This is a genomic window from Vibrio ishigakensis (assembly GCF_024347675.1).
GTDB lineage: Bacteria > Pseudomonadota > Gammaproteobacteria > Enterobacterales > Vibrionaceae > Vibrio > Vibrio ishigakensis.
This window is the reverse complement of sequence record NZ_AP024881.1, coordinates 403,700-519,042: the sequence shown is the minus strand read 5'-3', so window position 1 is coordinate 519,042 and position 115,343 is coordinate 403,700. Positions and strand designations below refer to the sequence as shown.

Genomic DNA, 115,343 nt, shown 5'->3' with positions numbered 1-115,343 from the left:
CCTTTACTCAAGGTTGATTGACTCACAAAGCACTGCTGAGCCGCCTCTCCAAAGTGACGCGTCTCATGCAGGGTGATCAGATAATGCAACTGCTTAAGGCTTGGCCATTTGTTCATAAATAATTCAAATTCCGGTCAAAAAAGAACATTAATTTACAATCAAAATGTGCGATAGATAACAAAGTTTAAACATCGCTTTTTTCGATTGTATTAATCTATTTATTTCGCTTTTTTCTATAGTATATTCTGTATTATAGTTTGTCTCGTTCAAACACGGATTAAGCCTAAAACTGTAGGCGTAACAATAATTTACTAGGAGCAAAACCATGGTATTAGTAGGTCGTCAAGCACCAGATTTCACAGCTGCAGCGGTACTAGGTAACGGCGAGATCGTTGAAAACTTCAACTTTGCTGAATTCACTAAAGGCAAGAAAGCAGTAGTTTTCTTCTATCCACTAGACTTCACATTCGTTTGTCCTTCAGAGCTAATCGCTTTTGACAACCGTTTCCAAGATTTCCAAGACAAAGGCGTTGAAGTAATCGGTGTTTCTATCGACTCTCAATTCTCTCACAACGCATGGCGTAACACTGCTGTTGAAGACGGCGGCATCGGTCAAGTTAAGTACCCACTAATCGCTGACGTTAAGCACGAAATCTGTAAAGCATACGACGTTGAGCACCCAGAAGCGGGCGTTGCTTTCCGTGGTTCTTTCCTAATTGACGAAGACGGCCTTGTACGTCACCAAGTAGTTAACGACCTACCACTAGGCCGTAACATCGACGAAATGCTACGCATGGTTGACGCTCTAAACTTCCACCAGAAGAATGGTGAAGTTTGCCCAGCACAATGGGAAGAAGGTAAAGCAGGTATGGACGCATCTCCTACAGGCGTAGCTGCATTCCTTTCTGAGCACGCTGAAGACCTAAGCAAATAAGATTAACCTTGTGTTAATATGAGAGCAGGTTGGCTTTGAGCCAACCTGCTTTTTTTGTTTTAAAAACAGTGAGTTTGCTATGTCTTTTGAACTTGAAGTCTGTATCGACAATATTGAGTCACTCTCGACCGCTATCTCAGCCGGTGCGACCCGAATTGAACTGTGTAGCTCTCTCGCACTCGGTGGCCTAACCCCATCATTCGGGTTTATGAAAGAAGCCGCTAAGCAAAGCTCGATACCTGTCTATGCCATGATTCGCCCAAGACAGGGAGACTTCCTGTTTAACCAACAAGAGCTCGATATCATGTTGAATGACGTTGAAGCTGCCAAGCTTGCGGGTCTAGACGGCATAGTGATAGGTATTCTTAAAACCAACGGTGATATCGATACTGAAAGCTGTCGCAAGCTGATCGATAGAGCGGATGGCATGGGGGTTACCTTCCATCGCGCATTCGATCTATGTCGTGAGCCTAAAACGGCGCTAGAAGAAGTTATCCATCTTGGCTGTGAGCGCATTCTAACTTCAGGCCTAGAGCAGAGCGCTGAACTGGGTGTGAGTATGCTAAGCGAGCTTAATCAGCAAGCCGATGGTCGAATATCTCTGATGGCAGGTGCAGGCGTGAATGTAAGCAACACGAAAATGCTTATTCAAACCGCCAAACTTCACGAAATACACCTATCTGGCAAGGGAGTGCGCGATAGCTTAATGACCTTCAAAGCCGACAAGGCGCAAATGGGTGCAGATGATGTGGATGACAGCAAGGTTCCTGTCACCCAGTTTGATTCTATTGCTAAGGTGCGAGAAGTACTAGACCAGCTTAGCTAGCCCTGTATTTGTAGATCTCTTCTTCATCTCTATGGCGAACGTCTTTACCCTTCACCGCATAGATAATGTATTCACAGATATTCTGACAACGGTCGCCCACACGCTCGATGGCTCTGGCTGACCACATCACTTCTAAGATGGCCGGTATGGATTGCACCTCATCGGTCATAAACTGTGTTAGCTGTTTGATGATGGATTGATACTCTTTATCCACCTTCTCATCCATCTCATATACATTGGCTGCCGATTGCAGATCCATACGCGCGAACGCATCTAAAACCTGATGAAGCATATCGATAGCTAAGCGACAAAGTGGCTCGAGAGAAGTTTGATATCTTGGGTCTACGTTTTTGTGCTCGAGAGAGGTCTTAGCAAGACGCGAGGCCACATCACCGATACGCTCAAGCTCTGCAATGGTCTTGATGATGGACATCACCAAACGCAAGTCACCTGCGGTTGGCTGACGCCTTGCAATGATGCGTGTGCAAGCCTCATCGATGGCCACTTCCATCGCGTTCACGTTGTGGTCTTCTGCAACTACCTTCTTCGCCAATTCATAGTCTTGCCTAACCAGCGAGCGCAGTGCAAAGGCGAGCTGTTGTTCAACCAAGCCGCCCATGGTAAGTACATGGCTTCGAATAGCCTCAAGTTCAACGTTATACTGCCCCGATATGTGGCGACCTGTGTGCATCAATTTAGTCTGCTCCCTAGCCGATTCGACCAGTAATATAATCTTCAGTCTGTTTCATTTTAGGTGATGTGAACATAGAGTCGGTATCTCTATATTCTACGATCTTACCCATGTGCACGAATGCGGTATAGTCACTAACACGCGCTGCTTGTTGCATGTTGTGAGTAACTATCACAACCGTATAGCGAGTCTTCAGCTCGTTGATAAGCTCTTCTATGGTAAGAGTCGAGATAGGATCCAGCGTCGAGGTCGGCTCATCTAGAAGAAGCACCTCAGGCTCAATGGCTATCGCCCTTGCCACCACAAGGCGTTGCTGCTGCCCTGCCGACAAACTAAATGCGCTCTCATGCAGACGATTCTTCACTTCATCCCACAGACCTGCGCCACGAAGGGAACGTTCACAACAATCATCCAGCACACGGCTATTCTTGACTCCCTGTAAACGCAGTCCATAGATCACGTTCTCATACACGGTTTTCGGAAATGGATTAGGCTTTTGAAATACCATACCTACCCTGCGACGAAGTGCTGATACATCGACCTCAGGAGCATACACGTCGTGACCGTGCAGTCGGATATTACCGGTGATCTTGCATCCTTCAATAAGGTCATTCATACGATTAATCGAGCGCATAATGGTGGATTTACCACAGCCAGAAGGACCAATAAAGGCCGTTACCTTGCCCTTAGGGATACGCATAGAGATATCGTGCAACGCCTGCTTCTGCCCGTAATAGAGGTTGAGCTTGTCTATCTCGATAGCCGTTTTATCTGCGGCTAGATTTTTAACATCCAGCGGTTTCAACAGCTTAAAAGAAGAGGTATCAGAAAACATGCTCATCAAATCCTAGGTTGCGGAAGCTTTCGCGTAGCGAATTACGAATACGTATTGCGATCAAGTTTAATCCTATTATTACCGTGACTAAAAGCATAGAGGTTGCATAAACCAATGACTTGGCTGCCTCTAGATTCGAGGTCTGGAAACCCACATCATAGATATGAAAGCCTAGATGCATGAATTTACGTTCAAGATGGATATATGGGAACTGACCATCGATTGGCAAGCTCGGGGCCAGTTTTACTACGCCCACCAGCATCAGTGGTGCCACCTCACCAGCAGCGCGCGCGACCGCGAGTATCAATGCAGTTAGTACCGCTGGCATAGCCATAGGTAAAACAACCCGAAGCAAGGTTTCAGATTTAGTTGCCCCTAGCGCAAAAGAACCATGCCTTACCGATTGTGGAATACGTGATAAACCGTCTTCAATGGTCACGATAACCACCGGCAAAGTCAACATAGCTAGTGTGAGGGATGCCCAGAGCAAGCCAGGCGTGCCAAAGGTTGGCGCAGGCAGAGCATCGGAATAGAACAGCTCATCTATGGTGCCACCCACACTGTACACAAAGAAACCCAGACCAAATACACCGTATACAATGGAGGGTACACCAGCGAGGTTATTCACCGTAATCCGAACCAAACGAGTCAACCAGTTATTCTGCGCATACTCATGTAAATAGACCCCAGCCAATACACCCAATGGCATTACCGCTACCGACATCAATAACACCAAGAGTACCGTACCAAAAATAGCTGGAAATACCCCTCCCTCAGAGTTGGACTCTCTCGGATCATCGACAATAAAGTTCCACAGAGAGGAGAACCAATGCTTAAGCTTGTCACCGGTACTCATCGCATTTGGATACCACGCATCCAAGATCTGATTCATCTTAATCAGGTGAGAATGGCCATGCATATCTCGCATCCATACACTCTGACGACTCAGGATTTCCTGCAGTTGCTCTACCCGAGCTTCGGCTTCATTTCGGCTATCGTTTAACTGCTGTCTGCGGTCAGTGAGGATCTTAAGCCTGCCCTGCTGTTCACCGCTTTGGATAAGAGCCGTGATCTGCTCACGATTACTCTGAAGCTGCCATGAAAGGGGCTCAACCTTGTCGTTTACTATAGAGTTGATCTCAGCTCGTATCTCATTGGCATCATCGACCGCTTGCTTGATGCGATCAGGCAAATCGTCGGTATGACGCTGACCTTCTTGTGTCAAAGCTATGGCTCTACCAATAAACTGCCCAGACTTAACCCTATCTAAAACTAGAATATCTTCAGGTTGCTCTGGTTCCGGCCACAAATAGGTGTAGGTAGAGATAAAGTCGTGTCCATACACATCTCGATTGGCAACCTTGATAATCAGGCGCTCAATAGTCGGTACTCGCTGTGACTCTAACTCACTGCGGAGTTCCATCGGTACTTGAGATTGTTGCTCAGCAGAGAGCTGTTCCCAGTCTATCTGCTGCCTTTGGAATATCTCGCCAACTAAAGTTCTACCTTGCTGGTTCTGCCATTGATAGACGGGCTGGGTCCAAAAATGGTTAAGGCCATTCCAACCAATAAACAGCAGTATCCCCAGCACCAACAAGATACTGGTCGTTACCGCCAAAGAGGTTAGCCATATCCAGGGTTTCCCTGATTGAATCCACTTAATCACAGCTAACCCTTACAGAGAACGATACTTATCGCGCAAGCGCTGACGAACACTCTCTGCCACGCTGTTTACGATAAAGGTGAATAGGAAAAGAACCAGAGCCGAAAGGAACAACAAGCGATAGTGAGAGCTTCCCACTTTAGACTCAGGTAGTTCTGTGGCTATGGTAGCGGTTAAAGAGCGCAGGCCTTCAAATACATTCCAATCGGTTAATGGAGTATTGCCGGTCACAGTAAGCACTATCATAGTCTCACCTACCGCGCGTCCCATACCTAGCATGATCGCAGAGATGATACCTGGACTTGCGGTAAGAAGAACTACACGAGTTAGGGTCTGCCATTCAGTCGCGCCGAGAGCGAGAGACCCTTCCGAGAGGTGTTTAGGAACAGAAAATATGGCGTCTTCAGCTATGGTGAAAATAGTCGGAATTACCGCAAAGCCCATCGCCATTCCCACGATCAGAGAGTTTCTCTGCTGATAATCCCAACCATGATCCGCAAGATAAATAATCAGCCCGTCATTAAACCAGATCTTTTCTAGGTAAGGTGCTGTCTGGAATACTCCCCACACCACTACCAAAAGAATAGGCAACAACGACAGCAGGTGTAATCCACGTGGAACCTTTCTGGTATAGCTTCTAGGAATGGCAGACCAGAGCCCACCACTAAGCAGTGCCACCATAGGTAAGGCTAATAAACAGAGGAAGAAGCCAAACAGATTCTTCTCCATAAATGGAGCTAACCAAATCGCCGCTACGAAACCGATGACTAAAGTCGGTAATGCCTCCATCAATTCTATGGTCGGCTTAATCAAGCCTCTCATTCGTGCGGACATAAAAAAGGCGGTATAAACTGCACCAAACACCGCAATTGGAATAGAAAAGAGCATGGCATAGGTGGCGGCTTTCAATGTGCCAAACACCAAAGGCGTCAAACTAAATTTAGGCTCCACATCCTCTGTAGCGGCTGAGGTTTGCCATACATAGTCTGGCTCGGCATACCCTTCATACTGGATCTTCTGGGTCAGGCCTTTTAATGATACCTGCTGATGCGGTGTTTCCACATGAGTGATTACAGCCTTATTGCCGGAGATACTCATCAAGTATTCATCGTTCTCAGACAGTACGCTTATCGCGACACCACCAAAGGCAGACTTAAACTGCAATACAGGCTCTTCGCGAGTGGAATAAAACAAGGTATGGGTGCCGTTGTCTTCAACCGTCCAAAACCCCTTTGAGGTATGCTGCGGTATTAGGTGCCTAGGCGGTGAATCCAACTGAAATTTCTGAGTATTGGTTAAACGACGTCCGTCATTTACCACCATAAACCACAGTTCAACCTGATTGTCCGAGTTATAGGTAACGGCTCCGCGCTCACCACTAAGCAGCATAAAGGACTTAGAAAGATGTTTAGCTGACAGATTACCTGAGTAATTCTTCTCTTCGAAATTGGAGTCCATACGGGCGCGGCTGAACAGGTGTAACTGTTTGTCATCCAGCACAATCAAGAAGCGACCATCGCTGGATACCTGTGCATGGTGAATGTTTCGAAAATCCTTGGCGACGGTTTGGATCTTATGTTGTGGCAGTCCTGCACTATCAAGCCAGTAACTGAGCACCTCTACCCTGCTATCATCGGTGCGAACAAAGACTGATTGTTCACTCTGTTTAGCGAACACAAAGTTTCGTGTAACAAAACCATTGTCAGCAAAGCTTAACTTAGAAAGAGTACTCTCAACCCTTAGATTAGGCGTGTAGTTCTTGCCGGTTTGAGAGTGAGAAACGATAAACTCCGGCATCACCACTTCCAGCGCACCGTGCTTATCTATAGTTGCAATCCAAGAGCGAAGACCCGACTTAGCGATAGCCACAGGTTCACGATTGAGTCGAGCACGATTGATAAGGTTGAGGCTGCCCTGTTTAATGGTGAAATACTGGATAGCCCCACGCTTGGTCACGAGTACTAGGTTTTCACCTGTGCTGTCTATACTGGCATCAGCAATATCATCGCTGCTCACAGGCAAGGTCACCTGAATAGAGTTATGCGATGGAGTACTAAAAATCGGCAAGGTTTCTGAGATAAAGTAGAAAAAGATCCCAAGCAATCCAACCAATAGACCCAAGCCACTGGCTTTAACCACTGCAGTTATCGCTTTATCTTTGAGTAGTCGGACTCTATTGGTCTCTTGTAGCAATTGAGGGGCCTTATTGTTGAAATTGTTTTTATCTGAACCGAACGAGCCTAACAGAGGCGTTTGACACCTAAATGACAACTGGCAAATTATTGATATGCAAAACCACTAATAAACCATTGAAACAATTAGCATTCTGTAACAAAGCATCCATACATTGTCATTGGAGTGACATCTTAACGCAATACAATTCGCCACCCAATTTTAGCACTAGACTTGCTTAGCAACTAGAAAACGGTAGACAAGATGAGCACTGAAAAACTGTATGTAGAAAAAGAACTTAGCTGGCTTTCTTTTAATGAACGAGTGCTCCAAGAAGCGGCCGATAAGTCCGTACCCTTGATCGAAAGAATCCGCTTTCTAGGTATTTTCTCTAATAACTTGGATGAGTTTTATAAGGTTCGGTTCGCCGATGTAAAACGTCGAATTCTTATCAAACAAGAACAGGGACGTAACGACAACTCCAAACACCTACTCAGCAAGATGCAGAGCAAGGCCATCAAACTCAATCAGCGCTTCGATGAACTCTACAACGAACTGCTTCTAGAGATGGCAAGACGACGTATTTTCCTCGTCAACGAAACGCAAATCAATGAAACTCAGCAAGCATGGCTTAAAAAATTCTTTAGAAAAGAGGTGCTTCCACATATCACTCCGATCGTGATGCATGAAGATATCAATGTTCTCGATTTTCTAAAAGATGAATATGCCTATTTGAGCGTAGAGTTGATCAAAGATGAGCAACCTCAGTACGTACTGATCGAGATCCCGACCGACCATCTACCCCGATTCGTGATGGTTCCAGAACAAAAAGGCAAGCGCCGTAAGACCATCATATTGTTGGATAATGTTATCCGACATTGCCTTGAAGACATCTTCCGTGGCTTTTTCGAGTTCGATGAGATCAATTGCTACTCAATGAAGATGACCCGTGATGCTGAATATGACCTGAGCCATGAGGTGGAGCATAGCCTACTGGAGCAGATGTCAGATGGTCTAAGTCAGCGTCTCTCCGCTATGCCGGTGCGTTTTGTCTATGAGCGTGAAATGCCGAAAGAGATGCTGGACTTCCTGTGTGGAAAGCTGGCTATCTCTAACTATGACAGCTTGATCCCTGGTGGTCGCTACCATAACTTCAAAGACTTCATTGCCTTCCCAAATGTCGGTCGAGAGTATTTAGAGAATAAGCCCCTTCCACCGATAAAATCGGCCGCATTCGAGAACTACGACAACAGCTTCGATGCTATCCGAGCTGAAGATATCCTGCTCTACTACCCGTATCACACCTTTGATCATGTCTCAGAGTTGGTGCGTCAGGCATCGTTTGATCCCAAGGTCATCAGCATAAAGATCAACATCTATCGAGTAGCGAAAGACTCTAAATTGATGAACTCTCTTATCGATGCGGTAAATAACGGTAAGAACGTAACCGTAGTCGTTGAGCTTCAAGCACGCTTCGATGAAGAAGCAAATATTTCATGGTCCAAACGATTAACCGATGCAGGCGTTCACGTTATATTTGGCGCACCGGGTCTGAAGATCCATGCAAAACTGCTACTTATCAGCCGTCGTGAGAATGATGAAGTAGTTCGTTATGCTCATATCGGAACCGGCAACTTTCATGAAAAAAATGCACGTATCTATACCGACTTCTCGCTTCTAACCGCTAAACCAGAGATCACCGATGAGGTTCGAAGCGTGTTTGGGTACATTGAAAACCCTTATCGTCCTGTAAACTTCCACCAGCTTATTGTCTCTCCTCGCAACTCTCGCAAGCGTCTCTATCGCTTGATTGATACTGAAATCGAGAATGCACAAGCAGGTCTGAAGTCTGGAATTACTCTCAAGGTAAACAATCTAGTGGACAAGGGGCTTATCAATAAACTGTATCAAGCCAACAATGCTGGCGTTCATATTCGCATGATCATCCGAGGAATGTGCTCCTTGGTTCCTGGTGTAAAAGGCATAAGTGAAAACATAAAGATCATCAGTGTAGTGGATCGCTTCCTCGAACATCCAAGAGTCCTAATTACTGAAAACAATGGCGATCCTAATGTGTTTATCTCGTCGGCAGATTGGATGACTCGAAATATTGAACACCGCATCGAGGTCGCCTCTCCTATCAACGACCCACGCTTGAAAAAGCGCGTTATCGAAATCATAGAGCTACAGTTTACTGATACAGTTAAAGCGAGATGGATAGATAAGGAGATGTCGAACAGATACGTTTCGCGAGGTAATCGCCGTAAAGTTCGCTCTCAAATCGCCACCTATGACTACATCAAGCAGACAGAGAAAAAAGCGAGAAAGTTGAGTGAACAACGAACTCAAGCATCCCCAAAACATGCAAACTGATCAGCCTGGAGAGAAAAACATTGCGGCTATCGACCTTGGCTCTAACAGCTTCCACATGGTAGTAGCTAAGGTTGTCGGTCAGGATTTGCAGATCGTGAGTCGTCATAAGCAGAGGGTCAAACTCGCGAGTGGGCTTGATTCACAAAACAATCTCAACAATGCCGCCATGCAGCGTGGTTTAGACTGTTTGCAGATGTTTGCTGAGCGCCTAGAGGGGATCGATGCTGAAAACGTGCGTATCGTAGCGACCCATACATTAAGGGTGGCTAAGAACGCTCGAATCTTTCTAGAGCGCGCTCGAAATGTTCTTCCCTACCCCATTGAAATCATCCCTGGGGAGGAAGAGGCACGTCTGATCTATACAGGCGTTGCTCACACTCAACCTGTCTCGAAAACCAAGCTTGTTATCGATATCGGTGGTGGTAGTACCGAGATGATCATAGGCACTGGATTCGAGCCTAAGCTGGTGAACAGCAAGCAAATGGGCTGTGTCAGCTATGCCAAGCGTTATTTTAGTGACGACAAGCTTAGCAACAAGAACTTCACCAAGGCCTATCTAGCGGCACGCTCTGAGCTTGAGTCCCTTACAAAGCAATATCAGGCCCATGGTTGGGAACTGGCTCTAGGTTCTTCCGGCACTGTGAAAGCGATCCATTTGTGTATGCTGGCATTAGGCTATGAGGATGGCATCATCACTCAAAAGCGTCTGAAGAAATTAGTCCAGCATTTGATGGAGTTTAAGAAGGTCGATAAGATCGCCATCAAGGGCATTCTTGAACAGCGCCTATCCGTGCTTGCTCCTGGCGTCGCTATCTTGCAAGCAATCATGAGCGGATTAAATATCAAGGAGCTTCACTTCTCTCCAAGCGCACTGCGCGAAGGGGTAATGTATGAGGTTGAATCACGCTTCGCCCATTCAGATATCCGTATGCGTACAGCAGAAAACCTAGCCGCTCGTCACCATATTGATGTTGAACAGGCAAATCGCGTTAAGCTGTTTTCCTCTCACTTTATCAAGCAAATAGGCAAAGAGCTCAAGCTCGGTAAAAACAGTGAAGTGACAAAATTGCTAAATTGGGCAGCTCTGCTGCATGAGGTCGGGCTGAGTATTAACTACACTGGCTACCACAGGCACAGCTTTTACCTGCTACAAAATACCAATATGCCTGGATTCAACAGTGAGCAGAAGAAACTGATCGCCACCTTAGCCAGATTCCATCGCAAGACATTAAAGCTAGCTGAGTTGCCTGACTTTAGCCTCTACACCGAAGAGCAGGTCTTAAACCTGATAAAGATTCTGCGACTCTCGGTTACACTCAATGTCTCCAGAAATGACTCAGATCCAGGGCTTTGGAAGCTATGTATCACCGACAGTGGATGGAAGTTAAAACACAAAGACCTAGAGCAGCTTGAACAAAACCGTCTACTGATCACCGACCTTGATCAAGAGCGAAACTACTGGGGCTCAGTGGAGTGGCCACTAGAGTTCAATTTTGAACACCTAATGGAATACAGCGACTAGCAAAAAGGCAGCCTGGCTGCCTTTTGTTTTATAGTTTGAGGCCGACTTTCGCGAGTTCTTGTTTTGCAAGCTGAGTGGAAACTGATATGTAGCCACTGCGACTCACCGCTTCTTGCCCCTCTCGAGAATAGATAAAGCGGATAAACTCTCTTTCACGTCGTGATAGAGAACGATTCGGCGGCTTGTTCACGTACAGATAGAGCTTTCGACTCAAAGGGTACTTACCGCTGATAATATTGCCTCGAGTTGGGAGTTTATAGTCCTCACCGTAGTCATCTAGCGCCACCAGTCGCGCACCTACCACACCTGAGACCACACCCGAATAGCCGATTGTCGAGGGCGTCGATGCCACTGCCTGTACAACTGAAGAAGCACCCAACATCTCATTTACTGAGTTGCTAAAGTCACCGCCACATAGAACCTTGCTTTTAAATACACCATGAGTACCTGACACTGAGTTGCGCCCAAACTTTTGTATCTTCAGTCTTCCCCATGGCTGAGTGACCCCAAGCTCGCTCCAGTTCTGAATGTTCTGCTCAGAACCACAAAAATGGGTGGCAGAGAAGATGGCATCCAACTGCACAAAATTTAGACCTTGAATAGGGTTATCTTGATGAACGAAGATACCTAGGGCATCTAAAGCAACCACTAATGCAGTAGGCTCATACCCGTATTCTTTTTCAAACGCAGCAATTTCACTTGGTTGCATCTCTCGGCTCATAGGGCCGAACTGAGCAGTACCCTCTGTCAAAGCAGGAACCGCTGTGGAACTACCCGCTGCATGCACTTGAACATTTACACTTGGGTAAATAGCAGAAAACTCCTCAGCCCAAGATGTCATAATCCCAGCTAAAGAGTCTGAACCTATTGACGAGATATTACCGCTTAGACCGCTGTATTTGTCATATCTAGGCAGGTTCTCTTCTGCCCGAGCAAAGGCCGAACATAGCAACGCACTTATCAGCAGTAGGGTTCTAATCAAGCAACTTCACCTCGCACTATGAATCGTTTAGGAAGCACAAAAGAGAACTGACTTCCTTTACCCACTTCACTCTGGACCTCAAGCTGAGAGTCGTGGTGACTAAGGGTATGTTTAACAATAGCAAGTCCTAGACCACTGCCACCTGTCTCCCTAGAACGAGCCTTATCCACCCGGTAGAAGCGCTCGGTTAATCTATGTAGATGCTGTGCTTCGATACCCTCACCAGTATCGATAACCTTAAACTCAGCGCCGCTCGGTACTTCTTTCCAACTAATGGTGATCTTACTACCCGCAGGAGTGTACTTAACCGCATTGTAAACAAGGTTAGAGATAGCACTGCGCATCTGATCTTCTTCACCTAGGATCTTCAAGGAATCATCGATATCCAATACTACCTTATGCCCCTTGTCACCACTTAGGGTAATTGCTTCTTTCTCAAGAATATTCAGCATCTTAGGTACATCGATAACATCCTCGCCCCCCATAGGAGCCGCCTCGATCTTAGATAGAGTTAGCAACTGATTAACCAAGCTGTTCATACGATTAAGCTGCTCTGTCATCACCCCGTGTGCCTTTGGCCACATTGGACCGACTAGCATATCTGGATCTGCAGTCATCTCTAGATAACCCTGAAGAACCGTCATTGGAGTTCTAAGCTCATGCGATACGTTCGCAAAAAAGTTACGACGCATACCCTCAAGCTGTTTAAGCTGAGACACGTCACGCACTACCATAAGCTGTTCGCCATCGGTATAAGGCACGATACGAAGCTCAAGGATACGCTCAACATTTAAAGGAGAACGCATCTCTAGAGGCTCAGAGAAGTCGTTTTTGTTTAGGTACTTAATAAAGTCTGGAGACCTTAGAAGGTTAGTAATGGGTAGATCAGAGTCTTCCGGCCAGCGAAAACCCAACAATTGCTGAGCCAATCGGTTACACCAGACGATATTACCCTCTTCGCGAAATACAACTACAGCATCCGGCAGGGATTCGGCACCATTGCGGAAGCGACGGATAAGACCTGTCAGCTCTTTACGTTTACGGCGCTGACGCTGCTGTAAACGATACATACCATTGAACAACGGCTCCCAGTTGCCTGAGCTAGAAGGCGGTGAAAGACGCTTGTCGTTCCACAACCAATTTGAGAAACGCACCTGATTATGAAGGTGCCAACCTAGCTGTAATAAGGTCGCAACCAAGAGCATCCAAGGCATGTAGCCTACGAACCATCCTAGTAATATCCATGGGGTGTAAAAAAAAGCCAGCTCGAGGGCTAGCTTCTTCCAAGTCAACTTTTCTACCATCTAAGGGTATTCTCCAAAGTCCAACTCAAGATTACGCTTTAGTTGAAAAACGGTAACCTGCACCGCGAACGGTTTGGACAAGTTTATGGTGTTCAGTCGCTTCTAAAGCCTTTCTTAATCGGCGGATGTGTACGTCAACGGTACGATCCTCAACATATACATTAGTACCCCAGATATGGTTTAGTAGTTGCTCACGGCTATATACGCGCTCTTGGTGCGTCATAAAGAAGTGCAGCATCTTAAACTCGGTAGGGCCCATGTCTAATGCTTGTTCGTGTGCAGTCACACGGTGAGAAACTGGGTCAAGGCGCAGACCTTGTACATCGATCACTTCCTCTGTAGAGGTAGGAGATGCACGACGAATAACAGCTTTAAGACGAGCTAGCAGCTCTTTCGGGGAGAAAGGCTTAGTGATGTAATCATCAGCACCAACCTCAAGACCTTTAACCTTATCTTCTTCTTCACCACGCGCAGTCAGCATCACAACTGGAATGTTGCGGGTCATCTCTTCACGCTTAAGATGTTTGATAAAATTAATACCTGTGCCGCCTGGTAGCATCCAGTCCAGAAGTACAAGATCAGGGAACGGTTCTTTTAGCAGACTGATCGCAGTGTCATAGTCTTCTGCTTCGATAGTTTCATAGCCTTTCTGCTCCAAAACAAAACAAAGCATTTCGCGAATTGGCGCCTCATCCTCAACAACCAGGATTCTTCTAGACATCTTTTTGATTACCTCGATTAATCTCAAACTCGGCTTATTATCTTGATAAATTATGACACTTTTGTGTCCATTGAAAACAAAAAATCATAATAAATTCATCGCACAACCGATTTTTTGTATTAGGTGAAAGCCACTGCAATGGATTATGATCTCTGCTTTGCAATCCAAAACAGAGTCCAAATATGTGGTTCAAAAACTGTCTTGTTTACCGATTCAATCGTGAAATCGATATCGACCTAGAGAAACTAGAAGCCCAACTGGGTGACTTCAAATTTGCACCTTGTGGCAGCCAAGACAAACAGAAGTTTGGTTGGACCTACGCCATGCCAGGCCAAGACCAGCTTCTAAGCCACCAAGCTGAAGGCAAGATTCTGCTTTGTGCTAAAAAAGAAGAAAAACTACTTCCTGCATCTGTGGTAAATGATGCGGTAGCAAACAAGGTTGACCTTCTTGAAGAGAAAGAAAATCGTCGCCTGAAAAAGACCGAACGCGACACTATCAAAGATGAAGTTTTACTCGATCTACTGCCACGCGCCTTTACCCGTAGCCAACTAACTTTCTTGTTAGTTTCTGTTAATGACGGCGTAATTCTTGTGGATGCTGCAAGTAGTAAGAAAGCAGAAGATGCTCTAGCCCTGCTTCGTAAGACCCTAGGTAGCCTTCCTGTTGTTCCAGCACTACCTGACACACCAGTAGAAACTACGCTTACCGCTTGGGTAGATGCAGACAATGCACCGACTACATTCGAGGTGCTTCAAGAAGCTGAGCTTAAGTCAGCGCTAGAAGACGGCGGTATCATTCGCTGTAAGCAACAAGACCTTCAAAGCGAAGAGATCAAAAACCACATCCAAGCGAACAAGTTTGTGACCAAACTTGCTCTAAACTGGCAAGAGCGCATCGAATTTGTTCTAGCCGATGATGCTAGCCTTAAGCGTCTTAAGTTTGTTGATGAAATCAAAGACCAAAACGATGATATCCCTCGTGAAGACAAGGGCGCACGCTTCGATGCAGACTTCTCACTGATGAGTTCAGAACTTCTTGCACTTGTAGGTGACCTTCATACTGCCCTTGGCGGCCTCGAAGAAGCATAAAATCAGCTAGAATTAGGCTTGTACAAACTTTTTAGTGGCGATTTTTACATCGATACCGTAAAATTCGCCCTCCTTTATATCCCGTCATTTAGTGATGGGATCCTGACTTGAAATCAGAAAGAGTGTACAAGATGTTCAAACCAGAATTACTATCTCCTGCAGGTAGCCTTAAAAACATGCGCTACGCCTTTGCTTATGGTGCAGACGCAGTATATGCAGGCCAACCACGTTACAGCCTTCGTGTAAGAAACAACGAGTTTAACCACGAGAACCTACAGATAGGTATCGATGAAGCACACGCTCAAGGTAAGAAGCTGTACGTTGTTTGTAACATCCAACCACACAACTCTAAGCTAAAAACCTTTATTCGCGACCTTAAGCCGGTAGTTGAAATGGGCCCTGATGCCCTAATCATGTCTGATCCTGGCCTTATCATGATGGTTCGTGAAGCCTTCCCAGAAATGCCAATCCACCTATCTGTTCAAGCAAACGCCGTGAACTGGGCAACGGTTAAGTTCTGGGCTGCCAACGGTGTTGAACGCGTTATCGTTTCTCGTGAGCTATCACTTGAAGAAATCGAAGAGATCCGCGAACACTGCCCTGAGACAGAGCTAGAGGTATTCGTTCACGGTGCTCTGTGCATGGCCTACTCTGGTCGCTGCCTACTGTCTGGTTACATCAACAAGCGTGACCCGAACCAAGGTACTTGCACCAACGCATGTCGTTGGGAATACAAGGTAGAAGAAGGTAAAGAAAACGACGCTGGCGATATCGTTGAGAAGTTTGACCCGACTGAAGCGCAAGCTGTAGAAGTTCAAGACGAGCGTCCTGAAACCACTATCGGTCGCGGCAAGCCAACTGACGAAGTCGTTCTGCTGTCTGAAGCTCACCGTCCAGAAGAAAAAATGGCGGCATTTGAGGATGAGCACGGCACCTATATCATGAACTCTAAGGACCTGCGTGCAGTTCAGCATGTAGAGCGCCTAACCAAGATGGGTGTGCACTCGCTTAAGATCGAAGGTCGTACTAAGTCTTTTTACTACTGTGCTCGTACCGCTCAGGTTTATCGTAAAGCAATCGACGACGCAGTTGCTGGCAAGCCATTTGATGAGACACTACTAGGTACCCTAGAGAGCCTAGCGCACCGTGGCTACACCGAAGGCTTCCTTCGTCGTCACACCCATGATGCATACCAAAACTACGACTACGGCTACTCAGTATCTGACTCTCAGCAGTTTGTTGGTGAGTTCACTGGCAAGCGCCGTGGTGACCTAGCAGAGGTAGAAGTTAAGAACAAATTCATTGTAGGTGACAGCCTTGAGCTAATGACTCCTAAAGGCAATGTTATCTTTAACCTGGAGGCGATGGAAAACCGTAAGTCAGAGCAGATTACCGATGCAAAAGGTAATGGCCACTTCGTGTTTATCCCTGTACCTCAGGACTTGGATCTGGAATACGGTCTTCTGATGCGTAACCTAAACGCAGGTCAGGATACTCGTAATCCAACAGGCAAGTAATCCATGGCATTACTTATCCAAAGCAGTTGCATCAACTGTGATATGTGCGAACCAGAGTGCCCAAACGATGCTATCAGCATGGGTGACTCTATTTATGAGATTGATCCAGACCTTTGCACCGAGTGTAAAGGTCACTACGATGCGCCAACGTGTCAGTCGGTTTGTCCGATTACCAAGTGCATCATTACCGATCCACAGCGCGTTGAAACAGATGAAGAGCTTCTTGAGAAATTCGTTGTAATTCAAGGGCTCGCGTAACTCGCTACTCTATTCAATAATCCGATACTTGTTTCAGGTGTCGGATTTTTTTTCGCTTATTTAGGTGTCGTTTATGTTTGATTTGTGGAGTGCACTGCAATCCATCCGCCAATACAAATATGAGTCCAAACCGGGAGAAAAATCCGTTATGGGTTGGGCCGGTGAAGGGCAAGGCAGTGTCTCTTTGCGCCTAGAGAAGGACACACTTTTCTTCACTGAAACAGGGCAGTTTGTTCTTGCGCAAAATGGCCATAAGGTTGAAACCAATAACGAATTTATCTGGCAAAAACTGACGGATACTCGCATCCGCCTGCTTCATTCACGTTTTGGAAGAGATAAACAGGTTGAGTTATTTGAGCTTATTTATCACTCCGAATCTGATTCGTGGGAAAGCGAACAAGCCCACCTTTGTGGCGATGATATCTATAGCGGCAGGGTCATCAAGGGTGAACAAGGAATAGAGTTCTTTTGGTCCATTACCGGACCACGGAAACAAGAAAATCTAGATTATCGTTATTCGAGGTAATTTTGGGATATTTAATCGTTACGACCATCATGTGGTCACTATCTTTTAGTTTGATTGGTGTTTATCTGGCGGGACAGGTGGATGCCTATGTATCAGTTTGGGTTCGTATCGCACTCGCGGCATTGGTCTTTCTACCATTCCTGCGCCTCAAGGCCGTAACCAAGAAAGAAGCATTTCAGTTAATGGGCATAGGCGGCATCCAATTGGGTTTGATGTATATCTTCTACTATCAGTCGTTCTTGCTACTTACCGTACCCGAAGTACTAATCTTCACCGTATTCACCCCAATCTACGTCACCCTTATCTATGATGCGTTAAAGAAACAGTTTAACCCTTGGTACTTAGTCACTGCTCTTGTAGCTGTAGCCGGTGCAGTGGTAATTCGTTATGACAGTATTACCGAAGACTACCTGATTGGTTTCCTTGTAGTTCAATGCTCTAACCTATGCTTCGCATTCGGTCAGGTGGGATACAAATACTTTAAAGAGTCTCGTCAGGAAATGCGCCAAAGAGATATCTTCGGTTGGTTCTACATTGGTGCATTCGTTGTAGTTAGCATAGCTTGGGCTATCTGGGGCAAAGCTGAAATGCTAAGCGACCCTCTACAACTAGGCATTCTATTGTGGCTTGGTGTCGGTGCTTCAGGATTAGGCTATTTCCTATGGAACCGAGGTGCTAGTCAGGTTGACCCTGGTTATCTCGCAATCATGAACAACGCCCTGATCCCTGCAGGTCTTATCGTAAACGTCACTATATGGAATAGAGATGAAGACCTACTTCGTCTGACTATAGGTGGCGCAATCATACTCTTCGCTCTCTTCCTTCATAGTAAGGTGAAGAAGCGTAGCGCTTAATTCAGAATAAATACAACAAAGGCGAACCTTAGGTTCGCCTTTTTTATTAGTAGTGTTCGCCGTTATCGTAATACTGACTTGGTGAGAGCGCAGTGAAGATAACCGCCACATCAACATCTTTACCCAAACTCTGACGAACTTGCTCGGTAATGGCTTTGGCACAGATATCCTGTTTATCCTGCCCTCTATCGAACCACATCACCTCTACAAATGGATAAGCTGAGCTTACCTCTCCCTCTAAGAAAAACTCAGTCGCAATCAATTCAAAGGTAAAGTCCTCTCGAGGACAATCCATCACAGGCTGTAGTTCATCAATTAAGGTCTTAGAAAGTACCTGAACTGTTTCGCGCTCTACAGCGCGGAATCTAAAATGAGGCATAACAATAATCTCTTAAGTGGGGATACAGGTATAGTAACAACGCCGCGCGGAGACTCAATAGGAGACGGAGCTATCAGCTATCAGCTATCAGCTATCAGCAGAATTAGAAAAGCTTCAAACGTAAAAAGCCCTAGTGTTTCGTCGCGGACGGCTAGTCTGAGATTTTATAAAACCTATAGACGTAAAAAAGCCCTAGTCTTTCGACTAGGGCTTCTCTGTTAGTGGCGGAGTGGCCGGGCTTGCGCTCAAGCGGGACTCGTTTGCTCAAAGAGCAAAAATCAATTCTTCAAATAGCAAAAAACCTCAGCCTTTCGACTGAGGTTTCGCTAATAAGTGGCGGAGTGGACGGGACTCGAACCCGCGACCCCCGGCGTGACAGGCCGGTATTCTAACCAACTGAACTACCACTCCGCACCAATTTGTTACTAAACAAGGTCTTACAATCTGCCTTATTCAGTTTTTGCTTTCAGATTTTTGCTTAAAAATCTGAAAACTTAAAGCAAGCCTGGCGATGTCCTACTCTCACATGGGGAAACCCCACACTACCATCGGCGCTATTGCGTTTCACTTCTGAGTTCGGCATGGAATCAGGTGGGTCCACAACGCTATGGTCGCCAAGCAAATTCTTAAAATTCGGAAAGCTATCTAAAAGTTCATCACACAATCAACGTTCTATCTTTGAGTCCAACTCAAAACCTCTTAGGTGTTGTATGGTTAAGCCTCACGGGCAATTAGTACAGGTTAGCTCAACGCCTCACAACGCTTACACACCCTGCCTATCAACGTTCTAGTCTCGAACAACCCTTCAGGACACTTAAAGTGCCAGGGAAGACTCATCTCAGGGCTCGCTTCCCGCTTAGATGCTTTCAGCGGTTATCGATTCCGAACTTAGCTACCGGGCAATGCCATTGGCATGACAACCCGAACACCAGAGGTTCGTCCACTCCGGTCCTCTCGTACTAGGAGCAGCCCCCTTCAATCTTCCAACGCCCACGGCAGATAGGGACCGAACTGTCTCACGACGTTCTAAACCCAGCTCGCGTACCACTTTAAATGGCGAACAGCCATACCCTTGGGACCGACTTCAGCCCCAGGATGTGATGAGCCGACATCGAGGTGCCAAACACCGCCGTCGATATGAACTCTTGGGCGGTATCAGCCTGTTATCCCCGGAGTACCTTTTATCCGTTGAGCGATGGCCCTTCCATTCAGAACCACCGGATCACTATGACCTGCTTTCGCACCTGCTCGAATTGTCATTCTCGCAGTCAAGCGGGCTTATGCCATTGCACTAACCTCACGATGTCCAACCGTGATTAGCCCACCTTCGTGCTCCTCCGTTACTCTTTGGGAGGAGACCGCCCCAGTCAAACTACCCACCAGGCACTGTCCTCACCCCAGATAATGGGGCTAAGTTAGAACATCAAACATACAAGGGTGGTATTTCAAGGATGGCTCCACCAATACTGGCGTACTGGTTTCAAAGCCTCCCACCTATCCTACACATGTAGGCTCAATGTTCAGTGCCAAGCTGTAGTAAAGGTTCACGGGGTCTTTCCGTCTAGCCGCGGGTACACTGCATCTTCACAGCGATTTCAATTTCACTGAGTCTCGGGTGGAGACAGCGTGGCCATCATTACGCCATTCGTGCAGGTCGGAACTTACCCGACAAGGAATTTCGCTACCTTAGGACCGTTATAGTTACGGCCGCCGTTTACCGGGGCTTCGATCAAGAGCTTCGACTTACGTCTAACCCCATCAATTAACCTTCCGGCACCGGGCAGGCGTCACACCGTATACGTCATCTTACGATTTTGCACAGTGCTGTGTTTTTAATAAACAGTTGCAGCCACCTGGTATCTGCGACTCCCAATAGCTCCATCCGCAAGGGACTTCACCGTCGAGAGCGTACCTTCTCCCGAAGTTACGGTACCATTTTGCCTAGTTCCTTCACCCGAGTTCTCTCAAGCGCCTTGGTATTCTCTACCCGACCACCTGTGTCGGTTTGGGGTACGATTCCTTATAATCTGAAGCTTAGAGGCTTTTCCTGGAAGCATGGCATCAATGACTTCACCGCACGTAGCGGCTCGACATCGTATCTCAGCGTTAAGAAAGTCCGGATTTACCTAAACCTTCCGCCTACATACTTGAACCTGGACGACCGTCGCCAGGCCCACCTAGCCTTCTCCGTCCCCCCATCGCAATTATAAGAAGTACGGGAATATTAACCCGTTTCCCATCGACTACGCCTTTCGGCCTCGCCTTAGGGGTCGACTTACCCTGCCCCGATTAACGTTGGACAGGAACCCTTGGTCTTCCGGCGAGGAGGTTTTTCACCCCCTTTATCGTTACTCATGTCAGCATTCGCACTTCTGATACCTCCAGCAGCCCTTACAGACCACCTTCAACGGCTTACAGAACGCTCCCCTACCCCGCTAATAAAATTAGCAGCCGCAGCTTCGGTGTATAGCTTAGCCCCGTTACATCTTCCGCGCAGGCCGACTCGACCAGTGAGCTATTACGCTTTCTTTAAATGATGGCTGCTTCTAAGCCAACATCCTGGCTGTCTAAGCCTTCCCACATCGTTTCCCACTTAGCTATACTTTGGGACCTTAGCTGGCGGTCTGGGTTGTTTCCCTCTCCACGACGGACGTTAGCACCCGCCGTGTGTCTCCCGGATAGTACTCAATGGTATTCGGAGTTTGCAAAGGGTTGGTAAGTCGGGATGACCCCCTAGCCTTAACAGTGCTCTACCCCCATTGGTATTCGTCCGAGGCTCTACCTAAATAGATTTCGGGGAGAACCAGCTATCTCCAGGTTTGATTGGCCTTTCACCCCTAGCCACAAGTCATCCGCTAATTTTTCAACATTAGTCGGTTCGGTCCTCCAGTTGATGTTACTCAACCTTCAACCTGCCCATGGCTAGATCACCTGGTTTCGGGTCTATATCCAGAGACTGAACGCCCAGTTAAGACTCGGTTTCCCTACGGCTCCCCTAGATGGTTAACCTTGCCACTGAATATAAGTCGCTGACCCATTATACAAAAGGTACGCAGTCACACCACGAAGGTGCTCCTACTGCTTGTACGTACACGGTTTCAGGTTCTATTTCACTCCCCTCACAGGGGTTCTTTTCGCCTTTCCCTCACGGTACTGGTTCACTATCGGTCAGTCAGTAGTATTTAGCCTTGGAGGATGGTCCCCCCATATTCAGACAGGATATCACGTGTCCCGCCCTACTCGATTTCACTGATGATGCGTCGACAACTACGGGACTATCACCCTGTATCGTTGAACTTTCCAGAACATTCGTCTAACGCATTAAAAGCTTAAGGGCTAATCCAATTTCGCTCGCCGCTACTTTCGGAATCTCGGTTGATTTCTTTTCCTCGGGGTACTTAGATGTTTCAGTTCCCCCGGTTCGCCTCTTACACCTATGTATTCAGTGCAAGATAATTGCTTATGCAATTGGGTTTCCCCATTCAGAAATCCCAGACTCAAATGGTTTTTACTACCTAATCTGGGCTTATCGCAAGTTAATACGTCTTTCATCGCCTCTGACTGCCAAGGCATCCACCGTGTACGCTTAGTCACTTAACCATACAACCCAAAGAAGTTTCTTTAAGGTTGACCTATTTGCTTTCACTTTTAAAAAGTGAAGACAAAGGTTAAATCACCAAAGTTGTCTGCAATTATTTAAACATGATGCAGACTCGATTTTGCCGGACTCAAATTCCAAGAACACTTGATTGTGTGTTGGTACCTAAATCATAAAGATTTAGGATTTGAGAACTTTTAATTGAATATTGTTAATCAAACAATATTCGTCAGCTTTCCAAATTGTTAAAGAGCAAAATACTTAATAAAAGCATTTTCTAAAGATTCTTAGGCGACAAAAAATCCAACCAGCATCAATTTCTTGCTCTGGTTTGGAACTTCATAATCCAAAAATGTTTAGAGAATGGTGGGCGATACCGGGCTCGAACCAGTGACCCCCTCCTTGTAAGGGAGGTGCTCTCCCAACTGAGCTAATCGCCCACATTATTTTTAATTCCTGTGGTAGGAATCTCTCATGGTGGAGCTATGCGGGATCGAACCGCAGACCTCCTGCGTGCAAGGCAGGCGCTCTCCCAGCTGAGCTATAGCCCCATGAGAAATGGTGGGTCGTGCAGGATTCGAACCTGCGACCAATTGATTAAAAGTCAACTGCTCTACCAACTGAGCTAACGACCCAATGGTATCCCGTAGGGGAGTCGAACCCCTGTTACCGCCGTGAAAGGGCGGTGTCCTAGGCCTCTAGACGAACGGGACACTAAGTGAGATGTCTTGGGGGACATCTCTAATCTCTTTACTTTCTAAACCGTATCAATCTGTGTGGACACTCATCGTGAGTAATCATCGTATAAGGAGGTGATCCAGCCCCAGGTTCCCCTAGGGCTACCTTGTTACGACTTCACCCCAGTCATGAACCACAAAGTGGTGAGCGTCCTCCCGAAGGTTAAACTACCCACTTCTTTTGCAGCCCACTCCCATGGTGTGACGGGCGGTGTGTACAAGGCCCGGGAACGTATTCACCGTAGCATTCTGATCTACGATTACTAGCGATTCCGACTTCATGGAGTCGAGTTGCAGACTCCAATCCGGACTACGACGCACTTTTTGGGATTCGCTCACTCTCGCGAGTTGGCCGCCCTCTGTATGCGCCATTGTAGCACGTGTGTAGCCCTACTCGTAAGGGCCATGATGACTTGACGTCGTCCCCACCTTCCTCCGGTTTATCACCGGCAGTCTCCCTGGAGTTCCCACCATTACGTGCTGGCAAACAAGGATAAGGGTTGCGCTCGTTGCGGGACTTAACCCAACATTTCACAACACGAGCTGACGACAGCCATGCAGCACCTGTCTCAGAGTTCCCGAAGGCACCAATTCATCTCTGAAAAGTTCTCTGGATGTCAAGAGTAGGTAAGGTTCTTCGCGTTGCATCGAATTAAACCACATGCTCCACCGCTTGTGCGGGCCCCCGTCAATTCATTTGAGTTTTAATCTTGCGACCGTACTCCCCAGGCGGTCTACTTAACGCGTTAGCTCCGAAAGCCACGGCTCAAGGCCACAACCTCCAAGTAGACATCGTTTACGGCGTGGACTACCAGGGTATCTAATCCTGTTTGCTCCCCACGCTTTCGCATCTGAGTGTCAGTATCTGTCCAGGGGGCCGCCTTCGCCACCGGTATTCCTTCAGATCTCTACGCATTTCACCGCTACACCTGAAATTCTACCCCCCTCTACAGTACTCTAGCCTGCCAGTTTCAAATGCGGTTCCGAGGTTGAGCCCCGGGCTTTCACATCTGACTTAACAAACCACCTGCATGCGCTTTACGCCCAGTAATTCCGATTAACGCTCGCACCCTCCGTATTACCGCGGCTGCTGGCACGGAGTTAGCCGGTGCTTCTTCTGCAGCTAACGTCAAATGATGCCGCTATTAACGACACCACCTTCCTCACTGCTGAAAGTGCTTTACAACCCGAAGGCCTTCTTCACACACGCGGCATGGCTGCATCAGGCTTGCGCCCATTGTGCAATATTCCCCACTGCTGCCTCCCGTAGGAGTCTGGACCGTGTCTCAGTTCCAGTGTGGCTGATCATCCTCTCAGACCAGCTAGGGATCGTCGCCTTGGTGAGCCATTACCTCACCAACTAGCTAATCCCACCTGGGCTAATCTTGACGCGAGAGGCCCGAAGGTCCCCCTCTTTGCTCCGAAGAGATTATGCGGTATTAGCCATCGTTTCCAATGGTTATCCCCCACATCAAGGCATATTCCCAGGCATTACTCACCCGTCCGCCGCTCGACGCCCTTAACGTTCCCCGAAGGTTCAGTTAAGTCGTTTCCGCTCGACTTGCATGTGTTAGGCCTGCCGCCAGCGTTCAATCTGAGCCATGATCAAACTCTTCAATTAAAGTTTTGTTGTTCCGAAGAACGGCTCAATGAATACTGACTTCAAAATCACTAAGTAATTTTAAAGCTATTATCGTTCCAACAGAACGATAATGAATTGACTGTGCCAAGTCTTTCGACTCGTTTGGTCACTCAGTTCATTGATAAATCTTTTTGGATTATCATCAACGAGTGCCCACACAGATTGATAGGTTTAAATTGTTAAAGAGCTTGCTTTTTCGAGGCTTACCTCTCAAAGCGGACGGCCTATTCTAATGAGTTAATTTTCAGTGTCAACCACTTTTTTATCAATCAATTCATCTTTTTAGAACCGCTTGTCGTCTGCGATGTTTGTCGTGACAACGGAGGCGCATTATAAGGATCGAGCGCCCCCTGACAACCCCTAAAAAACACTTTTTTTGAAGAAAACTATCGTTTGATTAATTACTGCACATAGCAAACGTTTTCGTGGCATTTCTTCGCGTTTTAAAGGGGTCAATTAGGTGAATTAATTCTGTTTCGCGACGATCTCTTCACCTTCAACCACTAGCTTTATTTCGGCACCGGGTACAAATTTCCCAGCCAATAGAGATTTAGCTAGCGGGTTTTCTATATATTGCTGTATTGCTCGCTTAAGTGGTCTTGCACCATATACTGGGTCAAAACCGATTTGTGCAATCTTATCTAAGGCTTCGGCGCTAACAGATAGTAGATACTCTTTCGACTCTAGGCGCTTGCTTAATGCCTCGAGCTGAATAGCAGCGATATTCTGAATATGCTTTTGGCCCAATGGGTGGAAAACAACACTCTCATCTACACGGTTTAAGAACTCAGGACGGAAATGATTCTTCACCACTTCCATTACTCGCTCTTTCATCTCTGTATAGGTAGCTTCACCAAATCCTTGATGAATTTCTGTAGAGCCTAAGTTAGAGGTCATAATCAAAACCGTATTGCGGAAATCTACCGTACGACCCTGACCGTCGGTTAGACGACCGTCGTCCAACACCTGTAGCAGGATATTGAATACATCCGGATGTGCCTTCTCTACCTCATCCAATAGAATCACAGAATAAGGACGGCGACGCACCGCTTCCGTTAGATAACCACCTTCTTCATAGCCTACGTAACCAGGAGGTGCACCAACAAGGCGAGCTACAGAGTGTTTCTCCATAAACTCAGACATATCGATACGCACCATGGCGTCCTGACTGTCGAATAAGAAGTTCGCTAGGCTCTTACACAGCTCAGTCTTACCTACACCTGTTGGGCCTAAGAATAAGAAGGAACCAATTGGCTTGTTAGGATCAGATAAGCCTGCTCGACTGCGGCGAATTGCATCAGCTACCGCATCCACAGCTTCATTCTGTCCGATGACTCTTTCATGAAGCTCATCTTCCATTCGCAGAAGCTTGCTCTTTTCCGCCTCTAGCATCTTGGCTACTGGAATACCGGTTTGCTTCGATAGAACCTCAGCAATCTCAGCATCGGTGACCTTGTTCTTGAGAAGCGTCATTTCTTGTTGCTCAGCATCTGCCGCAAGCTGAAGTTGTTTCTCAAGCTCTGGGATACGGCCATATTGAAGCTCAGACATTCTATTGAGGTCGCCCGCCCTTCGAGCAAACTCAATATCAAGGCGCGCCTGTTCCAGTTCAGCCTTAATATTCTGTGTTCCAGATAAGGAGGCTTTTTCTGCAGTCCATACCTCATCCAGCTCAGCATACTGGCGTTCTTTTTCTTTCAACTCTTCATTAATTAAAGCCACGCGCTTACGACTAGCATCATCATCCTCTTTACTAAGAGCCTGTTGCTCCATTTTTAGTTGAATGATTTTGCGGTCGAGCTTATCCATCGACTCCGGTTTAGAGTCTATCTGCATACGTATAGAAGAAGCCGCTTCATCGATCAGATCGATGGCTTTATCGGGAAGCTGTCTATCAGAAACGTAACGATGAGATAAAGTGGCTGCCGCTACAATCGCTGGGTCAGTAATATCTACATGGTGGTGAAGCTCATACTTCTCTTTTAGACCACGCAAGATAGCGATGGTATCTTCCACCGTAGGCTCATCCACCAGCACCTTTTGGAATCGGCGCTCTAGAGCTGGATCTTTCTCTATATATTGTCTGTGCTCATCGAGAGTGGTGGCGCCTACGCAGTGCAGTTCACCACGAGCCAGTGCAGGTTTAAGCATATTTCCTGCATCCATCGCGCCCTCACCTTTACCGGCGCCGACCATGGTATGCATCTCATCGATAAAGAGGATGACGTTACCCTCTTCCTGAGCAAGTTCATTTAGAACCGCTTTCAAGCGTTCCTCAAACTCTCCTCTATATTTAGCACCCGCAACCAATGCCCCCATATCGAGGGCAAGTACGCGGCGGCCTTTCAGACCTTCAGGCACCTCATCATTAATGATGCGCTGAGCAAGTCCTTCAACGATAGCGGTTTTACCTACACCAGGTTCACCGATAAGCACAGGGTTATTCTTAGTACGGCGTTGCAATACCTGAACGGTGCGACGGATCTCGTCATCACGGCCAATCACAGGATCGAGCTTGCCCTGCTCGGCACGAGCAGTAAGGTCTATGGTGTATTTCTCTAGTGCTTGACGCTGTTCTTCCGCATTTGGGTCATCGACCTTTTGACCACCAGTGATCTTTTCGATGGCCTCTACGATTTTTTGCTCGGTTAGACCTTGCGCCTTAAGCATTGGGCCAAGTTGGCTATTGTCGTGTATGGCGGCCTGAAGGAATAGCTCTGACGAGATATAGCTGTCGTTGCGCTTCTGGGCGAACTTGTCACATAGATTAAGTAGCTTAGTTAAAGGCTGAGACACCTGAACATCAGCAGACATGCCAGTTACTTTTGGGAATTTATCCAGCTGTTCAGACAGCTGAGCACGCAACTTCACCAAGTCCACTTGAAGCAGGGTCAGCAATGGACGAATACTGCCACCTTCTTGGTTAAGCAGTGAGAATAATAGATGAGTGGGTTCTATATATTGATGGTCTCGGCCTACAGCAAGAGACTGTGCATCCGAGATGGCTGATTGGAATTTACCAGTCAAACGGTCAAAACGCATTTCGAACTCCTATTTGAATACAAACTCATTGTTTACTTTCTATTCAAATGGATGCACAAAATGCATTTTTCAAGGCAAATATATGACTTTATCTAAATTAAGACTCGATCCAGATAAAGCTAGCCTGACGGCCGGTGTTGGACTGTCTTCTGTACGAAAAGAAGTTTTCAGCATCTTTATAGGTGCACAATTCAGACAAAGAAACGTCTGTGCAGCCCGTGCGAGCGAGTCTGTTTTTGGCCAGTAGCGGAAGGTCAGCCATAAACTTACCCGGTTTATGTTGATGAAAAGCTACTGCATCTCCAGCATCTGCATCAACAAATTGCTGACGCACCTCTTCTCCTACCTCAAAAGCATCGATGCTTATTGCAGGACCAATCCAAACACTCACTTCATCAGAGAAATGTTCTAGGGTATTTTCAAGGATGCCACCCGCTAAACCACGCCATCCTGCATGAGCCGATGCCACCTGAGTGCCATCTCTACTAGCAAACAAAACCGGTAGGCAGTCTGCGGTCATTACACTCAATACCACACCTGGCATTGAGGTAACCAAGGCATCGGACTCTGTAGCAACTGCGGTTGATTCAGATACCGAAGCGACAACCGTAGAGTGAGTCTGATTCATCCATACCGGAGCAGATGGCATACCACTCACAGCTTGCAAATGGTCTCGATTCTTCTGCACAACAGCTGCATCATCAGAGACATGCATTCCCAAGTTGAGGCTGGCAAAGTCACCTTGTGAAAAGCCACCCGCTCGAGTCGAGCTGATGGCTTTTACATTCTTAGGCAGAGACCATTTAGGCAGAATGAATCTCATTAATACTCTTCTTCGTGGTTCAGTTGAGCATCTTCTCGAAGGGCTTCAGCCATAGCTACCATGTCATCTGGCACTAGTGCATGGAATTGCATTTCTTCACCGGTACTTGGGTGTTCAAACTTCAGCATTACTGCGTGCAGTGCTTGACGGTCAAAGCTACGAATCATCTGAGTAAGTTCTTCCGATGCGCCACGAGGAATACGCGCACGGCCACCATAAGCCACATCACCAAGAAGCGGGTGTTGTAGATATGACATGTGTACACGGATCTGGTGAGTACGACCTGTCTCTAGACGAAGACGAATACGAGTGTGTTCACGGAAGTGCTCTGCAACTCGATAGTGAGTAATTGCTGGCTTACCTAGCTCGTTTACTGCCATCAAGGTACGCTTAGTTGAGTGACGGCCGATAGGCTTTTCAACCATGCCACCAGCTGTCATCTTACCAATAGCAATCGCTTCATACTCACGGGTAATACGGCGCTTTTGCAGAGCACGAACAAGGCGAGTCTGGGTAGGTACGTTCTTAGCTACCACCATCAAACCCGTGGTGTCCTTATCCAGACGGTGCACGATACCGGCACGAGGAACTTCGGCAATCTGAGGATAATGGAACAGCAAAGCATTCAGCACTGTGCCGTCTGGGGTACCCGCGCCTGGGTGAACAACGAAGTCACGTGGTTTGTTTATAACCAGAAGGTCATCATCTTCATATACCACGTTTAGAGGAATATCTTGCGCTTCCCAACGTTCTTCATCTTCAATCTCGGCAGCAACGACGATCTCTTCACCGCCCATCACTTTGAAGCGAGGCTTAGTAATAACCTGGCCATCAACAGAGATCTTGCCTGCCAATAACCACTCTTTAATGCGTGAACGGGAGAATTCATCAAACAATTCTGCAACCGCTTGGTCTAATCGTTGACCTAATTGGCTTGGGTTAACGGTACTTTTTAATTCTATCTGCTGGGCCATATCGAACTTTTTAAAAAACTGTGGGACTAATGCTTGCGACTATGAAAAAATAGACGTTTTCGTTATTGTATCCGCTAACCGGCCGATTGTAACGGCAACCCAACAAATAAAATTCTCGAGCATGGCTTCTAGTTTTAAAATGAAACATTTCTCTTTAATCGGTCTGCTATCCGTCTTCCTACTGGTAGGTTGCAGTAGTAGCGATGAAATCGTACCGGACGTCCCACCGGCAGATCTGTATGCGGATGCACAATCATCACTGCGTACTGGTGCATGGCCATCTGCTATCGAAAAGCTTGAAGCCCTAGATTCTCGTTATCCGTTTGGCCCTTATTCTGAGCAGGTACAGCTAGACCTTATCTACGCTTACTACAAAAACGATGAACTGCCATTGGCACTTGCGACCATCGAACGTTTTACTCGTTTGAATCCAACGCATCAACGTTCTGACTGGGTTCTATATATGCGCGGTCTTTCGCATATGGCACAGGATAGAAACTTCCTACACGATGTCTTTAATATCGACCGCTCTGACCGTGACCCTGAGCCTGTAAAACTGGCTTTCGCTGACTTCAAACGTCTACTGCAACGCTATCCAAACAGTGCGTATGCGGAAGATGCACAAAAACGCATGGTGGCATTGAAGCACCGTTTGGCGGAATACGACCTAGCAACGGCCGACTTTTATATCCGCCGTGAGGCCTGGATTGCTGCGATTAACCGAGCTCAAGAGATCCAGAAAACCTACCCTGATACAGAGGCTGCACGTAAGTCTTTAGAGCTACAACTTATTGCTTATAAAGAACTTAACCTGCAAGACGCCGTTGAGCGTACTGAAAAACTGATTGAGCTAAATCCTCTATAAGTGTTAAATTTAAGAGACCGGATGTTAACAACTTAACATCCGGTTGCGGACATGGAGTCTGCTTTTTCATCAACCAACAGGGATTGTGGTATGAAAAATCTTATGAAGTGGCTTATCGCCCTCCCCTTAATTTCCTTTTCTGCACTAGGGCTAGAGCTCTCTCCCCTTGAGCGCAACACCTACAAAGGTGACTTCGAACAACTCAAAGAGCGCGGTGTCATTCGTGCCTTAGTCTCTGCAGACCTTGGCTTTTACTATGTGGAAGGGGGTCGTCCTAAAGGCATTATTGCCGAACAATTGCATCACTTCGAAACCAAGATCAAACAAAAAGCCCCACTGATGCGGGTGAAGATCATTCCCGTCGGACGTGACGACTTATTCAAAGCACTGAATGAAGGGTATGGTGATGTGGCCGTTGCCAACCTAACCATTACTGAGCGTCGCGCTAAATTAGTCGACTTTAGCGACCCTATTCTAAAGAACGTTGAAGAGCTGCTGGTTACTCACAAAGATATAGAACCAATCGAAGAGCTAGCTGATGCTGAAGGTCTAGAGGTATGGATTCGCGCCAGCTCTAGCTACTTCGAAAGCGTTCAAGAGATCAACCGCCGACTATCCGACGAAGGCCTGATCCCTATGCGAGTTAACTTCATTCAAGAAACCTTGCAAGATATCGAACTACTAGAAATGGTGGATCAAGGCTTTGTTCCAGCGACCATTATCGACTCACACAAGACCAAACTGTGGGCAAAGGTAATGGAAAATATAGTAGTTCATCACGATTTCCCACTGCGAGAAAATGGCGAGATAGCCTGGGCTATACGCAAAGACAGCCCTAACCTCAAAAAGGAAATCAACGCCTACCTGAAGAAAGCAAAGGGTGGCACCCTGCTAGGGAATGTTATCTATGGCAAGTACATAGATAATACCCGTTGGCTAAACCGCGCCCTGAACCCAGCCAAGATGGCCAAGCTTGAAAACGTGTCTAAGATTTTTGAGCTCTATGGTGATCAATACGATATCGACTGGGTGATGCTTTCGGCACAGGCATTCCAAGAGTCAGGCTTGGATAACAGCAAGGTCTCTCACCGAGGCGCTGTGGGCATAATGCAGGTACTGCCAGCAACCGCTAAAGACCCCTATATCAATATCCCAAACATCAAACCGGTTGAGAATAACATCCACGCGGGAACCAAATATCTAAGGTTTATTCACGACCGCTACTTTGATGATCCTGATATCGACAAAAACGATAAGGTCTATTTCAGTCTCGCTTCCTACAACGCGGGACCTGCAAAGATCAGACGTATGCGTACATTGGCTAGAAAGCAGGGGTACGATCCAAATATTTGGTTTAATAATGTAGAGATAGTGGCGCGTAGGAATATCGGTAGAGAGCCGGTGCAGTATGTGGCTAACATCAATCGCTACTACGTGATTTACAAACAGCTCGGGATTATTCAGAGTCAGCGCGATGGAATCGATATTCCAACCGAGGTCGAGATAGATCCAGTACAACTCATCTTTGAAAGCAATAGAGAGTGATCCTGCTCTAATTCAGCGGCGGTCATTAAGATGCAAAGAGGCGCCAAAAACTCATCATTTTCAGTGCCTCTCTTCATTCAAAAGTGCCACCAAAAACCTAGCCTTGCAAGCCATTTTTTATAAACCTTGGCAGACAATCACAAACCCATATTCAAATACCAACACCACCGACCAAACGTGATCTGTATCACATCATTTAAAGCCAGAAGTCGTATTCTGAATTTAACCCATAAGGGTTTTTACAGAGGAAAAAGCGTATGAAAATGAATATCACCGGTAAAAATATTGAAATCACCTCTGCTATCCGTGCACATATAGAAGCTAAATTTAAGAAGCTAGAAAAGTGGCAAGTAGACATCATTGGTTGCCAAGCAAGCTTCCAAGAAGAGCCAAACAAAAATAAAAAGTTTGAAGCTGTAATCACAGTACCTAAGGGGAAACTAGTAGCATCTGCAGTGCATGAAGATCTGTATGCGGCCGTTAACGAGGTCGAACAAAAACTGGAGCGCCAACTTAATAAGCTAAGACACAAGCCTGAAGCTCGTCGCGCGACCCATTCAGAAGTACCCGTTGCAGAAGAAGAAACACCGGTATAGTTCATCATTCATAAACTCAGTCCAAAGCAGCGCCTCAAGGCGCTGTTTTTGCTTGACCCTCATTCTTGCCTTGCTTATTGTGAGATCACATAAAAGAAGTCTCACTAAAGGAAAAAGTAGTAATGGCAGATACCCCCATCTCTCTGGATGAAATACGCATCAAACTCAATGAACTGGACGATCAACTTCTGAGTCTGTTGTCAGAGCGACGAGCTTTAAGCCTAGAGGTAGCCAAGAGCAAAGTAGAGACTTCTAAACCTGTACGTGATGCCCAGCGCGAACAACAGCTTCTGGTTAAGCTTATCGATAACGGTAAGCAAAAATACCAACTAGATGCTCAATACATCACTAAGGTATTCCACACTATTATCGAAGACTCTGTGCTTCTGCAGCAGTCTTATCTACAAAACCTTGTTAACCCAGCGCAGCAACGCAAACCGCTAGCTCGCGTTGCCTTCCTTGGCTCAAAAGGTTCATACTCACACCTTGCTAGCCGTGACTACTTTAGCCGCCGCAATACAGACCTTATCGAATTGAACTGTGAAGGCTTCAAAGAGGTGGTGAAGACTGTTGAGTCTGGTCACGCTGATTATGGTGTACTTCCAATCGAAAACACCAGCTCAGGCTCCATCAATGAGGTGTATGACCTGCTACAACACACCACGCTCTACATCGTAGGTGAGTTAGCACAGCCAATTGAGCATTGCCTACTAGCAACCTCAGATGTGCGCCTTGAAGAGATCACAACCCTCTACTCTCACCCGCAGCCTCATCAGCAGTGCAGTGATTTCCTAAGCCGTCTTGACGGCGTGAAGCTTGAAACCTGTGTTAGTACTGCTGATGCAATGCAAAAAGTGAAAGAGCTGAATCGCCCAGACGTGGCAGCTATCGGCAATGCTATCAGTGGCAAGCTATACGGCCTGCAGAGCATTAAACAGAACATAGCTAACCAAACTGAAAACCATACTCGCTTTATCGTAGTCGCGAGAAAGCCGGTAAGCGTATCGACTCAGATCCCAGCGAAAACCACACTGATTATGTCTACCTCGCAAGAGGCGGGTTCGCTAGTAGAAAGCCTACTGGTGCTGCAACGCTATGGCATCAACATAACTAAGCTAGAGTCACGTCCTATCATTGGCAACCCTTGGGAAGAGATGTTCTATGTAGACCTTGAAGCGCATCTGGATTCAGAGAACGCACAGCAAGCAATCAATGAACTGCAGAGCATCACCCGCTACTTGAAAGTTCTGGGTTGTTACCCAAGCGAAAACATCAAGCCAACTCAGGTACAGATGCCGTAATGACGATTCAAAAGGTTATTGTAGCCTCACTGAACCCCGCTAAGATCAATGCGGTTAAAAGTGCCTTTACTGAGGTATTTCCTGAGCAGGATTTCAGCTTCGATGGTGTGAGCGTTGCCAGCGAAGTACCAGATCAGCCAATGTCTAATGATGAGACAAAGCAAGGTGCCATAAACCGAGTACGTAATGCAAAATCTGAAGTCACAGACGCCGATTACTATGTGGGGTTAGAAGCCGGCATCGAGGGCAATGCGACCTTTGCCTGGATGGTGATTGAATCACAAAGCCTGCGCGGTGAATCACGCTCATCAAGTCTAATGCTTCCCCCTAAGGTACTAGCTCGAATCGAGCAGGGTGAGGAGCTTGGTGATGCTATGGATGCCGTCTATGGCACCACTAACATCAAACAGAAAGGCGGTGCTATCGGTATCCTAACCAACAACCGTTTGAGCCGCAGTAGCGTCTATCATCAGGCGCTCATTCTGGCCCTGATTCCGTTTGTGAATAGCGACAGTTTCTAGATCTCTAGATAAAGAAAAGGAGCTCAATTGAGCTCCTTTTTTATTGGCATTTCTTTAGCAATTCAGACAAGACTTTGAGTTCATCATCCGTGCGATTCTTCAGCTCATTATTACCTCGAGTCACGGTCGCTATCCCAACACCTAAGTCTTGGCTTATCTGTCTCTGTGAACATTGCTGATTGAGCAACATATCCAAGATCTTGGCTCGGGTAACCAGAGCCTCTCGCTCATCAGCGGTGAGCATAATGGAGAGCAGGGTCTGCTGACTTCCCTCATCTACCGCCTTTTCTATCATCTGTAGAACCTTAGTCCACTCTTCTTCTGACACGCTTAACTTCTTACTTGTTCTGCCTTAGATGTATTAATACTTCATTTCGGTTTCTAAGTCAGATAAAAACGTCCCTTTCTTATCGAGCAGATCACGATAATAGACCTCGAACATCAGCACATTCATGATGTAGCCACGCGTCTCTTTAAACGGAATCGCTTCAATATAAGAGTAGGCATCGACCTTACCACCGGTGCGTTCACGCCACAGTTTCACACGGTGTGGACCGGCATTGTAAGCACCAAAGGCAAATAGGCGATTGCCCTCGTAGGTCTCCATCAAGCTGGACAGATAGCGACTGCCAATCTCGATATTCTTACCCACGACAAACAGCTCTTCTGCACCTTGGTAATCGATATCGTACTTCTTGGCTGTGTAAGAGGCGGTCTTTGGCATGATCTGCATCAGACCACGTGCTCCCACAGGGGATTTCGCATCAGCGTCTAATGCACTCTCTTGACGAGCCAGCGCCATCAAGGTGATAGGGTCAATATCATACTTCTCGGCATAGAAGTTAAACCACCATTGGTGTGCTCTCGGGAAACGCAAGCTCAGGTGATCCCACATCCCCGCTTCAATGGTGGCTGTCACCGTCAGGTTATGCCAATTTCGTTTAGCCGCATATTGAGCCAAAGCGCGTTGCTGTTCATCGTCGGCTCTGGCTAATAACCAGCGCCATTCACGTTTTGCAGCCGTAATCTTGTCCACATCAATAAGCTCCTTGATGCGAGCAAGGCTGGACTCAAACTGAGTTATGGAAGCGCTCTTATCCGCCATTACTGTGGAGTTATAGCGTGCCGGTACCTTAAGATAATCCGCAGCTGCAAGGCTATAAAAATTTCGATAGCCCAAAATCGTCTTCATTCGCGCTTTGCCTTGCTCTACATCGCCTTGAGCTATCTCAGTACGCGCTAGCCAATATTGCCAGCGTTTTGAGTTCCTCGCCTTTTCAGGCATGCGCTCTATCCACAGCTCGAGACTAGCCCAATCTTGATGCTGAATGGCAAGACGAGCACGTCGCTCAAGCCAAGTCTGATTAGTGCTCTTCATCAAAGTAGCGTCACGCCACTTAGCCAACTCTTCATCGTCGGTATTGATCAGGCTGTAAGCGATATAGTCCGCGGTCTGTTGATACTCAGCCTCCGAATATCCCTGAGCCTTTGCTACACCGTCTAGCAGATCTATGGCAAGCTGCGGTTCACCCTCGGTATAGGTAAGCTGACGCAGTGCAGACATAGTGACCTTCTTGTTGTATTCGGTCTGGGGCTGCTCTTCCGCGTAAGCTTTCAAGTGTGAGCGCGACTTATACAACTTATAGATGGCCACTGCGTTCTTTGATGCTTTGTCAGACTCAGTGAGATCTTTTAGATAGTTAACCAAGCGGCCATTGCGAGTAGTAAATGCAAGCTGCATACGTTGCAGAATAAGCTCATCGTTACGCATGCCAGCTTCATCCCACACCTCAAACAGTGGGTCACACTCTTTAGCTATGCTCTTACCACTTAGCCACAGCTCAGAAGCGCCCTCAAAGGCCTCTTCTTTTTTACCCGCTTGATACTTAGCAAAGTAAAAGCTGCACTGATAACTCTGCATTCTTGGCTTAGTGGCCTGAAAACGATAGAAGCCATCCCAGTTTTCCGCTTCCACCAATGCATCTAGGTATTCACCACGCACCGATTGAGAAAAAGGATACTCATGTTGCTGTTTAATGTACTGCTCCACCTCTTGCGGCGTGCGCTTGTCGAGATCGAGCAGAAAGATTCGATAATCAAGATAAGGAGTGAGTGGATAATTATCCAATTGAGCTCGTAGCTTTTGATACTGGTCGAGTTTATTCTCGGTGATCAACTGCTGAGCCTGTTCATAGGTATCTCTTTCCTGTTCAAGCGTCAAAGCCGATACAGAAAGTGAAACCATACTTAGGCCGAAACCTAACCATTTCTTTATTGCTGCCATAACGCTCCCTGAAGCAAAGCAATATACACCTAAGCAACCCTGCCGACCTTTCGTTGAGGCGATCAGAACCACTTGCATCATTTAATAATACGCAACAAATCATGACATTTGTAAGAGGCGTGCAAAGATAAAGTTCAGGTTTGTTCCGTTGCATATTTCACGCCTTGTACCGTAACAAAATGGGCGTGAATGGTATAAAATAGACGTTTCATTCTTTCTACTATCTACAGGATCTAAAGGTAATGGCTGAATACGTCTATACCATGTCTCGGGTGAGCAAAATCGTGCCACCAAAACGTCAAATCCTAAAAGACATCTCTCTAAGCTTCTTCCCTGGCGCTAAGATCGGTGTTTTGGGCCTAAACGGTGCAGGTAAATCTACCCTTCTACGCATCATGGCAGGCATCGACACTGATATCGATGGTGAAGCGCGTCCACAAGCAGGCCTAAACGTAGGTTACCTACCTCAGGAACCTGTGTTAGACGAATCTAAGACCGTTCGTGAAATCGTTGAAGAAGCGGTTTCTGATGTTGCAGGTGCAATGAAGCGTCTTGATGAAGTTTATGCAGCATACGCAGAACCAGATGCAGACTTCGATGCCCTAGCAAAAGAGCAAGGCGAGCTTGAAGCACTTATCCAAGCGAAAGATGGTCATAACCTAGAAAATGCTCTAGAGCGTGCTGCCGATGCACTGCGTCTACCTGAGTGGGACCAGAAGATTGAACACCTTTCAGGTGGTGAGCGCCGCCGTGTTGCTATCTGCCGTCTATTACTAGAGAAGCCAGATATGCTTCTACTAGACGAACCAACCAACCACTTGGATGCAGAGTCAGTAGCTTGGCTAGAGCGTTTCCTAGTGGATTACAACGGCACCGTTGTTGCTATTACCCACGACCGTTATTTCCTTGATAACGCAGCGGGCTGGATCCTAGAGCTTGACCGTGGTGAAGGTATTCCATGGGAAGGTAACTATACTTCATGGCTTGAGCAGAAAGATGCGCGTCTACAACAAGAAGCGTCTCAAGAGAAGGCTCGCCAAAAGACTATCGAGAAAGAGCTTGAGTGGGTTCGTCAAAACCCTAAAGGCCGTCAATCTAAGTCTAAAGCACGTATGGCACGCTTCGAAGAACTGCAAAGTGGCGACCGCCAGAAGCGTAACGAGACCAACGAACTGTTCATCCCACCAGGTGAGCGTCTAGGTGACAAGGTTATCGAGGTAAACAACCTAACCAAGTCATTCGATGGCCGCGTTCTTATCGACGACCTATCTTTCAGCATGCCTAAGGGTGCTATCGTAGGTATCATCGGCGCCAACGGTGCAGGTAAATCTACCCTGTTCAAGATGCTAAGCGGTACTGAACAACCAGATTCAGGCTCTATCGAAATGGGTGAAACCGTTAAGCTAGCGTCTGTTGACCAGTTCCGTGACTCTATGGATGACACTAAGACTGTATTCCAAGAGATCTCTGAAGGCGCTGACATCATCAAGATCAACAACTTTGAAATCCCAGCGCGCGCTTACTGCTCTCGCTTCAACTTCAAAGGCTCTGATCAACAGAAGATCATCGGTGAGCTGTCCGGTGGTGAGCGTAACCGTGTTCACCTAGCTAAGCTACTTAAAGCGGGCGGCAACGTACTGCTACTCGATGAGCCAACCAACGACCTTGACGTTGAAACCCTGCGTGCTCTTGAAGAAGCGCTGCTTGAGTTCCCTGGCTGTGCCATGGTTATCTCGCACGACCGTTGGTTCCTAGACCGTATCGCGACTCACATCATCGACTACCGTGATGAAGGCCAGGTTAACTTCTACGAAGGTAACTACAACGAGTACATGGAATGGCTGAAGAAGACCCTAGGTCCTGAAGCGGCTGAACCACATCGTATTAAGTACAAGCGTGTGACTAAGTAATAACTTAGCTATCAGCTTCAAGCTTTCAGCTGTAAGAAAAAGGGCCGCATATTGCGGCCCTTCGTTTATCTAGTCTCTTTGTATCGAATCATTTGCTTGCTTGAGAAGATTCTGACTCTCAGTCATGAACTGCTTCGAGTAATCACCGAACCAATCTGACACACCATTGAACTGCTCAACGAAGTTGCTCTTATCCTTGTTATCTAGCAAAGAGAGAGCCTCACCGAAGCGTTGATGGAAGCGTTTGATCATCTCTATGTTCTGCTCAGAAGATAGAATGATGTCACCATATAGCTCTGGGTCCTGTGCAAACAGACGACCTACCATAGCCAGTTCCAGTCGGTAGATAGGGGAGCTTAGCTTTAGCAGTGTATCTATATCTGGATTCTCCTGGCTTAGGTGCAGACCATAAGCAAACGAGGTGAAGTGGCGCAGCGCCTGAATCAAGGTCATACCGTTGTCGTGGTGATCAGCATCCATCGGGCAAAGACTTGCGCCCCAGATACCAAACTGATCAAGAAGCCACTGATATTGCTCAGTACCGCGACCTTCACAGTGAACGATAACCTGCTTGGCAAGGCTTGGTACATCTGGACCGAACATAGGGTGCAGACCCACAACCGGACCTTGGTGCACCTTCATCATCGCCTCAAGTGGCTTTTGCTTAATAGAGGTAAGGTCACATAGGATGCAGTCTTGTGGAAGATTCGACAGCTTATCAATCACAGACTCTGTCAGATTGATTGGCACGCTCACTACCACCAACCCAGCGTTCGCAAAAATAGCCTCTGACTGCTCCCAATCTTGACGACCAACCACCTTCACATTGTAGCCAGATAGCTCGAACATCTTGCAGAACAGGCCACCGAGTTGACCACGGCCACCGATAACCACAACATCTTTTAGCTCAGGATTCAAACACTTAAAGCCTGAATCCTTCTCGCTGGCATAAGACTCACGCATGGTACGGCGCAGGATATCCTCGATAAGCTGTGGCGGGATGCCACGCTTCTCAGCTTCAGCGCGACGCGAGGCCAACATAGCCGCCTCACGATCAGGGGCATAGATAGGCAAACCGTGTTCGCTCTTCACTTCCCCTACTTGTTCTACCAAAGCCAAACGCTGTTCCAACAGATCAAGCATCTGCTTGTCCACTTGATCTATCTGGTCGCGTAAATGCAGAAGTTCCTTTGCCATACTCGTCTCTAAATGCCTACTTCAATCGATCTTGTAAAAATGGTACCAGTTCTTGGTGCGCTTTTGTTAGCAATTCCTCGGTGCTATCCCAGTTGATACATGCATCTGTGATAGAAACACCGTAAGCCATCTCATTCAAAGGAATATCAGAGCTTTGGTTGCCTTCGTTGATGTTACTCTCGATCATAAGACCGATGATAGACTTGTTGCCCTCACGGATCTGTTGGATAGCATCTGCTGCCACTAGAGGCTGACGACGGTAATCTTTGCGAGAGTTAGCATGGCTGCAGTCAATCATAAGAGCCGCATCTAGACCTGCTTTACCTAGTTCTTCTTCACACTCACGTACAGATACTGAATCGTAGTTAGTCTGCTTACCACCACGCAGAATCACGTGGCCGTCTGGGTTACCTTTAGTGGTTAGAAGTGCTACCTGACCTTCACGGTTGATACCGATAAAGCGGTGGCTAGAGGATGCTGCTTGCATCGCATTGATAGCAGTAGAAAGGCTACCGTCAGTACCATTCTTGAAGCCAACCGGCATAGAAAGGCCACTTGCCATCTCACGGTGAGTTTGCGACTCAGTAGTACGCGCACCGATTGCTGACCAGCTGAAGGTGTCCGCTAGGTATTGTGGGCTGATTGGATCTAGAGCCTCAGTTGCTAGAGGAATACCCATGTCAGCAAGCTCAACCAGAAGCTCACGAGCTTTGTGCAGGCCGTGCTCGATATCGAAGCTACCATCTAGATGTGGGTCATTGATAAGGCCTTTCCAACCTACAGTTGTACGAGGCTTCTCAAAGTAAACACGCATTACAATATAAAGCTGATCGCTTACCTTCTCAGAAAGCTGTTTTAGACGCTTAGCGTACTCTTTGGCTGCATCTACATCATGAATAGAACAAGGACCACATACTACCAGTAGGCGATGGTCTTTTTTCTTGATGATGTCGGCAATGGTTTGACGAGAGGTCTGGATAAACTGACGAGCCGACTCACTCAAAGGTAACTTCTTCTTAAGCTCCTCTGGAGTGATAAGGATCTGTTCGTCGCTGATATGAATGTTGCTAAGCTCGCTACGTTGCATAAGTCCACCGTAAATAAATTTGTACGCTAAAATTCCAATTCGATAAGCACACAATACCTGACTTAGGTTTCAGATCAAGCACTTTGTACACTTTAAATTACATTTAATGTATACATACATTTACACTTTGGATTTTATATCCTTAAACCATTGAGATAGAAAACCTTTTTATCCATTCATGGGTTGGGGTGTAAACTTAGCTCAACAAGCTAAGAACTGAATTGCCCATGGAACTGATACTCTCCCTTCTACAGCAAATGTGTGTCTACTTAATGGTGGCCTACACCTTGAGCAAAACACCGCTGGTCATCCCTATGCTGAACATGTCCAAACGACGCAGCCATATGTTCATCTGCTATGTGATGTTTTCTCTGTTCTGTATCTTGGGTACCTACTTTGGACTTCAGATAGACGACGCTATCGCTAACACGCGTGCAATCGGCGCCGTTCTGGGTGGTATTTTTGGTGGTCCAATTGTGGGGTTTGCCGTGGGCCTAACCGGTGGCCTGCACAGATACAGCATGGGTGGATTCACCGATCTTGCTTGCGCTATTTCAACCACAGTAGAAGGACTTATCGGTGGCTTAGTTCATCTATATATGATCAAAAACAACCGCCGCGAACAACTATTCAGCCCCATGCTTATCTTCTTCGTTACCTTGTTCGCTGAGATAATTCAGATGGCAATTATCTTGATCGTGGCTAAGCCATTTAGCCAAGCGCTGGCTCTGGTAGAGGCGATAGCACCACCTATGATCTTGGCAAATGCATTGGGAGCAGCCTTCTTTATCAGCATACTGCAGGACAGAAAAGCCATCTTGGAAGAGTACTCTACCGCTTACTCTCGCCGTGCGCTGAAGATTGCGGAGCGCTCCGTGGGTATTCTTACTGAGGGTCTAAACCCTAGTAGCGCGCAGAAGATTGCCACCATTATTCAACAAGAAACTAATGTGGGCGCGGTGGCGATCACCGACAAAGAAAAGATTTTGGCTTTCGAAGGAGTCGGTTCGGATCATCATAAGCCAAATACTCCTATATCCTCCGAATACACCCATACCTCTATCAATGAAAAACGCATCATCTATCTCGATGGTAAAGAGCACCCTTATCAATGCTCCATCGATGACAACTGTAAGCTAGGTTCGGCCCTAGTGATTCCACTTCACTCAGATGATGATGTGATTGGAACCATCAAGCTTTACGAACCACGCCGTAAGCTATTCTCCGAGATCAATATGGCAATGGCTGAAGGCATAGCGCAGCTTCTTTCTAGCCAAATCCTAAATGGCGACTATCAACAGAAAAAGATGTTGCTCTCTCAAGCAGAGATAAAGCTACTGCACGCACAGGTCAACCCGCACTTTCTGTTTAATGCCTTAAACACAATCAGTGCGGTTATACGTCGCGATCCCGACAAAGCACGTGGATTAATCCAGCACCTTTCACAATTCTTTAGAGGTAATCTGAAGAGAAACACCGAATTTGTTACGCTTGAGCAAGAAATCAGGCACGTAGAATCCTACCTCACCATTGAGAAGGCACGCTTTGCCGACCGCTTAGATGTCGAGATCGACATCGACCAACATCTTCTAACGACTCAGATCCCAAGCTTTACCCTGCAACCTCTGGTAGAGAATGCGGTCAAGCATGGTGTGTCCAATCTACTGGACAAGGGGATAGTTAGAATATACGGAAAAGCCACCGAGCAGGGATATCAGGTCACGGTAGAGGACAATGCCGGAAGCTATCAACCTGAACAAAAAGACAAAACTGGCCTAGGAATGCAGATCGTAGCAAAACGCCTCACCAACTACTTCGGTGACTTGGCTGAGCTTAAAGTCACCTGTAAGCCAGATGAATACACACGCATGAGTTTTATAATTCCAACAAGTCCATGAACATAGACAAACTGAAAGCCATAGTTATCGACGACGAACCCTTTGCCCGAGAAGAGCTGGTTGAGCTTCTCGAACAGACAGGGTGCATAGAAGTGCTGGATCAAGCAGGGAATGCCATTCATGGCCTGCAGAAGATCAATGCGCTCAAACCCGATGTGGTTTTTCTCGATATCGAAATGCCTCAAGTCACCGGCATTGAGCTTTTGAGTATGTTGGATCCCGACACCATGCCAGCTGTGGTGTTCGTGACCGCTTATGATCAATATGCGCTACAAGCATTCGAAGACAACGCCTTTGATTATCTGCTAAAGCCAGTGGAACCTACTCGTCTGGATAAAACCGTCTGTCGTTTAGTAAAAGCGTTTAAAAAACAGGAAGTAAATCAGGATTTTTCCGCCATCACGCGTGAGCTAGAGCATGTACCTTGTATCGGTCATAACCGCATCATGCTAGTGCCGATCGCCGATATCGAGGTGGCCTTTAGCGATCTCAGTGGAGTATCCATCCAAACCTCAGAGCGCACCGCCACCAGCCAGTTAACTCTTAAGGTTATTGAGGAGAAAACGCACCTGATACGTTGTCATAGGCAATACTTGGTAAACCCTAAGGCCATCCGTGAGATCAAATTGCTAGAGCAAGGGCTAGCAGAGATAGTAACCCAAAGCGGTCACAATGCGCCGGTGAGCCGGCGCTACCTAAAGGTGCTTAAAGAGAAGCTGGGATTTAGTTAAGCTCCATTCGCGCTAAGGCATCGGTTGCCTGTTTCCACTCAGAGGAAGAGCGTAGCTCATCTAGGCTGAAGCTCTTTTTCTTGGCGAGCAACTTGGCATTGAATACCTGGGTCACCTCTAGATTATCTAGAATCTCTACCGCTCCCTTTCGGTTGTTGCACATCAATACCATATCACAGCCGGCGTTCAGCGATTGCTGCGCACGCTCTGCCGCCCCGCCCATAAAGCTGGCTCCTTCCATATTCAGGTCATCAGAAAATACCAATCCTTGGAAGTTAAGCTGATCGCGAAGCACCTTCTTCAGCCAATACTCCGAACCACTGGCTGGCTGTGAATCATAATGGGGATAGATAATATGCGCTGGCATCATGGCATCCAGCAGACCAGCGTCTATCTGAGCCTTAAAGATAGCCATGTCTCGTTCGAAGATATCTTGACGCTCATCCACTGGCGTCTCTTTGTGTGAGTCAGCCACTATGCCACCATGACCAGGGAAGTGTTTACCCGTGGTCGCCATACCCGCTTGCTTCATACCGTTAATGTAAGCACTGCTGTGTTTGATAACGGTATCCAAATCCTCGCCAAATGCGCGAGAGCCGATAGCAAGGCTTTGATGGCCAGCATCTAGGACAGGAGCAAAGCTAAGGTCGATATCATGGGCGATGATCTCGGTTGCCATTACCCAACCTGCATGCTCAGCTAGCTGCGCGCCATTTTTTTGTGAAGCAAAGCTCTGCGCCGGCGGAATTATGGTAAAGCCCTCCTTAAAGCGCTGAACTCGACCACCTTCTTGGTCTACACCGATCAAGATAGGTCGCTTGGCTGCCTTTCGAATAGATTCGGTTAGCGCTTGAAGCTGACGATTGTCATGATAGTTTCGAGCAAACAGTATTACCCCGCCTACCGATGGATGCTGCAAGATTTCTTTCTCTTCTGCATCTATCTCATAGCCTTCTACATCCAGCCACAAAGGTCCCATAATTCATCCTTATTGTTTTAATGCCGCAACTGCGGATTTGCTTTGTTCAATTAGTTGGTCTGCGCTCTCTTCGAGTTGCGTGAGCGCAATAAACAGCAGGTCAGTTATCAAGAGTTGGCTATCTCGAGCGGTAATGGATGAGCTACGTATATGCTCTTCATCAGCCGCTGTGGTGAGCTTGATATCCGAATACTTGTCGAGAGGCGTTGGGGCCAACTTAGAAATGGTTACCACCTTAGCATGGCGACTCTTAGCCGCGTCAGCGATGCGTAATATCTCTTGGCTTCTTCCAGAATAAGAAAGAGCTACCAGCACATCATTCTCACCAAGCACAGCCGCATTCGCTATTTGGATATGAGCATCATGCTCACAATGAACTGCATGCCCTATCTTCATCAACTTGTAGCTAAGGTCTTTAGCCACCAAGGATGATGCACCAACACCAGCTATTTGGATCTTGTCTGCTAGATGCAACAGGTTTGTCGCTTCCTGAAGCTTATCATCGTCATTGAGCACTATAGTGCGCTCAAGGGAATCTTGTTTGCTGGCCAACAGCTTTGCCATGACCACGGAAGTATCGTCACTGCGAGATATCGAGCCATGAATTGCCTTTCGCGAGCTAGGCTGATAACTAAGCTCTCCTTCATACAGCTTCAGCTTTAATTCAGAAAAGCCAGAAAAGCCCACCTTCTGACTAAATTTAACCACTGCCGACTGACTCACTCCAATCGCCTTAGCCAGTTTTGGTGACGAAAGAGACTTCACCTGCTCAGGGTATTCCAAAAGGAATCGAGCGATCAGACTGTCGGATGGTGAAAGCTGAGGTAACAGCGCCTTGATTCTCTCTATCCCTTTCATTTATCAACCCTTTTTCTCATTCAGCCCAGTTTACCCAAGCTCTTCTCGAGCGAGAATAGTTATTCCTGTATATATCCATACTAGGAATAGATTACCTTGCTTAATGAGATCGGCTTCAAAGAATGGTGGCGGTTACTATTCCATCAAGGAATAGAATTTTGAATCAATTATTCCTAGGTACATACTGCTAAAAAAACAACATACCCTACACACGATTCATGCTATGGAGCTGCTATGAATTCACTCTTTACCACTCTCGATTGGGCAGTATTTGCAGTCTACTTTGCTGTTATTGCCTACACGGGCTGGCACTTTAGCCGTGTCAAAATTACCTCAACTAAGGATTACTTTCTCGGTGGCAACGCTATGCCAATGTGGGTAGTTGCCGTATCAGTGCTAGCAACCTCGCAATCAGCTGCAACCTTTCTCGGTGGCCCTGAATCTAGCTACAGAGGCAACCTCACCTACCTTGCTACCAATATCGGTGCCATCTTAGGCGCTCTGTTTGTGGCCTGGGTGCTTATCCCTCGCTTTTATCAGAACAAGGTCTCTACCGTATATGAGCTGCTAAAGGTACGCTTTGGTGAGAAGACCAAACAAAGAGCGGGTTTTATGTACCTAGTGGGTCGCGTATTTGCTTCAGGCTCTCGCTTGTATATGGCCGCCATCGCAGTCTCTATGATTCTATTTACCAACATAGAGCCATCTAGCGTTATCTCTTCTGTGGTTATCCTGGTTGTAGTGGGACTGGCTTATACCTACATGGGCGGCATTCGCTCAGTCATCTGGAGTGATCTTATTCAGCTTGTGGTCTACGTGGGAGCTGCGGTTGCGGTAATCATCTATCTACTTGGCCAAATCCCAGCGGATATGGGACAGATAGTGCATGCACTGCAAAATCCGGGTAACGAGCAGGTTTCTAAACTGACCCTATTCGATTTCAGCCTAGACTTTTCTCCTGCGGGTACCTTCAGCTTCTGGGCATGCATTACCGGCTTTGTACTGCTGAACATAGGCGCCTTCGGTCTGGATCAAGACATGACACAGCGTGTGTTGACCTGTAAAGACGCCAAGCAAGGCTCCCGCGCAATGATCAACTCCATTATCTTCTCTATCCCTGTGGTGCTTATCTTTATGACCATAGGCCTGCTGCTGTATATCTTTTATCAGCGTCCAGAATTGATGGGAGTAAAAGGGCAAGAGGTAGTGCAGAGCTTTAACGGCGAGAATGTCACCATCTTCATGTACTACGTATTAAACGAAATGCCAGCAGGTCTGCGTGGCCTGGTTACTGTGGGCGTGGTTGCCGCTGCGCTATCTACTCTAAACTCAGGCCTAAACTCCATGTCTTCAGTAGCGATTCAAGACATCTATAAACCATGGAAAGAAGCGCGCCATGGCGAACAAGAAGACTTCCACTACGTGAAAGCTGGTCGCTTTGGTATGGCGGGGGCTGCGATAGCACTAGGTAGCATGGGTATTCTCTGCTTCTACTGGCAGCAATATACAGATATGCCATTACTATCTTTTGCACTGAGCGTGATGGTGTTTGCTTATACTGGTCTGCTTGGCGTGTACTTCACGGCTATCTTCACCGACCGTGGCAGTGAGTCGTCGGTACTAATGGCACTTATCGCGGGCTTCCTCACTACGCTGCTTCTTCAGGCTTACGTTTGGGATGTGGTAATGGGGGTTATCAACCCTGAATGGGTTGGGGTTCGCCTAGCCTTCCCATACCAACTTTGTATCGGTACCTTTGTCTCTCTTGGCGTATGCTTAATGGGTAAGAAACAAACCCAAGAGCAGAGCAAACTGCAAGAAGCCTAATATGATAACCCACCTTCTTGCCATCGACGGGGGCGGCACTAAAACCGCCCTACGTCTAACATCAAAAGAAGCCCATACGGCGGGCCCGTTTATCACCTTAACGTTTGGCCCGTCGTCCCTTACTCAGCAAGGTTTAGATGGAATTGAGACCATCAAGCAAGCAATCTTAGATGTCCTGAATAGCTATGGGCTAAAATCCGAGCAGGTCGCTATTACTGTAGGCGTTGCTGGTGCGGGGAATCCACTGATGAGACAGGAGCTAGAAAGTGCACTAGCCGTATTTCCTTATGCCACAGTGACCACAGATGCCCATATCTCGCTCATTGGGGCAAATCTAGGAAAACCAGTAAATGCCATTGCTATAGGTACAGGTTCCGTTGCAACTAGGTTAGAGGAAAGCGGACACACTCAAGTATTCGGTGGTTGGGGCTTTCCCATTGGCGATGAAGGCGGAGGTGCATGGCTTGGCCAACAAGCAACTCGAGCACTAATAGACTCTATGGATACTGGCATTTGGACACCCATAGGCCAAAAACTCCGTAAGCTGATCGGCGGTGAACGCAGCGCTGTTTTACAATGGCTAAAAACGGCGACTGCTACTGACTTTGCGAGCTTTGCGAGCTTTGCACCCCTGGTCATAGAAAGTGCACAACAGCAATGCTCGGCAAGCCAAGCGATTCTTCTTGAGGCAAAGCAAGAGGTTGATAAGCTAGTTACTAAATGCTGTGCAGACAATGAGTTACCTATCGTGTTCCTTGGTAGCTTGGGACAATATTACCAAACACACCTTGCTTCAGAATGGCAGCAGAGAAGAATTGAACCTAGAGGAGATGCCCTAGACGGCGGGATCCTTCTCGCATTGCAACAGGTAGAAAAAATCTATGAATAAAGAGCTTTATATCGGCGTAATGTCCGGCACTAGCCTCGATGGTGTGGATACCGCTTTGGTGGAGATTGAAGATGGTAAGATTCATCTACTTGAGTCTCATGACCACCCTATTCCAGCGTCACTTAAACAGCGGTTACTGGATATCTGTATCGGTCAGGCAACCAACCTTGTGGAAATTGGTGAGATAGACCACCTGCTCGGAAAGCTTTACGCCGAAGCGGTTAATGCTCTACTAGAAAAGGCTAACTGCACAAAGGAAAGCATTGCGGCTATCGGTAACCATGGCCAGACCGTGTTCCATAAGCCAAGCGGTAACGCGCCATTTACCATGCAGTTGGGTGATGCCAATATCATTGCTACCCTAACAGGCATAGATACCATAGCCGATTTTAGACGTAAGGATATGGCACTCGGGGGGCAAGGTGCACCACTCGTACCTGCGTTTCATCAGTCTATCTTTGAATCAAAACAGTCGAGTGTGGTGGTGCTGAATATTGGTGGTATCTCTAACATCTCGGTATTGCGCCCCAACCAAAAGGTCATCGGCTATGATACTGGTCCAGGCAATATGCTGATGGATGCTTGGTGTCTGCGTCACACTGACCAAGCTTTTGATAAGGATGCTATTTTTGCCATGCAAGGCGAGGTTAACGGACCTCTTCTCGATGAGTTAATGCAAGAGCCATATCTCACCTTGCAAGCACCAAAGAGCACAGGCCGCGAACTGTTTAACCTGCCTTGGCTCGATGCCATTTTGGCCAAGCATGATGCCCCAGAGCAAGACGTGCAACACACCCTTTGCGAATATACAGCGCTGACCATAGCCAATGAAGTCAACAGGTATCAAGTGGGCAGTCAACCTGAGCTACTTGTCTGTGGTGGCGGCGCTTATAACCCCCTCTTGATGCAGCGCCTTTGCCAGTTACTGCCTGATTGGGCGGTAATGCCAACCGATGAGAAAGGCGTCGACAGTAACAATATGGAAGCGATGGCCTTTGCTTGGCTCGCCTATCGCCGCATTCACAACCTGCCAAGCAACCTGCCAGAAGTCACCGGAGCGAGCAAACCCGCGTCGCTCGGTGTGATGTACTTTGCTGAGAAATAAGGACAATTATGAGTAACGATGCGCTTATCACTGCGCTTTCCCACTTGGTTTCAGAGGGGCGTAACCCAGACACTATGGATATCGATCTCCTTCCATCATTAGAGATCGTTAAGCGAATCAATCAACAGGATAAACTCGTTCCGCTAGCGGTAGAGAAGGTACTGCCCGAAATCGCACAAGCGGTCGATAAGATCACCGAGGCCTTCAAGGTCGGTGGTCGACTGGTATATATGGGCGCTGGCACCAGTGGTCGCCTAGGTATCCTAGACGCATCAGAGTGCCCTCCAACCTTCGGTGTATCTAGCGAGATGGTGGTTGGTCTAATAGCAGGTGGCCCTGAAGCTATCCTCAAGGCTAAAGAAGGCGCTGAAGATTCCCCAGAACTTGGTATTGCAGACCTTAAGGCTATCAACTTCTGCGATAAGGACGTCTTGGTAGGTATCGCTGCCAGCGGTCGCACCCCTTATGTCATAGGCGGTCTTGAATATGCCAATCAGATAGGGGCGACTAGCGTGTCTCTATCTTGTAATCCTGACTCTGCCATCGCTGAGGTGGCAAAGATAGCCATCAGCCCAGTGGTAGGCCCTGAAGCACTCACCGGCTCTACTCGCTTGAAGTCAGGTACCGCGCAGAAACTAGTGCTGAACATGCTAACCACCGCCAGCATGATTCGCCTCGGTAAGAGCTATCAAAATCTGATGGTAGATGTTAAAGCCACCAACGAGAAACTGGTGGCACGCGCCGCTCGCATCGTAATGCAGGCGACCGAGTGCGATAAAGAGCTAGCAACCTCTACCCTTGAACAAACGGACTATGATGTGAAATTAGCTATTTTAGTCATACTCACGGGTATGGACGTAGATATGGCAAGAGCTCAGCTAAAGAAGAAACAAGGCTTTCTTCGCCTCGCTGTCGAAGACGCATAAAACCTAAAATATAAACAGCAAAAGGGAGAGCTTAGCTCTCCCTTCTTTTATTCGCGTTCGTTCCAGCCACGTTGCCATTCCATACGAAACTTCTGGGCATCTTCTCGCCCTTCACAGGCACCCTCGTAATATTGGCCAGATAATCCCATCTGATAAGCAAAGTTTGGATTGCAATATTCAGCTACGCCTCGGGTGTAGCCTTGCTCATAGGCCCCCACATTGGCTTCACCCAAATCATTAAGCTTTGAGTAGCTTCTCGGCATGCTACCTTTAACGCCATCTTGATAGCCGATGCTTTCCCAGTCACCCCTTTGTGCAAGCTCTGTATCTGTGCTTGCACATGCCATCAACAAACCGCTCAAAGCCATTACCAACCCTAGTTTTAACTGCCTCATACACACTCCTTCGCTACAAACTTTGACTAGCTTAACACATTTAAAACCATCCGATATGACCACTCAGGACTAGAAAAAACCACTCAGGTTCGATTTCGACCACTTAACTTCCTATTCGACCACTTACTCAGGTTGAGAGGGTATTCCTTGTACAGGTTTCGTACTATTTACTCGATAAATTTCCTAACCAAATCCAAATATAAGAGATCAGAGCTATGATGTGGTTTTTAACTTGTGTAGCAGCCCTAGTTGCCGGCTACTTCATCTATGGCGCAGTGGTAGAAAAGATTTTCGGTATTAACGAAAACCGTCAAACTCCAGCGCACACTAAAGCGGACGGCGTGGACTATGTTCCAATGTCGACCAAAAAAGTTTACCTAGTTCAACTGCTGAACATCGCAGGTGTAGGTCCAATCTTCGGTCCTATCATGGGTGCACTATACGGCCCAGCAGCTATGCTGTGGATCGTACTAGGTTGTATCTTCGCAGGTGCGGTGCACGATTACTTCTCTGGTATGCTTTCAGTGCGTAACGGCGGTGCTTCGGTACCTACACTAACAGGTCGCTACCTGGGCAATGGCGCTAAACACTTTATGAACATCTTTGCCATTGTTCTTCTGCTTCTTGTAGGTGTGGTATTCGTTTCTGCTCCAGCAGGTATGATCACTAACCTAATCAACGACCAGACTGATTTCACTGTAACCATGACGGCTATGGTTGGCATCATCTTTACCTACTACATCATCGCGACTATCGTGCCAGTAGATAAGATCATCGGCCGCTTCTACCCACTATTTGGCGCACTACTGATCTTCATGTCTGTAGGCCTTATCTCAGCGGTAGCATTCTCTGATTCTCACACAGTTATGGGCAACTTCGAAGTGAGCGACATGTTCACTAACATGAACCCTAACGACCTGCCTCTATGGCCTGCCCTATTCATCACTATCGCATGTGGTGCTATCTCTGGCTTCCACGCAACTCAGTCTCCACTAATGGCGCGTTGCATGGAAAACGAGAAAAACGGTCGCTTCGTATTCTACGGCGCAATGATCGGTGAAGGTATCATCGCTCTAATCTGGTGTGCTCTAGCGTTGTCTTTCTTCGGCTCAGTTGAAGCACTAGCAGACGTAGTAGCTAACGGTGGTCCAGGTAAGGTTGTATATGACTCATCATTCGGTCTACTGGGTGTAGCTGGCGGTATCATCGCGTTCCTAGGTGTAGTTATCCTACCTATCACTTCTGGTGACACTGCGTTCCGTTCAAGCCGTCTAATCCTGGCTGAGTACTTCAACCTAGAACAGAAATCTATGCGTAACCGCCTGATGATGGCTCTACCACTGTTCGTTATCGGTGGCATCCTGACTCAAGTAGACTTCGGTGTAATCTGGCGCTACTTCGGCTTCGCTAACCAAACAACTGCTGTAATGATGCTGTGGACTGCATCGGCTTACCTACTACGCCACAACAAGTTCCACTGGATTACTACAGTACCAGCAATGTTCATGACTACAGTATGTATTACCTTCATCCTGAACAACGCAACTCTTGGCTTCGGTCTAAGCATGCCTGTATCTACCATCTCTGGTGTGATTGCGATGCTTCTAATCACTGCAACTGTTATCAAGAAGTCAGCAGGTAAAGGCGAGTCAGAACTGCCAGGTGACGAGCAAGACTCTAAGCCAGCAACTGAAACCGCTTAATCAATAGCTCTTAACTAAAAAGGCTTCCCCCGGGAAGCCTTTTTTATATCTGCGAGTTACGAGTATAAAAAAACCAGAGCTAAGCTCTGGTTTCTTGAATCTAAACTTCTTTGATTTGAAGCTCTTTTGGCACCTCGAAGAACATGTTCTCCTCGCGTCCAAGTACCTCTTCAACCACTGAACCCTCAGAAAAGCTCTTCACTTTATCTAATATGTTGTTTACTAGCTCTTCAGGAGCAGAAGCACCAGCGGTAACACCAACTTTCTTCTTGCCTACTAGCCATTCACCATCGACGGCCTCTGGGCAGTCAGTGAGATACGCAGGAGTACCCAGCTTCTCAGCAAGTTCCTTCAAACGAGTCGAGTTTGAAGAGTTCTTAGAGCCCACTACTATCATCACATCTACTTGGCTTGCCAAAGTACGCACTGCATCTTGACGGTTCTGAGTGGCATAACAGATATCGTCTTTACGTGGCCCTTGGATCTCAGGGAACACCTCACGCAGTTTCTCGATAACATCTGCGGTTTCATCAACCGACAAGGTGGTTTGGCTTACATAGTGAAGATTAGAAGGGTCGTTTACCTCTAGGGTTTCCACATCAGATGGATTTTCCACCAGATACATACCGCCAGTCTCACTAGCGTATTGACCCATGGTGCCTTCCACCTCTGGGTGACCAGCATGACCGATAAGCACGACCTCGATGTTCTTACGGCTGGCACGAGCTACTTCCATATGCACCTTGGTCACTAGAGGACAGGTTGCATCGAAAACAGTCAGGTCACGTTGCTTGGCCTCGGCTCGTACCGCCTGAGATACACCATGGGCAGAGAAGATAACGATGTTGTCATCTGGCACTTCAGACAACTCTTCAACGAACACAGCGCCACGACGCTTAAGTCCTTCAACCACAAAACGGTTGTGCACCACTTCATGTCGAACATAGATAGGTGGCTGATACATCTCTAATGCGCGCTCTACAATGCTGATCGCACGATCAACGCCAGCGCAAAAGCCACGTGGGTTGGCTAGAAGGATTTCCATGGTTATCTCATTATTTACCTGGGTATAAACTGGGCACATTTTAGCGGTAACTGAGTGTTTAACTCAAGTATTCGCTTTAGGCTGTCTCAACCTCTAGGATCTCAACGTCAAATACAACGTCTCGGCCCGCCAAAGGGTGGTTAAAATCAACCGTTACAGAGTCGCCAGCAATCTCTGTGATGATACCGGGGATCTCCATGCCATCTGGGCCACTAAACGCCATGATGGTGCCGACCTCAACCTCAGCATCACCCACAAACTTACTGCGGTCCATATGATGGATGTTATCTGGATTCGGCATACCAAACGCATCCGCTGCTGCTAGAGGAATTGAGCGCGACTGGCCCTTCTCCATACCAATCAGGTGACCTTCAAAGTTTTCACTCAGGCTACCATCACCAATCACCAGTTTGGCTGGTTTGCCCATCTGTTGGGTGCTATCGGCTACTGAGCCGTCTTCTAGTTTGATTGCGAAGTGCAGAGTCACCGCGCTGTTTTTGGCAATTACAGACACAACTTATTCCTTTAAAACAAAAAAGCGGCCGACACCTCGTCGACCGCTTTTCAAGATTACTAGATTCAATGAAACCGATTAAGGCATTTCATCGAATTCTGCGCCTTCCTTCTCAACTTGAGGTGGCATTAGGTGTTCACGAGAAACGCCCAGTTTAAGTGCCAGGTTCGACGCTACGTAGATAGACGAGTACGTACCTACAGTGATACCCAGTAGAAGTGCAGTTGCAAAGCCGTGGATGTTAGCACCACCCTTAGTGAACAGCGCGATAACCACGAACAAGGTAGTACCGGAAGTGATCAAGGTACGGCTCAAAGTCTGAGTGATCGCGCCATTGATAATCTCAACCGAATCGCCTTTACGCATCTTACGGAAGTTCTCACGGATGCGGTCAAATACCACTATGGTATCGTTGAGCGAGTAACCTACTACGGTCAGCAATGCCGCTACGATAGTCAGGTCAACCTCGATCTGCATTATCGAGAAGATACCAAGCGTGATGATTACGTCGTGCGCAAGTGCTAGTACCGCACCTGCCGCTAGACGCCATTCAAATCGCATCGATACGTAGATCAAGATACAGATAAGAGAAACTAGGATAGCTAGACCACCCGCTTCTGCTAGCTCGTCACCCACGTTCGGACCAACGAACTCCACACGACGCATCTCAACATCTTCACCAGTGCCTTGCTCTAAAGCTGCGATGATCTGAGTACCCAGTTGTTCACCTTGTAGGTCATCACGAGGACGCAGACGCACCATTACATCGCGTGCAGAACCGAAGTTCTGAACCGTTGCATCGCCAAAGCCACGCTCATCCAGAGCCGCACGGATCTCTTCAAGGTTTGCTGGGTGTTCGAACCCAACCTCAATCAGAGTACCGCCGGTGAAATCTAGACCCCAGTTCAACCAGTTAGTTGAAAGGGTGTAGATGGACGCAGTAATCATTAATACAGACAACACGACTGCGCCTTTCGACCAGCGCATAAAGTCGATCATCTTGTCAGCTTTCAATATTTGAAACATGCTAATACCTTCAATTAGATCGACAGTTTGTTGATACGTTTGCCGCCATACAGCAGGTTAACCACACAACGAGTACCGATAATTGCAGTAAACATTGAGGTCAAAATACCGATAGACAGAGTAACCGCGAAGCCTTTAATCGCACCTGTACCTACAGCAAATAGGATGATTGCTGTCAGTAGGGTTGTGATGTTGGCATCGGCAATGGTGCTGAATGCGTTGGCATAGCCTTGGTGAATCGCTTGCTGAGGGTTGCGCCCTTCTCGAAGTTCTTCACGTATCCGCTCAAATATAAGAACGTTGGCGTCCACCGCCATACCTACGGTCAGTACGATACCGGCAATACCCGGTAGGGTCATAGTTGCCCCTGGAATCATAGACATTACGCCGATGATAAGCACAAGGTTTGCAATCAGAGCCATGTTGGCGATAAAGCCAAACTTACGGTAGTAGATAAGGGTGAATAGCATTACCGCTACCATGCCCCAGATACACGCCTGAATACCCTTGTCGATGTTCTGCTGACCCATAGATGGACCAATAGTACGCTCTTCAACGATAGAGATAGGAGCAATCAAAGCACCCGCACGCAGTAGAAGTGCTAGGTTGTGCGCTTCTGCTGCAGAGTCGATACCTGTGATACGGAAGCTACGACCAAGAGCCGACTGGATAGTCGCTTGGTTGATAACCTCTTCGTGTTTATCAAGGATTACTTTGCCTTCTGGAGTGCGCTTGCCGCTGTCTTTGTATTCAGCAAACACGGTCGCCATTAGCTTACCGATGTTTTGACGAGAGAAGGCACCCATCTTGCTACCACCTTCGCTATCTAGCGAGATGTTAACCTGAGGACGACCATATTCGTCAGCACTTGAGCTTGCATCCGTGATGCTTGAACCGCCAAGGATTACGCGCTTCTTAAGCACTACAGGGCGACCGTCGCGGTCAAACTTCACTTCGCTTCCAGCAGGAACACGGCCACTTGCCGCAGCTGAAAGGTCAGCTTGCATATCCACTTCACGGAATTCTAGGGTTGCCGTAGCACCTAGGATCTCTTTCGCACGTGCAGTGTCTTGTACACCAGGAAGCTCAACTACGATGCGGCTTGCGCCTTGACGCTGTACCAACGGTTCAGCAACACCCAGTTCGTTTACACGGTTACGAAGGATAGTGATGTTCTGCTCTACCGCGTAGTTGCGGATTTCAGTAAGACGCGCTTCGTTGAAGGTCGCAGTTAGAGTGAAACGACCATTTGAGTCAGAATCAACAAACACCATATCAGGGTGCTTAGACTTCAGCGTCTGCTCCGCTTGAGCTAGCTGCTCAGCGTCGCGAAGAATAACTTCTACAGAATCGCTACCAGCACGGATAGCACGATAACGAATACGCTCTTCACGTAGCTCACTACGGAAGGCTTCTTCTTGCTGGCCGATAAGTTTCTGCATTGCTGCGTCCATATCCACTTCCATCAAGAAGTGCACACCACCACGTAGGTCAAGGCCAAGCTTCATAGGCGCAGCGCCGATGCTTTCAAGCCAAGTTGGAGTAGATGGCGCTAGGTTAAGCGCAACAATAAGGTCTGAATCTAGCGCTTCGCTGATAACGTCACGCGCACTGATCTGGGTGTCGGTATCGTTGAATCGCACCAGGATGGAGCCATTCTCTAGAGCGATAGATTTATGTGATAGGTTCTCTTTTTCAAGAGCTTGGGTGACAGTATCCATGGTTGCCATATCAACGGAGGCACCGCGTGCCCCCGTGACTTGTATGGCTGGATCTTCACCGTACAGGTTTGGAAGTGCATACAGCATCGCCACTAGTAGGGCGAATAGCACCATAAGGTACTTCCATAACGGATAACGGTTTAACACAGCGAGGATCCTTAAGCTGTTTTTATAGAGATTTCAGCGTACCCTTTGGTAGCACTGCAGTAACGAATTCTTTCTTGATTACAACTTCGTTATTTTGGTTTAGCTCGATCGCAACAAAATCGTTCTCTTCAGAGATGTTAGTGATCTTACCCACTAGGCCACCGCTAGTTAGGATTTCGTCACCCTTAGACATAGAAGCGATAAGGTTCTTATGCTCTTTAACGCGCTTAGATTGTGGACGGTAAATCATGAAGTAGAAAATTACCGCGAACATACCTAGCATGATTAGCATTTCAAAACCGCCACCTTGTGGTGCGCCTTCAGCTGCAGCATGAGCTTGAGAAATGAATAAACTCATTACAAAAAATCCCCTTTCAAAAGAATCAAAAAATAAAGTTATAGTAATACATGAGGCTTTTCCCTTGGTTTTTCAAGGGGAAAAGCCAAATACTAATAGGGCAAATGCAACAATTTGTTGAAGCATTTGCCCTATGAAATGATTATTGTGCGTCACCCTTCATTAGAGGCGGCACTTCACGATTTCGGCGTGCATAGAACTCTTCTACAAACGTATCGAAGCGGTCCTCGTCGATCGCCTTACGAATACTCTCCATCAAACGCTGATAGTAGCGCAGGTTGTGGATAGTATTCAGACGAGCACCCAAGATCTCGTTGCAGCGATCAAGGTGGTGCAGATACGATTTAGAATAGTTGCGGCAAGTGTAACAGTCGCACTCTGGATCTAGTGGAGAAGTATCGGTTTTATGTTTCGCGTTTCGGATCTTGATCACACCTCCGGTCACAAATAGGTGGCCGTTACGTGCATTTCGAGTTGGCATAACGCAGTCGAACATATCAATACCGCGACGAACACCTTCAACCAAGTCTTCAGGTTTACCTACGCCCATTAGGTAACGAGGCTTATCGATTGGCAGTTGAGGACAGGTGTGCTCAAGTACGCGGTGCATGTCTTCTTTAGGCTCACCTACTGCAAGACCACCTACTGCATAACCGTCAAAACCGATGTCGGTTAAGCCCTTTACAGAGACATCACGCAGGTCTTCGTAAACACCACCTTGAACGATACCGAATAGTGCATTCGGGTTCTCTAGTTTGTTAAAGTGGTCACGAGAGCGCTGAGCCCAACGTAGAGACATTTCCATAGATTTCTTAGCTTCGTCGTGTGTCGCAGGATATGGCGTACACTCATCGAAGATCATTACCACGTCTGAACCCAAGTCGTATTGGATTTCCATAGACTTTTCAGCATCCATGAAGATTTTGTCGCCGTTTACAGGGTTACGGAAGTGAACACCCTCTTCAGTGATCTTACGGATATCACCAAGGCTGAATACCTGGAAGCCGCCTGAATCAGTCAGGATAGGACCCTGCCAGTTCATGAAGTCATGTAGATCGCCGTGCATCTTCATTACTTCTTGGCCTGGACGTAGCCATAGGTGAAAAGTGTTACCTAGTAGGATTTCAGCACCGGTACCTTTCACCTCTTCAGGGGTCATACCCTTAACTGTGCCATAAGTACCTACTGGCATAAATGCTGGGGTTTCAACCGAACCACGGTCGAACTGTAATTGACCGCGACGCGCGACGCCGTCGGTTTTCTTGAGTTCAAATTTCACGAAGTACTCCAATATGCCAGAGAAACAATCTGACGGTTAGTTTAGGACATATCCAGAGTGGATAAAGTTCCTAATTAAGAGTGTCCCATTACGGGCACGAAAAATTGGTGAGAGTATACCGCCCTCACCCTGACTAGCCGAATGTTAATCCGACCAGACTTTGCATTCTAAAATTGCGCTTATAGACCCTTACGAGTCACAAACATTGCATCGCCGTAGCTAAAGAAACGATACTTCTGCTCTACTGCATGCTTGTAGGCATTCATTACATTATCGTAACCTGCAAACGCGCTCACTAGCATGATCAGGGTAGATTCAGGCAGGTGGAAGTTGGTTAACAGGCCATCGATAAGTTGGAACTCATAGCCTGGGTAGATAAAGATGTCGGTATCACCAAAGAATGGCTTAAGCTCAGTGCCTTTCTTAACAGCATCTTGCGCGGCACTCTCTAAAGAGCGAACTGAGGTCGTCCCTACAGCAATAACACGACCGCCGTTTTTCTTGGTCTCAAGGATGGTGTTTACCACCTCTTCAGTTACCTCAACATACTCAGCATGCATGTGGTGCTCGAGGATGTTATCAACGCGCACTGGTTGGAAGGTGCCGGCACCCACGTGCAAGGTAACAAAGGCAAGCTTAGCGCCCTTAGCCTGAATCTTTTCTAGGATAGCTTCATCGAAGTGCAGACCAGCCGTTGGCGCAGCAACAGCGCCTGGTTTTTCGTTATAAACCGTTTGGTAGCGCTCTTGGTCTGAATCTTCATCAGGACGGTCGATATAAGGAGGAAGAGGCATGTGTCCCACTTCTTCTAGGATCTGCAGCACGGCTTTGTCAGAGGTAAACTTAAGCTCAAACAGTGCGTCGTGGCGTGCCACCATCTCGGCTTCATACTGGTCGTTCTCACCAAGGAACAGCTGTGCACCCGGCTTAGGCGCCTTTGAAGAACGAACATGAGCAAGGATAGAGTGCTCATCAAGCATACGCTCAACCAGAACCTCAATCTTACCGCCACTGGCCTTGCGACCGAAAACGCGTGCTGGGATCACTCGGGTATTGTTAAATACCAACAAGTCACCCTCTTGAATAGAGTCCAGAATATCGGTGAACCCCTTGTCTTGGATCTGACCAGAATTACCGTCTAATTTAAGCAGACGACTGGCGGTACGCTCCTCCATCGGGTAGCGTGCGATCAACTCATCAGGGAGTTCAAAATTGAAATCAGAAACTTGCATGGGCTCAACGATCCTAGGCTAAATTTTTTGCAGTGCGCTAGTATAGATTGCCACCATATAAGGTCAAGGAAAGTTCTACACTCCCCTTGTTTATCGGGTTCTTTGAGCAGGCTCAGGCAAGTAAAATAATCGTTAAATTTTTGCGTGTTTTTTGGGGTTAAATCAAAGTTTCGATCAAGGCCTCTATCTATAGTTAAGTCAGATGGACCTAACAGGAGATCGCTATGATTAAAATCGCTGAGCTGATGACTCGAACCCCTTACACTCTGTTGCGCTCCAATACCCTAGCCGATGCCAAAAAGTTGATGGCTGAGCACGATATTCGTCATGTTCCTGTTGTGGACACCGAAGACAAGTTGCTTGGTTTGGTTACTCAAAGAGACATATTGGCGGCCCAGGACTCAAGCCTGCAACTGAATCCAAACAGTGAATGCTACACCTTAGAAACTCCACTGAATCTCGCCATGCGTAAGGATGTTCTCACCGTATCACCAAGAGCAGGCCTTCGCGAAAGCGCCATGATGATGCAAAAGCGCAAGGTAGGCTGTTTACCTGTGATATCCAATCAAACCTTAGTGGGTATTATCACTGACAGCGATTTTGTTGCGGTTGCCATCAACCTTCTCGAGCTTCAGGAAGAAGTTGAACCGGTAGAAGTTGACGCATAAAAAAACGCCACCTAATCAGGTGGCGTTTTCGATTCAGTTAATCGCTATTACTGCTGCGGACGCATTGCAGGGAATAGGATTACATCACGGATGGTGTGCGTGTTAGTGAACAGCATAGCTAGACGGTCGATACCGATACCTTGGCCTGCTGTTGGCGGTAGGCCGTGCTCTAGCGCTGTGATGTAGTCAGCGTCGTAGTACATAGCTTCGTCGTCACCTGCATCTTTCGCATCTACCTGCGCCTTGAAGCGTGCATCTTGGTCTTCTGCATCGTTAAGCTCTGAGAAGCCGTTTGCTACTTCGCGACCACCGATGAAGAACTCAAAGCGGTCAGTGAAGAACGGGTTGTCATCGCTACGACGAGCCAGTGGCGAGATGTCCGCTGGGTAGCCAGTGATGAAGGTTGGTTGAATTAGCTGAGGCTCAGCCGTTTCACCAAAGATCTCTTCAAGAAGCTGTCCGCAAGTCCAGAAGCTTTCTACTTCAACGTGTACAGATTTCGCGATAGAAACCATCTTCTCACGGTCAGTTAGGTCTGCTTCCGTTAGCGCTTGGATCTCAACGTGGTCAGGGTTGTAGTGCTTGATAGCTTCGAACATGCTCATGCGAGCGTAAGTGCCGCCAAACTCAACTGTCTCTTCACCGTAAGGCATAGAGGTTGAACCTAGAACGTCCATCGCCACTGTGCTTAGCATCTCTTCAGTCAGATCCATCAGATCCTTGTAGTCAGCGTAAGCTTGGTAGAATTCCATCATAGTGAATTCTGGGTTGTGACGAGGAGACAGACCTTCGTTACGGAAGTTACGGTTGATCTCGAATACGCGGTCAAAACCACCTACTACTAGACGCTTCAGGTAAAGCTCTGGAGCAACACGTAGGTACATATCGATGTCTAGTGCGTTGTGGTGAGTGATGAATGGGCGAGCCGTTGCACCACCTGGGATCACGTGCATCATAGGGGTTTCTACTTCTAGGTAACCCTTAGAACTCATGAAGTTGCGGATAGATGAAACCAGCTTAGAGCGGATGATGAATGCTTCACGAGAATCTTCGTTAACGATAAGGTCAACGTAGCGCTGACGGTAACGCATCTCTTGGTCAGTCAGACCGTGGAACTTCTCAGGAAGTGGGCGCAGAGCCTTAGTTAGTAGCTCGTACTCTTCCATGTTCACGTAAAGGTCGCCTTTACCTGACTTATGAAGCGCACCTTTAACACCAATGATGTCACCGATATCTAGGCCTTGATATTGCTCTTTAAGCTGCTTTTGAACATCTTTTGCTGCATATGCTTGGATACGGCCAGATGTTTCTTGAATAGCTAGGAAAGGACCACGCTTCGCCATTACACGACCAGCGATCGCTACGATGTGGTTAAGCTCTTCTAGCTCTTCCTTAGTCTTTTCACCGAATTCTGCTTGAAGGTCGCCAGCTAGGTGCTCACGACGGAAGTCATTTGGGTGGCCGTTTGCTTTGCAGCTCTTGCGGATATGATCCAGCTTGCTACGACGCTCAGCAATCAGCTTATTCTCTTCTTGTTGGTTCTCGTTTTGAACAGCATCAGTCATTTTCGATGTATCCTGTTTTATTCTTTTTCGGTGAAAAGCTTATAAACCTGATTTCAGGCTAGCTTCAATAAATTTGTCTAGGTCGCCATCAAGAACGGCTTGTGTGTTGCGGTTTTCAACGCCAGTACGCAGGTCTTTAATGCGTGAGTCATCCAATACGTAAGAACGGATCTGGCTACCCCAACCGATGTCAGACTTAGCGTCTTCGTTTGCTTGCTTCTCAGCGTTTTGCTTCTGAAGCTCAAACTCGAATAGCTTCGCACGAAGCTGTTTCATCGCTTGGTCTTTGTTCTTATGTTGAGAACGGTCGTTCTGACACTGCACCACAATGTTGGTTGGAACGTGAGTAATACGTACCGCAGATTCGGTGGTGTTTACGTGCTGACCACCAGCGCCCGATGCACGATATACGTCGATACGTAGATCAGCTGGGTTAATGTCGATCTCAATGTTGTCATCAATCTCAGGATACACAAACGCAGACGCAAATGAGGTGTGACGACGGCCGCTAGAGTCAAATGGAGACTTACGAACCAAACGGTGTACACCGGTTTCAGTACGTAGCCAGCCATAGGCATACTCACCAGAGATCTTAACCGTTGCGCCTTTAAGGCCAGCAACTTCACCCTCAGAAACCTCGATAACCTCGGTCTTGAAGCCTTTAGACTCAGCCCAACGCAGATACATGCGAAGCATCATGTTGGTCCAATCTTGCGCCTCTGTGCCGCCAGAACCTGATTGCAGGTCGATATAGCAGTCAGACTCGTCGTGGTCACCAGCGAACATACGACGGAACTCAAGCTTCTCAAGCTTAGCTTCAAGCTCAGCTAGCTCAGGTTCAATCTCATCAAAGGTCTCTTGGTCTTCTTCTTCAACCGCTAGCTCAAGCAAGCCCTCAACGTCTTCGCCGCCTTGGTCAAGTTGGTCTATGGTCTCAACAACCGCTTCTAGTGATGCACGCTCTTTACCTAGGGCTTGCGCTCGCTCAGGCTCGTTCCATACATCCGGCTGTTCTAGTTCTGCGTTTACCTCTTCTAGACGCTCTTTCTTAGCGTCATAGTCAAAGGTACCCCCTCAGGACACTAGTGCGTTCAGACACGTCCTGTAGGCGGTTTTTGACTGGATTGATTTCAAACATCTTTCGCCAATAATTTGAGTAGAAAATAACCGCAGAATTTTACTCAAAAATGTGACCAAGATACAGAAAAATTTACTAAATCCTTACGCTTTACGCGCCTTCGATATGCTCAACCATGAGTTGCATACTCTGGTTGCCACGAAACTCGTTGATATCGAGGCGGTAAGCTAGACGAACCTTGGTGGTTGCCGGGTCAGGCCAGCGTCTTAGGTCCACATTAAAGGCAATAGCATCTACCATGATATTGGTTGGGTGCGAGCGGTGTAGTGGCTCTAGCATAAGCTTGAGGTGCTTCTCGCCCACGAGTTTCTGGTGCAGCACCTTAAACTCGCCATCGAAAATAGGCTCTGGGAAGGCCTGCCCCCAAGGACCGCCCTGGCGGATCTCTTGGGCAGTATGCATGTTAAACTCCTCAGGAGAGAGTTCACCATCGGACAGAACAATACCTTTCAGAGCATGGTCTTCTAGCTGTTCACGCACCGACTCATCAAATAGCTTAGAAAAGCGCTCAAAGTCTTTTTCGCGAATAGTGAGGCCAGCGGCCATAGCATGGCCACCAAACTTCAAGATAAGGTCTGGGTTTTGCACGTCTATTTTGTCTAGCGTATCTCGCATGTGCAGGCCCACGATAGAGCGACAAGAACCCTTGATAAGGCCATCACCACCATCGGCAAAGGCGATCACAGGGCGGTGGAACTGCTCCTTGATGCGAGAGGCGAGAATCCCAATTACGCCTTGGTGCCAGTCGCGCTGGAACAGTGCCAAGCCATAGGGCATCTCTTTATCTGAGCTAAACTGAAGCCTCTCACAAAAAGCCATAGCCTCTTGCTTCATGCCCTCTTCAATCTCTTTTCGGGTTTGGTTCAGCGAATCTAGCTCCGAGGCCATACGGCGCGCCGCATGTATGTTTTGGCTCATCAACAGTTCAACGCCGAACGACATATCATCCAAGCGCCCCGCCGCATTGATGCGCGGTCCAAGGGCAAAGCCAAAGTCAGAGGCCACCAAACGGTTTGAGTTCTTCTTGGCTACCTCAATCAGCGCCTGTATTCCGGGTCTACCCTTACCCGCTCGAATGCGTTGCAAGCCCTGATGCACCAAGATGCGGTTGTTTTCATCCAGCGGTACAACGTCAGCGACTGTGCCTAGAGCCACAAGGTCTAGAAGCACGGAAAGATTAGGCTCAGGAATACCGCGCTCAGCAAAACTGTTCTTTTGACGAAGCTTGGCGCGCACCGCAGCCATCAGATAAAAGGCAACTCCCACCCCGGCCAGCGCTTTTGAAGGGAAATCACACTCATGCAAATTTGGGTTAACCATGGCATCAGCTTCTGGCAAAACATGACCCGGCAAGTGGTGATCGGTTACCAGTACCTTGATATTGTTTTGCTTAGCATATTTCACGCCCTCGATAGAAGAGACGCCATTGTCCACCGTCATGATCAGCTCAGCCCCCATGGTGATGGCTTGGTCAACCACCTCTGGGCTCAAGCCGTAACCGTCCTCGAAGCGATTTGGCACTAGATAGTCCACATTGCTTGAGCCGAGCATACGAAGCGCTAACACCGAAAGAGCGGAACTGGTCGCGCCATCGGCATCAAAGTCCCCTACCACGATAATTCGCTGGCTACTCTCAATGGCTTCAATCAAAAGATCAGCAGCAGGACCAATGCCATACAACTGACCAGGCGAGAGCAAGCCCTTGGCACCTCGGTTGAGTTGGCTTTCGCTGTTAACCCCCCTCGAAGCGTATACACGACGCATCAAAGGAGAGAGAGAATCAGGAAGATGCGAGATATCGCAGGCAGGACGACGTTGGATTTCTATCATGGTGACAACACAGATTTGAGAGGAAAAAAAGCGCGGTCAAGCCGCGCTCATTACAAAGCTAGATTAGCTTTTTTCAGCTTGCAGGCGTTGCAGTAGCGCCTCTGGAGAAAGATAGCCACCTACGTTAACGCCGTTTGGTGTGTAAACCGCTGGGGTACCCGTTACACCGATAGCTCGACCCAGTTGATGCTGCTTCACCACTAAGTCTTGGCACTGTTTAATCTTGTCAGCAGAAGCCGATACACTCTGACCACGCAGTTTGGCATCGTTCATTGCCGCTTGCGGGTCGTCACTACACCAGATGTTTGCCATCTGCGTACCGATATCGCTAGTCGCACCGGCACGTGGGAAGGCAAGATAGCGGATAGTAATACCAAGGTCGTTGTAGGCTTTCATATCGCGATGAAGCTTCAAGCAGTAACCACAAGAGATATCGGTGAATACGGTAACCACGTATTTCTCATCTTTTGCCTTGTAGACGATCATCTCGTCTTGCATCTCATTGAACATCTTGATGAATTTTGGACCGTTACGCTTTGCAACTACGTCTTCAAACTTACCGTTTTCGTCGAGAGAGTACAGCTTACCAGGGATAAAAAAGTCGCCCTTAGGTGAGGCATAAAAGGTGCCCTGGTCTGTAGTCAGCTCTAAAATGCCATCCATCTCTGATGGCTCAGCTTGCAGTATGGTTACGCCAATCTTGGCGAATCGTTCTTTTAATTGCGCTTGGTCTATATCGGCCGCACTGGCTTTGAACACAAACAGCGAGCAGAGAATTAAGCCAAGGGTGCGAGATAAGTGCTTCATATTGTTTCCTTTGCAGAACCGAATTAGGCTCTTGGATGGTGTTGCTGATGGATCAGCTTTAATCGTTCTTTTGCTACATGAGTATAAATTTGCGTTGTCGATAAGTCACTATGTCCAAGTAGCATCTGTACGACCCTGAGATCTGCCCCGTAGTTCAATAAATGTGTGGCGAAGGCATGGCGCAACACGTGTGGAGAGAGCGAATCGCTATCTATTCCAGCAAGGGTCGCGTAGTGCTTAATACGATGCCAGAAGGTTTGACGAGTCATCTGGCGAGCACGCTTGCTAGGAAACACCACATCTGACGAGGTTTCACCTAGTAGCTCTGGTCGTCCTTTATTCATAAAGCGCTCTATCCAATCGATAGCATTCTCACCCATGGGAACCAGTCGCTCTTTGCCACCCTTACCCACAACACGCACCACGCCTTGGCGTAAACTGATGTTCTCTGTGGTCAAGCCCACCAACTCAGTCACACGCAGACCTGTCGCATACAAGAGTTCAAGCATGGCCTTGTCTCTAAGCTCTATGGTGTCTTCGATATTGGGGGCGGCCAGCAAAGCATCGACTTGGGCTTCACTGATGTCTTTAGGCAATCGCTTGGGCAGTTTAGGGCGAATCAACAGCGCTGAGGGATCATCATCACGCATTCGTTCCCGATGGAAATATTGAAAGATGCGACGCATCGCCGACAGCATACGTGCACGGCTAGACTGAGCAAACCCCTGCTCTGCTAGCCAGGTTTGATAATCAAGAAGTTGCTCATGTGAAACGCTAAGGAGCTCCGCATCTATACTTTGTAGCCAGTTGTCTAATTTACTGAGATCCAATCGATAGGAAGCGAGTGTGTTTTCGGATAACCCTTTTTCCATCCAAGCAGCATCGAGAAACTGCTCAATAAGGTGTTGATTTGACAAGTGATAACGCCCAATTACCTCTGTTATATCAGCCAAGTATACCCGATAAGCGCTGACACTAACTGCAAAGCTGGAAAAATAAAGGTAAAATCCCTGCACCCCGATCAAGTAGTACACGAATAGCATGAAAATAGGACTGTTTTACGGCTCAACCACCTGTTACACCGAGATGGCAGCAGAGAAGATCCGCGACATCATAGGTGAAGAGATTGTCGACCTGCACAACGTAAAGGATGCCCCACTAAGTCTGATCAATGACTATGACTTTCTGGTCCTTGGTATCTCCACCTGGGACTTTGGCGAGTTGCAAGAGGATTGGAATGAGATTTGGGACAAGCTAGGTGATATTCAAATCTCAGGTAAACACGTCGCGCTATTCGGTCTTGGGGACCAAGAAGGTTATGGCGAATGGTTTCTAGATGCTATGGGCCTTCTGCATGAGCAACTGGTGCCACATCAGCCTAAATTCATCGGCTACTGGCCCGTGGAGGGCTATGAATTCACCGGTTCAAAGGCGCTGACTGAGGATAAGACCCAATTCTTAGGCTTGGCACTAGATGAGGACTCACAGTACGATCTTACCGACGAACGCCTCGCCACCTGGTGTGAACAGATCCTAACGGAATACGCTGATTCTCTCTAAAACAAACATTAAAAAAGCGTCCATTGGACGCTTTTTTGCTTTTATGAGTACTGCTCTATCTGAGCCTTGTTGCCGCCATCAAGCACTACCATTGAGATAATGATGGCAAGCGTTGGCAACAGCCAGCCTAGCCCAAGGCTAAACATAGGCACAAAATCAAAGCTGCTCACATCAACGCCCGCTACATTTAGCGCATCTAAAATAGCGAACAAGAAGGCCACCACCAGCACAGTGCGATAAACGCGCGCAGGATTAGCCAAACGCGAACGAAGGAAGGTCAAAGCCACCAATGCAATAGCTACTGGATACAGCGCAAACAACACAGGGATAGAAAGCGCGATAAGCTGAGATAGTCCCACATTCGCAACCAGAGCACATACAGAGCCGTTGATAACCACAAAGGCTTTATAAGAGAGCTTGGTGTGCTTACTAAAGAAGTCTGAACAAGCAGAGATCAAACCCACTGCCGTAGTCAAACAGGCAATCACGACAATGCCCGACAATACCCACTGCCCTTTCACACCAAACAGCGCTTGAACATAGTGAGCTAAGATAGCCCCGCCGTTAGTCAGACCTGCTGCAATACCATTACTGGTAGCACCCAGATAGAAAAGAGACATATACACCAGGCACAGACCGAAGGCTGCAATAAAGCCAGCTAAGATAAGGTAACGAGCGACGTCTTTAGTTTCTGACACGCCTTTGCTGTTTAGTGCTTGAACCAAAAGTATGCCGAACATCAATGCGCCAAAGGTATCCATGGTCAGATAGCCTTCAAGAAGACCGGTCACAAACGCCTGATCTACATAATCACCTTGAGGATGAATAATCGGACTTTGCGGATTGATCACTACCATTACCGACAGCACCAATAGACCAACAAACATCAGCGGCGTTAGCACCTTACCTATGGTGTCTAGCAGGCTACCTTGAGACCAAGCCAACACCATAGCAACAGCAAAAAAGACAATAGAGAATAGTGCGAGTGTCATTGCATCAGGTGTCGCTAAGAAAGGACGTAAACCTATCTCATAGGCAACCAATCCTGCACGAGGGGCAGCGAAAGCTGGGCCAATAATGATAAAGATCAGAGCGGCCATTAGGATAGCAACACGCTTTGGTAGGTCACGAGTCAGATGATCCCAAGTGCCACCAGCGATTGCGACTGCAACCACAGTAATAAGAGGCAGGCCTGCTGCTGTAACTAGAAAGCCACCCATAGCTGGCATCAGATTAGTGCCTGCAAGTTGACCTGCTAGAGGTGGGAAAATAATGTTGCCCGCACCCAAGAAAAACGCGAACAGCATAAAGCCAAGCGCTACTATGTCTAAAAAAGAAAGTTTGTTGTTCAAATCCCGCCCCAGAACAGACTGTGGTGTAGTTTATGCGTTACACTCTGCTGTGATAAATTTCAGGCAAGCATCTTGAACGGTGACGAATGCGCACTCAAGCGCATAGAGAAAAAACACTAGTTACTGCCAGTAATTTTATCAATTACCAGTATTATCCACTAGATATTGACTTTAAATCTAGAATTTAATGTCAAACAGACAGCCAACAAACTCAAACAAAGCAATAACAAACAGATTGCATGCACCATAGATGCATACAAACTCACAACCTTCTTGATACTAATGAACCAAACCACTAAAGATTTTGAATTTAAGCGCTTCACCATAATCGGTGGAAAAAGCGGAATGCCGGTAAGCACCGATGGGGTACTACTGGGCGCTTGGGCAGATATAAAAATGGTAGGTTCCATCTTAGATATAGGAACAGGTACCGGACTGTTGGCCCTGATGAGTGCTCAGAGAAATCCAAACGCCGATATTCTAGCTATCGATATCGACGCAGATGCCATTGAAGCCGCTCGGCACAACGCCGCTTCGTGCCCTTGGTCATCTCGCATACAGGTGTCTATGACGGATGTGACCAAGATGCCCATCAAGGATCAGTTTGAACGCATCATCTGCAACCCTCCTTATTTCAATTCTGGAGAGCAGAGTCAGCGAGAGCAGAGAGCTAAGGCAAGACACACGGATACGCTGGCACACAAAGATCTATTGAAGGCATGCGCGGATCTTCTGTCTCTTGAGGGAAGCGCTAGTTTCATTCTTCCCAAGGTCGAGGGAGATGGTTTTATCCAACTGGCAAAGACTAGCGGCTGGCACCTTTCACGCCTATGCGAAATCAAGACCACAGCTAAAAAACCGATTTCTCGCTACCTGATTGAATTAAGAAGAGTTCAGGTAGAAATGCAGACAACTAGCCTGCAGATCCATCAAGGTACCGAGTACAGCCAAGATTTCATCGCCTTAACGCGGGATTTCTACTTAAAAATGTGAACTTAGTCCAAGCTTACGTTTATACTACACCCTTTAAGACCCACCCAATTGCGGATTGAAACTGTGATTAGAACCTTTGCTGATTTAGACTTAGACGAAACATTAATCAAGGCCATTGAACAGATAGGCTATGAGCGCCCAACTAAGGTGCAGAGTGAAGCCATCCCATATGCGCTAGACGGCAGAGACATTCTTGCTTCCGCACCAACAGGTACAGGTAAAACCGCAGCCTTTGTTCTGCCTGCGCTTCAGTACCTATTGGACTTCCCTCGTAAAAAGGGTGGCCCAGCACGTGTACTTATCCTAACTCCGACTCGTGAACTGGCGATGCAGATCACCGAGCAGGCTAAGGCACTGGCTAAACATACCAGACTTAACATCTTCACCATTACCGGTGGTGTAACCTATCAAGAGCACGCTGATATCCTAGCAACCACCCAAGATATAGTGGTAGCAACGCCTGGTCGCCTGCTTGAGTACATCGAGGCAGAGCGCTTCGATTGCCGTGCTATCGAATGGCTAGTGCTAGATGAAGCAGACCGCATGCTAGATATGGGTTTTGGTCCTACGGTAGACCGATTGTCTGCAGAGTGTCGCTGGCGTAAACAAACACTACTGTTCTCGGCAACCCTAGAGGGTCGTGGCGTTGAAGGCTTTACTGCAGATCTTCTAAAAGAACCAGCTGAAGTAAACTCTACTCCACCAACTAAAGAGCGCAAAAAGATCCAACAGTGGTATCACCGCGCCGATGATGCTCTGCACAAGCTAGAGCTTCTAAAGCGCATCATAGGTGAGCAGGCCGAGCGCAGTATCGTATTCTTGAAGACCCGCGAACGTTTAGGCGAACTTCGCCAGCATCTGGACAGCGCTCAGATCCCTTGCGCTTGGATCCAAGGCGAGATGCCTCAGGACCGTCGTAACAATGCAATCCGTCGCTTTAAAGATGGTGAGGTGAGCGTGCTTCTTGCTACCGACGTAGCCGCTCGCGGTATCGACATCCCGGATGTGAGCCATGTAATCAACTATGATCTGCCACGCACCGCAGATGTCTACCTACACCGCATCGGTCGTACTGGTCGTGCTGGTAAGAAGGGTTCGGCTATTTCTTTGGTTGAAGCTCATGATCAGCCGATGATGGAGCGTGTTCAGCGCTACACCAAGGAAGCAATCAAAGAGCGCTTTATCGATGGTCTTCGCCCTAAACACAAGAAACCTGTGTTCAAGAAGAAGAACAAAAAGAAAGACGCTAAGAAAACTGCCAAGAAAAGCGTGAAAAAGAAGAAGTAATAAATGAGGAGAGCCTAGGCTCTCCTTTAATTTATCTTCAATTCTAGGATCAGCATGTCCTGATGTTGGATACCATTTTCATAAATGGGCTCAGGATAATTATCGACAAAGTAGTTCTTCACTACCCTCTCCACTCTAAATCCTTGCCTTTGATAAAAGCTCAGCTGATGGCCAAAGGTGCCAGTCTTAAGCCATATTTTGTCTAATCTGGTCACTGACTCTGAGGTTAGCACTCCCTCAAGAAGCACTGAGCCGAGGCCCAGTTTTTGTTTATCAGGCCAGATAGCAATGTTCATCAACTCAGCTGAATTGCCATCACTTTCTTGCCTAAGCAAACAAGCGCCAGCGACCTTATCTTCCTCAATAAGCACGAAGGCCAAACAAGACTCGAGATAAGACAAAACCATAGCCTCATCTGGATCCGCCTCAAGCAATAGAGACATAGGGATATCGGAGGGTTTTACTTGTTTGACTTTAACCATGCTTGCCTTGAGATATGATATAGACAGTGCCAACTCAAGGGTGAGTCAGGCTCTAGTCTTGGATGTTGAAAATCTTGGTTAAGGTTGTGCATGCCGATCTTTTGCATCACACGCTGCGATGGCAGGTTACACAGTGCGGTAAGGCTGTACACAGAGTCTAGCCCTAGCTCAGTGAAAGAGAACTTGAGCACCTCTGACGCTGCCTCTGGTGCGTAGCCTTTACCCCATGCACTCTTACTCAAACGCCAAACTATCTCGACAAAGTCGTCCTCCAGTATGCCATCGCTGGCCTTGCGAGGTTGAAGACCGACCATACCGATAAATTCACCATCAGCCTTTAGCTCAACCGCCCACATCCCCCAGCCCTGATGAAATAGCTGCTGGGCAGCATGACGCGCCAGTTCAATGCTCTGTAATGGTGTTAGTGGGCTTGGAAAAAAGCGCATCACCTCTGAGTCAGTGTTTAGCTTAACGAAGGCGTCAAAATCCACCGCTTTCCAGCGGCGGAGTATGAGTCGTTCAGTTTCCAAAGTGCCTATCGGACTGATTACTGTTCCTCGCGCTTGAACACTAGCTCTTTATCATTGGACTCAGCTTCACAGAAGTAATAGCCCGCTACGTCAAACTCTTTCAGTGCCTCAACAGACTCAATACGGTTCTGAATGATGTATTTCGCCATCATGCCGCGCGCTTTCTTAGCGAAGAAGCTAATAACCTTGTAGTTACCCTTCTTGCAGTCTTTGAACACTGGCGTAATGATCTGACCTTCAACTTTCTTCGGCTTCACCGATTTGAAGTACTCGTTTGAAGCGAGGTTAATCAGGAGATCGTCACCTTGAGCAGCAAGAGCCTCATTCACCTTATCGGTGATCTTCTCACCCCAGAATTGATACAGGTTAGTGCCCTTAGGGTTAGCAAGCTTAGTACCCATCTCTAGACGATACGGCTGCATAAGATCTAGCGGCTTTAGTAATCCATAGAGACCTGACAACATACGGAAGTGAGACTGTGCATAATCGAAGTCCTCTTCGCTAAAGCTCTCCGCCTCAAGGCCGGTATACACATCGCCTTTAAAGGCCAGGATAGCCTGACGTGCATTGTCTGGAGTAAAGGTGGTGGACCACTGCTCAAAACGAGCGGCATTTAGACCAGCAATCTTATCGCTTACCTTCATCAGGCCCGCAATATCAGCAGGAGTCAACTCACGACAGACCTCAATAAGCTCGGCTGATTCAGGGATAAATTCAGGCTGAGTGTAGCGCTCTGTAGCCAATGGAGATTCAAAATCTAGGGTTTTAGCTGGAGAAACAATAACCAACATAGCGGTCTTCCTTTACATATCTTGATATGCACAGGGTATAAAAAAAGCCGTGCTATGTCAGCACGGCTCTTTCAATCAGTGTCATAGGTGAGAGCGATTACGACTTTTTCGCTTCTTCAGCCTGGTCCCAGATACCTTCTTCTAGCTGAGACTGAAGCTCAGGGAAGTCGTTAGCATCAAAGGTTGGCACCTTGCCCGCTTTAAGCTGCTTGTTGTAGTCCTTAGCGAGCTTAACCACGATACCTGATAGCAACAGGATAGCCACCATGTTCACGATAGCCATAAGGCCCATCGACACGTCTGCCATTGCCCATACCGTTGGTAGGGACGAAACAGCACCGAACAGAACCATGCCTAGCACGATTACGCGGAAGATGTTTAGACCCGCCTTGTGGTTGTGCTCAAGGAAGATAAGGTTAGTTTCTGCGTACGAGTAGTTTGCGATGATAGAGGTAAACGCAAAGAAGAAGATAGCTACAGCAACAAAGATACCACCCCAGCTGCCCACTTCAGCACTTAGCGCGCGCTGTGTCAGCTCGATACCTGTGATTTCACCGTGAGGAACATACTCACCAGAAACAAGGATGATAGCGACAGTCGCAGTACAGATAACGATAGTATCAGTGAAAACACCTAGCATCTGAACATAACCCTGTGATGCAGGGTGCGGCGGATATGGCGTCGCCGATGCTGCTGCGTTTGGCGCAGAACCCATACCAGCTTCGTTCGAGAATAGTCCACGTTTGATACCGTTAATCAGCGCTTGAGCGATAGCGTAACCTGCACCACCAGCGGCTGCTTCTTGCAGACCGAACGCACTCTTGAAGATAAGAGAGATAATTTCTGGCACTTTCTCGATGTTTGAGAACATTACGTAGAAAGCCAGCACTAGGTAAGCTAGTGCCATTACAGGAACGATTAGCTCCGCAGTACGTGCAATCTTACGGATGCCACCAAAGATAACGAATGCAGAAAGTACTGCTACTGCAACACCAGCAACCCATGGCTCAATGCCAAATGCGGTGTTCATTGCACTTGCGATAGAGTTTGCTTGTACTGAGTTAAATACCAGACCGAATGCGATGATCAGGAAGATAGAGAACAATACGCCCATCCAGCGCATGCCTAGACCTTTCTCCATATAGTAAGCTGGACCACCACGGTAGTTGCCATCTTCATCTTTGGTTTTGTATAGCTGAGCTAGGGTACTCTCGGCAAAAGAGGTTGCCATACCTAGCATAGCGATCAGCCACATCCAGAAGATAGCGCCAGGGCCACCTAGGGTAAGTGCTACCGCAACACCAGCCATGTTACCAGTACCTACACGTGCCGCTAGACTGGTACAAAGTGCTTGGAAAGAAGAGATACCAGCTTTGTCCGCTTTACGGCTGTTCTTTAGTACGCTGAACATGTGGCCGAAGTGGCGGAACTGGATAAAGCCCAAACGTACGGTGAAATAAATACCACCGCCTACTAGAAGATAAATAAGGATTGATCCCCACAGGAGATCGTTCATTAAGTTGATAATGTCTGTCACAACTAGCCTCTTTATTTTTATTAAACCTCACTAAGTGAGGTGTATGGAGGGTGCAACCTCAGTGCTTTTATTTTTGGATGCTTAACCGAAGAAGTGGGTTACAACATTGGAAAATATGCGATGCACAACTTTCCTAATATCGAAACTCAAACTGGGGTAGTGCTAAGCATATAGTGCTGAGATTTGTCCTTGGGCAAACGATTCCCCTACACCAAATCTGCGCGCATCATGCCGATAGAAACCTTAAAATGCAAATTTCACCAGTAGTCATGCTCACTATTTAAACAAACCTGTTATCAGTTAGTGTGAAACAAACCTCATACTCCACAAAACATTCACAATTTAGAAATAAATGAGAAATAGTTCAAAGATAATTTAATCTGGTTCGTGGTAATACTGATGCCGAGTCGTCGAGAGATTCAAGGTTAGGAGTTCGAGACGACCGACCTATGTTCAACGCCCGCATGAAGTAAAAGGAATAGCTTATGGACATGCAACTAGACGACTTTTTTGAAACCGAAGAGCCACGCAGAGCTCGTGGTGGTGGCCGCTCTAAACCTGTAAAGCGCAAATGGAGAGAAATAGAAGCGATTAAGGATCGCCAGCGCTTGCAAAAAGAACTGATGGATCTGGATGTTTGCGCCGATTACGCGCTAGAAGATATCGACCTCTAATAGACATAAAAAAGGATGGCCTCTGCCATCCTTTTTGCTTTTACACATACTCTTTTTCGGTCTGTTTGACCCGCTCGGCAAGCTGCTTGTAGCGGTCGGCTATGGTTTCGCCAAACACAGGGTCCTCTTCTTGTGTGCCCCACTCTTGCTCTAGGTGTTGCCAATCTGAGATATCAAAGGTCTGCTTAATCAGCGGAATAATGTCTTGCTCTTCCAGATCTAGGTGTCGCTTCTGCTGCTGAATGAAATTCTCTAGTTGGCTTGAGAAGAGATCTGAAGGCACCACGGCATCTTGTAAAATCATATCCACTACATCCAAGAACTCATGCGTGAGTTTAGATAGCTCAACATGCTCCTTCTCTAGGTTCTGTATCTGCTTCTGCTCACCATACTTTTCGATGAAGTAGTGATAGATAAGATCCTCTTTTGGGTGATGAGTGCGCTCAGAGTGATCGCAAAGATAATCCACTATCTCTTTGACCAGTGAATAGTTAATCGGCTCCTCGTCACGAAGACGAATTAGCTTCTTCCTAAGTATCGCCAGCAATCGCACCATATAACCATGCTCACGATGGATCCTTTCTAGCATCATATTCCATCCCTCCATATCATCCGTTGCATTAAGTTTAAGCAATTATTTGCATGCATGTTTTGAGGGAGGACTAAAAAAGCACACTTTTTATGTGGATTTTACTCTTTCTCAACCTAGTTCAGCGGGAAGATGCCAATTGATTGGCTGTTTTCCTATATTTTCCAGATACTTATTCGCTTTAGAAAAATGCTGACATCCCAAAAAGCCTCTGCGGGCACTCAAAGGTGATGGGTGTACCGAGCTAAGAACCAAATGCTTATCCGCATCGATGTTAACCCCTTTCTTTTGTGCATGAGCACCCCACAACATAAACACAAGCCCTTGCTTTTGTTTGGAAAGAAGTTCAATAGCCGCTTCAGTAAAAGTTTCCCAACCACATTTAGCGTGAGAGTGCGCCTGACCTTGCTCAACAGTAAGTACGGTATTAAGAAGCAGCACGCCTTGCTCTGCCCAGTGAGCGAGATAACCGTGAGAAGGGATCTCGAACCCCTCTATGTCTGTATTTAGCTCTTTATAGATGTTGCGCAGTGATGGTGGGATCTTGTTGCCCGGCAGTACAGAGAAGCTCAGACCATGAGCCTGGTTAGGGCCGTGATAGGGATCTTGCCCTAGGATCACTACTTTCACTTTATCGAGAGGCGTTGAATCAAAGGCCGAAAAGACCTGGTCTTGAGGAGGATAAACAGTTTTGCCCAAGCTTCTTTGCTCAGACACAAACTGCTCAATTTTGTCAAAGTAAGGAAGCTGTCGCTGCTCTTGTATAAATCCTTGCCAGTTCATATACCACACCAATTAATAGAGAGTGTGGCAAGGATAACGCTAACGACAGCGCCGATAAATTATTTCTTAGCTGGGGCGTGCAGTGGTGCGCGCTGTGGAGTTCGAAAATGTCCTTGTCCACGTTGAACAGGACGAGCTTGAGGGATGATTGAAACTGCTTTAAACATGGCACACTCCTTGTACTTTGTGACTCCTGTCACATTAAGTAATGAAAGATGCGTGCCAAAAGATCAATGTCAGCGCTTAAATATTACCCGAAAGGGTTAGGTAACCCCTTGTTCAAAGGCTCTCAGCGCCTGAATTTCCTCTGCCCATATCTCCGGCTCAATGGTTTCAAGGATTAGCGGGATCTTATCGAAACGCGGATCTTGAGCGATAAATTTGAAACAGTCCCAACCAATCTCACCCGCACCTAAAGAATGGTGGCGATCCACCTTACCACCTAGGGCGATCTTTGAGTCATTAATGTGCATTGCACGCAAATAGTGCATCCCGACCACACGATCAAACTCAGCGAAGGTCGCTTCACAAGCCTCAAAAGTACGAAGGTCATAACCGGCAGCAAAGGTATGACAGGTATCGATGCACACACCTACACGCGATTTATCTTCTACCTGATCGATAATCTCAGCCAGATGCTCGAAGCGCCAACCTAAGTTCGTCCCCTGCCCTGCGGTATTCTCAATAACCGCAATCACATCTGGTACCGCCTTATGAGCAATATTGATAGATTCAGAAATTAAACGAAGACACTCAGACTCAGAGACCTTCTTGAGATGACTACCAGGGTGGAAATTGAGTAGCGTTAGGCCAAGTTGATGACAGCGCTCCATCTCATCGATAAAAGCAGCACGAGATTTCTCTAACTTCTCCGCCTCTGGAGCCCCTAAATTAATCAGATAAGAGTCGTGTGGCAGAATCTGCTCTGTTTTAAATCCAAGCGCAGTACAGTTCTTTTTAAACGAATCTATGCTCTTTTGAGTGAGAGGTTTTGCCACCCATTGACGCTGATTCTTGGTGAATAAAGCGAACGCATTTGCACCAATTTCCTTGGCTCTTAACGGGGCGTTCTCAACCCCTCCAGCAGCAGAGACATGAGCGCCTAAAAACTTGTTTGTTGTCATCAAATCTTCTCTTTAAATGGCTAATTTAGCCCTATATTCCGAACACTAAGTGCATCGAATTTCGTTTAAATGTTGTTAAATAACACCATTTATTGTGGCATTTGTTCCGATTGTGTAAAAACAGCCTTTATAACACCATGTTTTAATTATAACTTGATCATAATCATGGAAAACACCCCAAAAAAAATATGGTTTTTAGTTGTTTTTTGACGTAAATCAATATAAATTAGCAAACATAAAGTGAACGGGAATGCTCAAGGTTCCGACCCCAAAAGATTTATCCATATTACAAACAATTAATTTTTGAAGCTGAGGAGAAAGTTATGATCCAAGGAATCCAAATTACTAAAGCAGCAAACGATGAGCTACTTAACTCAATCTGGCTACTAGATTCTGAGAAAAACGAAGCACGTTGTGTAGTTTCAGCTGCGGGTTACGAAGCAGATCAAGTTATTCCTGCATCTGACCTAGGTGAATACGAAAGCCGCGAAATTGCAGTAGAGAAAGCACCTAAGATCGAAGGTGGTCAGCACCTAAACGTTAACGTTCTTAAGCGCGACACTCTAGAAGACGCAGTTAAGCACCCAGAGAACTACCCACAGCTAACTATCCGTGTATCTGGCTACGCTGTACGTTTCAACTCTCTGACTCCAGAGCAGCAGCGCGACGTTATCGCTCGTACCTTTACTGAGTCTCTATAATAGAGACCCGTAAATCGCTAACTCCGGTTTAGAAAAAATTCAAAGCCCAGCTATCTAGCTGGGCTTTTTCGTAAGCTACAAATATAAAAAAAGCGACAATCTATTGTCGCTTTTTCATTTTAAGTCAGAGGCTTACTGCACTTTCTTCAATAGAACCTTAAGCTGTTCAAAATCATTGTTCAGCTCTTCTGATAGAAGCTCCATAGCAGCATGCTTAGCCAAAGGACCTGGCAGCTCGATATCTGTATCTAGGATCTCGTCTACTACCTCTTTGAACTTAGCCGGATGGGCAGTACATAGGAAAAGACCTGTTTCGCCTTCGTTTAGCTGCTCTTGAAGCACACGATACGCGATTGCACCGTGAGGCTCACACAGGTAGCCCAAGTCATTCAGTTCTTTCACACTCTCTGCACTCTCTGCATCAGTCACTGCACCGCTACCTAGGGTATCCAATCCCCAACCTTTGCGCTGACAAAGCTCTTCGATACGAGGCCAGTTGTTTGGCTGGCTTACGTCCATTGCATTCGAGGTGGTTGCCACGGTTGGCTTTGGATCCCACTCACCTGTAGTCAGGTAACGTGGCACGGTATCGTTCGCGTTAGTCGCAGCGATAAAGCGTTTGATAGGAAGACCTAGCGCTTTTGCTAGAAGGCCTGCGGTTAGGTTACCAAAGTTACCGCTTGGTACAGAAACCACTAGGTTCTCACGCTCTTCCTTGCTTAGCTGAGCTGCAGCTTCGAAGTAGTAGCAGATCTGAGCCATCAAACGACTGATGTTGATAGAGTTCGCTGAGTTTAGGCCGATCTCTTCACGTAGCTCTGCATCATCAAATGCCGTTTTTACTAGTGTTTGGCAATCATCGAAATCACCATTGATAGCAACAGTGTGGATATTCTTACCTAAAGTACAGAAAAGCTTCTCTTGTAGCGGGCTGATCTTTCCTTTCGGATACAGGATCACTACGTTGATGTCTTCCATACCATAGAAGGCATGAGCAACAGCCGCACCAGTGTCACCTGAGGTTGCTGTAAGGATGGTGATCTTGCCACCGTCAGAGACAGTCGCTAGAGATTGAGCCATAAAACGGCCACCAAAGTCTTTAAAGGCTAAGGTTGGACCGTGGAATAACTCAAGGGCATAAGTGCCATCTTTAACTTGCTTAATCGGTGCTGGGAATTGAAAGGCATTATCTACCAACTCAGCTACTTTAGCGCTTTCTAGCTCGTCACCGATCAGAGCAGATAGGATCTTACTGCTACGGCTAACAAAGTCTTCCGCTAGAAGAGCATCGATATCACCCATATCCGGAATATCGCTTGGGAAAAATAGACCTTGATTACGTCCTAGTCCCTGACGAACGGCTTGAGAGAATGAGACTTGCTCGTCGTCGTGTTTGATGTTGTACAGCTTCATAAATTGCTTCCTGTAATTTTCGAGCCTTTTTGGTCTATCTGACAAATATGCACGAAACCGTCGTCATTTTGAACATAATTTGTAGCCAGCCACGCCTTAACGCGCTCTGCTACTTCTAAACTATCGCAGATGGTAAATAGGGTTGGACCACTGCCTGAGATACCTGTGGTCAATGCACCTGCGGTTGCTGCGTAGTCTCGCGCTTCGGGGAAGCCCGGAAGCAATCGCTGACGATACGGCTCAGCCACTACATCGCGAATCATCTTGGCCGCCAGCTGCGGCTGATTCGAGTAACTTGCATGGATAAAACCAGCAAGATGACGGCCGTGGGCGATAACGTCTTGGCGACGGTATTGCGCTGGCAATATCTCACGCGCGGCAGCGGTAGAGACATTAATACCCGGATAGGCCATTACCCAATACCAGTTTTCAAAGCTAGGGATAGACTGACTAATGATATCCAGCTCTTCGACCATAAGCTGCACGCCACCTAGATAACAAGGGGCAACGTTGTCATAGTGAATACCACCAGAGATCTGTCCTTCCATCTCACCCATAAGGGCAAGAAGCTCAGTTTCACTTAAAGGATTAGTGTGGAACTGGTTTAGCGCATCTAGCGCTGCCACGATGGAGCAAGCACTCGAGCCAAGACCAGAGCCGATTGGCATATTTTTCTGTAGTGTCATAGCTACTGGCAGTAGCTCAGAGCCCTTATTTTTCAGCTCACGAGCAAACACTTTCCAGCAGTCATACACTATGTTCTGCTTAGGGTCTGATGGCAGTTTGGCAACAAAATTACCCTCTGCCTTCAAGGTAAAGTCTGAATGTCCAAGGGCAACGGTGACCTTATCCCCCAAAAGAGTGCCATCCACAGGAGAAACCGCCGCGCCCAACACGTCAAAACCAACGCTCACATTACCAATAGAAGCAGGAGCGTATACAGTTACACTTCTCGACATAAGTTACACCCCAAGCTTCCAACCAAGAGTACGCATCACATCAGAGAATACACCTGCTGCTGTAACCTCAGTGCCCGCACCATAACCACGCATCACAAGCGGAATTGGCTGATAGTAACGGCTGTAGAATGCTAGGGCATTCTCACCATCTTTAACCTTAAATAGCGGGTCGTTTTCATCAACAGCGGCGATAGTCACGCGACATTTACCTTCGTTGATCTCACCCACATAACGAAGCACTTTACCTTCTTCAGCCGCTTTAGCTGATAGCTCGCTAAAGTATGCATCCGCTTCAGGAAGACGCTCTAGGAACTCCTCGATGCTACCTGAGTCATCAAAGCCTGGTGGCAGGGCCTGGTCTACAACTACATCTTCAAGCTCGATAGACATACCAGTTTCACGAGCAAGGATAAGTAGCTTGCGTGCCACATCCATACCAGATAGGTCATCACGTGGGTCAGGTTCAGTGAAGCCGTTTTCCATAGCTACTTGGGTCGCCTGGCTTAGGGTCATCCCCTCGTCTAGCTTACCGAAGATGAATGACAATGAGCCCGATAGGATACCGTTGAATTTCTCTAGTTCGTCACCAGCAGAGATAAGGTTTTGCAAGTTCTCGATAACCGGCAGACCGGCACCTACCGTTGTCTCATACATCAACTTGCGACGAGAACTACGCGCAACTTGGCGAAGCTGGTGATAATAAGCCATGCTCGCCGTGTTCGCTTTCTTATTAGGGGTTACCACGTGGAAGCCCGCAGCCAAGAAATCGGCGTATTGATCGGCGATAAACTCGCTCGAAGTACAGTCAACCAATACTGGGTTGATGATGTGATTACGCTGAACCACAGAGCTTAGGGAGGTTAGGCTGAATTGCTCAGAGGCGTTGTTCATGCGATCGCGCCAGTGTTCTAGTGGCAGACCTTCAGGATCCAATAGCATGCCCTTACTGTTGGCAAGGCCGCAGATACGGATAACGATCCCCTGTTTAGCCAGTTTTTGTTGCTGACGACGAACCTGATCCACAAGCTCACCACCAACGCCACCCACACCTACTACGAATAGATCTAGGAAGTACTTAGAATTAAATAGATTTTCATGACAGGCTTTGATCGCCTCGGAGATCTTATCTTCTGGGATCACTGCTGAAATAGCTCGCTCTGATGATCCTTGGGCGATGGCAACAATGTTTACATTAACCTCAGCCAAGGATAGGAAGAAGCGAGATGCCACTCCTTTAGAGGTGCGCATACCATCGCCTACAAGGGTCACGATAGCCACATCATCGATGAAATCCACTGGCTCTAATAGGCCATCTTTCAATTCAAGCTCAAACGCTTCATCCAGTACTGTTTTCGCACGAGCGCGGTCTTGTGCTTCAATACAGAAGCTGATGCTGTACTCAGATGAAGACTGAGTGATAAGTACGATAGAGATACCAGCAGATGACATAGCGCCAAACACGCGGCTAGCCATGCCCACCATTCCCTTCATACCTGGGCCTGACACGTTAACCATAGTCAGGTCGTTCAGGGTTGTGATGCCCTTTATTTCCAGATTGTCTTCGCCTGTATCTAGGCCGATCAATGTACCAGCCCCTTGAGGGTTGAAACTGTTCTTGATAAGACATGGGATATGGAATTGAGCGATTGGAGCGATAGTTTTAGGGTGCAGAACCGAGGCGCCGAAGTAAGAAAGCTCCATCGCCTCTTGATAGCTAAGAGATTTAAGCAGGCGAGCATCTTCTACAAGGCGAGGGTCGCAGTTGTAAACGCCGTCTACGTCCGTCCAGATCTCACAGCAATCTGCACGAAGACAGGCTGCTAGCACTGCAGCTGAGTAATCAGAGCCGTTACGGCCAAGGGTTACTAGCTCACCTTTATCATTGCCAGCGGTAAAGCCCGGCATGATATGAACCTTGCCCTTAGCAAGTGGAGCGGCTTGGAAGTTGAGTGTAGATAGCTCTACATCGACCATAGCTTCTAAGTGATCGCCGCGAGCAAAAAGATAATGAACAGGGTCGATAAGTGCTGCGGCTTGGCCTTTCGCTTCAAGTACAGCCTTCATTAGCTGGATTGAAACCTTTTCGCCTTTACTGATGATGCGAGCATTTACATGGGATGGGCAGGTTCCAAGTAGTTGGATACCTTGAATAAAATCTTCTAGATTGCCTAGTGATTCTTCAACCTGAGCTTCGAACTCTTCCAGCTGAAGGTTTGGTAGCGCGGCTTGAATCTCAGAAGCCAGTTCAGCAAAAGCGACTCTGAGCTCTTTTACATTATGCTCGGTGTCCTGACCTTCTAGCGCCGCTTCTATAATCGCAACCAGCTTGTTAGTGGTTTTTCCCGGTGCTGACAGAACTACTGCCAACTCTTCCTGATCCGCATTGTTGGCTATGATGTTCGCCGCTCGCATAAATCGTTCTGCGTCAGCTAACGAAGATCCCCCAAACTTAAGTACTCGCATTCCATTCTCCCTGAACAAAATTGAAAAAAAAGGCCTGTATCTGGTGGGGATACAGGCCTTTTTTTAAAGATTCTTTCTCTCAGCAGCCTGCCCCAACACAACCGGTGTCGGTAATAATGATTCGGGTAATCAGGCCATTCATAAACATATAGATAAAAACTTTTCTAACTCGTTTTCTTTACTGTCTCTAGCAATACCTATTTTTCGTAAAACAGTCAACGCCAAATTAACAATAGAGAATAATTTTTCATTTATGGTGACCAGCATTTAAGCACTCACCTGACCAAAAATTGAGCTTAAGATCACAGAATATTGACCTAGTAAGTTGGCAACTTACTCAGCAAGTTCCATACTTGTTTCTCTTTCAAGGATGAAATTAGGAGATGCGATGAAAAGCAAGATCATTCCAGCCTGCATAGCTATCGCCTCCTTGTCATACCTACCAAGCGCGTTATGCTCAGAGCAGAATCAAGTGGATAGCCAGCCTTGGCTTAAACCTGAAACCTCCCCTCACAAGGTGTTTATGACTGCTGACTCAAGTTCAGGTGAACAGTTTGATGTGTGGCAGATGGACACTGGTTACGCTTACTCGGTCATGGATAACGTCGACCTTTACGTAGCAACTCGTATTTCGAATGCCGGCGACAACACGCCCAGTCGTGGCTTTCTAAGTGGCGTAAACTACCACTTCAGCGAAAAGCTCAGTGTTAATAGTGCTATCTACACAGCACCAAGCAATTCTGAAGGTAGCAAACTTAATGAGGGTGTTAGCGCCGAGGTCTCAGGTAAATACATGCTGACAGATACCCTAAACCTCAAAGCAACCCTAGAACATGAAGAGTGGCAAAGCGGAATCGAGGTTAAACTCGGCTTTAGCTTCTAATTCATCTCACCTATGAATACGCAACCCATTTAACAAAACAGTTGCAAGCAAATGTAAATGCACTCATTTTTTGACCGTTTACCGTATGGCTTCATTCCGATGAAAAACTGCGCTACATCACGGTTTTGCAATCTATTGCAGAGGTTTTGTTAAAATTTAAGGATTGATTTAAATCAATAAAGTGAAAAATATTAACAGAGTTAGATTGTTATAAAGCTGTTAAGTGGGTATGATGCTGTCCAAAATTGGCTAAGAATGAAAAATTTTTACGGATTTGAAATTATCTTAGATAAGTTCCATGGAGGGGAGCATTTAGGTGAACTGAAATCATAATTTACAGCATTTGTTGTAAACAATTTCATTACCTTAATGTTATTTTTTTGCCTAGTATTTAAATAGTTATAGTTAATTAAGCACAGTTTAGGTAGAGCAATGCAAACCCCTAACATTCTTATTGTTGAAGACGAACAAGTTACCCGCAGCACCCTTAAAAGCATTTTCGAAGCGGAAGGCTACAATGTTTTTGAAGCGGTTGATGGTGACACCATGCATCAAACCATCTCCGAGCACTCAGTAAACCTAGTTATCATGGATATAAATCTTCCTGGTAAAAACGGTTTGCTTCTAGCACGTGAGCTTCGTGAGCAAGCTAACGTTGCACTTATGTTCCTTACCGGTCGTGACAACGAAGTAGACAAGATCCTTGGTCTTGAAATCGGCGCTGACGACTACATCACCAAGCCTTTCAATCCACGTGAGCTAACCATCCGTGCTCGTAACCTTCTAGCTCGTTCAATGAACGCAGCTCAAGCAGGTGACGAAGAGAGCAAGAACGTTGAGAAGTACACCTTCAATGGTTGGGTGCTGGACATCAACAGCCGTTCACTGGTTAACCCAAATGGTGACTCTTACAAGCTACCGCGCTCTGAGTTCCGTGCCCTACTTCACTTCTGTGAAAACCCAGGCAAGATCCAGACACGTGCAGAGCTACTTAAGAAGATGACTGGTCGTGAGCTTAAGCCACATGACCGTACGGTTGACGTAACTATCCGTCGTATCCGTAAGCACTTCGAGTCAGTTGCTGGCACTCCAGAGATCATCGCGACTATCCACGGTGAAGGCTACCGCTTTTGTGGTGACCTAGACTAAGTTTTACTTAGTTCAGATACATAAAAACCCAGCATTTGCTGGGTTTTTTAATATCTAAAATCGGAGTTCTAGAAAACTAAGTCGACCTTCACACCTTGCTCAGCAAGCCACACCTTCTTCTGCTCATTTTCCATCAGAATGGCAATGTCCACAGAGTCCACTTCTTCTTCAAAATGCTCGGTTTGTTTGAAGGAGATCTTCCATTGGTTTTCGTTAACCGCCTCAACCTCGAAGTTATCTTCGCTGATTTCGACCGATTCATCATTATGGCGAAGCCAAATACTGACCACACCAAGATCGGCAGGAATGTCTTGGTCGGCTGACAAAATGATACTGCCATGCAGAGGGATTGATGCCTCTTCGCCTATCATAGGCATCTTATTAAGCCACATACGACTCTCAAGATTGATATTAGTGTTCTCTACCATTGCGGAAGATTCTTTCTGCCACTGAACAACTTCGCTAGACGCGCACCCAATCAAAAGTGATGCACACACAAGTGCACCCGCTGCAGCTTTAAGTTTCATTGTTATTCGCTCCGCTTCGAGAAAACTTAACTGTCAAAATTTTTGTCGACCCAGTTTAACAGCATCCCAATATCATTTAAGTAATTGTTTTTAATTTCATCTACCCAATCGTGGATATTTTCCCACCAAGCGGGTAATTCTGGTGATTGAGCCTGCTGAGCAACCGATTGAATACGCTTAAGACCCACAGAGCCGGCCGCTCCCTTAATCTTATGCGCCTCAGAGGCAATCGCCTTTTGATCCTTAGCAACTAGATTTGAATCTAGAATAGAGACGTAATCTGGCATCATCTCAGTAAACAGCTGAATACTGTCTACCACAGGCTTCTTGCCCACTATCTCTATATAGGAAGTGAGCATCTCGGTATCCACGATATCCTCGAGTCGTACCTCAGGATTCACATCCTCTAGCACCGCCTTGGTTGCATGGGTTTTCACCTCGACTACATCGGTATCGAGGTCGCAAAGCTTGTTCATCACCTTGCGAAGTGCCTTAGCCGATAGTGGCTTGCTAATAGCATCCTGCATGCCTGCATCTCGATACTGAGTCTTATCCTTAACCAGATTTGCCGTCAGCGCCACGATTGGTGGCAGCTCACTATAGGTTTGCTGAAGCTCACGTGCGATATCGAAGCCAGTCATATCCGGAAGTTGGATATCTAGGAGCACGAGATCATATCGGCTTGGATCGAACGCCCTCAATGCTTCTTTACCTGACATAGCCACTTCTACTCTATGCCCAAGGCTTTCGATTAGGGAGCGAGCAACAGTAATGTTGAGCTCTATATCCTCAACCATAAAGATAGATAGGCTGGTCTGATTCTCTTGTTTGGCTTCTTCCGTGTCTGCAGCTTTTTCACCTAGAGGAACGGTGATCTCAACATAGAAGGTACTGCCGTGACCAAGGTCACTGGTGGCGTATAGTTCGCCCCCCATCTTCTCAATCAAAGAGCGGGAAACTGCCAGGCCGATACCTGTACCCACGGCATGTAGGTTTCCTTCTTCCGATTTCACCTGGTAATACATGGCGAAGATCTTCTCTAGCTCATGCTCAGGAATGCCCACACCGGTATCTTCAATCTCAAAGCGCAGCGCTACCTGATTATCGTCAACAGGATCAGCACTCACATTCACGTTAACCCCACCCTCTTGGGTGAACTTCATCGCATTGCTGATAAGGTTCCACAGCACCTGACGCAAGCGAGTAGCATCCACCACTACGCTATCGGGCATCTCTGTCAATCTATCCAGTTCGAAGTTAAGGCCTTTCTGCTCTGCCATTAGGCGTGACAAACTATCTAGCTCGGTAACAAACTCCTCAAAGCTAAGCTCAGACGGCACCAACTCCAATTTACTGCGGTCAAACTTATCCATATCGATAATGTCATTGAAGATATGGCCCAGCGTTATGGCACTCACGTTGATAGTCTGCATATGCTGACGCTGTTCTTTGCTAAGCGAGGTATCCAAAAGCATTCGGCTCAAACCAACAATGCCGTTTAACGGGGTGCGAAGCTCGTGGCTGATAGTAGAGATAAAGGTGGTCTTATCTCGGCTAGCTTTTTCTAGGGATTCTTCGTGATGCTTACGCTCAGTGATATCACGGCCAAAACCCACCAGACCAAGGTGTTTGCCTTGTTTATCGAAGAAAGGCACCTTTCTCAGCTCAAAGAAGGCTTTGCGACCGTCAGGATACTCTAGCCATTGTTCATAGATAAGCTCTTGATTCTTTTCAAAAACCACCTGATCAGTTTCTACAATTTGCTGAGCTATCTCCTTCTTGTAGACCTCCCAAGGAGTCAACCCCACCAGCTCTCTCTCAGTCTTACCGGTAAGCTTTTCAACGGCCTTGTTACAGCCCGAAAAGACGCCATCGGCGCTGCGATAGTAAAAAAGATCTGGGGAGGCATCGATGAAAGATCGCAGTAGAGCCGTGCGTTCTGACAATGCAATCTGGGTGACTTCGCGCTGATACACCTCATGTTCGAGGTCTGCCATTGCCTGCTCACGAGACTCCTCAGCCGCCAATCTCTCTTTTATCTCTACATTGAGTTTTTCGATGTTCTGCCTAAGTTGATGATTGAGTTCTAGGTCGCGCTCTCGCATTTCGTTGAGCTTGGATACGAGTTTAGAAAGGCGCCTGCGCGACTCTTCTAACTGCTCAACTATGGTAGAAACAAAATATACAGCCCAAGGGGTCATGATAAGGCCGAACGCTAACGAACGTAGCATGTGCCGAGTATCAAAGGATTCGTTGAGATAAAAAGCGATAGCAAAGTGTACCAATACGGCGAGAGCAATCAGTACAACAGCAATAAGAATAGAGAATCGAAAGATGCCTAGGCGGATAAGCCAATCGACATAATACTGGGAAAAACGTTTCATTGGGCGCATCAAGCAGTCCTTGTATCAAGTGCTACCTGAAGTCTATCGCGCCCTAATCAAAATGTAACCCAAGCGTAGCGGGTTCAGTGACTTAGATTTAAACCTGAGCGGTGAGTACCGGTTTTTGATACACAAAAGGCTGCTCGAGCAGTGCCCCCTGCGCACCATCTCGGTCCAGCGCCCGGCCTATCTCTGTCATCGCAAGCCAGCGGTTCTCACACCAAAGTGGCGAAAGTAAGGTTGGACGACGTGCCGAAGATGATACTCGGTGATACACCACCTCGGGTGGCGTCATTCGAATCAAGGTTGATGCGATATCCACATAGTCCTCTAGAGATGGTGCCTCTAGCTTACCCGCCTTCCAAGCCTTAGCCATGGTGCTGCCCTCAACGATATGCAAGCCGTGAAGCTTGATACCATCGGTACCCACCTCAAGCACCTTGTTCAAGGTATCGATATTGTCTTGCTTGGTCTCTTTAGGTAGCCCAACAATCAGATGCGTGCACACCTTAATGCCGTTCGCGCGCGCCTTCTTGGTGATCTCGGCATAGCATTCGAAGTCATGACCTCGGTTGATGCGCTTTAGGGTATCGTTGCGGGCAGTCTGCAGACCAAGCTCGAGCCAGATCTCATAACCTTTCTCTTTATATTCCACCAGCAGATCCATTACCGCATCCGGAACACAATCTGGGCGCGTGCCGACACATAGACCAACGATGTCAGACGAGCGAAGCGCCTGCTCGTACATGTTTCTTAAAACCTGCACCTCAGCGAAGGTGTTGGTGTACGCCTGAAAGTAAGCAAAGTACTTCTTGGCGCGCTTCACCTCACCAGAACGGTCGTTAAGCTGAACTTGTATAGACTGAGACTGAGTAGATTCATCAACAAAAGAAGAGACGTTACAAAAGGTGCAACCACCTCGACCGATAGTGCCATCTCGGTTAGGGCAACTAAAGCCACCGTGTAGGGTCAATTTATGAACCTTTTCTCCATAGCGACGCTGAAGATCTTGTCCAAGTGTATTTACCAGTTCGTGTAGCTGCATCCGATGATGACCCATTATTCAAAGTGACTATTTATCCTTGTGAAACTTAATTACATCCTTGCAAGTTAGTTCCGCTATTTTACCATGCACGCCGTTCTAATTCGACGCTCAATTTATAGGCAGAAAATCTCTGCAAACCTTTGCTTGTGAATCAAAACGCACATTTGTTGATATTTTGTGACCAATTATTGGTCATCAAAAATCCATTTTGGTGCAAGTTTCGTTGGAATTTGCCTAAACAAAATTGTAGGATAGTTTCACTTGTCTCTAAAATACGCTGAGATTTATTCAGTTTTTTTAGATGATTAGTCGGTCAAATTCTACACCTACCTATAAGATTCACTGCTTCTCAGTGACACTACATAAGAATTGACCAAGGGAATGTTTTACTCGCGAATTTTTCAGCGAGAGACGGAATGGATGCTCGCTAGCTTTCCTCAAAGTTAGCTCATAAAAGACAACTACAAGGATTGACCCAGGATCACTGCGGTCAAATTAGATTGGAAGGATTATCTATGTTGGATAGAGAGCAATCAGCGCAAGGTCTATATACTCCAGAACTGGAGCATGACGCTTGTGGTATCGGTTTTGTTGCTCACCTCAAAAACCGAAAGTCTCATGAAGTCGTTACACAGGCTCTAGACATGCTAGCTCGTATGGAGCACCGTGGCGGTCAGGGTTGTGACCCAGCTTCAGGTGACGGCGCCGGTATTTTGTTGCAAAAACCGCACGAATTCCTGTTGGAAGAGACAGTTAAACTTGGCATTCGCCTACCATCTTTCGAAAAGTATGGTGTGGGTGTAGTACTATTCCCTCGTGACGAGTACAAGCGCGCACAATGTCGCGACATCCTAGAGCGAAATGCACAACGCCTTGACCTAGAAGTTCTAGGCTACCGCGTACTGCCTACCGACAACTCTATGCTAGGCGCAGACCCGCTGAGCACTGAGCCACAGTTTGAACACGTATTTATTACCGGTGGTCCAAGCACCACACCTGAAGAGCTAGAGCGTAAGCTATATGTTCTGCGTAACTACACTGTACGTGTTTGCCTAGAAAGCGTATCCAACATAGGTGACGACTTCTATATCAACTCTCTTTCTTACAAGACGTTGGTATATAAAGGTCAGCTAACTACCGAGCAAGTACCGCAGTACTTCCTAGACCTGCAGAATCCAACCATGGTGACTGCACTAGCACTGGTACACTCTCGTTTCTCAACTAACACCTTCCCGCGTTGGCGTCTGGCTCAGCCTTTCCGCTACATCGCACACAATGGTGAGATCAACACAGTTCGCGGTAACCTGAACTGGATGAAGGCACGTGAAGCCATTATCGAATCAGACCTGTTTACTCAGGCTGAGATCGATATGCTGTTGCCTATTTGCCAAGAAGGTAGCTCAGATTCAGCTAACTTCGATATGGCGCTAGAACTGCTTGTTCTATCTGGTCGTAGCCTACCACACGCTCTTATGATGCTTATCCCTGAAGCGTGGCAAGAAAACAAGAACATGGATCCTAAGCGTCGTGCCTTCTATCAGTACCACGCTAACATCATGGAACCATGGGACGGCCCTGCTTCTGTTTGTTTCACTGATGGTGTTCAAGTAGGTGCAACCCTAGACCGTAACGGTCTGCGTCCATCTCGCTACACAGTGACTAAAGACGACTTCCTAGTCATGGCATCTGAGTCGGGCGTAGTAGAAATCGAGCCAGAGAACGTTGAGTTCCGTGGCCGCCTACAACCAGGTCGTATCTTCGTTGCTGACCTAGAGCAAGGTCGCATCATCTCTGATGAAGAAGTTAAAGACTCTATCGCTACCGCTCAGCCTTATGAGAAATGGGTAGAAGAGAATCTACTGAGCCTGAAGAAACTGCCAGATGCAGAGAACGAATTCAGCCAGCCATCTCCAGAGAAACTACTGCACAAGCAGCAAGCCTTCGGTGTGAGCTCAGAAGAAGTTAACGAAATCATTGTGCCTATGGCTAAAGATGGCAAAGAGCCACTTTCTGCTATGGGTGCCGACTGGCCGCTAGCCGTGCTATCGCACCAGTCACAACACCTATCAAACTACTTTAAGCAACTGTTCGCTCAGGTAACGAACCCGCCGATCGACCCGATTCGTGAGCGCATGGTTATGTCCCTGAATACCTACCTAGGTAAGGACCAAAACCTGCTTACCGAGACCCCAGAGCACTGCCAAAAGGTTGAGCTTGAATCTCCGGTACTGTCTAACTCTGAGCTTGAAAAACTGCGTGCCATCGATAACGAACACCTGCAGGCGAAGACGCTAGATATCGTATTCCAAGCAAGCGAAGAAGAAGGCAAACTAGAGCGTGCTCTGAAGCGTATCTGCCAATATGCAGAGGATGCGGTCATTGACGGCTACTCTATCATCTTGCTGACTGACCGTGCGGTGAACTCGAACCACGCCGCTATCCCAGCGATGCTGGCGGTAGGCGCCGTGCACCACCACCTAATACGCAAAGGTCTGCGTGCTAAGTGTGACATCGTTGTTGAAACCGCAGATGCACGTGAAACGCACCACTTTGCAACCCTAGTAGGCTATGGTGCAAACGCGGTTAACCCATACTTGGTTATCGAAACCATGGTTGACCTTCAGCGCACTAAGAAGCTAGGCCCAGAGACCAGCATCAAGGACCTATTCGAGAACTATCGTAAGTCTATCAACGGCGGCCTGCTGAAGATCTTCTCTAAGATGGGTATCTCTACGCTACAGTCTTACCACGGCGCTCAGATCTTTGAAGCCCTAGGCATTAGCAAGTCTGTAGTAGACAAGTACTTCACCGGCACCGTTTCTCGTATCCAAGGTCTGACTATTGATGATATCGCTAAAGAGGTATTGGTGCGTCACCGCATCGGTTACCCAACACGCGAGATCCCAGTTCAGGTACTAGATGTGGGTGGTGTATATCAGTGGAAACAGCGTGGTGAAAAACACCTGTTCAACCCAGAGACCATCTCTCTACTGCAACAATCTACTCGTAACAAAGACTTTACTCAGTTTAAGCAATACGCGAAAGAGGTAGATGACCAAGGCGATAACGCAGCAACACTGCGTAGCCAGCTAGACTTTGTTAAGAACCCTGCAGGCTCTATCCCCCTAGCAGAAGTTGAGCCAATCGAGAGCATCCTAAAACGCTTTGCAACCGGTGCAATGTCGTTCGGTTCTATCTCGTACGAGGCACACTCTACCCTAGCGGTGGCGATGAACCGCATCGGCGCGAAATCTAACTCAGGCGAAGGTGGTGAAGACCCAACTCGTTTCGAGCGCAAAGAGAACGGCGATTGGGAACGCTCAGCTATCAAGCAGGTAGCATCTGGTCGCTTCGGTGTTACCTCATACTACCTAACCAACTCTGATGAAATTCAGATCAAGATGGCACAGGGTGCTAAGCCTGGTGAGGGCGGTCAGCTTCCTGGCGATAAGGTAGATGACTGGATCGGTGCTACTCGTCACTCGACTCCGGGTGTCGGTCTTATCTCACCACCGCCACACCACGATATCTACTCTATCGAGGACTTGGCTCAGCTTATCTATGACCTGAAGAACGCAAACCGCTCGGGCCGTGTAAACGTGAAGCTAGTGTCTGAGGCAGGCGTTGGTACTATCGCATCGGGCGTTGCTAAGGCAAAAGCGGATGTTGTACTTATCGCAGGCTTTGATGGCGGTACAGGTGCATCACCTATGTCGTCTATTCGTCACACAGGTCTGCCATGGGAACTAGGTCTAGCTGAAACCCATCAGACTCTACTGAAGAACGGCCTACGTAACCGTATCGTGGTTCAATCAGACGGTCAGATGAAGACCCCTCGCGACCTTGCAGTAGCAACTCTACTAGGTGCCGAGGAATGGGGCGTAGCAACTGCAGCGCTTGTGGTTGAAGGCTGTATCATGATGCGTAAGTGTCATAAGAACACCTGCCCTGTAGGTATCGCAACCCAGAATAAGACCCTACGTGAGCGCTTCGACGGTCGCGTGGAAGACGTAGTAACCTTCTTCCAATACATGGCTGAAGGCCTACGTGAAATCATGGCTGAGCTTGGCTTCCGTACTATCGATGAGATGGTAGGTCAATCCCAGAAGCTTAAGGTTCGTGAAGATATCGCTCACTGGAAATATAAGAACCTAGACCTATCTCCTGTGCTTCATATTGAAGAAGCGCGTGAGGCAGATGGCGTTTACAACCAAACTGAGCAGAACCACAACCTAGAAGAGGTTCTGGACCGCAAGCTTATCCAAGCAGCAATTCCGGCTCTTGAGAAAGGTGAAGCAGTTAAGGCTGAGTTCCCTATCATCAACACCGACCGCTCTGCAGGTACCATGCTGTCGAACGAGATTTCCAAGGTTTACAAAGACCAAGGTCTACCACAGCCGATGGAAGTGAAGTTCAATGGTTCAGCAGGTCAGTCATTCGGTGCATTCCTAGCTAAGGGCGTGAAGTTCGAGGTTGAGGGTGACGCGAACGACTACTGGGGTAAAGGACTATCTGGCGGTACGCTAGTACTGTACCCAGATGCGAAGTCCAACATCGTACCTGAAGACAACATCGTTGTAGGTAACGTGTGCTTCTACGGCGCGACCTCAGGTGAGTCATACATCCGCGGTCTTGCAGGCGAGCGCTTCTGCGTACGTAACTCAGGTGCCAAGGTTGTAGTTGAAGGTGTCGGCGACCACGGCTGTGAATATATGACAGGTGGTGTTGCGGTTATCCTAGGCTCAACGGGTCGTAACTTTGCTGCGGGCATGAGTGGCGGTGTCGCTTATGTATGGGACAAGTCTGGTGACTTTGAAAGCAAACTAAACCCAGAGCTTGTAGACCTAGACCCAATCGAAGCAGAAGACAAAGCACTCCTAAAAGAGATGCTAACCAAACATGTAGAGTTCACAGGAAGTGAAGTTGCAAAGTCTTTCCTAGACAACTTTGAAGCTAGCCTAGCCACCATGGTTAAGGTAATGCCGCGCGATTACAAAGCGGTACTTCAAAAGCGTAAAGCTGAGTCTGAGCAATCAAAAGAAGTGGAGGCAGTATAATGGGCAAGCCTACTGGATTTTTAGAGCATGGTCGTGAGCTTCCACAAAAGCTCGACCCTGCGGTTCGTATCGAAGACAACAAAGAGTTTGTGCTAAACGAAGAGTTTGGTGACAAGATCAACACTCAGGCATCACGTTGCATGGATTGTGGCGTACCTTTCTGCCACAGCGGTTGTCCGATCGGTAACATCATTCCTGAGTTTAATGACGCGGTATACCGTGACAGCTGGGAAGAGGCGTGGAACATCCTAAGTTCTACCAACAACTTCCCTGAGTTCACCGGTCGCGTGTGTCCTTCTCCTTGTGAGAGTGCATGTGTATTGGGTATCAACCAAGACCCAATCACCATCTGTAACATCGAAAAGACCATAGTTGAGCGTGCCTACAAAGACGGCTATGCCAAGCCTAAGACACCTCGCTCTCGCACAGGTAAAACCGTTGCCATTATCGGTAGCGGCCCTGCAGGTCTTGCAGCGGCAGAGCAGCTCAACAGCGCAGGTCATACAGTGACAGTGTTTGAACGTGACGAAAAAGTAGGTGGTCTACTGCGCTTTGGTATCCCTGACTTTAAACTAGGCATGGACATCATCGACCGTAAGGTAAACCTAATGGCAGAGGCTGGCGTTAACTTCGTTGTTAACGCACACGTGGGTGTTGATGTAAACGCACAGCAACTTCGCCAAGATTTTGATGTGGTTCTGCTAACTGGTGGCTCTACCGTACCACGCGATCTGCCTATCCCAGGCCGCGAGCTAAAAGGCGTGCACTTTGCCATGGAGTTCCTTGGTCAAAACAACCGCCGTGCTAACGACATGGACCTGAAAGGTGAAGAGATTCACGCTAAAGATAAGCACGTTGTGGTTATCGGTGGTGGTGACACTGGCTCTGACTGTGTGGGTACCTCTAGCCGTCACAAGGCGAAGAGCATCACGCAGGTTGAGATCATGCCTATCCCACCAGAGAAGCGTCCTGCAAACATGCCTTGGCCTCAATATCCAATGATCATGAAGACCACTACCTCTCATGAAGAAGGCTGTGAGCGTCATTGGAATATCCTGACCAAAGAGTTTATCGGTAATGATAAGGGTGAGCTTGAAGGTTTGCGTATCGCTGACATCGTTTGGCAAGACGCTAAACCTGGTGAGCGCCCGAGCTTTGAAGAAGTAGCGGGTAGCGAGCGTGTTATCCCATGTGAGATGGCGTTCCTAGCGATGGGCTTCCTCCACCCAGAGCCAACGGGTGTGCTAGCTCAGCTAGACATCAAGCTGGATGACCGTGGCAACGTAGCAACCGAAGGCTTTGCTACCAACCAGAAAGGTGTATTCGCAGCTGGCGACATGCGCACTGGTCAATCTCTAGTGGTTCGCTGTATCAATGAAGGCCGCGAGTGCGCTATCGCAATCGACAAATTCTTGATGAACAGCTCTAACCTAGAGGCAAAAGCAGACTCGCTGATGCTATCTGCATAATTATTACATCCACTCACCCCTTTGGTGAGATTTTAAAACTCCAATCTTGGCCAGCAGTAAAATGCTGGCCTTTTTTATATCTGTTCACTACTGCCCACCCTGTCTCTTATAACCTTGACCTTTGACGCGTAAAGTTTTAAGTTGTCAAATTCGTGCAAACTATTTATGTCGTAATTGTTATCAAATAGTGAGTCACTCTGCGTTATATCAAGGACCCAAGACCAACCTGAGCTCGACTACATAAAACGACATTTTGCTTGCTTACAAATTCAAGTAACGGTGAACAAAAGGAGTATGGCAATGGCCTTGTATGACCCGAACTTAGAAAAGGATAACTGTGGATTTGGTTTGATCGCCCATATGGAAGGGGAAACCAGCCACAAATTGGTTCGCACAGCTATTTCAGCTCTAGATCGAATGACCCACCGTGGTGGTATCAACTCGGACGGAAAGACCGGTGATGGTTGTGGCCTACTGCTACAAAAACCCGACTCTTACTTCCGATTGATAGCCGAAGAGCAAGGCTGGAATCTAGGCAAACAATACGCTGTGGGCATGTTCTTCTTTAGCCAGGACCCTATCTTGGCCGAGCAGAGCAAAACCATTATTGAAAAAGAGCTGGGTAAAGAGACCCTATCTGTTGAGGGGTGGCGCGAAACGCCGACCAATCCAGATGTGCTAGGTCCTATCGCTACCGAGTCTCTTCCTGCAATCGAGCAGGTCTTCATCTCAGCTCCGGCCGGCTGGGGAAGCCGAGATATTGAAAGACGTCTATACATAGCAAGGCGTCGCATCGAGAAGGCACTAACCGACCAGAAGAACTTCTACATCTGTAGCCTTTCCACCCAGGTTATCGTCTACAAGGGGCTATGTATGCCCGCAGACCTGCCAAGGTTCTATCTCGACCTTGCAGATCTGAGATTGGAATCGGCCATCTGTCTGTTCCACCAGCGCTTCTCTACTAATACCCAGCCGAAATGGCCACTGGCACAACCCTTTAGATACCTAGCGCACAATGGTGAGATCAACACCATTCAAGGTAACCGCCAGTGGGCGAAGGCTCGCGCGTACAAGTTCTCATCACCACTTCTGCCAGATCTACAATCTGCGGCACCATTTGTGAATGAAACAGGTTCAGATTCCTCGAGTCTGGATAACATGCTAGACCTATTCCTAGCCGGTGGCATGGATATCTTCCGTGCAATGCGCATGCTAGTTCCGCCTGCGTGGCAAAACCACCCAGATATGGATCCAGATCTGCGCGCTTTCTACGACTTCAACTCCAAACACATGGAACCTTGGGATGGCCCTGCAGGTATCGTTCTGTCTGATGGTCGTTATGCAGCCTGTAACCTAGACAGAAACGGTTTACGCCCTGCTCGCTACGTGATTACCAAGGATAAGCTGATTACCCTCGCTTCCGAGGTCGGCATCTGGGATTACGCACCGGATGAGGTATCTGAAAAAGGCCGTGTTGGCCCCGGTGAGCTTTTGGTTGTGGACACCAAAGAAGGTAAGCTTTGGCACTCTGATGAGATAGACAACGACCTTAAGAGCCGTCACCCATACCGCGAATGGATGGAGAATAACGTTCACAAACTGACCCCGTTCGAACAGCTCAGCGGTGAGGCGATTGGCCAGCGCAGCTTTAGTGAAGATGAGCTAAAGACCTATCAGAAGCAGTTTGCCCTGAACCGTGAAGAACGTGAGCAGGTCATCAATGTTCTGGGCGACATGGGCCAAGAAGCCGTCGGCTCAATGGGCGATGACACCCCAATGGCGGTGCTTTCATCAAAAGAGCGACTAGTAACCGACTACTTCCGTCAAAAATTCGCTCAGGTAACCAACCCGCCTATCGACCCATTGCGCGAGAAACACGTTATGTCTCTTGCCACCAGCGTCGGTCAAGAGATGAATGTGTTTAATGAGACCGATGGGCACGCCTATCGTGTCACATTCGACTCGCCAGTACTTCTCTACTCAGATATGCGACAACTGATGGAGCTTAGCCAAAAGCACTATAAGCACGAGTACTTTGACCTTAATTTCGACCCGCAAGAGCAAGACCTAGAGCATGCCATTGTTGAACTATGTAACAAGGTTGAGAAATCTGTAGAGGAAGGCTTGGTATTAGTGGTCCTATCGGACAGAAATATACAAACAGGCAAACTTCCTATCCCTGCGGCCATGGCCGTGGGTGCTGTGCAAAATCGTTTGGTTGAGGCTCAACTGCGCTGTGATACCAACATCATAGTAGAAACAGCCACAGCCCGAGACCCTCACCAGTTTGCAGTCCTATTTGGCTTCGGTGCAACCGCGGTATACCCATATCTGGCTTATGAAACCTTGGGTGAACAGATAGACAATGGTGGTATCGATAGCAACTACGCCACTGTGATGCTCAAATACCGCAAGGGTATCGATAAAGGTCTATTTAAGATCATGTCCAAGATGGGCATCTCGACTATCGCTTCCTATCGCTGTTCCCAGTTGTTTGAAGCAGTTGGCCTGCATCAGGATATTATCGAGCTCTGCTTTAAGGGTGTGAGTAGTCGTATCCAGGGGGCACACTTTAGTGACTTCCAGCAAGATCTGTTTAACCTGTCACGCAAAGCCTGGACTAAACGCAAAGACATCGAGCACGGTGGCTTGCTGAAATACGTCCACGGCGGCGAGTACCACACCTACAATCCAGATGTAGTACAGCAGCTACAAACAGCAGTGAAAACCGGTGAGCATCACGACTATCAATCTTTTGCTAAGCAGGTCAATGACCGTCCAGTTTCCACACTGCGCGATTTGATGAAGCTTAAACCTGCACAAACCCCTACACCACTTGAGCAGGTAGAGCCGAGCAAGGACCTATTTACTCGCTTTGACTCAGCAGCCATGTCTATTGGCGCCTTGAGCCCAGAAGCGCACCAAGCACTGGCTCAAGCTATGAACCACCTTGGTGGTTACTCAAATTCAGGTGAAGGGGGGGAAGACCCAGCTCGTTTCGGCACCAATCGTAACTCACGTATCAAACAGGTAGCTTCAGGACGCTTTGGCGTTACCCCACACTATCTGACCAATGCTGATGTGCTTCAGATCAAGGTGGCCCAAGGGGCGAAGCCTGGTGAAGGTGGTCAGCTACCGGGGCACAAAGTTACCGCCGAGATTGCTCGTCTGCGTCACTCAGTACAAGGGGTTACCCTTATCAGTCCACCGCCACACCACGATATCTACTCTATCGAGGATTTGGCTCAGCTTATCTTTGACCTTAAGCAGGTCAACCCAAGTGCCATGGTGTCGGTAAAACTGGTTTCTGAGCCTGGCGTTGGCACCATAGCCACCGGTGTGGCTAAAGCCTATGCTGACCTTATTACCATCTCTGGTTATGACGGTGGTACTGCTGCGAGCCCGTTAACTTCGGTGAAATACGCAGGTAGCCCTTGGGAACTTGGTCTTGCGGAAACCCAGCAAGCTCTGGTTGCTAACAACCTACGCCATAAAATTCGCCTACAGGTTGATGGTGGCCTGAAAACCGGCCTAGACGTAGTCAAAGGCGCTATCTTGGGTGCTGAAAGCTTTGGCTTTGGTACGGCGCCTATGGTGGCAATGGGATGTAAATTCCTGCGTATCTGTCACCTCAACAACTGCGCAACCGGTGTAGCGACTCAGGATGAGACATTACGCCGCGAATACTTTAAAGGCTTGCCTGAGATGGTGATTAACTACTTCACTGGCCTAGCCGAAGAAGTACGTGGCTATCTGGCAGAGCTTGGCGTCGAGAAGCTTACCGACCTTATCGGTCGTACCGATCTTTTAGAAACGGTTGAAGGCTTTACTGCTAAGCAAAGCAAGCTAGACCTGTCTGATATCTTGGAAGCGCCAGTATCACCAATGGGTCATCCATTGTTCTGGAGCGAGCCAAACAAGCCGTTTGATGGCGCTGAGCTCAACCAGCATATCGTTACTGATGCACTGCAAGCGGTGATCAATCGCGACAGCCTCAACCTTTACTATGACGTGAAAAACACTGACCGCTCCATCGGCGCTAGCCTATCTGGAGAGATAGCTAAACGCTACGGTAATGGCGGTATGGCAGCGAGCCCAATCACACTGAATCTAAACGGCACAGCAGGTCAGTCCCTTGGGGTTTGGAATGCTGGCGGGGTGAACATCAACCTTACTGGTGATGCCAACGACTATGTGGGCAAAGGTATGGCTGGCGGTTCTATCTGTATTAAGCCACACGTGGGTAGCGCATTTGAATCGCAAGAAGGCGCCATTATTGGTAACACCTGCTTGTATGGTGCAACTGGCGGTAAGTTGTTTGCTGCAGGCCGTGCGGGTGAGCGCTTTGCCGTGCGTAACTCAGGCACGATCGCCGTTATCGAAGGCGCGGGTGACAACGCCTGTGAATACATGACTGGCGGTATCGTAGCCATCCTGGGCGCAACTGGGGTGAACTTCGGCGCGGGCATGACTGGCGGCTTCGCTTATGTGTTCGACCACAATGAAGACTTCCAGGGACGAGTAAACGAGGAGTCCGTTGAGGCGATCTCCCTTGAAGACCTAGTGATCCACCAAGAACATCTACGCGGTTTGATCGCGGAACACTTAGATCAGACGGGATCGAGCCACGCAGAGTCGATCTTAGCTAACTTCGATCAGTGGATCCCTCGCTTCTATCTGGTAAAACCAAAAGCAGCCGATCTCAATACCTTGCTCGGTCATCAAAGCCGTAGCGCCGCTGAACTTAGAGTTCAAGCTCAATAATTGTGGGTAAGGAAACGAAATTATGAGTCAGAATGTTTATCAGTTTATCGACGTTAATCGTGTCGACCCGGCAAAGAAGCCGCTTAATATCCGCAAGATAGAGTTCGTAGAAATCTACGAACCCTTCACTAAACAACAGGCGAGCGCTCAAGCTGACCGCTGCCTAGATTGTGGTAACCCATATTGCGAATGGAAGTGCCCCGTACACAACTACATCCCTCAATGGCTAAAACTGGCCAATGAGGGACGCATCATAGAGGCGGCTGAGCTGTCTCACCAAACCAACTCACTGCCGGAAGTGTGTGGTCGCGTTTGCCCACAAGACAGGTTGTGTGAGGGATCTTGTACCCTAAGTGATGACTTCGGTGCGGTAACCATAGGCAATATTGAAAAGTACATTACAGACAAGGCCTTCGAGATGGGCTGGCGCCCAGATATGTCTAAGGTAGTATGGACAGATAAAAAGGTCGCCATTATTGGCGCAGGACCAGCAGGCTTAGCCGCTGCAGACATCCTAGTGCGCAATGGCGTTAAAGCCGTGGTCTTCGACCGTTACCCTGAAATTGGCGGCCTACTCACCTTCGGTATTCCATCGTTCAAACTTGAGAAAGAGGTGATTCAAAACCGTCGCGAGATCTTTACTGAGATGGGGGTTGAGTTCCGCCTCAACACCGAAGTAGGTAGCGACGTGACTATGGAATCGCTTATCGAAGAGTACGATGCCGTATTCCTAGGTGTAGGCACCTATAAGAATATCCGAGCAGGCCTTGCCAACGAAGATGCACTGGGTGTGTATGATGCCCTGCCGTTTCTTGTCTCCAATACCTACAACGTAATGGGACTAGATTCGAAAGAGCCTCTAGTGAGTATGGAAGGTAAACGTGTAGTGGTTCTCGGTGGTGGTGATACCGCGATGGATTGCGTACGTACCTCTATCCGTCAAAATGCGAAAAACGTTATCTGTGCTTATCGCCGTGATGAAAAGAACATGCCGGGCTCACGTCGTGAGGTGAAAAATGCTCGTGAAGAGGGCGTGGACTTTCAATTCAACCTTCAGCCTTTAGGTGTCGAGGTCGATTCACATGGCAAGGTATCTGGAGTTAAGGTAGTGAAAACAACCTTAGGAGAGCCAGATGAAGCAGGTAGACGCCGCCCAGTTGAAGTTGCTGGAAGTGAACACGTTATCCCTGCAGATGCGGTAATCATGGCATTTGGCTTCCAGCCTCATAAAATGGATTGGCTAGCACCTCATGGGGTGGACCTAGATGATTGGGGTCGCATCAAGGCACCCGCGCAACAAGAGTTCACCTTCCAAACCACTAATCCGAAGATCTTTGCTGGTGGTGATGCGGTTCGAGGATCTGATCTAGTGGTGACTGCTATAGATGAAGGCCGCAAGGCTGCCGACGGTATCCTTGATTATCTACAGGTATAGTTGAATGAAGAAAGCCTTAACAATCGCTAGCTTGGCCGTGCTCAGCACGGCCTGCAGTAGTGGAGATATCCAGATGCAAGACAGATCCCTTAACCCATGTGGCGATAAACCTAATTGTGTCTCTACTCAAGATGACAGAGAGAAACATTCGCTGGCTCCATATTCCCTCACCAAAGAGTCGAGTATCGATGGTATCGAACAGGCTGCGCTGAGTTTAGGACGCGCTAAAACCGCGGTAAAAGAGAGTGACTATCTGCGCATTGAATACACCAGTCGCATCTTTAGGTTCGTCGATGATCTCGAGCTCAGGATCCAAGATGGTAAGCTTATCGTGCGCTCGGAATCTCGCACTGGACACTCGGATTTTGGGGTGAATCGAGAACGTGCGGACAAGCTCAGAAAAGCACTGCTAGAAGCCAACCAAATTAACCCATAAACCTCTTGTATATTTTTTAGCTGTATGCGAATCTCGCTCAAAATTATCTATCTAGAGCGAGATTTGCATGAAAGTCGGAATTATCGGCGCGATGGAGCAAGAGGTTTCCATCCTAAAACAGTCTATTTCCAACCTTGTTGAACAACAAAAAGGTGGCTGCACCTTTTTCACCGGCCAGATCAATGGCGTTGAGGTTGTCCTTCTGCAATCGGGTATCGGCAAGGTAGCCGCCTCTGTAGGTACCACACTTCTTATCAGTGATTTCCAACCTGATGTTGTGATCAACACTGGCTCTGCAGGTGGCTTCGATTCTAGCTTGAACCTAGGTGATGTAATCATCTCTACTGAAGTTCGCCATCATGATGCTGAAGTAACTGCATTTGGTTATGAAATTGGTCAAATGGCAGGTCAACCAGCGGCCTTCATTGCTGATAAAGAACTTATCGAATTGGCAGAGAAAGCACTGACTGGTCAACACGCAGTTCGCGGTCTTATCTGTACTGGCGATACCTTTGTATGTACTCCAGAAGCACAGGCCCGTATCCGTCGCGACTTCCCAAGCGTTATCGCTGTTGAGATGGAAGCATCGGCTATCGCGCAGACTTGTCACCAGTTCAAGGTACCTTTCGTAGTAGTACGTGCTATCTCTGATGTGGCAGATAAAGAATCACCAATGAGCTTTGAAGAGTTCCTTCCACTGGCAGCAAAAAGCTCATCGGAGATGGTATTTAACATGCTTGATCTGATTGCTAAACGATGAGCCTACTCTATTTTATAGACCTTTTTGGTACAGCCATCTTTGCCATCTCAGGGGTACTGCTTGCAGGACGCCTGAGAATGGACCCGTTTGGCGTGCTAGTGCTTGCCTCGGTAACTGCTATCGGTGGCGGCACCATTCGCGACATGATGATAGGCGCGACACCTGTTTTTTGGATAGGTGATACCAGCTATATCTGGGTGATCATACTCACTAGCTTGGCTACCATGCTGATCGTTCGTCGACCTAAGCGCATCCCTTGGTATGTCCTGCCAGTGTGCGATGCTATCGGTCTTGCGGCCTTTGTGGGGATTGGTGTGGAGAAGGCTCTCACCTATCAAGACTCTTATCTTATCGCGGTGATGATGGGCGTATTAACCGGTTGTGGTGGCGGTATCATACGTGACATCCTAGCTCGAGAGATCCCTATGGTACTTCGAAGTGAGGTATATGCGACTGCCTGTATCGCAGGTGGTGTTGTGCATACATCTCTGCTATCTCTAGGCCTTGGCACCAACAATGCCATGCTCGGCGGTATATTCGTAACCCTAACTATCAGGCTAGCAGCGATACGTTGGCACCTCTCATTGCCAACCTTTGCACCCAAGAAAACATAGCTAGAAAGGCATCCTCGGATGCCTTTTCTTTTGCCTCGAGATCATCTAACTTGAGAGAACTGATTCCTAAATTTCATACCTACTATGCTACTGGAAGGCATCGAAACCCTAATCGTTCTTAGCAAGCATAAGACCATGAGTAAGGCAGGCTCGCAACTCTACATCAGTCAATCTGCGGTGAGTAAGCGTATCTCGAACCTTGAAAAGCGTCTTAACAAAAAGTTAGTTGAACCCGATGGTAGGCAGATCAAACTCACTGCCGATGCGGAGCGTTTGATAGAGAACATAGGCCCTAGCTTTCTTGAGTTACAAGGGAGGATATTTGATCAACAGAACATCTCAGAACACACACCTATCACTATGGACTGCTCTGAAACCCTGATAGCTGGTTATCTGAGTGAAAAAATCACTGAGCTTAAGCAGGTGGAAAGCAGCTTTACCATCAGCACCAACCACACTCCACGCATAGTAGAGAATGTGCAATCAGGAAGAGCGACTATAGGTCTGTGTGCCGGCTTTCTGCCTGCGCACCATGGTTTGAAAGTCTATCATCTACTAGATGAACCCTTCTATGTGGTTAGCAAAGAAAAGCTAGATACACTGCCCGACACCCTTATCTGCAATGACCTTTCTAACCCAGCCAATAGCTATCAAAGACCACAACTGAGCAAGATAGGTATTGCGCCCGCTATGGAGATGGACTCCTACACTGCAGCCGCTCAGCTTGCCCTTGGCGGACTCGCCCCTGCTCTGGTTCCCTACTCAATTGTCAAAGCTCTCTCTATATCAGAAGACTATGCCTATCGATTCGAAGAACTGAATCACCTGTACAGACCTATCTATGTCTGTGTTCGAGTGAGTAGCGAAAAGAGCGAACGGGTCAGAAGAATGATACAAACCATTGCTGATGTTGTTCCCAAAGCAGCTTACCTGCCATCACCATAGACATCACAATCACCATAGGGCGAATCCATTTTTGCCCTTTGCTTATCACCACTTTCGCCCCTAATCTAGCGCCAATAAAGCCGCCGACAGCCATCACTAAACCTATCTCCCAGATAGGCAGACCTGCGATGATAAAAAAGGTCAGCGCTGCAAAGTTGGAAGTGAAGTTCAGCACCTTGGTACGCGCGGTTGCATCCACCAGTGAGAAATGTCCAATCGCCACAAAGCAAACGGTAAAGATAGAGCCAGTGCCAGGGCCGAAGAAGCCATCATAGAAGCCAACACTTCCACCTACAGTGAGCGCAAACATGGCATCTGAGATCTTCTGTTTGCCGTGAGAAGACTCACGCGTTGGTGGTGCAAGCAAGAAATACAGAGAGATCAGGATTAGCAGTACTGGGATCAGACTAGTCAATATAGAGGCGTCGATAAACTGTACCGCCTCAGCACCTATTGCAGCTCCGATAAAGGTGAAGAATATCGCAAGGCGCATCTCTTTCAGGCTGACTAGACCATTACGAATAAAGTACAAACTCGCTGAAAAACTGCCGAATGAGCTCTGCAGTTTATTGGTCGCAAGGGCTTGTGTAGGAGGTACACCCGCCGCCAACAATGCAGGAACCGTCAACAGACCACCACCGCCCGCCATAGCGTCAATAAAACCCGCTAGGCTTGCGACAAAGAATAAAAAGGTGAGCACCTCGAGACTAAACTCCAAACTTGTACTTCCTGTGTGCAATAAAACCAAATAAGAGGGCGAACAATAGCACCCCTATAGGTGTGGCTAAAGGGAAAGCTTGGATATTAACCTATTCCATATTTTCATCAGTTACATTTGGCTTTCTTCAGACGAAAAAAAGCCCGCTAACATAGCGGGCAATGAGGTTGTCTATGTGGAGCAAGTTGCTCCACTAGTTATTATTTTTTTAAAAGTTGTACCAGTGAATTAAGCTAGGCTTGATTTCACTTTTGCGTGCAGCTCTTGAACTGAAGTCACGCTGCTTTTCGCATCAGCAGTATGAGACATACAAGCTGCAAACGCTGCGTTTAGCGTTGTGGTGTAGTTCACCTTCTCACCCAGTGCACCGCGACGAAGAACTTTAGAGTCTTCAATCGCTTGACGACCAGCAGCCGTGTTTACGATGTAGGTGTACTCGTTGTTCTTGATACGGTCAAGGATATGAGGACGACCCTCGTGTACCTTGTTTACTAGACGTGGGTTAATGCCTGCTTCACCTAGGATTACCGCAGTGCCGTGAGTAGCGTCTAGCTGATAACCAAGCTTGATCATCTTAGATGCTAGGTCCACAACGCGTTGCTTGTCGCCTTCACGAACAGATAAAAGTGCACGGCCACCTTCTGGGTAGATCTTGCCACAACCAAGCTCAGCTTTAGCGAATGCTTCAGCGAAGGTTGCACCTACACCCATAACCTCACCTGTTGAGCGCATTTCAGGGCCCAATAGTGGGTCAACACCAGGGAACTTGTTGAATGGTAGAACAACTTCTTTCACTGAATAGTAAGGTGGGATGATCTCTTTAGTGAAGCCTTGAGACTCAAGAGATTGACCCGCCATTACGCGTGCAGCGATTTTCGCAAGTGGTGCACCTGTTGCCTTAGATACGAAAGGCACAGTACGTGCAGCACGTGGGTTAACCTCGATTAGGTAAACCTCGTTGTCTTTAACTGCGAACTGAGTATTCATTAGACCGCGAACACCTAGTTCAAACGCTAGCTTTTCTACTTGCTCACGCATGGTGTCTTGGATCTCTTGACTTAGGGTGTAAGCCGGTAGAGAACACGCTGAGTCACCTGAGTGAACACCCGCTTGCTCGATGTGCTCCATGATGCCGCCGATTACTACGCGCTCACCGTCACAGATAGCATCGATATCAACCTCAGTTGCGTCATCTAGGAAGCGGTCCAGAAGAACTGGAGATTCATTAGATACGCTTACTGCTTCGTTGAAGTAGCGGCGTAGGTCTTGCTCGTCGTATACGATTTCCATCGCACGACCACCAAGTACGTATGAAGGACGAACAACCAGTGGGAAGCCAATTTCTTTAGACTTCTCAACCGCTTGGTCCATAGTGGTTACAGTTGCGTTCTCTGGCTGAAGTAGGCCAAGACGGTCAACAGCAACCTGAAAACGCTCACGGTCTTCTGCACGGTCGATTGCATCTGGGCTAGTACCGATGATTGGCACGCCTGCTGCTTCAAGTGCACGAGCTAGTTTAAGTGGAGTCTGACCACCGTACTGAACGATAACGCCTTTTGGCTTCTCAACGCGAACGATTGAAAGCACGTCTTCTAGGGTTACAGGCTCAAAGTACAGACGATCTGATGTGTCGTAGTCAGTAGAAACCGTTTCAGGGTTACAGTTAACCATGATGGTTTCATAGCCGTCTTCACGTAGCGCTAGAGATGCGTGAACACAGCAGTAGTCGAACTCGATACCTTGACCGATACGGTTTGGACCGCCGCCAAGAACCATGATCTTGTCTTTGTCAGTCGGGTTAGCTTCACACTCTTCATCGTAAGACGAGTACATGTAAGCCGTGTCTGAAGAGAACTCAGCAGCACAGGTATCAACACGCTTGTAAACAGGGTGGATATCGTACTGGTCGCGTAGGCGACGGATTTCGCTTTCAGAAACACCTAGTAGGTCAGATAGACGAGCATCAGAGAAGCCTTTGCGCTTCATGATGCGCAATGTGTCTTGGTTAAGGCCTGCGAAACCGCCAGCTTTAACCTGCTCCTCAAGCTTAATTAGCTCTTCGATTTGAACTAGGAACCAGCGGTCGATAGCAGTTAGATTGAATACGCCATCTACAGACATACCTGCACGGAATGCATCCGCGATGTACCAGATACGCTCTGCACCCGCGTCTTTCAGCTCGTGACGGATCTTAGTAAGTGCGTCTGGAGCGTCTAGGTCAACCATAGGATCGAAGCCGTTAGCACCAACTTCTAAACCACGTAGCGCTTTTTGTAGCGATTCTTGTTGGTTACGACCGATAGCCATAACCTCACCAACAGACTTCATCTGAGTAGTCAGACGGTCGTTAGCACCTGCAAACTTCTCAAAGTTGAAGCGAGGGATCTTAGTTACTACGTAGTCGATAGTAGGTTCGAACGATGCTGGAGTTGCGCCGCCAGTGATGTCGTTTTGTAGCTCATCTAGGGTAAAGCCTACCGCTAGTTTCGCTGCAATCTTAGCGATTGGGAAACCAGTTGCTTTAGAAGCCAGAGCAGAAGAACGAGATACACGTGGGTTCATCTCGATGATAACCATACGGCCATCTTTCGGGTTGATACCAAACTGTACGTTTGAACCACCTGTTTCTACACCGATCTCACGCAGTACCGCTAGAGATGCGTTACGCATTAGCTGGTACTCTTTGTCTGTTAGCGTCTGTGCAGGCGCTACAGTGATTGAGTCACCAGTGTGGATACCCATAGGGTCGAAGTTTTCGATAGAACATACGATGATGCAGTTATCCGCTTTGTCGCGAACTACTTCCATCTCGTACTCTTTCCAACCGATCAGTGATTCATCGATTAGAAGCTCGTTAGTTGGAGACAGGTCCAGACCACGGCGACAGATCTCTTCGAACTCTTCTTTGTTATACGCGATACCGCCACCGGTACCACCCATAGTAAATGAAGGACGGATGATACATGGGAAGCCAACCATATCTAGTACAGCGTATGCTTCTTCCATTGTTTTAGCTGTGTCAGCGCGTGGACACTCAAGTCCGATTGACTTCATCGCCTTATCGAAGCGAGAACGGTCTTCTGCTTTATCGATAGCATCTGCAGTTGCACCGATCATTTCTACGCCGAACTCTTCAAGCACGCCGTGCTTCTCTAGGTCCAGAGCACAGTTAAGTGCAGTCTGACCACCCATAGTAGGTAGTACTGCATCGGGACGCTCTTTCTCAATGATTTTGCGAACTACTTCCCAGTGGATTGGCTCGATGTATGTTGCATCAGCCATTTCTGGGTCAGTCATGATAGTCGCTGGGTTTGAGTTAACCAGGATTACTCGGTAGCCTTCTTCGCGAAGTGCTTTACACGCTTGCGCACCAGAGTAGTCAAACTCACACGCCTGACCGATAACGATCGGGCCAGCACCTAGAATTAGAATGCTTTTTAAGTCATTACGTTTTGGCATTTCTCTGCTACTCCAATTACGCTTTGTGTTCTTTAATCAGTTCGATGAAGTGGTCAAATAGAGGTGCTGCATCGTGCGGACCAGGGCTTGCTTCAGGGTGACCCTGGAAGCTGAATGCAGGCTTATCTGTGCGATGGATACCTTGAAGTGAACCGTCGAATAGTGACTTGTGCGTAGCACGTAGGTTCTCTGGTAGAGAGTCTTCGTCAGCGGCGAAACCGTGGTTCTGAGAAGTAATCATTACTACGTCGCGGTCTAGGTCTTTAACCGGGTGGTTAGCACCGTGGTGACCGAACTTCATCTTCACAGTCTTAGCGCCAGACGCTAGAGCTAGAATTTGGTGACCTAGGCAGATACCAAAGATTGGTAGGCCTTTATCTAGGAAGGTCTTAGTTGCTTCAATAGCATAAGTACATGGTTCTGGGTCACCAGGGCCATTCGATAGGAATACGCCGTCTGGGTTTAGAGCCAATACTTCTTCAGCTGAGGTTTCAGCTGGAACAACCGTTAGGCGGCAACCGCGGTCAACTAGCATGCGCAGGATGTTACGCTTAGCACCGAAGTCATACGCTACAACATGGAATGGCAGTTCTGAATCATCTTTCGCTTCTGGAAGGCCGCCGGTTAGCGTCCAAGAACCTTGTTTCCAAGGGTAAGCTTCTTTAGTGGTTACAACCTTAGCTAGGTCCATACCTTTAAGACCAGGGAACTCTTTCGCTTGAGATAGCGCTAGTGCTTCGTCTAGGTTGTTACCTGCAACGATACAACCGTTCTGAGCACCTTTTTCACGCAGTACGCGAGTAAGCTTACGCGTATCGATATCAGCGATACCAACGATGTTTTGCGATTTTAGATAATCAGAAAGGGATTGTTCATTACGGAAGTTAGAAGCGATTAGAGGGAGATCGCGAATCACAAGGCCTTGTGCGTGGATTGAAGTAGATTCTTCGTCTTCGGAATTGGTTCCGGTATTGCCTATGTGAGGGTAAGTAAGAGTAACGATTTGCTGAGAGTAAGAAGGATCAGTAAGAATTTCTTGGTACCCCGTCATCGAGGTATTGAAAACAACTTCTCCGACTGCAGAGCCATCAGCTCCAATCGACACCCCACGAAACACAGTCCCGTCTTCTAGGACTAATAGTGCTGGCTTGTTCAAGACAACCTCCAAAAAATATAAATATGCGAAATTATTAAATTAAATTTCAAAATCTGCGTCATCAATAGAGGCAGATCACATTTGCTGAATTCAGACAAATTGGCGGCATTTTAGAGATGCACACCGACGTTGTCAACAAAATGACATAAACTTTTGCCGCAAATAAAGTCAATTTTATCTGAAGCCCCTAAAACATCGTATTTAGGCAGTTTTTCCATCCCCTAAAACTGGTCAGTGATGGAAATATAGTCCATTTATCTTTCACTTGTAGCGAAATCGCAGCTTGTCAAAAAAGCAAACGTTAACCATTAGACTTTAATGCCGATTAACCAAGCTTCAGGCCAATAACCAGTTAAAACACTTAAAACTAGCATTTAACTTAATAGATATTGGATAAATAGCCCTACTAAATTCCAGGTAAAAAAAACGCCAGCATTGCTGGCGTCGTTTATTCATCAAATATTGTTCAAATCGAGAACATCGGTCATTGTGTATAGACCTTGTGGCTTGTCATTCAGCCAAAGTGCCGCTCTGATCGCGCCATTTGCAAAGGTCATGCGGTCCGTAGCCTTATGAGTAATCTCAACACGCTCACCGATGTCGGCAAACATTGCAGTATGCTCACCCACGATGTCACCCGCACGAATAGTTGCAAAGCCGATCTCATCGCGAGTACGCTCACCAGTAATGCCCTCACGAGCATAAACAGCCACATCAGATAACTTATTGCCCATAGCACCAGCGATCGCTTCACCCATACCGATAGCGGTACCCGATGGTGCATCTACCTTATGACGGTGGTGTGCTTCAACGATCTCGATATCTGTATAGTCACCCATTACCTTGGCTGCCTTCTCTAGTAATTTGAATACTAGGTTTACGCCAACACTGAAGTTAGGTGCCATAACGATAGAAACCTCTTTCGAATATGCCTCTATCTGTTGCTTTTCTTCTTCTGTAAAGCCGGTAGTACCGATAACGATAGACTTACCCTGTTGCTTGCAAAGCTCTAAGTTCTTTAAAGTGTTACTTGGTGCTGTAAAGTCAACAATCACGTCGAAGTCTTCGACCGCTTTGCTGAAATCATCTACCAAGGCCACATTCAGTTTGCCTTCGCCGCTAAGCTCACCGGCATCGACACCGATTAAAGAAGACTCAGGACGCTCATTCGCTGCACCTAATGTCGCATTTTCCATAGCGTTGGTTGCTTTAACCAGATTACGCCCCATACGACCTGCCGCACCGGCAACTGCAATTCTAACCACTTAGAGATTCTCCATATCCATAGGCAAATTTTTTCTTCAAATAATGTATCTGAATCACACTTTAGAATCCAGAAGATTACCTATTTCGATACAAATTGACGCATAACCGCCTCAACTACCGGCTGATTCGCTTCCGGGAAGGCATACTCATTCAACTTATCAATAGAAACCCATCTACCCAACTGTCCTTCCTTACCATAGGGTTCACCTTTAAAGCCCTCAATAAGAAAGAAATCAAAGCTCAATGACTTGTCGCTGTAGTCAAAGTCGAAGCTTTGGAAAAGGGTCTGCTGTAGATGAGAAATGCCAATCTCTTCATTCAGTTCCCTTTCCATTGCATCCGTAGCAAGCTCATCGTTTTCAACCTTTCCACCCGGAAACTCCCAAAATCCGCCTTTATGGGCATTGTCTGGACGCTTGGTGATGAAAATTTCACGCTTGTTTGAATTCAAAATGATTCCAGCGACGATATGGATACGCTTCATCTCACTTCCTGTAAATAGCTAAAAAAAGAGTCGCGATATACGCGACTCTTTCTATTTCAAATTGAATAGTTAAGCAATCTTACCACAGCACTGCTTGTACTTCTTACCTGAACCACATGGGCAAGGCTCGTTACGACCCACCTTTTGAACATTACGTACAGGTTGCTGACCTTGAGCCTGCTCTTCTTCACCGTCCGCTAGCTGACTCTCAGCCTGCTGGTGATTAGCTTGAGCCATGCGAGCAGCAGCTTCTGCTTGAGCTTGTCGCTGAGCTTCTGCTTGCTCTACTTGTTCTGGTTGTTGAACTCGAACCTTACTTAGAATCTGGATAACGTCAGACTTCAGGGTATCAAGTAGGCCTTCGAATAGCTCAAACGACTCGCGCTTGTACTCTTGTTTCGGGTTCTTCTGAGCATAACCACGTAAGTGAATACCTTGACGAAGGTGATCCATCGCTGCTAGGTGTTCTTTCCACAAACCATCTAGAGACTGAAGCATAACCGACTTCTCAAAGTTACGAAGCACGGTCTCACCCACTGCCTCTTCCTTCTGCTTGTACACAGCAACCGCTTCAGCAAGGATCTTCTCGCGTAACGCTTCTTCGTATAACTTATCGTCTTCATCTAGCCAGGTTTGGATAGCTAGGTCTAGGTCATATTCAGCCTTAAGATGCTCTTGCAGACCTGGAACGTCCCACATCTCTTCAATAGATTGTGGCGGGATGTACTGATCGATAGAGGCAGTAATTACATCTTCACGGTTCTGTTCGATCATCTCGCTGATGTCGTCAGTAGCCATTAGCTCATCACGCAGCTCGTAAACTACCTTACGCTGGTCGTTTGCAACATCATCGTACTCAAGAAGCTGCTTACGGATATCGAAGTTACGGCCCTCAACCTTACGCTGTGCCTTTTCGATAGAGCGAGAAAGCATCTTACTCTCGATAGCTTCGCCCTCTTCCATACCAGACTGGATAAGACCAGCCATACGGTCAGATGTAAAGATACGCAGTAGGCTATCTTCCATAGATAGGTAGAAACGAGAAGAACCAGCATCACCCTGACGGCCAGAACGACCACGTAGCTGGTTATCGATACGACGAGATTCGTGACGCTCGGTACCAATGATGTGCAGACCACCTGCTTCTAGCACTGCATCGTGAACTTTCTGCCACTCAGCCTTAGCCTTTTCCATCTCAGCTTGGTTTGGCTCAGCCTGGTTTTCAAACTTAGCCTTCCAGTTACCACCTAGAACGATATCGGTACCACGACCCGCCATGTTGGTTGCAATAGTTACTGCACCCGGTAGACCTGCGTTTGCAACGATATCCGCTTCTTTTTCGTGGAACTTAGCGTTAAGTACGTTGTGTTTGATCTTCGATTTCTTCAGAGCGTTAGATAGAAGCTCTGATTTCTCGATAGATACAGTACCAACTAGAGATGGCTGACCCTTTTCAACACGCTCTTTAATGTCTTCAATGATAGCGTTGAACTTTTCAGTTTCAGTACGGTACACCACATCAGGCATATCGTTACGAATCATCGGCTTGTTGGTTGGGATAACTACGGTTTCTAGGCCATAGATAGATTGGAATTCGAATGCTTCTGTATCTGCAGTACCTGTCATACCTGACAGCTTCTCATACAGACGGAAATAATTCTGGAAGGTAATAGATGCCAGAGTTTGGTTTTCGTTCTGGATCTTAACACCTTCTTTCGCTTCCACCGCTTGGTGCAGACCTTCAGACCAACGACGACCCGGCATAGTACGACCAGTGTGCTCATCAACGATAACCACTTCGCCTTCTTCAGTTACGATGTAGTCTACATTGCGCTCAAACAGCACGTGTGCACGAAGTGCTGCATTCACGTGATGAAGCAGGCTGATGTTGGCTGGGGAGTAAAGGGTATCACCCTCTTCCATTAAGCCGTTCTTAGTCAGCAGTTCTTCTACGAACTCTTGACCGTTTTCAGTAAGGTGTACCTGCTTAGATTTCTCATCCAAGGTGTAGTGACCGTCACCGCGATACTCTTCACTATCCTCTTTATCCTGCTTCTCAAGATGAGGGATAAGTGTGTTTACACGAGTGTATAGTTCAGAGCTGTCTTCTGCAGGGCCTGAAATGATAAGCGGGGTACGCGCTTCATCGATAAGGATGGAGTCCACCTCATCCACGATAGCGAAATAGCGTTCACGCTGAACTCGGTCTTCAGCACGGAAAGCCATGTTGTCACGAAGGTAGTCGAAGCCAAATTCGTTGTTTGTACCGTACAGGATGTCAGCTTGGTAGGCTTCTTTCTTCGCTTGTGGTGGCATGTTTGGCACGTTTACGCCAACAGTCATACCTAGGAATTCAAATAGAGGGCGGTTGGTTTCGGCGTCACGACTGGCTAGGTAGTCGTTCACTGTAACTACGTGTACACCTTTACCAGTCAGGGCGTTTAGATAGGCTGGTAGGGTTGCAGTAAGGGTTTTACCTTCACCAGTACGCATCTCAGCGATCTGGCTGTTGTTTAGCACCATACCACCGATAAGCTGAACGTCGAAGTGACGCATGCCGAACACACGCTTAGAAGCTTCGCGTACAGTTGCGAATGCGTGTGGAAGGACTTGTTCTACGGTTTCACCCTGCTCTAAGCGCTGACGAAATTCTGCAGTTTTTGCTTTTAGTTCTTCATCACTTAATTTTTCGTAATCTGGCTCGTAGCTATTGATCTCTTTTACGATCTTGCGAAGTCGACGTAGAGTCCTGTCGTTTCGACTGCCAATTACCTTTGTCAGTAGCTTAGTTATCATGATTGTATCTTTCTCGTGTTGTGGACCCTTTGATCCAAAATTTTGCTCAGCTTGCAGTTATGCACAAGATATTGAGTTTAAAGCACGTAAATTCAAGCTTTAGTGTGCTCTAGTTTATGAAATTTTGAAGTCCGCCACCAATGGAAAGCGAGATTTGTTTGAGCAAACTTCTGTTTTTGTCAGACTAATGCGCAAACATAGAGCGATTCAAGGCTCAACACGTGGTAAAATTGCAAATATAGTTTCGAAAACAAGAGCCACTGCGTGCGCGACCATCGACCCACTCTAACCGAAGATATCATCAGCAAATCTAAGCTTGCTGAGATTCAGCAGCACGCGGCACAAATACACCAACTTAATCAAACCGTTCTGGAACTCCTTCCGCAAGATATTCGTCGCTACTGTCGCGTTGCAAACTGCCGAGGTAGTCAGCTCATTCTAGAAGTGGCCAATGCCGCGATAAAGATGAAGCTCAGCTATGACAGACTGCACCTGCTTTCTCAACTTCGTCAGAAAGGCTTTGCTCGTCTGATCAATATCGACATCAACGTAAGACCTGAGCTCTACACCAATGAGCCTGATAGGGTTGAAGAGAAAAAACTAGAGCGACCGCCACTTTCTCAAGCTACGGCAGATAATCTCAATATGCTGGCAGAAATGGCTCCAGATAAGATCAAAAAGCGCTTACAGAATATCGCCAAGCTCGCTGATAAAAGTTAGACCCATAAATTACAGACACAAAAAAAGCAGGCTAAGCCTGCTTTTTCTTTAATTCTATTTTTACGCTAGAACCATGTTTGGTTCTGCAAACGCTACTGGTGAGCCTACTTCTTCTTCGAAGGTTACCCACTCCCAAGCTTCTTGGTTAGCAAGTACAGCGCGTAGCAACTGGTTGTTTAGACCGTGGCCCGATTTAAATGCACGAAGCTCACCAACGATTGGAGAACCACACATGTACATATCACCGATTGCGTCCAATACCTTGTGAGTAACGAACTCGTTATCAAAGCGAAGACCGTCTTCGTTAAGGATACGATAGTCATCCAGAACGATAGCGTTATCGAAGCTACCACCCAGAACTAGGTTCTGCGACTGTAGGTATTCGATGTCGCGCATGAAACCAAAGGTACGAGCGCGAGAGATGTCTTTCACAAACGAGCTTGAAGAGAAATCAAACACTAGGTGCTGCTCATCTGAATCGATAGCAGGGTGTTCGAATTCAATCTCGAAATCCAAGCGGAAGCCGTCATAAGGAACTAGCTCAGCCCACTTATCGCCGTCTTCAACACGAACAGGTTTCTTGATACGAATAAAGCGCTTAGGTGCGTTTTGCGTTTCGATACCCGC

The 115,343-nt window shown here is 47.4% G+C and carries 91 protein-coding genes, 5 tRNA genes and 3 rRNA genes (2 of these 99 running past the window's edge); 39 read left to right on the top strand and 60 right to left on the bottom strand.

The window, feature by feature from the left end:
• Window positions 1-116, bottom strand: partial view of a hydrogen peroxide-inducible genes activator gene (locus Pcarn_RS02465; RefSeq protein WP_261834821.1) — the 5' end (the start) only. It extends 799 nt beyond the left edge of the window; only the first 116 of its 915 coding nucleotides appear in the window; the start codon lies at window positions 114-116; its stop codon lies off the left edge, out of view.
• Between the two features lie 209 nt (window positions 117-325).
• On the opposite strand from Pcarn_RS02465, the gene Pcarn_RS02460 reads away from it, so the two are divergent.
• Both Pcarn_RS02460 and Pcarn_RS02455 read left to right on the top strand, forming a co-directional pair.
• Window positions 326-934: a peroxiredoxin C gene (locus Pcarn_RS02460; RefSeq protein WP_261834820.1), complete on the top strand. Its 609-nt coding sequence runs from the start codon at window positions 326-328 to the stop codon at window positions 932-934.
• 79 nt (window positions 935-1,013) lie between these two features.
• Window positions 1,014-1,760 carry a copper homeostasis protein CutC gene (locus Pcarn_RS02455; protein ID WP_261834819.1) on the top strand — a complete coding sequence of 249 codons (747 nt, stop codon included), beginning with the start codon at window positions 1,014-1,016 and terminating at the stop codon, window positions 1,758-1,760.
• Here Pcarn_RS02455 and phoU read toward each other — a convergent pair.
• From phoU to Pcarn_RS02435, 4 genes are read right to left on the bottom strand one after another with little or no spacing between them, the layout of a single operon-like run.
• A complete protein-coding gene (gene phoU / locus Pcarn_RS02450) occupies window positions 1,753-2,451 on the bottom strand; it encodes a phosphate signaling complex protein PhoU (protein WP_261834818.1) in 699 nt (232 codons plus the stop codon). The two genes, Pcarn_RS02455 and phoU, sit on opposite strands and share 8 nt — an antisense overlap.
• Window positions 2,452-2,467: 16 nt before the next feature.
• The gene (gene pstB, locus Pcarn_RS02445; RefSeq protein ID WP_261835628.1) at window positions 2,468-3,286 is read right to left on the bottom strand and encodes a phosphate ABC transporter ATP-binding protein PstB; all 819 of its coding nucleotides are present in this window, start codon (window positions 3,284-3,286) and stop codon (window positions 2,468-2,470) included.
• A complete protein-coding gene (gene pstA, locus Pcarn_RS02440) occupies window positions 3,276-4,952 on the bottom strand; it encodes a phosphate ABC transporter permease PstA (protein WP_261834817.1) in 1,677 nt (558 codons plus the stop codon). The genes pstB and pstA overlap by 11 nt, the downstream gene beginning before the upstream one ends.
• A 9-nt stretch (window positions 4,953-4,961) precedes the next feature.
• Window positions 4,962-7,142, bottom strand: a complete 2,181-nt coding sequence (locus Pcarn_RS02435) for an ABC transporter permease subunit (RefSeq protein ID WP_261834816.1) — start codon at window positions 7,140-7,142, stop codon at window positions 4,962-4,964.
• A gap of 243 nt (window positions 7,143-7,385) precedes the next feature.
• On the opposite strand from Pcarn_RS02435, the gene ppk1 reads away from it, so the two are divergent.
• Together ppk1 and ppx are read left to right on the top strand one after the other, a co-directional pair.
• The gene (ppk1, locus tag Pcarn_RS02430) at window positions 7,386-9,494 is read left to right on the top strand and encodes a polyphosphate kinase 1 (protein WP_261834815.1); all 2,109 of its coding nucleotides are present in this window, start codon (window positions 7,386-7,388) and stop codon (window positions 9,492-9,494) included.
• On the top strand, window positions 9,484-11,016 hold the full coding sequence (gene ppx / locus Pcarn_RS02425) for an exopolyphosphatase (protein ID WP_261835627.1): 1,533 nt from the start codon (window positions 9,484-9,486) through the stop codon (window positions 11,014-11,016). The genes ppk1 and ppx overlap by 11 nt, the downstream gene beginning before the upstream one ends.
• A gap of 28 nt (window positions 11,017-11,044) precedes the next feature.
• Here ppx and Pcarn_RS02420 read toward each other — a convergent pair whose 3' ends face one another.
• The 3 genes from Pcarn_RS02420 to phoB are packed head-to-tail and all read right to left on the bottom strand — an operon-like array spanning window position 11,045 to window position 14,023.
• On the bottom strand, window positions 11,045-11,998 hold the full coding sequence (locus Pcarn_RS02420) for a PstS family phosphate ABC transporter substrate-binding protein (protein ID WP_261834814.1): 954 nt from the start codon (window positions 11,996-11,998) through the stop codon (window positions 11,045-11,047).
• The gene (phoR, locus tag Pcarn_RS02415; protein WP_261834813.1) at window positions 11,995-13,302 is read right to left on the bottom strand and encodes a phosphate regulon sensor histidine kinase PhoR; all 1,308 of its coding nucleotides are present in this window, start codon (window positions 13,300-13,302) and stop codon (window positions 11,995-11,997) included. Before phoR ends, Pcarn_RS02420 begins: the two co-directional genes overlap by 4 nt.
• Window positions 13,303-13,333: 31 nt before the next feature.
• On the bottom strand, window positions 13,334-14,023 hold the full coding sequence (gene phoB, locus Pcarn_RS02410; RefSeq protein WP_261834812.1) for a phosphate regulon transcriptional regulator PhoB: 690 nt from the start codon (window positions 14,021-14,023) through the stop codon (window positions 13,334-13,336).
• Between the two features lie 182 nt (window positions 14,024-14,205).
• Between phoB and rdgC the strand changes: the two genes are divergently transcribed.
• The 5 genes from rdgC to Pcarn_RS02385 all read left to right on the top strand — a co-directional run bounded on the left by rdgC (window position 14,206) and on the right by Pcarn_RS02385 (window position 18,269).
• Entirely contained in the window at window positions 14,206-15,114 is a 909-nt protein-coding gene (rdgC, locus tag Pcarn_RS02405) for a recombination-associated protein RdgC (RefSeq protein ID WP_261834811.1), read from the top strand.
• 131 nt (window positions 15,115-15,245) lie between these two features.
• Window positions 15,246-16,631 carry a prephenate-dependent tRNA uridine(34) hydroxylase TrhP gene (gene trhP, locus Pcarn_RS02400; protein ID WP_261834810.1) on the top strand — a complete coding sequence of 462 codons (1,386 nt, stop codon included), beginning with the start codon at window positions 15,246-15,248 and terminating at the stop codon, window positions 16,629-16,631.
• A 3-nt stretch (window positions 16,632-16,634) separates the two neighbouring features.
• Complete coding sequence (locus tag Pcarn_RS02395) at window positions 16,635-16,889, top strand: YfhL family 4Fe-4S dicluster ferredoxin (RefSeq protein WP_261834809.1); 255 nt, start codon at window positions 16,635-16,637, stop codon at window positions 16,887-16,889.
• Window positions 16,890-16,962: 73 nt separating this feature from the next.
• On the top strand, window positions 16,963-17,415 hold the full coding sequence (locus Pcarn_RS02390; RefSeq protein ID WP_261834808.1) for a DUF6314 family protein: 453 nt from the start codon (window positions 16,963-16,965) through the stop codon (window positions 17,413-17,415).
• 2 nt (window positions 17,416-17,417) lie between these two features.
• On the top strand, window positions 17,418-18,269 hold the full coding sequence (locus tag Pcarn_RS02385; RefSeq protein WP_390904463.1) for a DMT family transporter: 852 nt from the start codon (window positions 17,418-17,420) through the stop codon (window positions 18,267-18,269).
• A gap of 46 nt (window positions 18,270-18,315) precedes the next feature.
• On the opposite strand, the gene Pcarn_RS02380 is transcribed toward Pcarn_RS02385, so the two are convergent.
• From Pcarn_RS02380 to rluD, 12 genes are all read right to left on the bottom strand, one after another.
• Window positions 18,316-18,648, bottom strand: a complete 333-nt coding sequence (locus tag Pcarn_RS02380; protein WP_261834806.1) for a DUF1904 domain-containing protein — start codon at window positions 18,646-18,648, stop codon at window positions 18,316-18,318.
• Window positions 18,649-18,982: 334 nt separating this feature from the next.
• A tRNA-Asp gene (locus tag Pcarn_RS02375) sits at window positions 18,983-19,059 on the bottom strand.
• A gap of 92 nt (window positions 19,060-19,151) precedes the next feature.
• Window positions 19,152-19,267, bottom strand: a 5S ribosomal RNA gene (gene rrf, locus Pcarn_RS02370).
• A 91-nt stretch (window positions 19,268-19,358) separates the two neighbouring features.
• Window positions 19,359-22,248, bottom strand: a 23S ribosomal RNA gene (locus tag Pcarn_RS02365).
• 362 nt (window positions 22,249-22,610) lie between these two features.
• Window positions 22,611-22,686: transfer RNA gene (locus tag Pcarn_RS02360), tRNA-Val, on the bottom strand.
• A gap of 35 nt (window positions 22,687-22,721) precedes the next feature.
• A tRNA-Ala gene (locus Pcarn_RS02355) sits at window positions 22,722-22,797 on the bottom strand.
• 8 nt (window positions 22,798-22,805) lie between these two features.
• Window positions 22,806-22,881, bottom strand: a tRNA-Lys gene (locus Pcarn_RS02350).
• A 2-nt stretch (window positions 22,882-22,883) separates the two neighbouring features.
• Window positions 22,884-22,959: transfer RNA gene (locus tag Pcarn_RS02345), tRNA-Glu, on the bottom strand.
• 92 nt (window positions 22,960-23,051) lie between these two features.
• Window positions 23,052-24,604, bottom strand: a 16S ribosomal RNA gene (locus Pcarn_RS02340).
• Together the 16S, 23S and 5S rRNA genes with 5 tRNA genes alongside form the textbook arrangement of a ribosomal RNA operon.
• Before the next feature lie 486 nt (window positions 24,605-25,090).
• Window positions 25,091-27,667 carry an ATP-dependent chaperone ClpB gene (gene clpB, locus Pcarn_RS02335; protein ID WP_261834805.1) on the bottom strand — a complete coding sequence of 859 codons (2,577 nt, stop codon included), beginning with the start codon at window positions 27,665-27,667 and terminating at the stop codon, window positions 25,091-25,093.
• A gap of 97 nt (window positions 27,668-27,764) precedes the next feature.
• Entirely contained in the window at window positions 27,765-28,490 is a 726-nt protein-coding gene (pgeF, locus tag Pcarn_RS02330) for a peptidoglycan editing factor PgeF (protein ID WP_261834804.1), read from the bottom strand.
• Window positions 28,490-29,464: a 23S rRNA pseudouridine(1911/1915/1917) synthase RluD gene (gene rluD, locus Pcarn_RS02325; RefSeq protein WP_261834803.1), complete on the bottom strand. Its 975-nt coding sequence runs from the start codon at window positions 29,462-29,464 to the stop codon at window positions 28,490-28,492. The genes pgeF and rluD overlap by 1 nt, the downstream gene beginning before the upstream one ends.
• A 139-nt stretch (window positions 29,465-29,603) precedes the next feature.
• Between rluD and bamD the strand changes: the two genes are divergently transcribed.
• The 5 genes from bamD to yjjX all read left to right on the top strand — a co-directional run bounded on the left by bamD (window position 29,604) and on the right by yjjX (window position 34,292).
• Entirely contained in the window at window positions 29,604-30,329 is a 726-nt protein-coding gene (gene bamD / locus Pcarn_RS02320; RefSeq protein ID WP_261834802.1) for an outer membrane protein assembly factor BamD, read from the top strand.
• Between the two features lie 90 nt (window positions 30,330-30,419).
• Window positions 30,420-31,874: an MltF family protein gene (locus Pcarn_RS02315; protein WP_261834801.1), complete on the top strand. Its 1,455-nt coding sequence runs from the start codon at window positions 30,420-30,422 to the stop codon at window positions 31,872-31,874.
• 257 nt (window positions 31,875-32,131) lie between these two features.
• Window positions 32,132-32,470, top strand: coding sequence for a ribosome hibernation-promoting factor, HPF/YfiA family (hpf, locus tag Pcarn_RS02310; protein ID WP_261834800.1), 339 nt, complete (start codon window positions 32,132-32,134; stop codon window positions 32,468-32,470).
• 122 nt (window positions 32,471-32,592) lie between these two features.
• Window positions 32,593-33,771: a prephenate dehydratase gene (gene pheA / locus Pcarn_RS02305; RefSeq protein ID WP_261834799.1), complete on the top strand. Its 1,179-nt coding sequence runs from the start codon at window positions 32,593-32,595 to the stop codon at window positions 33,769-33,771.
• Entirely contained in the window at window positions 33,771-34,292 is a 522-nt protein-coding gene (gene yjjX / locus Pcarn_RS02300) for an inosine/xanthosine triphosphatase (RefSeq protein WP_261834798.1), read from the top strand. The genes pheA and yjjX overlap by 1 nt, the downstream gene beginning before the upstream one ends.
• Before the next feature lie 40 nt (window positions 34,293-34,332).
• On the opposite strand, the gene trpR is transcribed toward yjjX, so the two are convergent.
• Together trpR and Pcarn_RS02290 are read right to left on the bottom strand one after the other, a co-directional pair.
• Window positions 34,333-34,620, bottom strand: coding sequence for a trp operon repressor (trpR, locus tag Pcarn_RS02295; protein WP_261834797.1), 288 nt, complete (start codon window positions 34,618-34,620; stop codon window positions 34,333-34,335).
• 33 nt (window positions 34,621-34,653) lie between these two features.
• Window positions 34,654-36,576 (bottom strand): transglycosylase SLT domain-containing protein, encoded by a 1,923-nt coding sequence (locus Pcarn_RS02290; protein WP_261834796.1) that lies wholly within the window; start codon window positions 36,574-36,576, stop codon window positions 34,654-34,656.
• A 242-nt stretch (window positions 36,577-36,818) separates the two neighbouring features.
• Here Pcarn_RS02290 and ettA point away from each other — a divergent pair, with 242 nt between their 5' ends.
• Complete coding sequence (gene ettA / locus Pcarn_RS02285) at window positions 36,819-38,486, top strand: energy-dependent translational throttle protein EttA (protein WP_261834795.1); 1,668 nt, start codon at window positions 36,819-36,821, stop codon at window positions 38,484-38,486.
• Between the two features lie 69 nt (window positions 38,487-38,555).
• On the opposite strand, the gene tyrA is transcribed toward ettA, so the two are convergent.
• Together tyrA and Pcarn_RS02275 are read right to left on the bottom strand one after the other, a co-directional pair.
• A complete protein-coding gene (tyrA, locus tag Pcarn_RS02280; RefSeq protein WP_261834794.1) occupies window positions 38,556-39,683 on the bottom strand; it encodes a bifunctional chorismate mutase/prephenate dehydrogenase in 1,128 nt (375 codons plus the stop codon).
• Between the two features lie 16 nt (window positions 39,684-39,699).
• Window positions 39,700-40,770 carry a 3-deoxy-7-phosphoheptulonate synthase gene (locus Pcarn_RS02275; protein ID WP_261834793.1) on the bottom strand — a complete coding sequence of 357 codons (1,071 nt, stop codon included), beginning with the start codon at window positions 40,768-40,770 and terminating at the stop codon, window positions 39,700-39,702.
• A gap of 227 nt (window positions 40,771-40,997) precedes the next feature.
• Here Pcarn_RS02275 and Pcarn_RS02270 point away from each other — a divergent pair, with 227 nt between their 5' ends.
• Complete coding sequence (locus Pcarn_RS02270; protein WP_261834792.1) at window positions 40,998-42,668, top strand: sensor histidine kinase; 1,671 nt, start codon at window positions 40,998-41,000, stop codon at window positions 42,666-42,668.
• Window positions 42,665-43,399: a two-component system response regulator BtsR gene (gene btsR, locus Pcarn_RS02265; protein ID WP_261834791.1), complete on the top strand. Its 735-nt coding sequence runs from the start codon at window positions 42,665-42,667 to the stop codon at window positions 43,397-43,399. The genes Pcarn_RS02270 and btsR overlap by 4 nt, the downstream gene beginning before the upstream one ends.
• On the opposite strand, the gene nagZ is transcribed toward btsR, so the two are convergent.
• Window positions 43,392-44,378 (bottom strand): beta-N-acetylhexosaminidase, encoded by a 987-nt coding sequence (gene nagZ, locus Pcarn_RS02260; protein WP_261834790.1) that lies wholly within the window; start codon window positions 44,376-44,378, stop codon window positions 43,392-43,394. The genes btsR and nagZ overlap by 8 nt on opposite strands.
• A 9-nt stretch (window positions 44,379-44,387) precedes the next feature.
• Window positions 44,388-45,236: a MurR/RpiR family transcriptional regulator gene (locus Pcarn_RS02255; RefSeq protein ID WP_261834789.1), complete on the bottom strand. Its 849-nt coding sequence runs from the start codon at window positions 45,234-45,236 to the stop codon at window positions 44,388-44,390.
• Between the two features lie 234 nt (window positions 45,237-45,470).
• On the opposite strand from Pcarn_RS02255, the gene Pcarn_RS02250 reads away from it, so the two are divergent.
• Genes Pcarn_RS02250 through murQ form a run of 4 tightly spaced genes read left to right on the top strand, consistent with a single transcriptional unit; the run spans window position 45,471 to window position 49,983 of the window.
• Window positions 45,471-47,063 carry a sodium:solute symporter gene (locus tag Pcarn_RS02250; protein ID WP_261834788.1) on the top strand — a complete coding sequence of 531 codons (1,593 nt, stop codon included), beginning with the start codon at window positions 45,471-45,473 and terminating at the stop codon, window positions 47,061-47,063.
• A gap of 1 nt (window position 47,064) precedes the next feature.
• Entirely contained in the window at window positions 47,065-47,952 is an 888-nt protein-coding gene (locus tag Pcarn_RS02245) for a BadF/BadG/BcrA/BcrD ATPase family protein (protein ID WP_261834787.1), read from the top strand.
• Entirely contained in the window at window positions 47,945-49,057 is a 1,113-nt protein-coding gene (locus Pcarn_RS02240) for an anhydro-N-acetylmuramic acid kinase (RefSeq protein ID WP_261834786.1), read from the top strand. The genes Pcarn_RS02245 and Pcarn_RS02240 overlap by 8 nt, the downstream gene beginning before the upstream one ends.
• Before the next feature lie 8 nt (window positions 49,058-49,065).
• Window positions 49,066-49,983, top strand: coding sequence for an N-acetylmuramic acid 6-phosphate etherase (gene murQ, locus Pcarn_RS02235; protein ID WP_261834785.1), 918 nt, complete (start codon window positions 49,066-49,068; stop codon window positions 49,981-49,983).
• Between the two features lie 47 nt (window positions 49,984-50,030).
• Here the strand turns inward: murQ and Pcarn_RS02230 are convergent, their stop codons facing one another.
• Window positions 50,031-50,378: a DUF2799 domain-containing protein gene (locus Pcarn_RS02230; protein ID WP_261834784.1), complete on the bottom strand. Its 348-nt coding sequence runs from the start codon at window positions 50,376-50,378 to the stop codon at window positions 50,031-50,033.
• A 215-nt stretch (window positions 50,379-50,593) separates the two neighbouring features.
• Between Pcarn_RS02230 and Pcarn_RS02225 the strand changes: the two genes are divergently transcribed.
• Window positions 50,594-52,081, top strand: a complete 1,488-nt coding sequence (locus tag Pcarn_RS02225) for a carbon starvation CstA family protein (RefSeq protein WP_261834783.1) — start codon at window positions 50,594-50,596, stop codon at window positions 52,079-52,081.
• A 100-nt stretch (window positions 52,082-52,181) separates the two neighbouring features.
• Here Pcarn_RS02225 and ispH read toward each other — a convergent pair whose 3' ends face one another.
• The 7 genes from ispH to queA all read right to left on the bottom strand — a co-directional run bounded on the left by ispH (window position 52,182) and on the right by queA (window position 59,403).
• Complete coding sequence (gene ispH / locus Pcarn_RS02220) at window positions 52,182-53,126, bottom strand: 4-hydroxy-3-methylbut-2-enyl diphosphate reductase (protein WP_261834782.1); 945 nt, start codon at window positions 53,124-53,126, stop codon at window positions 52,182-52,184.
• Window positions 53,127-53,202: 76 nt separating this feature from the next.
• Window positions 53,203-53,640, bottom strand: coding sequence for an FKBP-type peptidyl-prolyl cis-trans isomerase (fkpB, locus tag Pcarn_RS02215; protein ID WP_261834781.1), 438 nt, complete (start codon window positions 53,638-53,640; stop codon window positions 53,203-53,205).
• 78 nt (window positions 53,641-53,718) lie between these two features.
• Entirely contained in the window at window positions 53,719-54,666 is a 948-nt protein-coding gene (secF, locus tag Pcarn_RS02210; protein ID WP_261834780.1) for a protein translocase subunit SecF, read from the bottom strand.
• Between the two features lie 14 nt (window positions 54,667-54,680).
• Window positions 54,681-56,534, bottom strand: coding sequence for a protein translocase subunit SecD (secD, locus tag Pcarn_RS02205; protein WP_261834779.1), 1,854 nt, complete (start codon window positions 56,532-56,534; stop codon window positions 54,681-54,683).
• A gap of 22 nt (window positions 56,535-56,556) precedes the next feature.
• The gene (yajC, locus tag Pcarn_RS02200) at window positions 56,557-56,892 is read right to left on the bottom strand and encodes a preprotein translocase subunit YajC (RefSeq protein WP_261834778.1); all 336 of its coding nucleotides are present in this window, start codon (window positions 56,890-56,892) and stop codon (window positions 56,557-56,559) included.
• Between the two features lie 142 nt (window positions 56,893-57,034).
• A complete protein-coding gene (gene tgt, locus Pcarn_RS02195) occupies window positions 57,035-58,171 on the bottom strand; it encodes a tRNA guanosine(34) transglycosylase Tgt (protein WP_261834777.1) in 1,137 nt (378 codons plus the stop codon).
• Between the two features lie 179 nt (window positions 58,172-58,350).
• The gene (gene queA, locus Pcarn_RS02190) at window positions 58,351-59,403 is read right to left on the bottom strand and encodes a tRNA preQ1(34) S-adenosylmethionine ribosyltransferase-isomerase QueA (protein ID WP_261834776.1); all 1,053 of its coding nucleotides are present in this window, start codon (window positions 59,401-59,403) and stop codon (window positions 58,351-58,353) included.
• Window positions 59,404-59,627: 224 nt separating this feature from the next.
• On the opposite strand from queA, the gene Pcarn_RS02185 reads away from it, so the two are divergent.
• Window positions 59,628-60,071, top strand: a complete 444-nt coding sequence (locus Pcarn_RS02185; RefSeq protein WP_261834775.1) for a CBS domain-containing protein — start codon at window positions 59,628-59,630, stop codon at window positions 60,069-60,071.
• A gap of 47 nt (window positions 60,072-60,118) precedes the next feature.
• Here Pcarn_RS02185 and lysS read toward each other — a convergent pair whose 3' ends face one another.
• The 5 genes from lysS to xerD form a co-directional block, all read right to left on the bottom strand.
• A complete protein-coding gene (lysS, locus tag Pcarn_RS02180; RefSeq protein WP_261834774.1) occupies window positions 60,119-61,636 on the bottom strand; it encodes a lysine--tRNA ligase in 1,518 nt (505 codons plus the stop codon).
• A gap of 39 nt (window positions 61,637-61,675) precedes the next feature.
• Window positions 61,676-62,774, bottom strand: a protein-coding gene (prfB, locus tag Pcarn_RS02175; RefSeq protein WP_261834773.1) for a peptide chain release factor 2 whose coding sequence is annotated in 2 segments (ribosomal slippage) — window positions 61,676-62,698 and window positions 62,700-62,774 — 1,098 coding nt in all. Because the reading frame shifts where the segments join, the coding sequence is not laid out codon by codon here.
• Between the two features lie 90 nt (window positions 62,775-62,864).
• On the bottom strand, window positions 62,865-64,604 hold the full coding sequence (recJ, locus tag Pcarn_RS02170) for a single-stranded-DNA-specific exonuclease RecJ (RefSeq protein WP_261834772.1): 1,740 nt from the start codon (window positions 64,602-64,604) through the stop codon (window positions 62,865-62,867).
• Window positions 64,605-64,667: 63 nt separating this feature from the next.
• Entirely contained in the window at window positions 64,668-65,411 is a 744-nt protein-coding gene (locus tag Pcarn_RS02165) for a thioredoxin fold domain-containing protein (RefSeq protein ID WP_261834771.1), read from the bottom strand.
• 23 nt (window positions 65,412-65,434) lie between these two features.
• On the bottom strand, window positions 65,435-66,328 hold the full coding sequence (gene xerD / locus Pcarn_RS02160; RefSeq protein ID WP_261834770.1) for a site-specific tyrosine recombinase XerD: 894 nt from the start codon (window positions 66,326-66,328) through the stop codon (window positions 65,435-65,437).
• A 124-nt stretch (window positions 66,329-66,452) separates the two neighbouring features.
• Here xerD and fldB point away from each other — a divergent pair, with 124 nt between their 5' ends.
• Entirely contained in the window at window positions 66,453-66,971 is a 519-nt protein-coding gene (gene fldB / locus Pcarn_RS02155; protein ID WP_261834769.1) for a flavodoxin FldB, read from the top strand.
• Window positions 66,972-67,012: 41 nt separating this feature from the next.
• On the opposite strand, the gene brnQ is transcribed toward fldB, so the two are convergent.
• Window positions 67,013-68,323 carry a branched-chain amino acid transport system II carrier protein gene (gene brnQ, locus Pcarn_RS02150; protein ID WP_261834768.1) on the bottom strand — a complete coding sequence of 437 codons (1,311 nt, stop codon included), beginning with the start codon at window positions 68,321-68,323 and terminating at the stop codon, window positions 67,013-67,015.
• A 282-nt stretch (window positions 68,324-68,605) separates the two neighbouring features.
• Between brnQ and Pcarn_RS02145 the strand changes: the two genes are divergently transcribed.
• A complete protein-coding gene (locus tag Pcarn_RS02145; RefSeq protein ID WP_261834767.1) occupies window positions 68,606-69,316 on the top strand; it encodes a tRNA1(Val) (adenine(37)-N6)-methyltransferase in 711 nt (236 codons plus the stop codon).
• A 63-nt stretch (window positions 69,317-69,379) separates the two neighbouring features.
• Window positions 69,380-70,603: an ATP-dependent RNA helicase SrmB gene (gene srmB / locus Pcarn_RS02140; RefSeq protein WP_261834766.1), complete on the top strand. Its 1,224-nt coding sequence runs from the start codon at window positions 69,380-69,382 to the stop codon at window positions 70,601-70,603.
• 26 nt (window positions 70,604-70,629) lie between these two features.
• On the opposite strand, the gene Pcarn_RS02135 is transcribed toward srmB, so the two are convergent.
• The 4 genes from Pcarn_RS02135 to Pcarn_RS02120 form a co-directional block, all read right to left on the bottom strand.
• Window positions 70,630-71,085 (bottom strand): GNAT family N-acetyltransferase, encoded by a 456-nt coding sequence (locus tag Pcarn_RS02135; protein WP_261834765.1) that lies wholly within the window; start codon window positions 71,083-71,085, stop codon window positions 70,630-70,632.
• Window positions 71,064-71,615: a GNAT family N-acetyltransferase gene (locus Pcarn_RS02130; protein WP_261834764.1), complete on the bottom strand. Its 552-nt coding sequence runs from the start codon at window positions 71,613-71,615 to the stop codon at window positions 71,064-71,066. The genes Pcarn_RS02135 and Pcarn_RS02130 overlap by 22 nt, the downstream gene beginning before the upstream one ends.
• A gap of 17 nt (window positions 71,616-71,632) precedes the next feature.
• Window positions 71,633-72,406: a peroxide stress protein YaaA gene (yaaA, locus tag Pcarn_RS02125; RefSeq protein WP_261834763.1), complete on the bottom strand. Its 774-nt coding sequence runs from the start codon at window positions 72,404-72,406 to the stop codon at window positions 71,633-71,635.
• 97 nt (window positions 72,407-72,503) lie between these two features.
• Window positions 72,504-73,943, bottom strand: a complete 1,440-nt coding sequence (locus tag Pcarn_RS02120) for an alanine/glycine:cation symporter family protein (protein ID WP_261834762.1) — start codon at window positions 73,941-73,943, stop codon at window positions 72,504-72,506.
• A 485-nt stretch (window positions 73,944-74,428) separates the two neighbouring features.
• Here Pcarn_RS02120 and Pcarn_RS02115 point away from each other — a divergent pair, with 485 nt between their 5' ends.
• Window positions 74,429-74,617 (top strand): DUF3545 family protein, encoded by a 189-nt coding sequence (locus tag Pcarn_RS02115; RefSeq protein ID WP_261834761.1) that lies wholly within the window; start codon window positions 74,429-74,431, stop codon window positions 74,615-74,617.
• 40 nt (window positions 74,618-74,657) lie between these two features.
• Here the strand turns inward: Pcarn_RS02115 and Pcarn_RS02110 are convergent, their stop codons facing one another.
• From Pcarn_RS02110 to nfo, 3 genes are all read right to left on the bottom strand, one after another.
• Window positions 74,658-75,209 carry a hemerythrin domain-containing protein gene (locus tag Pcarn_RS02110; RefSeq protein WP_261834760.1) on the bottom strand — a complete coding sequence of 184 codons (552 nt, stop codon included), beginning with the start codon at window positions 75,207-75,209 and terminating at the stop codon, window positions 74,658-74,660.
• Window positions 75,210-75,317: 108 nt separating this feature from the next.
• A complete protein-coding gene (ung, locus tag Pcarn_RS02105; protein WP_261834759.1) occupies window positions 75,318-75,989 on the bottom strand; it encodes a uracil-DNA glycosylase in 672 nt (223 codons plus the stop codon).
• 263 nt (window positions 75,990-76,252) lie between these two features.
• Window positions 76,253-77,113 (bottom strand): deoxyribonuclease IV, encoded by an 861-nt coding sequence (gene nfo / locus Pcarn_RS02100; protein WP_261834758.1) that lies wholly within the window; start codon window positions 77,111-77,113, stop codon window positions 76,253-76,255.
• Between the two features lie 323 nt (window positions 77,114-77,436).
• On the opposite strand from nfo, the gene grcA reads away from it, so the two are divergent.
• Entirely contained in the window at window positions 77,437-77,814 is a 378-nt protein-coding gene (grcA, locus tag Pcarn_RS02095; RefSeq protein ID WP_261834757.1) for an autonomous glycyl radical cofactor GrcA, read from the top strand.
• A 132-nt stretch (window positions 77,815-77,946) separates the two neighbouring features.
• Here grcA and thrC read toward each other — a convergent pair whose 3' ends face one another.
• From thrC to thrA, 3 genes are read right to left on the bottom strand one after another with little or no spacing between them, the layout of a single operon-like run.
• The gene (gene thrC / locus Pcarn_RS02090) at window positions 77,947-79,227 is read right to left on the bottom strand and encodes a threonine synthase (RefSeq protein ID WP_261834756.1); all 1,281 of its coding nucleotides are present in this window, start codon (window positions 79,225-79,227) and stop codon (window positions 77,947-77,949) included.
• The gene (thrB, locus tag Pcarn_RS02085; RefSeq protein WP_261834755.1) at window positions 79,224-80,186 is read right to left on the bottom strand and encodes a homoserine kinase; all 963 of its coding nucleotides are present in this window, start codon (window positions 80,184-80,186) and stop codon (window positions 79,224-79,226) included. Before thrB ends, thrC begins: the two co-directional genes overlap by 4 nt.
• Before the next feature lie 3 nt (window positions 80,187-80,189).
• Entirely contained in the window at window positions 80,190-82,649 is a 2,460-nt protein-coding gene (thrA, locus tag Pcarn_RS02080) for a bifunctional aspartate kinase/homoserine dehydrogenase I (protein ID WP_261834754.1), read from the bottom strand.
• A gap of 388 nt (window positions 82,650-83,037) precedes the next feature.
• Between thrA and Pcarn_RS02075 the strand changes: the two genes are divergently transcribed.
• Window positions 83,038-83,532 carry a hypothetical protein gene (locus tag Pcarn_RS02075; RefSeq protein WP_261834753.1) on the top strand — a complete coding sequence of 165 codons (495 nt, stop codon included), beginning with the start codon at window positions 83,038-83,040 and terminating at the stop codon, window positions 83,530-83,532.
• A gap of 432 nt (window positions 83,533-83,964) precedes the next feature.
• On the top strand, window positions 83,965-84,681 hold the full coding sequence (gene arcA, locus Pcarn_RS02070) for a two-component system response regulator ArcA (protein WP_261834752.1): 717 nt from the start codon (window positions 83,965-83,967) through the stop codon (window positions 84,679-84,681).
• A 68-nt stretch (window positions 84,682-84,749) separates the two neighbouring features.
• On the opposite strand, the gene Pcarn_RS02065 is transcribed toward arcA, so the two are convergent.
• The 3 genes from Pcarn_RS02065 to Pcarn_RS02055 form a co-directional block, all read right to left on the bottom strand.
• Entirely contained in the window at window positions 84,750-85,208 is a 459-nt protein-coding gene (locus tag Pcarn_RS02065; protein ID WP_261834751.1) for a hypothetical protein, read from the bottom strand.
• Between the two features lie 26 nt (window positions 85,209-85,234).
• Complete coding sequence (gene arcB, locus Pcarn_RS02060; protein ID WP_261834750.1) at window positions 85,235-87,601, bottom strand: aerobic respiration two-component sensor histidine kinase ArcB; 2,367 nt, start codon at window positions 87,599-87,601, stop codon at window positions 85,235-85,237.
• Between the two features lie 88 nt (window positions 87,602-87,689).
• Complete coding sequence (locus Pcarn_RS02055; RefSeq protein WP_261834749.1) at window positions 87,690-88,637, bottom strand: TIGR01212 family radical SAM protein; 948 nt, start codon at window positions 88,635-88,637, stop codon at window positions 87,690-87,692.
• Window positions 88,638-89,152: 515 nt separating this feature from the next.
• Here Pcarn_RS02055 and gltB (Pcarn_RS02050) point away from each other — a divergent pair.
• The 8 genes from gltB (Pcarn_RS02050) to Pcarn_RS02015 all read left to right on the top strand — a co-directional run bounded on the left by gltB (Pcarn_RS02050) (window position 89,153) and on the right by Pcarn_RS02015 (window position 104,117).
• Window positions 89,153-93,694: a glutamate synthase large subunit gene (gltB, locus tag Pcarn_RS02050; RefSeq protein WP_261834748.1), complete on the top strand. Its 4,542-nt coding sequence runs from the start codon at window positions 89,153-89,155 to the stop codon at window positions 93,692-93,694.
• A complete protein-coding gene (locus Pcarn_RS02045; RefSeq protein ID WP_261834747.1) occupies window positions 93,694-95,163 on the top strand; it encodes a glutamate synthase subunit beta in 1,470 nt (489 codons plus the stop codon). The genes gltB (Pcarn_RS02050) and Pcarn_RS02045 overlap by 1 nt, the downstream gene beginning before the upstream one ends.
• Before the next feature lie 300 nt (window positions 95,164-95,463).
• The gene (gltB, locus tag Pcarn_RS02040) at window positions 95,464-99,927 is read left to right on the top strand and encodes a glutamate synthase large subunit (protein WP_261834746.1); all 4,464 of its coding nucleotides are present in this window, start codon (window positions 95,464-95,466) and stop codon (window positions 99,925-99,927) included.
• A gap of 22 nt (window positions 99,928-99,949) precedes the next feature.
• Entirely contained in the window at window positions 99,950-101,362 is a 1,413-nt protein-coding gene (locus tag Pcarn_RS02035; protein WP_261834745.1) for an FAD-dependent oxidoreductase, read from the top strand.
• Window positions 101,363-101,366: 4 nt separating this feature from the next.
• Window positions 101,367-101,798, top strand: coding sequence for a DUF1499 domain-containing protein (locus Pcarn_RS02030; protein ID WP_261834744.1), 432 nt, complete (start codon window positions 101,367-101,369; stop codon window positions 101,796-101,798).
• Between the two features lie 67 nt (window positions 101,799-101,865).
• Window positions 101,866-102,558, top strand: a complete 693-nt coding sequence (gene mtnN, locus Pcarn_RS02025) for a 5'-methylthioadenosine/S-adenosylhomocysteine nucleosidase (RefSeq protein WP_261834743.1) — start codon at window positions 101,866-101,868, stop codon at window positions 102,556-102,558.
• A complete protein-coding gene (locus Pcarn_RS02020; RefSeq protein WP_261834742.1) occupies window positions 102,555-103,172 on the top strand; it encodes a trimeric intracellular cation channel family protein in 618 nt (205 codons plus the stop codon). Before mtnN ends, Pcarn_RS02020 begins: the two co-directional genes overlap by 4 nt.
• A gap of 84 nt (window positions 103,173-103,256) precedes the next feature.
• Window positions 103,257-104,117 (top strand): LysR family transcriptional regulator, encoded by an 861-nt coding sequence (locus Pcarn_RS02015; protein WP_261834741.1) that lies wholly within the window; start codon window positions 103,257-103,259, stop codon window positions 104,115-104,117.
• Here the strand turns inward: Pcarn_RS02015 and Pcarn_RS02010 are convergent.
• From Pcarn_RS02010 to secA, 6 genes are all read right to left on the bottom strand, one after another.
• Window positions 104,053-104,835, bottom strand: a complete 783-nt coding sequence (locus Pcarn_RS02010; RefSeq protein ID WP_261834740.1) for a TSUP family transporter — start codon at window positions 104,833-104,835, stop codon at window positions 104,053-104,055. The two genes, Pcarn_RS02015 and Pcarn_RS02010, sit on opposite strands and share 65 nt — an antisense overlap.
• Before the next feature lie 228 nt (window positions 104,836-105,063).
• A complete protein-coding gene (carB, locus tag Pcarn_RS02005) occupies window positions 105,064-108,294 on the bottom strand; it encodes a carbamoyl-phosphate synthase large subunit (RefSeq protein ID WP_261834739.1) in 3,231 nt (1,076 codons plus the stop codon).
• Window positions 108,295-108,310: 16 nt separating this feature from the next.
• Window positions 108,311-109,450 (bottom strand): glutamine-hydrolyzing carbamoyl-phosphate synthase small subunit, encoded by a 1,140-nt coding sequence (gene carA / locus Pcarn_RS02000; RefSeq protein ID WP_261834738.1) that lies wholly within the window; start codon window positions 109,448-109,450, stop codon window positions 108,311-108,313.
• A gap of 455 nt (window positions 109,451-109,905) precedes the next feature.
• A complete protein-coding gene (gene dapB / locus Pcarn_RS01995) occupies window positions 109,906-110,715 on the bottom strand; it encodes a 4-hydroxy-tetrahydrodipicolinate reductase (RefSeq protein WP_261834737.1) in 810 nt (269 codons plus the stop codon).
• Window positions 110,716-110,795: 80 nt separating this feature from the next.
• Window positions 110,796-111,200 (bottom strand): 8-oxo-dGTP diphosphatase MutT, encoded by a 405-nt coding sequence (gene mutT / locus Pcarn_RS01990; RefSeq protein ID WP_261834736.1) that lies wholly within the window; start codon window positions 111,198-111,200, stop codon window positions 110,796-110,798.
• 69 nt (window positions 111,201-111,269) lie between these two features.
• Window positions 111,270-113,996 (bottom strand): preprotein translocase subunit SecA, encoded by a 2,727-nt coding sequence (secA, locus tag Pcarn_RS01985; RefSeq protein ID WP_261834735.1) that lies wholly within the window; start codon window positions 113,994-113,996, stop codon window positions 111,270-111,272.
• A gap of 264 nt (window positions 113,997-114,260) precedes the next feature.
• Between secA and Pcarn_RS01980 the strand changes: the two genes are divergently transcribed.
• Entirely contained in the window at window positions 114,261-114,716 is a 456-nt protein-coding gene (locus Pcarn_RS01980) for a DUF721 domain-containing protein (protein WP_261834734.1), read from the top strand.
• Between the two features lie 60 nt (window positions 114,717-114,776).
• Here Pcarn_RS01980 and lpxC read toward each other — a convergent pair whose 3' ends face one another.
• Window positions 114,777-115,343 carry the 3' portion of a UDP-3-O-acyl-N-acetylglucosamine deacetylase gene (gene lpxC / locus Pcarn_RS01975; RefSeq protein ID WP_261834733.1) on the bottom strand. 351 nt of this gene lie beyond the right edge of the window, so only the last 567 of its 918 coding nucleotides appear in the window; its start codon lies beyond the right edge, outside the window — the gene reads right to left on this strand; the stop codon is at window positions 114,777-114,779.

Excerpts from the sequence above, each read along its gene's own strand:
- Pcarn_RS02460 (WP_261834820.1), top strand. The coding sequence starts at position 326 with ATGGTATTAGTAGGTCGTCAAGCACCAGATTTCACAGCTGCAGCGGTA.
- Pcarn_RS02455 (WP_261834819.1), top strand. The coding sequence starts at position 1,014 with ATGTCTTTTGAACTTGAAGTCTGTATCGACAATATTGAGTCACTCTCG.
- phoU (WP_261834818.1), bottom strand. The coding sequence starts at position 2,451 with ATGCACACAGGTCGCCACATATCGGGGCAGTATAACGTTGAACTTGAG.
- pstB (WP_261835628.1), bottom strand. The coding sequence starts at position 3,286 with ATGTTTTCTGATACCTCTTCTTTTAAGCTGTTGAAACCGCTGGATGTT.
- ppk1 (WP_261834815.1), top strand. The coding sequence starts at position 7,386 with ATGAGCACTGAAAAACTGTATGTAGAAAAAGAACTTAGCTGGCTTTCT.
- ppx (WP_261835627.1), top strand. The coding sequence starts at position 9,484 with ATGCAAACTGATCAGCCTGGAGAGAAAAACATTGCGGCTATCGACCTT.
- phoR (WP_261834813.1), bottom strand. The coding sequence starts at position 13,302 with ATGGTAGAAAAGTTGACTTGGAAGAAGCTAGCCCTCGAGCTGGCTTTT.
- phoB (WP_261834812.1), bottom strand. The coding sequence starts at position 14,023 with ATGTCTAGAAGAATCCTGGTTGTTGAGGATGAGGCGCCAATTCGCGAA.
- rdgC (WP_261834811.1), top strand. The coding sequence starts at position 14,206 with ATGTGGTTCAAAAACTGTCTTGTTTACCGATTCAATCGTGAAATCGAT.
- trhP (WP_261834810.1), top strand. The coding sequence starts at position 15,246 with ATGTTCAAACCAGAATTACTATCTCCTGCAGGTAGCCTTAAAAACATG.
- Pcarn_RS02395 (WP_261834809.1), top strand. The coding sequence starts at position 16,635 with ATGGCATTACTTATCCAAAGCAGTTGCATCAACTGTGATATGTGCGAA.
- Pcarn_RS02390 (WP_261834808.1), top strand. The coding sequence starts at position 16,963 with ATGTTTGATTTGTGGAGTGCACTGCAATCCATCCGCCAATACAAATAT.
- Pcarn_RS02380 (WP_261834806.1), bottom strand. The coding sequence starts at position 18,648 with ATGCCTCATTTTAGATTCCGCGCTGTAGAGCGCGAAACAGTTCAGGTA.
- clpB (WP_261834805.1), bottom strand. The coding sequence starts at position 27,667 with ATGCGTTTTGACCGTTTGACTGGTAAATTCCAATCAGCCATCTCGGAT.
- pgeF (WP_261834804.1), bottom strand. The coding sequence starts at position 28,490 with ATGAGATTCATTCTGCCTAAATGGTCTCTGCCTAAGAATGTAAAAGCC.
- rluD (WP_261834803.1), bottom strand. The coding sequence starts at position 29,464 with ATGGCCCAGCAGATAGAATTAAAAAGTACCGTTAACCCAAGCCAATTA.
- bamD (WP_261834802.1), top strand. The coding sequence starts at position 29,604 with ATGAAACATTTCTCTTTAATCGGTCTGCTATCCGTCTTCCTACTGGTA.
- Pcarn_RS02315 (WP_261834801.1), top strand. The coding sequence starts at position 30,420 with ATGAAAAATCTTATGAAGTGGCTTATCGCCCTCCCCTTAATTTCCTTT.
- hpf (WP_261834800.1), top strand. The coding sequence starts at position 32,132 with ATGAAAATGAATATCACCGGTAAAAATATTGAAATCACCTCTGCTATC.
- pheA (WP_261834799.1), top strand. The coding sequence starts at position 32,593 with ATGGCAGATACCCCCATCTCTCTGGATGAAATACGCATCAAACTCAAT.
- yjjX (WP_261834798.1), top strand. The coding sequence starts at position 33,771 with ATGACGATTCAAAAGGTTATTGTAGCCTCACTGAACCCCGCTAAGATC.
- Pcarn_RS02290 (WP_261834796.1), bottom strand. The coding sequence starts at position 36,576 with ATGGCAGCAATAAAGAAATGGTTAGGTTTCGGCCTAAGTATGGTTTCA.
- ettA (WP_261834795.1), top strand. The coding sequence starts at position 36,819 with ATGGCTGAATACGTCTATACCATGTCTCGGGTGAGCAAAATCGTGCCA.
- tyrA (WP_261834794.1), bottom strand. The coding sequence starts at position 39,683 with ATGGCAAAGGAACTTCTGCATTTACGCGACCAGATAGATCAAGTGGAC.
- Pcarn_RS02275 (WP_261834793.1), bottom strand. The coding sequence starts at position 40,770 with ATGCAACGTAGCGAGCTTAGCAACATTCATATCAGCGACGAACAGATC.
- Pcarn_RS02270 (WP_261834792.1), top strand. The coding sequence starts at position 40,998 with ATGGAACTGATACTCTCCCTTCTACAGCAAATGTGTGTCTACTTAATG.
- btsR (WP_261834791.1), top strand. The coding sequence starts at position 42,665 with ATGAACATAGACAAACTGAAAGCCATAGTTATCGACGACGAACCCTTT.
- nagZ (WP_261834790.1), bottom strand. The coding sequence starts at position 44,378 with ATGGGACCTTTGTGGCTGGATGTAGAAGGCTATGAGATAGATGCAGAA.
- Pcarn_RS02255 (WP_261834789.1), bottom strand. The coding sequence starts at position 45,236 with ATGAAAGGGATAGAGAGAATCAAGGCGCTGTTACCTCAGCTTTCACCA.
- Pcarn_RS02250 (WP_261834788.1), top strand. The coding sequence starts at position 45,471 with ATGAATTCACTCTTTACCACTCTCGATTGGGCAGTATTTGCAGTCTAC.
- Pcarn_RS02245 (WP_261834787.1), top strand. The coding sequence starts at position 47,065 with ATGATAACCCACCTTCTTGCCATCGACGGGGGCGGCACTAAAACCGCC.
- Pcarn_RS02240 (WP_261834786.1), top strand. The coding sequence starts at position 47,945 with ATGAATAAAGAGCTTTATATCGGCGTAATGTCCGGCACTAGCCTCGAT.
- murQ (WP_261834785.1), top strand. The coding sequence starts at position 49,066 with ATGAGTAACGATGCGCTTATCACTGCGCTTTCCCACTTGGTTTCAGAG.
- Pcarn_RS02230 (WP_261834784.1), bottom strand. The coding sequence starts at position 50,378 with ATGAGGCAGTTAAAACTAGGGTTGGTAATGGCTTTGAGCGGTTTGTTG.
- Pcarn_RS02225 (WP_261834783.1), top strand. The coding sequence starts at position 50,594 with ATGATGTGGTTTTTAACTTGTGTAGCAGCCCTAGTTGCCGGCTACTTC.
- ispH (WP_261834782.1), bottom strand. The coding sequence starts at position 53,126 with ATGGAAATCCTTCTAGCCAACCCACGTGGCTTTTGCGCTGGCGTTGAT.
- secF (WP_261834780.1), bottom strand. The coding sequence starts at position 54,666 with ATGTTTCAAATATTGAAAGCTGACAAGATGATCGACTTTATGCGCTGG.
- yajC (WP_261834778.1), bottom strand. The coding sequence starts at position 56,892 with ATGAGTTTATTCATTTCTCAAGCTCATGCTGCAGCTGAAGGCGCACCA.
- queA (WP_261834776.1), bottom strand. The coding sequence starts at position 59,403 with ATGCAAGTTTCTGATTTCAATTTTGAACTCCCTGATGAGTTGATCGCA.
- Pcarn_RS02185 (WP_261834775.1), top strand. The coding sequence starts at position 59,628 with ATGATTAAAATCGCTGAGCTGATGACTCGAACCCCTTACACTCTGTTG.
- lysS (WP_261834774.1), bottom strand. The coding sequence starts at position 61,636 with ATGACTGATGCTGTTCAAAACGAGAACCAACAAGAAGAGAATAAGCTG.
- recJ (WP_261834772.1), bottom strand. The coding sequence starts at position 64,604 with ATGATAGAAATCCAACGTCGTCCTGCCTGCGATATCTCGCATCTTCCT.
- Pcarn_RS02165 (WP_261834771.1), bottom strand. The coding sequence starts at position 65,411 with ATGAAGCACTTATCTCGCACCCTTGGCTTAATTCTCTGCTCGCTGTTT.
- fldB (WP_261834769.1), top strand. The coding sequence starts at position 66,453 with ATGAAAATAGGACTGTTTTACGGCTCAACCACCTGTTACACCGAGATG.
- Pcarn_RS02145 (WP_261834767.1), top strand. The coding sequence starts at position 68,606 with ATGAACCAAACCACTAAAGATTTTGAATTTAAGCGCTTCACCATAATC.
- Pcarn_RS02135 (WP_261834765.1), bottom strand. The coding sequence starts at position 71,085 with ATGGTTAAAGTCAAACAAGTAAAACCCTCCGATATCCCTATGTCTCTA.
- yaaA (WP_261834763.1), bottom strand. The coding sequence starts at position 72,406 with ATGTTGGTTATTGTTTCTCCAGCTAAAACCCTAGATTTTGAATCTCCA.
- Pcarn_RS02115 (WP_261834761.1), top strand. The coding sequence starts at position 74,429 with ATGGACATGCAACTAGACGACTTTTTTGAAACCGAAGAGCCACGCAGA.
- Pcarn_RS02110 (WP_261834760.1), bottom strand. The coding sequence starts at position 75,209 with ATGATGCTAGAAAGGATCCATCGTGAGCATGGTTATATGGTGCGATTG.
- ung (WP_261834759.1), bottom strand. The coding sequence starts at position 75,989 with ATGAACTGGCAAGGATTTATACAAGAGCAGCGACAGCTTCCTTACTTT.
- nfo (WP_261834758.1), bottom strand. The coding sequence starts at position 77,113 with ATGACAACAAACAAGTTTTTAGGCGCTCATGTCTCTGCTGCTGGAGGG.
- grcA (WP_261834757.1), top strand. The coding sequence starts at position 77,437 with ATGATCCAAGGAATCCAAATTACTAAAGCAGCAAACGATGAGCTACTT.
- thrC (WP_261834756.1), bottom strand. The coding sequence starts at position 79,227 with ATGAAGCTGTACAACATCAAACACGACGACGAGCAAGTCTCATTCTCT.
- thrB (WP_261834755.1), bottom strand. The coding sequence starts at position 80,186 with ATGTCGAGAAGTGTAACTGTATACGCTCCTGCTTCTATTGGTAATGTG.
- thrA (WP_261834754.1), bottom strand. The coding sequence starts at position 82,649 with ATGCGAGTACTTAAGTTTGGGGGATCTTCGTTAGCTGACGCAGAACGA.
- Pcarn_RS02075 (WP_261834753.1), top strand. The coding sequence starts at position 83,038 with ATGAAAAGCAAGATCATTCCAGCCTGCATAGCTATCGCCTCCTTGTCA.
- arcA (WP_261834752.1), top strand. The coding sequence starts at position 83,965 with ATGCAAACCCCTAACATTCTTATTGTTGAAGACGAACAAGTTACCCGC.
- Pcarn_RS02065 (WP_261834751.1), bottom strand. The coding sequence starts at position 85,208 with ATGAAACTTAAAGCTGCAGCGGGTGCACTTGTGTGTGCATCACTTTTG.
- arcB (WP_261834750.1), bottom strand. The coding sequence starts at position 87,601 with ATGCGCCCAATGAAACGTTTTTCCCAGTATTATGTCGATTGGCTTATC.
- Pcarn_RS02055 (WP_261834749.1), bottom strand. The coding sequence starts at position 88,637 with ATGCAGCTACACGAACTGGTAAATACACTTGGACAAGATCTTCAGCGT.
- gltB (WP_261834748.1), top strand. The coding sequence starts at position 89,153 with ATGTTGGATAGAGAGCAATCAGCGCAAGGTCTATATACTCCAGAACTG.
- Pcarn_RS02045 (WP_261834747.1), top strand. The coding sequence starts at position 93,694 with ATGGGCAAGCCTACTGGATTTTTAGAGCATGGTCGTGAGCTTCCACAA.
- gltB (WP_261834746.1), top strand. The coding sequence starts at position 95,464 with ATGGCCTTGTATGACCCGAACTTAGAAAAGGATAACTGTGGATTTGGT.
- Pcarn_RS02035 (WP_261834745.1), top strand. The coding sequence starts at position 99,950 with ATGAGTCAGAATGTTTATCAGTTTATCGACGTTAATCGTGTCGACCCG.
- Pcarn_RS02030 (WP_261834744.1), top strand. The coding sequence starts at position 101,367 with ATGAAGAAAGCCTTAACAATCGCTAGCTTGGCCGTGCTCAGCACGGCC.
- mtnN (WP_261834743.1), top strand. The coding sequence starts at position 101,866 with ATGAAAGTCGGAATTATCGGCGCGATGGAGCAAGAGGTTTCCATCCTA.
- Pcarn_RS02020 (WP_261834742.1), top strand. The coding sequence starts at position 102,555 with ATGAGCCTACTCTATTTTATAGACCTTTTTGGTACAGCCATCTTTGCC.
- Pcarn_RS02015 (WP_261834741.1), top strand. The coding sequence starts at position 103,257 with ATGCTACTGGAAGGCATCGAAACCCTAATCGTTCTTAGCAAGCATAAG.
- carB (WP_261834739.1), bottom strand. The coding sequence starts at position 108,294 with ATGCCAAAACGTAATGACTTAAAAAGCATTCTAATTCTAGGTGCTGGC.
- mutT (WP_261834736.1), bottom strand. The coding sequence starts at position 111,200 with ATGAAGCGTATCCATATCGTCGCTGGAATCATTTTGAATTCAAACAAG.
- secA (WP_261834735.1), bottom strand. The coding sequence starts at position 113,996 with ATGATAACTAAGCTACTGACAAAGGTAATTGGCAGTCGAAACGACAGG.